Here is a 115,343-nt window from a genome sequence, read left to right on the forward strand (position 1 = left end):
ACGCGGTCCGTACGCGACCGGCTGGGCGAGGTGTGGCGGCGGCTGGCCGAGGCCGGGCCGGAAGGAGCCGAGTACGCGCAGTTGCGCCGGGGCGAGCCCGCCGGCTACGACGACATCCGCCGCCTGCTCACCGCGCAGGGCGGCAAGCCCCTGACACCGCCCGGACCTGCCCATGCCTGAGCCACCCGGGCCTCAGCCGCCCGCACAGGACCCGTCCGCACCGCAGCCGCCCGCACCGCAGCCGCCCGCATCGGACCCGCGCACACCCCGCCCGCACGCACCTCAGCCGCCGATGCCTGGCGAGCCGTCGGCGGTTCTGGCCGAGTTCCTGGTCACCGAGCGGGCCACCGTCCTGCAGATCGTCCGGGGCGATCTTGACCAGCCGGCCGTCGAGACGATTCCCCTGGGCCGGGAGGAACTGCGGCGGCTGGTGCGCGACACCCTCGCCGTGGCCGGGCCCACCTCCCGCTTCCGCGCCCGCGACCCCAGCGCGTGGACCGAGCCGCTGAGCATGCTGATCGAGCCGGTGACCCGCCACAGCGCGCCCGGCGACGTGGTGTGGCTGGTCCCGCACGACGTGCTGCACCACGTTCCCATGCACGCCCTCGATACCGGCGCCGGGCCGCTGATCGGCCGCAACCCGGTGTGCTACTCCCCCAGCGCGTCGGTCATGCGCTACTGCCGGACCAAGTCCCGTCCCGGGCGGCGGCAGGTCCTGGTCTACGCCGACTCCCGCCCGGAGGCGCCGCTGGTCCACGCGCACGGCCAGGTCAGCGAGCTGACCCGCCTGTACGCCGGGCGCGTGACGGCCCGCGGCCAGGCCGCCGCGACCATCGGCGCGCTCACCGGCGACCTGCGCGAACACCCCGGCGGCGTCGGCGTACTGCACCTGGCCTGCCACGGCTACTTCACCGGCGACGACCCGCTGCGCTCCGGCCTGCTCCTGGCGCCCGGCCCCGACGACGACGGCCTGCTGACCGTCGAACGCATCATGGGCATGCGCCTGCCCACCGAGTTGATCACGCTGAGCGCCTGCGAGAGCGGGATCAGCGAACGGCACGCGGGCGACGAGCTGATCGGGCTGACCCGCGCGTTGATCTACGCGGGCGCGGCCAGCGTCGTGGTCAGCCTGTGGGCCGTCGACGACCTGTCCACGAGCATGTTCATGGGCTACTTCTACGGCGCGCTGGCCGGCGGCGCCCCGCGGGCCCAGGCGCTGCGTACCGCCCAGCTCCTGCTGCGCGGCACCACCCGGGGGGACGTCGTGGAACACTGCCGCCGCTCCCTGGCCGCGACCGGCGAGGACCCGTCCGGCCAGCGGCGGGCACTCCTGCGCGGCCTGGCCGACGCCCACTTCGCGGCCGGCGACTTCGCCGCTGCCCTGGCCGGTTACCGGGAGCTGGCCGGCGACGGCGTCCCGCCCGGCCCACGGCTGCTCACGGCGACGGCCCGCGCGCGGGCGGCACTGCGTCATGCCACTCCCGCGCCGCCCGACTACGACGTCCCCGCCTTCGGCCATCCCTACTACTGGGCCCCCTTCGTCCTCGTCGGAGACTGGAGATGACGATCCAGCCGGGCAGCACCCTGCTGTCGCACGCCACCGGTTCCTTCCTCACCACGCCCGCCAGCGCCGCGCCGGACCAGGTCGCCGGCCGGCTCGACCGGCACCGGTTCGTCGTGGTCCTCGCCACCGATCGGGACGGCGATCTGGGCGGCGATCCGGGCGGCCCGGACGGTGAGTTCGTGGTGGCGTGCCTGACGGCCGAGGCCGTGGCCGCCGCCGCGGCGGGCGGTGACGGGCCGGTCACCCTCGCCGAGGTGCCCGCGCCGCCGTGCGTCGTGGCCGCCGGACGGACGACCTTCGCCGAGTTCTGCGACGGCCTGCCGGTCACGCTGCTCGACCTGGGCACCGAGACCGTCGTCCTCCTTGACGACCGGCGGCGGATCGGGGGCGTACTGCCGGTGGAGGCCGTCCAGCGGTATCTGGGGTCGGGGGCGCACGTGCCGGAGCCGAGCGAGATGGGGCCGCACGGCTCGTCCGACGATCATGTCGTCCACGGCCTTCCCGGGCTGCCCCTGGCCCGGGTGATCTGCCGGGAGCCCGGCTGCGGGCTGATCAACTCCCTGCCGTACTTCGACCCCGACCAGCCGCCGTACTGCCGCAACCCCGCCGGCCGCCACCTGCTCCGGACGGAGGCGTGAGGCGTGTTCGACGAGGTCATGAAGCTGGCCGACCGGCGGTTCCTGGTCAACGCGTTCCTGCCGTGCGCGGCCTTCATCCTGGCGCTGACCGGGCTCGTCGCGCTGCGCGCGCTGCCGTACTCGGTGGCGCTGTGGCAGCGGGTCACCGCGGCCGGTCTCACCGCCGCCGTGCTGGTCGCGGCGCTGGTTGTCGCCTTCTTCGCGGCCGCGTTCGTCAGCGCGCAGACCGGCGCGATCATCCGCTGGTACGAGGGCGGCTGGAGCGGCCCGGCCGGCCGCCTGGCCAGGGCCGCGGGACGCCGCTGCCACCTGCGGCGGCTGGCCCGGCTCGACCCCGGCGACCCCGCCGACTACGACCGGATCTACCACGACTACCCGCTGCCTAGCCGTCCGCAGGAGGTGCAGGCGACCCGGCTCGGCAACATCCTGCGCAACGCCGAGAGCTACCCGGCCGACCGGTACGGGATGGAGACCGCCGTCATCTGGCCCCGGCTGCATCCCCTGCTGCCGGAGCCCGTGTCGGCCGCGCTCGCCGCCGCCAAGGCCGACATGGAGTTCTTGCTGGTCGTCTCCGCGCTGGCGGCGACGTTCTGCTGCGCGGCCACCGGCGTCCTCGCCGCGACCGGAACGCCGGTGGCGGCCACGCTGTCATGCCTGTGGCTCTCCGGCGGGCTCGCCCACGCCTCCTACCGGGGAGCGCTCGGTGCGGCCCGCCGGTACGGCGGCCACCTGAAGGTCGCCGTCGACCTCCACCACCTGACGCTGCTGCGGCATCTGGACTTTCCGGACGAGGAACTGCGGGACGCCCGCCGCCAGCGGGACGCGTACACCTCGCTGGCGCTGTGGTGGTACCGCAACGTCCCACCGGCCCTGCAGGCCCGCCCTGACGCCGACGCCACCGGCGGCACCTCCGGGACCGGTGCGGACCTGGCCGGGGACGACGGTCCGGGCGCCGCGCCGGCTGGGCCGAGGCAAGTCCGGGGACGGTGGTGGCCGCCGGCGCCGTCGTTGCCCACGATCGCCGCCATGGGGGCGCTGGCGGTCTCGGTGGTGATCTTGCTGTTCAGCCCCTGACGTCCCCCCTCGGACACGAGGAGGAGAGGAACCCGATGAGGTCCACCTCCCGATGGCTCGCTCCGGTCGCCGCCGGAGCGCTGTCCGTCACCGCCGCCGCGGGCGGCGTCGCACTGGCGCTGCGCGGCGCCGTCCCACTGGCCGTGATCACCGGCCTGTCCGCCCTTCTCACCGGGGTGACGGCGGGTGCGCTGATCCGGGCGCGGCGGCGGGGCGGCCCGTACGTCCCCCTGACCACCGTCGCCGACCGGCTGTCCCTCCTGTCCGGCGTCGAACCCCTCACCCGGCTGGCCACCCCGCCCCTGCCGGTACGGCTCCGGCCCCAGCGACGCGACGGCCATTCCCTCGGCGAAGATCTGGACGGCGGTGCGGCGCGCGACCTCGCCGACCTCGCCGACATCTTCGCGGAGTCGGCCCCTGGTCCCCTGGTCGTCCTCGGGCCGCCCGGGTCGGGCAAGACGTTCGCCGCGGCCCGCCTGTGCGGGCAACTGGCAGCGGCCCGCGCGCCGGGCGACCCCGTACCGGTCGTGGTCGAAGCCGGTTCCTGGGATCCCGCCGCGCACACCCTGCCCGACTGGATCGCCCTCCAGCTCGCCACCCGGTTCGAAGGCTTCGCCGACGGCGGCGCCACCAGCCCGCTCCAAACCGCCCGCTCCCTGGTGGCCGCCGGGTTGGTCCTGCCGATCCTGGACGGCTTCGCGGCCGTCCCGCCCGATCTCGGCGCGCTGGCCGCCGCCCTGCCGGACGGGACCCGCCTGGTCCTCACCTGCATGACCCCGCCCCCCGTGCCGGACGACACGACCTCCCCGGCCCGGCCCGGCGACGCGACCTTTTTGTACCTTCAGCCGCTCGCTCTCGACGAGGTCGTCGACCACCTGAGGACGACGGCGGGCAACGCCAACTCCCAGCGCCGCTGGCGGCCTGTCTTCGATCGCATGACCGCCGTCCCCAGCGGCCCGCTGCTCACCGCGCTGCGCAGCCCCTTCACCCTGACCCTCGCGCGGACCCGCTACAACCCTCCCCCGGGCACCCCGCACGACGCCGCTCTCCCCCACCCCGAGGAACTGCTCGACGCCCGGCGTTTCCCGGACCGCGCCGCCGTCGAGAGCCATCTGCTGGAGGCGTTCGTACCGGCCGCCTACCGGTCGGCGGGCGAGTCGGACGAGAAGCGGATCGCGCGGGCCAACCGGGCGCTCGTCGCCCTGGCCCGCGACCTGGACGGGCGGGGCAGCCTCGACCTGGCCTGGTGGGAGCTGTGGCGGGCGGTCGGCAACCCGCGCCGGTACGACCGGTGGTTCGTCGGCGTCGTGACCGCGCTGGCCGTCCTGCCGTTCGAGCCGCCGGGAACGGCGCTGCTCGTGGGCGCCCTCGCGTACGTCAGCTTCGCCCTGTCCTCGCGCGTCGTGCCGGACACGCTGCTCGGCGGGCGGCCCAGGCGGCTCGCGCTGCGTCCGCCCGACAAAGCGTCCTTTCTCCGCAACGTGTGGCTGGCGGTGTCCAGCGGCGTGCTGATCGGCGTGGGCGTGACCGTCTTCGAGGGGTGGAGGGCGGGGCTGGTCGCCGCCGCGGCCATGGGGTTCGCGAACTGGTGGGTGGGGCCGTTGCGCGCCGTCCTCGGCTTCGACGATGCCGCCGACCTGCGTGCGATGAGCCCGCGCCGGGCCGCGGCCCAGGACCGGTGGCTCACGTTGGCGCAGGCGTTCGAGGCCACCGTCACCGGGACGCTGGTCGGCTACGCGATGCGGGTGGTGCCCGGCAACGGGATTCCGCTCGGCATCTGCATCGGGGCCGTGGCGCTGCTGCGGGGGGCGTGGGGGCGGTTCGTGCTGGCCCGGCTGTGGTGGCGGGCGCACCACGCGACGCCGCTGCGCATGCTGGCCTTCCTGGACCGTGCCGAGCGCCACCAGGTGCTGGTCCGGTCCGGCGCCGTCTACCGGTTCCGGCACGCCGCGATCCAGCACCACCTGTCGGGAGTCGTCCCCGCGCGGATCGCCGCACCGGAGACGCCCGCAACGGAACGGGCGGCGCAGGCCGCCGTACCCGAAGAGACGACCACACGCCCGGGAGAGCCGGGAGCCGGACGGACCGCGCCTCCCGGAGAGGCGGCAGCCGAACCGGTCGCGCCTCCCGGAGAGGCCGGGGCGGGGCGGCGGAACGTGCGGCCTTTGGGGGAGTTGCGGGGTGCGGTCACCAAGCTGGCGGTCACGTCCGACGGCCGCTTCCTGGTGACCGCCGGGCACGGCCCCGCCGCCCTGGTCTGGGACCTGGACGACCTGAACGCCCCCGCCGTCGTCGCCGTGACCCACGCCCGCTGGGACGCCGGCCTCCCGCGCCTGCGCTCCTTCGCGATCCAGGCGGCCGGCGACCTGCTGGCCACCGGCGGCTTCGACGGCACGATCGGCCTGTTCGGCTTCGGCACGCCCGCCGAGCCCCGCCCGATCGCCGCTCTGCGCGCACACCGCCAGGACGTCGCCGGGCTCGACTTCCACCCTCGCCTCCCACTGCTGGCCGCGGCGGGCGGCGACCACTGCGTCACGCTGTGGGACGTCGCCGATCCCGCCGCCGCCCGCCTGGTCACGACGCTGCGCTCGCACAACCGTCCGGTCCGCGGCGTACGCTTCAGTCCGGACGGATCACTGTTGCTGACCGCCGGCCGCGACGGCGTCGTGCACCTGTGGGACCTGCGCGACCCGGACGCCCCCCGGCTCCGCCACCGCCTTCCCGGCGGGGTGGGCTGGATCTTCGTGACCGCGTTCGACCCCGGCGGGCACCGGCTGGCGATCGCCGGCCGTTGGGCCCGCCTCACCCTGTGGGACCTGCCGGACGACGGACCCCCCGTGCAGCGGGCCCGCGTCCCGCGCTACGGCTACACGGCGGACTTCGACGCCGCCGGCGGCCTGCTGGCGGCCGGTCACCGCAAGGGCGTGGGCCTGTGGCGCCCGCCCGGCTCTCCTGAACCGACCCGCCCTCCGGAGCTGGTCGCTCATCTCCCCGGGACCTTCGCGGTGACCGCCGTCGCCTTCCATCCGGTACGGCGGGCCGTCATCGGCGGCGGGCTCCGCGGTTCGCTCGCGCTCTGGACCCTGGATCACGTCACCGCCGACATCCCCCAAGGGAGCACGACATGATCATCGAATTCCTCCACGACCTGGGGACGCGGAACGGCCGCACCAGCATCACCCTGTTCGACCGGTCGGGACAGACCCTGGTGGTGGGCGCGTCCAAGGCGCTGACCAGGTGGGCCGTCGCCGGGGACGGGCCGCCGTCGCCACGCGGCCACGCCCGGCCCGGCCGTGGCCCCCGTTCGGTCACGACCGCCGGGTTTCACCCGCTGTCCCCGATGCTGGTCACCAATGGCGGGCGGGTCAGCGTCGCCTCGTTCTGGTCGCTGGAGGACCGCTGGGGGCTCGCGCCCGTCTACGTGCACCCGTGGAGCGACAAGCGGGCGGCGATGGCCGCCGGTCAGGCGGGCGCGGCGTTCGGCCTGGCGTTCCGGCCGGGCACGACGACTCTGGCGACCGGTCACGCCGGGGGTGCCGTGCGGCTGTGGGACGTCCGGGAGCCCGCGCGGCCGTACGGGCTGGGCAACCTGCGGGTCAGAGTCGCGTACGTGGACGCGCTGGCGTTCTCGCCCGACGGGGCCACACTCGCCGTCGCCGACCATGCCGGGAACGTGGACCTGTGGGACTTCACGGCCGGGGCCGCGCCCGCGCCCGTCACGACCCTGACCTGGGGACGCGCCTCCTACCTGATCTTCAGCCCCGACGGCGGGACGCTGGCCGCGAACACGCCCTTCGCCGTCGCCCTGTGGGACACCGCCGACCTCTCGCCCCGTCCCGCCGCGACGCTGGCCCGCGAGCCGGTGGTGCCCACGGGCCTGGCCAGGGCCGTCGCCTTCCATCCCCGGCTGCCGGTCCTCGCCTGCGGGGACCAGCAGGGGGCGATCTCGCTGTGGGAGGTGTCGGAGGTACGGCGTCCGCGCCTGGTCTCGGTCACGCCCGCCCACCACCGGCCGATCACCACCCTGAGCTTCCACCCCGCTGGAAACCTGCTGGCCGTCGGGGCCCGCGACGGCATGACCGCCCTATGGACGTTCGCGGAGTCATAGGACGGAAGCCGCACCAGGCCGGGCGCTTGTGATCAGGCCGGGCCTGGCCGGGCTCGTGCCGGGCGGTTGCGGTAGGCGCGCTTGCGGCCTGCCGCACCCAGGTGGTGGTTCGCGGGCCGCGGCCCTGACGGACGCCGGGGATCACACTGCGTGTCGGCGAGGTACGAATCTGCAACCCTCAGGGGCATATCACGGAACCGCTGGTGAAGCTGTCATGTCTACGTACCCGTGGTTCCGGTCGTGAACGTCGCCCCGTCAGTGCCCTGCCGTTCATCCCCCTAGGGAGCGTCCTGTGAGCTTTCGTTCAGCTCGGCGAAGCCGGGTCCTGCGCGCGCTGATCGCCGCCGCGGTCGCCGCCGTCAGCGTGATCGCCCTCAGTGCGGCCGCTCCGGCCGCGCGTCCGGCCTACGCGGCCGCGCTCGTGCAGTGTCAGGGGACCGAGACCGTCACGTACAACCCGGGGGTCGTCCTGACGCCGCGGAACGTCACGCTCACGGTGCGGGGCCGGTTCAGTTCCTGCCTGGACAGTACGGGCCAGGTGGCGAGCGGGGCCTACGACGAGGTGTTCACCATCTTCGTCGGCTGCAACGACCTCCTTGACCCGTTCCAGGGCGAGCGGATCATCAAGTGGAACACCGGCGACAGCAGCGTTATCGACGGCAGCGGGAGCAGCACCGCCGTGGGCGGTCAGGTGGTCACCACGTTCACCGGCCCGATCGTCGGAGGCCGTTTCCAGGGCCGCCACGCGGTGGAGACCATCACGCTCGTCCAGACCGAACTGCTGCAGTGCCTGACCACCGGGCTCACCAGGGCGACCGGCCTGACGACCCTCACCATCGTCTGACCCCGCGACGGCCACGACCCTGGCGCCGGCGGCCAGGCGCGGCGGCCGCGGAGCCGCGCGGGCGGGGTGGCCGGTTCGCCGGGCCCGAGTTCGCCCGGCCGGTGGGTCAACGCCTGGGCCAGGGCGTTGACCCACCGGCCTTCGGGGCGCTACCCGCCCCGGCCTTGCCGGGAGCTCATCGCACCACGTGGACGCGCAGGGCCGAACCGGCCTTGAGGACGGCGGGACGGGCAAGGATCACGGTCAGGCGCGTCCCTTCGGCGGAGGCGGTGGCGGTGGCGGTCACGGGTCTGCCGTCGAGGTATGCCTTGACGTGCTTGGGGGTCCCGGCCGCCGCCAGCTCCAGGTCGACCGTCCGCACCGTCGCGGTGCCGTACTTCAGGGTGAGGACGTCGTTCTGGGTGAGACCGGCCCGCTTCTGGGCGAACGTGCCCCAGGCGGCGCCGGTGCTGAAGAAGGAGCGGTGGTCCTCCGGCTTCCAGGTCGGGGCGAAGGTCACCTTCTGGGCGGGCCCGTCGAAGGCGAAACCCTGCATCGCCGTCAGCAACGACCAGGACGACAGAGTCCTTCCGTACCATTTGCCACACTCGTCGTCACCGAACGGGCTGCCGGTACCGTCGCCTGTCGAGCACGAGTCCGCGCTGATGTGCTCGGTCCTGGCGCGGCCGTCGTAGCGGTCGGAGACCGCCTTGACCACGCGCAGGCCCTCATCGAGCAGGCCACGCTGGAGCATCAGCGCCGCCGCCGAATACTCGAATCCGGACATGACCTCGTCGAAGTAGAGCGGGCTGTTACCCGGTTTGGGGTTCTTCGGCCAGGTCATCATCTGCAAGCCGGCGTCGGTCTCCTCCACGTACTGCCGGAACTGGTGGCTGACGTCGTAACCGAGGAAGTGCTCCTTGAAATTGTGGCGGAACAGGTTCTTGGCGGCCGTGGTGATGTCGGCCGACGGGTAGATGTCGCCGAGGCCGAGCTGGGTTGACCACCACTGGCCGAGCAGCATGTCGATCTCGACGCCGTCGCCGTAGGAGTGTCCCTGGGGCGAGTAGACCTCGTGGAAGTACTCGCCGTTGAAGAACCGCCGGCTCTGCTTCGTCCGGCCGGAGGCGTAGATCGTGTCATAACCTGCCTTGGCCGTACGGTCGCCGGCGAGTTCGGCCATCTTGGCAGAGGCGTTGACGGCGGCCAGGTAGAGCGAGCCGAGCCAGGACCCGTCGCCGGTCTCGCCGCCGTCGAGCGTGGTGTTGTGGATGCCGGTCAGCACGCCGTCCCGGTCGGGGTCGGCCTGGGCGACCACGTACTCCATCGCCGACTTGATCTTCGGCCAGTTGGCCGTCAGCCAGGCCCGGTCCGTGGTCTGATAGGTCCGGTACGCCGAGAGGATGACGCCGGTCTGCCCGTCGAGGGTGAAGCCGGCGTCGCTGTCGAACCGCATCGGGATCTTGCCTGCGGAGTCCATGTTGTCCAGCCACTGCTGGGTCCAGCGCTGCCCGACCTCGGGCCACAGCCAGGCCTGGCTCTGGGCGTAGTGGAAGACGTGGGTGGGCATGCCTGGACAGCAGCCCCAGCCCTCGCGGGCGCCGAAGAAGCCGTTCTTGGCCCACCACACGGTCGGGGTGTGCAGCAGCGCGGTGGCCGAGGTGACCCGGTCGAGCAGGTACTGGGGCAGGTTCGAGTCGTAGACGGTGTCGTGGTAGAGCCTCGTCCGGCCGATCAACCGGCCGAGGTTGTCCTCGACGTAACCGGCGACGGCGTCGGCGCCGGTCCACCAGTTCTCGTACTGCCGGCCCGGGCCGCCGTTGAAGTTCTGGGCGCCGGGGAAGTGCCAGCTCAGCACGACGGGGATGGTCTTGGACGCACCGGGCTCGACCGTCACCGTGGCCGCCAGTGCGCCGTCCACGGTGGTGTTCGCCGCCGGGCTGCCGGCGTCGGCGGGGCCGGCGAGCGCGCCGTCGTCGGCGAGGTCGCCGTGCAGGGCGTCGAGCGTGGTCCAGGCGGCGGTGCCGGTGACGCCGCCGGCCAGCGCGGCGAGGTTCATGCCGCCCGCGCCCTGCTTGCCGGTCATGCGTAGATTCTTGCCGTCGAACACGGTGCGGTTGTCCCCGTAGCCCGCCACGACTCGGTTGCCGGCGCCGCCGATCGTGTCGTAGCCGTTGAAACCGACCGCGTTCTGCTGCGCGGCCAGCACCGACACCTCGGCGGGCCGCCGGCCCGGGTTCTTGACGGTGATGTTGTAGATCGCGGTGGGGATGGCCGAGTCCTTGACGTCGCCCGGGATCATCGGGTTGAGGACCTCGGTGGAGACCTCGACCGGCAGCGACTCGTCCTTGTACTGATAGTTCAGGATCGGGTACTCACCCTGCTGGGTGAGCGACTTCATCGGCTCGAACGCGCCCACCCCGGTCGTCTGCAGCGCCCGCACCACCGGCCGTCCGCCCGCGGCCTTGGCGCGCACCGCGAAGAAGCTGTTGGGCAGCTTGCCCTTCCGGTAGGTGTCGGCCTCCAGGTGCCAGCCGCCGCGGCCGAGGTTGTTGAAGATCCACCAGGTTGGTCTGGCGCCTGTGCCGTCGTGCACGATGCCTGCCGAGCCGAGCGGGCCCACCGGGAATCGGGTGTCGGTGAGGTTCTGTCCCGCGTAGGTGACCGTGTCCCCGCGTGCCCGCAGGTCGGCGTACGGCCGGGCGTAGGCGTACACCTTGCCGGACTCGGCGCCCGACGAGAGCGCGGACACCGCGTAGAAGTAGGCCGTGTCCGGGCCGGTCGCCCGGTCGGTGAAGCTCGTCCCGGAGACCTCGCCGAGTTTGGTGAAGCCGGAGTCGCGCTCGGTGGAGCGGTAGACCGCGTAGACCTGTCCGCCGATGGCGGGGTCCCACGTCAACGTCGTCCGGCTCGCCGTGCGGGCCACCCGGACCTCGCCGGGTGTGGCGGGCAGGTCGTTGCGGATGTCGTCGACCGTGATGTGGCCCCAGCCGCTGGTGGAGTCGTCCACCACCTTGACAATCGCGCGTTCGCCGATGTGCGCGGACACGTCGAGCAGGCGCCGGGCCATGACTTCGGCGCTGTCCCCCCGGGCGACGGCGAGCTCCTGCCCGCAGCCGTCGGGCCTGGTCTCGTCGTAGGCGCAGACCGCGACGTAGGTGTTCGCGCCGCTGCCGCCGCCGACCAGCATGGAGACGACCGGCTGGGCGATGGTGAACGTCCCGGAGACGACCACGCCGCGGTAGCCGTCGTCCGGCGTCTGGGTGGGGCTCTCCAGGGTGGACAGGTGGTAGGCGCCCTGCCTGTTGTACGGCCTGCTGTCGTTGTGGTTGACGGCCCGGTCAGTGATGAGCTGGCCGAAGGAGCCCGAGACGATCCGCCAGCCTGCGGGCAGCGTGCCGCTCTCGAAGTTCTCGGTGAAGGCGTCGGCGGCCTGGGCGGGGAGATCGACGACGACGGCGGGCAGGACCAGCAGGCCGCCAACGGCCAACGTGATGAGTCGTCCGGATGGTGTGCGCATGGGTGTTCTCCTGAAGGGGGTCGCCCGTCGATCAGTCGCAGGTCGTCTTGTAGATGAACTTTGCGACGTCGGGCTGGGTCATGTTGTCCTTGGTCAGCACGACGAACGGCGTGGAGATCTTGGGAGTGGTCGCCTCGCCCTTCAGCGCGGCGACGGCCTGGGTGACGGCGTCCACGCCCATCTGCAGCGGCTGCTGGACGATCAGCGACTCGACGACGCCGTTCCTGACGTCGTCGAGGATCGGGTCGGAGGTGTCGAAGCCGACGATGTGCACCTGCCCCGCCTTCGACGCGTTCTGCACGCCGGTGGCGACCCCTTCGACCTCCTGCGTGCTGACCGCGAGCACTCCGGCCAGGTCGGAGTTGGCGGCGAACACGGCGGCGAACTTGGACGTGGCCGTCGCCGGCTGACTCTCGCTGTACTGCGGCCCCAGGTAGGTGATCCCCGAGTGCTTGCCGATCTCGTCCTCGAAGCCCTTCTGCCGGGCGTCGGTCGTGGAGATGCCGGGCTTGGCGCCCATCACCATGACCTTGCCCTTCTCCCCGATCTGCTTGGCGAGGGTCTGCGCGGCCAGCACGCCTCCCGCGTAGTTGTCGGAGGCGATCTGCGAGACCGCGAGGGTCGCGTCGTCGGCGACCGAGTCGGCGAAGACCAGCTTGATGCCCGCCGCCTTGGCCTTGCTCAGGGCCGGGACCATGGCCTCCCCCGCCATCGGTGAGATGACGATCGCGTCGGGCTTCTGCGCGATGACGCCGTTGAGGATCGGGGTCTGACTCTGCGGGCTGTAGTCCTTGCCGCCCTGCGCGTCGAACTGCACGCCGAGCTCCTTGGCGCGCTCCTGCGCGCCGCAGGTCAGCGAGGTGAAGAACGGGTTTCCCGCCATCCCCTGGACATAGGTGATCTTGTACGGCTCGCTGCCGCCGGCCGCCGGTCCGCCGGTTCCCGAGCAGCCGGCGACCAGGGCGAGGACCGCGACCGACAGTGACAGGACGCTTGTGCGCATGCTGACATGACCTCTTCTCGAAACGGGGGGTGTCTCTCGTCTGGGACGAGGGGGCTACGACTTCTCGCGCGACTTGCGCTTGAGCTGGTCTATGTAGACGGCGAGGACGAGGACCACGCCGATCGCGACCTCCTGCCAGAAGGTCTGCACCTTGAGGATGACGAAACCGTTCTGCAGCACCGCGGGGATGAAGACGCCGATCACGGTGCCGGGGATGGTGGCCACACCGCCGAACAGGCTGGTCCCCCCGAGCACCACGGCGGCCACGGCCTGGAGGTTGTCGGTGGAGTGACCGGCGATGTTGGCGCTGGCGAACAAGGCGAGGTCGAGGAAGCCGGCCACCCCGGCGAGCAGCCCTGCCAGGCCGTACACCTTGATCAGGTGCAGGTCGACGTTGATGCCCGACCGGCGCGCCGCCTCGGCGCCCGAGCCGACGAACAGCGTGTACCGGCCGAACCTGGTCTGGTTCAGCACCACCGCTCCAGCGACGGTCACCACGAGCGCGATCACGACCAGCCAGGGCACGACGCCGAAGAGCTTGCCGAGGCCGACCGTCTCGTACAGTGCCTTGGGCACGCCGGACAGGTCGTTGCCGCCGGTGACGAGCTGCGCGATGCCCAGGGCCGCGCCCATCGTGCCGAGCGTGGAGATCAGCGCGGGGACCTTCGCCTTGGCCACGAGCAGGCCGTTCACCGTGCCCCAGACCACGCCGGACACCACGGCGACGGCGAATCCGGCCAGCACGACGCCGAATCCGGAGCCGCCCAGCGCGGTCATCGTCCGCAGGGACATCACCGCCGAGAAGACCAGCACCGAGCCGACCGACAGGTCGATGCCCGCGGTCGCGATCACGAACGTCATGCCGACGGACAACACCAGCAACACGGAGGTGACCGTCAGCATCGTCTGGATGTTGTAGGCCGACAGGAACGCCTCGGGCGCCGCGACCGAGAAGACCGCGATCATCGCCGCCAGCGAGGCGGACAGGTAGGTGAGCGGGGACGCGGTGAGCCTGCGGCGCAGCCCCGCCGACGGCCTGGCGGCCTCCTCGATCGATACCGACGTCATGCCGTCTCCTCCAGAGTCACGCCGTGAGTGAGCAGGCCGGTCATGGCGGCGACGAGGTCCTCGGCCTTGGCCTCGCCCGTGGTGAACCGGGCGACCCGGGCGCCGAGCCTGAGCACCTCGATCCGGTCGGACACCTCGAGCACCTGCGGCATGCTGTGACTGATCAGAACCACCGCGATCCCGCGGTCGCGTACCTGGCGGATCAGGTCGAGCACGCGTCTGGTCTGGACGACGCCGAGCGCGGCCGTGGGCTCGTCCATGAAGATCACTCGTTTGGCCCAGGTGACCGCCCGGACGATCGCCACACTCTGCCGCTGCCCTCCGGACAGGGTCGAGATCGGGCCGTCCACGTCGGCCAGGCGCACGCCGAGGGAGGCCAGCTCCTTGATCGTGCTGTCCCGCATACTCGCTTTGTCGAGGAAGCCGAGCCTGCCCAGCGGGCCACGGCGGGTCACCTCGCGGCCCATGAAGAGGTTGGCCGCCGGGCCGAGCGCGGGCGCCAGGGCGAGATCCTGGTAGACGGTCTCGATCCCGGCCGCCTGGGCGTCGGTCGGCGAGGAGAAGGCGACGGGCTCTCCGTCCAGGAGGATCCGGCCGCTGTCCGGCCGTACCGCGCCTGACAGCACTTTCACCAGCGTGCTCTTGCCCGCGCCGTTGTCGCCGATGAGCGAGACGATCTCGCCCGCGTAGGCGGTGAAGTCGGCTCCTCTCAGCGCGTCGACGTGGTCGAACCGCTTGCGGATGCCGCGGGCCTCCAGCAGCGGCTCAGCCATCACGGCCTCCGAGGGACAGGGCAGGCATGGCGCATCGTCCTTTCGACGGGGGGTGTTTTGGGGCAGGCTTCCGCCACGTCGTGGCGGGGGGAGGACAGGACGGTCAGTGAGCGGTGAGGATGGCGTCCTCGATGCCGGCGATGTGCGCGGCCGCCCTGATGCGGGCACGGTAGCTGTCACCGGCGGTCAGGGCCTCGTAGATCGCCTGATGTTCGGTGAGGGTCAGGTGCAGGTCGGACTCGCCGGTCATCCCGCACCAGGCGTGGGGCCGGAGCGTCTTGCCCGACATGGTCTCGACGATGGTGGCCAGGACGGGGTTGCCCGACGCACGGGCGATGACTCCGTGGAAGGACTCGCCGTTCTTGCGCAGTCGCGCGCGGTCGGCCGGCTGGGCGGCGACGAGTTCGGTGGCCTCGGCCTGGAGCGCGGCCAGCTCGCCGAGCGCGTCCCTGTCGATGTGCAGCGCCGCCATGGCGGTCACCTCCGGCTCCAGCAGCCGGCGCACCTCCAGGAAGTGCCGGATCGTACTGTCCTGGTGCAGGTCGACGACCATGCTCATGGTGCCGAGCAGCAGCTCAGGGTCCAGACTTGTCACGTACGTGCCGTCGCCGCGCCGGGTGTGCAGCACACGCATCATGGTGAGTGCGCGAACCGCCTCCCGCAGCGAGTTCCTCGACAGGCCGAGCCGGGCGGCCAGCTCCTTCTCAGCCGGTAGACGGTCACCAGGCTGAAGCTCGCCGGTGATGATCATCTGACGGATTCTGTCCACGGCATTGTCCGTGAGCGTCACTGGGCTCCCTTCTTGCGCGCCTCCCATCTTGACGGATCGCCTGCGCCGTCGCCGCGAGTGATCGTCGAGTTGTTACCTACGTCGCGAGAACTTCGTCAAATCGACCCGATGTTTGCGGGTAGCAGCACCGTATGCTCGGCGACAAGATGGTGTCAATAAGCCCATGTTTAACGTATTCGCAACAGACCCCGCCTGATCTGGCGGGGCTTTCGTGCCTATTTATTGCGATTCTCTGCTGCGGGCGGAGCCCAAACATCGGGTTAATCCCAGCCTGGAAGCAGGTTCACCCCTCCGGTCGGACGGTCGCACCGGGAGCCTGCCCGTCCGTGGACGGCCGGGCCGTGCGGTGGGCGGGGCGGCGGACGCGGAGCCTGGCGAGGGCGATGAGCAGCATCGCGACCGAGCACCAGGCGGCCCAGTCGCCCAGGCCGGCGTAGACGGTCGAGGCGCCCTGCTCCGGCAGCGTCGCGAACACCGTGGTGACGCCGGGCTTGCCGCTGCGGCCTTCGGCCAGCACCCGTCCCCGGGTGTCGCTCACCGTGAGAAGGCCCTGGCGGGCCGCGCGCGCCACCGACAACCCGCTCTCCACCCCGCGGACCAGCGCCATGCGGCTGTGCAGCCAGGCGTCGTCGTCGAAGTCCCAGGCGGGGGCGAGCAGCGTCGTCGCGCCGGCCTGGCGGTACTGCCGCACCAGCCAGGGGAAGTCGAGGTCCTTGCAGACGATCAGGCCCGTCGTGGTCCGGCCGAGCAGGGTCAGCGTGCTTCCGGGCGTGAACTCCGGCTCCAGCCCGGGGATCATGTGGTGCTTGTCGTAGCGGGCCCCGGACGGGTAGGCCAGCGCGCTGTTGGTCCACGTCGCGCCGGCGCCGAGCGCGACGCCGGCGACGACCGCCGCTCCCGGCCCGGCCAGCGGCAGGCGGGCGGTGGCCGTCTCGAACGTCTTCTCCGGCAGCAGCACGATCTCGGCACCGCGGGCGGCGGCCGCGTCGACGGCCCGGCGGTAGCGCCGGAGCAGGTCGCGCCCCTGCGGGGAGTCCAGGTCCACGGTGTCGCGCGGGTTGTCGGTGGAGATCAGCGCGACCTCGCGGCGCTGCCCGCCGTCCTGCCCGCCGTCCTGGCCGCCGTCGGCGCCGAGCCGGGCGAAGCCGTACGCCAGGGCCGGCGCCACCAACGCGCCCGCGGTCACCGCGACGGAGAGCCGGCGGGTCGCGCCCGGCGCGAGCAGCGCGGCCAGCGCGGCGGGCACGAGCAGCAGCAGGAAGGTGATCCCCCAGACGCCGGCGACGGAGGCGGTCTGCAGGACGGGCAGCACGTCGGCCTGCGTATAGGCCAGGCTCCACCAGGCGCCGTGCGGCCCGGCCACCGCCATCAGGTACTCGACGCCGACCCACGACGCCGGTACGGCGAGCACGGCCGACAGCGGCCGCCGCCTGGCCAGCAGCGCACGGTGCAGCAGCACGCCGAGGCCGTACAGCAGAGCCGGTCCGGCGAGCAGGCCGGCCGCCACGGGGACGGGCGTCTCCAGCGTCCCGGTGAAGTACGGCCACCACTGCAGCTGCCCGCCCAGCCAGGCGAGGGCGCCCGCGGCGAAGGCCCAGCCTCCCCCCACCCGGGGAGCGGCGAGCAGCACGGGCAAGGGGGCGAGCCAGGTCAGCCAGGCCACGGGGTGCGGGCCGGTGCCGAAGTGCAGCAGGACAGCCGAGGCGAGGGCCGCGGCGAGCGCGATCGGGACACGTTTCATGACGACGATGCTGCTGGCGGCCACCCTGGTGGCGCGTCAGTCGTGAGTGTGATCTCCGATGTCACTCTCACCGGCGACCACGAGGCCGCATTCGTAGGCGAACACCGCCGCCTGCACCCGGTCCCGCAGGTCCAGCTTGGTCAGGACGCGGCTGACGTGCGTCTTGACCGTGTGCTCGGTGACCACGAGCGCGGCGGCGATCTCGGCGTTGGACAGTCCGCGGGCGACCAGCCGGAGCGTTTCGCGCTCCCGCTCGGTGAGCGCCGCCAGCCGTCCCGCCAGCCGCGGCATCGGGCCGTGGGCCGGCCGTCTGACCAGGCTCTCCAGCAGCCTGCGGGTGGCGGCGGGCGCCAGCAACGCCTCACCGGCGGCCACGGTGCGCACCGCGTGCGCCAGCTCGTCGCGGCGGATGTCCTTGAGCAGGAAGCCGCTGGCGCCCGCGCGGACGGCGTCGTAGACGTACTCGTCCAGGTCGAACATGGTCAGGACGAGCACCTTGGCGGCGGTGGTCGCGCAGATCTCCCTGGTGGCCTCGATGCCGTTCCTGCCCGGCATCCGCACGTCCATCAGGACCACGTCCGGACGCAGCCGCCCGGCCAGCGCGATCGCCTCGTCGCCGTCCGCCGCCTCGCCGACCACCAGCATGTCCGGCTGGGCGCCGAGGATCAGGCCGAACCCGGCGCGGAAGAGATCCTGGTCGTCGGCGATGAGCACGCGCAGCATGCGCGCTATTCAAGCGGAAAGGCGGCTCTGACGAGGAATCCGCCGTCCTGTCCCGGTCCCGCGGTGAGCGTGCCGCCGTACGCGGTCGCGCGTTCGCGCATGCCGATCAGGCCGTAGCCGCCGCCGTCGGGACGTGACCCGCCGCCGTCGTCGGCGATCTCGACGAGCAGTTCGCGCGCGGTCCAGCGCAGGTGCAGCCGCACGTCGCGCACCCCGGCGTGTTTGCGCACGTTGGTGAGGGCTTCCTGGACGATCCGGTAGACGGCGGCTTCCAGGCTGCCCGATGTCCGCCGCCGCTCGCCCTCCACGGTGATGGCCACGTCCAGGCCGCTGCGTGCGGCCAGTGAGGCGAGTCCGTCCAGGCTCGGCTGGGCGGGCCCGAGGCCCTCCCCCGCCGGAACGGCGGACGCGCGCAGCGCGGTGAGCAGGCCGCGCAGCTCGGTGAGCGCTCCCCTGCCGGTGTCGGCGATCGCGTCGAAGACCGCCTCGGCCCTGGGCGCGTCGCTCCGTACGACCACGGGCCCCGCCTCGGCCTGGACGACCATCAGCCCGACGGCGTGCGTGATGATGTCGTGCATGTCACGCGCGATCCGCGCCCGTTCCTCCGCCGCCGCGGCGATGTGCTCCTGTTCCCGGCGGCGGGCCCGTTCGGCCAGTTCCGCGGTGCGCGACCGGCTCGCGCGGGCGCTGGTGCCGAGCGCGTAGGCGGCCACGAAGGCGGTGCCCATCAGGCGGAAGATCTCGCTGTCCTCCCCGGGCAGCGCCAGGGAGACGCCGACGATGACGGCGACCGCCGGGATCGCGGCCAGGCGCTTCCATCTGGGGCTGACGTCGGCGATGGTGTAGACGGCGACCAGGGGGCCGAACGGCAGGAACGGCTTCTCCCAGAAGACCATGACGGTCATCGCCGCGCCGACCAACAGCGCCACGGCCATGGGCGCGCGCCTGCGCCAGTAGACGGGCGCGGAGGCGAGCGCGCCCAGCCCGACGATCCACCACGCCTTCGGATCGGGCACCAGCAGCGGGCCGAGGGTGGCCGCGGTGGTGAGCGCCGCGATCGCGGCGTCGCCCCTCGGACCGGAGAACCCGGCGGTACGAAGCGTCCGGGCCCCGCGGGCGCGCCCCTCGGAAGGTGTTGCTGCTGACATGCGGAGACTCCTTGAGAGACGCGATCAGCACCGTGCTCGCCCGGCCGGCGGTCCGTTTCTCGGGGGCGGGCGGGTCAGCCGCGTCTGGTGCGCCAGCGGGAGGTGCGGAAGCCGTCGGAGCGCTCCAGGAGGTAGGTCAGCCTGGCGGCCGTCTGGCGTACGCCGTCGTCGTGGCGGTGTCGTTTGTCGGGGGCGAGGCGGGAGCGCAGGTCGAGGATGTGGGCCAGTTCGCCGGCGACCTCGGACACCAGCCGGTAGCGGATGCCGAAGGAGTGCAGGTCGCCGTGCACGTCGTCGACCAGGTCCTCGTCCACGTGCCGCTGCAGCGGTTTGAGCTTGGTGAGCAGTCGGGCGTCCATGCCGGCCACGGGCGCCCTGCGGCGGGCGTCGTCGGCCGGCACCGCCACCAGGGCGCGGATCCGTACGAATGCCAGCGCCCGCTCGGCGTCAGAGGTGGAGGGGTGTTCGGCGAGGTCCAGCAGGCGCCGCAGGGTCTCCTGCGTTTTGTCGTCGAACATGAGGACAAGTCTATGCACTCCGGCTCAGGAGCTCTGCTCTGTCCGGACGGCCCGGCGGAGGCCGTCGGCGATGGATCCGCGGTCCCGCCGGCCGGGCCGAGGCGGTCAGCCTGCGCGCCAGGCCGGCGGCGCCGGCGTTCGCCTTGAACCGGGGCGACGTGTTACTTCAGCACGTCCGCGGCGACAGGCGACTGGTTGCCCTGCGCGTCGACCGCGACGACCTCCGCGCGGTACCGCGCGCCGTCGCGCTGGACCGGGACCGGGATGTCCATGGAGGCGGCGGCGGGCACCACGTCGAAGCGGTTGGCGACCTTGGTGTTGAGCACCTCGGCCCCGTTGTCGGCGCGGGTGACGCGCACCTTGTAGTGGTACACCAGCTCGTCGTCCGCGGCCTGTTCAATGCGCAGCGCGAGCCGGCCGTCCTTGCCGGCCTGGGCCGTCAGCGGGTGCGGCGACGTCCAGGACGGGGCCGTGCGGTTGCGGTTGGCGTCGGTGTAGGTGAAGTTCTGCACGACCTGGGCGTCGTCGCCGGCCGTCCTGATCTCCCAGGACCTGCCGGCCAGCGTGCCGTCGCTCTGGAACGGGGGCTTCCAGTTCGCCGACCACTTGCCGCCGGTGTAGATGTCGTGGAGGTCGGCGTTGAGGTTGACGCGGTTGACGACGGTGCGGCCCCGGTAGACCTCGACGGCCAGCCCCTGGGCGGTGGGGGTCTCGAAGCGATTGGCCAGCTGCCCTTCGGCGTCGAGCATCTGGTATCCGTGGTCGATCTCGATGTAGGACGAGCTGCCGTCGTTGACCGCGGTGAAGTTCTTCTGGTGGATCGAGCGCGGGTCGTTCACGTTCAGATGCGAATGGCCCGAGAAGTAGACGGCGCGCGGGAACTTCGACAGATCCTCGGTGAGGCGCGGGTTGCTGGTCTGCTGGCCGTCCATCACGGTTCCCGGCGCCGGCCGGTGCCCCTGGACGATGATCGGCAGGTCGCGGTAGGCGGGGTCCGCGGAGATCTGCCCGAGTTGTTCACGCAGCCAGGTGGCCTGGGCCGCGGAGTAGTTCTCGGTGTTGACCGTGATCACCGGGACGCCCTTGACGTCCGTGCGGTAGTAGCCGCCGCCGGCGTCGGGGAACCACTCCTTGGGGTAGCCCGCACGGAGCTCGGCCAGGGTCGCGTCGTGGTTTCCGTACGACATGAACACCTGGGTGGCGTTCATGCCCTTGCGCGCGAGGTTCTCCTTGAAGATGCGGGCGGTCAACTGGTGGTCCTTGCCGCGCCCGTCCCAGTTGTCGTTGATCATGTCGCCGTTGGAGAGGATGGCGTCCGGGGTGCCCGTGACCGCCGCGATGGTGTCGAAGTAGGACGACCAGCGGTCGCGGTCGGCCTCGTAGCTCCCGATGTGCACGTCCGAGACGATCATCATGCGGGCGATCGGCTGCTCTCCCTGGCGAATGAGGTACCCCTCGGACTTGACGGCGCCGGCCTGGTTGCCCTTGAAGGCGCGGGCCGTCAGGTTCGTGTCCTCGGTGATGCGGATGGGCTTGCCGGCGAAGGTCGGGCTGCTCTTCGTGGGAATGCTGCCGTCGGTGGTGTAGCGGATCGTCTCGCCCTGCCCGGCCCGCAGCTCGACGGACACCGCCTGCTCGAAACGACCGCCCTCGACGCTGAACGCCGGGGCCTGCGGCGTCCCGCCCGGGACGGCCGACGCGCTCTGTGCCAGCGGGAAGAGCCCCAGACCGATGCCGACCGAGACTGCTGCGAGGTGGCGCCAGGCAGCCGGTTCCCGGCGGACGGTGAAGTCGGCATGTCGCATGTGGTGCTCCCCGATCTTGTCGCGGCGCGCTCGGCGCCGGGACACGTGCTTCAAAAGTGAACGACTAGAACCTGGAGCACCAAGGTGTACGGAAACGGCGACCTGCATGAAGTCCGCACGACCTGCAAGGTAAGAAGTGAGCATCCCGCCCGCCGAGGACTCCGTCCGCGCACTCCCCGCGCCGGGCGACGCGGTCGAGGCGTCCCGCACGTCCTTCCTGGTCGGGAGCGGTTCCCGTGCGGTAACTCGGTGCCTTTCAAGTGCCGTCTTCCGCGGCCTCCGCACGGTGACGCACGATGCCCTGGTCACCGAAGACGGATCAAGCCAGAAGGAGTGCCGTCGATGACCACGTCATTCGCCGAGATCGAGAGCGAGTTCAACGCCTACGTCGGTGCCATCCGGTACGCCACCATGGTCACCGTCGACGCCAAGAACCGTCCCCGCACCCGCATCCTCATCCCCGTCTGGGAGACCGTGGACGGGCGGCCGCGCGGGTGGCTGGCCACCTACCGGACGCCGGTCAAGGCGGCCCACCTCGCGGGCAATCCGCACACCTCCTTCTCCTACTGGAAGCCCGGCAACAGCTCGGTCGCCATCGAGGCCACCGCTGCCTGGGTCGACGACCTGGCGACCAAGCGCCGGGTCTGGGACCTCTACCGGGCGACCAGCCCGCGCGGGGCCGGTTACGACCTCGGGGCCTTCTGGCGGTCGCCCGACGACCCCGCGCTGCACGTCCTGCGCCTCGAACCCTGGCGCGTCCAGGTGATCCGCGGCACCGATCTCCGCAGCCGCATCTGGACGCCTCCGGAATGACGCAGCCGCGGGCGGGGCGTCCGGCACGGTCAGCCGTCACGACGGATGGGCGAACCGGGCGACGGGCCTCAGCGCGGGTCCGCGGCGTGGGCGAAGGCCGCGGACCGGTCCCGGAGCAGGGCGGCGAGCTCGGGAGAGTCGACCACCTCGAAGGGCCATCGCACCCAGAGCAGGCCGCCGGCGAGCGCCTCGAGGCGGACGTCGGCGATGCGCCAGTGTGTCGCCGCCCGGCCGGTGGCGGTGGTCGTCGGGGCGAAGTCCGTGGCGAAGCCGCCCATGTACGCCTGCACCTGCTCGATCGGCGCGTGGATGAGGATCGTCGCCGTGTGCCGGCGGGGCGGGGCGCCGAGCCGGCTGGTGACGAACGCGACCGGGTCGCCCCCCGGGACCTCCTCCGGCTCGAAGCGCACGCCCGTCGCCGACGCCGCCGTGATCCGGTCGACGCGCAGCACCCGCCAGCCGCGGTCGAGGTCGCGGCAGACGAGGAACCACCGGGTCTGCCGGGGCACCAGGGCGGCGGGCTCGACGTGGCACGGGGACTCCCGTCCTGAGCCTGCGCCCTCGGTGCTCATCACGCGCAGCCGGACCCGCTCGGCGTCCCGGCAGGCCAGCGCCAGGACCGCCAGCACGCCGGCGTTCAGCGGCGCCGGGTAGGCGCCGGCCACGGCGTTCGGCGTGCCGCCGAAGGCGACCGAGGAGCGCAGCGCCCGCACCCGCCGGCGCACCGCAGGGGGCATCACCTGCTCCATCTTGGCCAGGGCGGTGAGCGCGACCTCGCCGCCGCCGGCGGCGCCGCTGGCGGCCGACGAGGCCAGGGCGGCGGCCACGGCGAGCGCCTCGTCCGGGCTGAACACCAGCGGCGGCAGGTCGCTGCCCGTGGACAGCCGGTAGCCGCCGTCGGGGCCGCGGCGCGCCTCGACGTGGTAGCCGAGGCGGCGCAGCCGCTCGACGTCCCGCCGGAGGGTGCGGCCGTCGACGCCGAGGCGGTCGGCGAGCTCGCCGCCGCTCCAGGACCGGCGGGCCTGCAGCAGCTCCAGCAGGCGCAGCGCCCGCCCGGTCGTGGTCTGGTCCGGCATACTCCCCGAGCCTAGTAGAAGTGGACAGAAAATGACCTAAAAGCTCCCTAGGTTGGAGTTCGGGCCGGACGGACCGGCACCGCATTTCCCTGAGGTGAGTCACCTTGAGCATCCTTGTCACCGGCGCGACCGGCGCCGTCGGCCGTCATCTCGTCACGACCCTGCTCGCCCGCGGCGCCGCCGTGCGCGCGCTGACCCGCAAGCCCGACGACGCGGGCCTGCCGGCCGGGGTCGAGGTGGTGGCCGGCGACCTGGCCGACGCCACCACGCTCGGGCCGGAGGTGTTCGCCGGCGTCGATCGTGCCTTCGTCTTCCCCGCCGAGGGCGTCGAGGCGTTCGTCGCCGCGGCCACCGCCCGCGGCGTCCACCGGTTCACCGTGTTGTCCTCCCTCGCCGCGGCGAAGGAGTTCCCGCGCGACCACGGGTCGGCCAGCCAGCGCCACCACACGGCGGTCGAGTCCGCCGTGACCTCACGTGCCGGCGCCTGGACGATCCTGCGTCCCGGCACCTTCGCCGGCAACCTGCTCTCCTGGGCCTGGCAGATCCGCTCCGGCGCACCGATCCGGGCGCCCTACCTCGCCTCGGCGCAGGCCCCGATCCACGAGTACGACATCGCCGAGGCCGCCGCCGAGACCCTGCTCTCCGACGATCACCTGGAGACGGCGATCCCGCTCACCGGCCCGCAGGCCCTGACCCGCGCCGAGCAGGTGGCGATCATCGGCGAGACCCTGGGCGTGGAGATCCCGCTGGTGGAGATCACACCGGCGGAGTTCCGTGCCGAGACCGGGCGGTTCATCCCCGAGCCCGTGATGAAGATGCTGCTCGACTACTGGCACGACACCCTGACCGTCCCCGACGTCCCGCGTCCGGTCACCGCGGTGACCGGACGGCCGGGCCGCACGCTCGCGGAGTGGGTCGCCGACCACCGCGCGGACTTCACGGCCGGCTGACCCTCACGCCGGCGGTGCGGGATCGTCGAAGATCATGGTGTGGCCGAGCGGCCAGCCGGGGTCGCCGGTGCGGGCGAAGCGCACCCAGGCGGCGTGCATCGCGTCGGCCAGCGCCTGCGGCGCGCCCGGTCCCGCCGTGCGCTCGACGCCTGGCGCGTCCAGCACGTCGAAGACGAAGGGCAGGTCGAGGTTGTGCACCGCGCCCACGCGTCCGCCGCCGGCCGGGCTCTCGACCGGCGACTCCCACCGGAACTCGTAGCCGTAGGCGGGCCTGGCCTCGCGGATCCAGCGTGTCTCGCGGGTGAACAGGTGCCGGGTGACGGCCCGGCCGACCCGTTCGGCCGGGGTGAGCCCGGGTTCGTCCACCTGGACGCCGAGGTGGTCGAGCGCCGCCCGCGCGGCGGCCTCGTCGAGCCCGGCGGCCATGCCCCGGACGAACACGTCGGCCTCCTGGGACGTGCAGCCGACCAGCAGCGGAAGGTCCCCGCCCGCGCCCGCGCGCAGGGCGTCCAGCGGGACGGCCGGGATCAGGTCGCCGTCCACGACCGGCTTGACCGGCACCGAGTCGTTCAGCCCGCCGGAGCCGCCGGTCAGCGGCGGCGGTTGTGCGGCGACGAGCGCCTCGGGGGGCAGCGCGGCGAAGGACGCCCTGGTCGGGGCGATCCCGAGGCGGGCGGCGAGCGCCCTGGCGTGGTCGCGGGCCTCCTGCTCGGCGGCGACCAGGGTGGCCGAGCCGCTCATCACGATCGCGCGCCGGAACAGCCCTTCGGCGCGGGGCATGGTGAGCAGGGTCGCGACGGCCGCGGCGCCCGCCGACTGCCCGGCGATGGTCACGTTGCCGGGGTCGCCGCCGAAGGCCGCGATGTTGTCGCGCACCCACTCCAGCGCGGCCAGCCAGTCGAGCACGCCCCGGTTGAGCGGGGCGTCGTCCAGGGCGAGGAAGCCCTCGAAGCCGAGCCGGTAGTTGACGGCCACGCACACCACGCCGTCGCGGGCGAAGCGGTGGCCCTGGTGCCAGGCCGCCCCGTTGCCGCCGATGGAGAACGCGCCGCCGTGGATCCAGACCAGGACGGGCAGCCCCGGCTCGCCGGTCCCGGGGGTGCGCACGTCGAGGTTGAGGCAGTCCTCGCCGGTCCGGAAGACGTCGGGCGCGTACAGGCCGATGTCCGCGCCGGCCGCCTGCGGGGCGGCGGCGCCGCGCGTGACGGCGGGCCGCACGCCGTCCCACGGCGGCGGCGGGACTGGCGCGCCGAAGCGGTGCTCGCCGAAGGGCGGGGCGGCGTACGGCACGCCGAGGAAGGCGCGCCCGCCCTCCTCGGCCCTGCCCTCGACCAGCCCGGACGTAGTACGGACGATCATGCGCGACGCCATCCGGCCGTCCCTTCGACGATTCTGACGGCCGCCCGGGTGAGCGGTTCCAGGCCGTCCTCGTAGACCTTGTCGAGGGTGTCGGCCGAGTCGAACAGGTACATGGGGGCCGACAGGAAGTGCACCAGCGGCACCCCCTCAGGGTGGAAGAAGGCCCCGTCGGTGGGCGGCATCGGGGAGAAGGCGTCCGGCGGCAGCACGAACGAGCGCCTGAGGTCCTCCGCGACGAGGGCCGCCGCCACCAGGCTCTCCAGCTCCGGCTTCCGGGTGGTGAACCACCAGCCGGGTTCGGGGTCGCCGGTGGGGACCAGCTCGCCGTCCACGGCCACGCACCGCCGGGCGGCGTGCTCCAGGTGGAGCTGGAGCACGACGTCGCCGAGCAGGGCGCGGTGCTCCTCGATGAAGGCCCGGGTGCCGGCGGCGTGCGCCATGTGCCCGGCGGTCAGCAGGAAGAGCAGGTTGTGCGGCCGGTCCCGCTCGGGCACGCCCGCCCAGTACCGGGCGGCGGCCAGCACCAGCGCGATCCCCGAGGCGTCCTCGACGGCCGAGGCCCAGGGCGCGTCGTGGTGCGAGCCGATGATCACCCACTGGCCGGAGCGGCCGGGGAGCGTGCCGATCACGTTGTGCGAGACGGCGGGGCCGGTCTCCGACTCGACGGTGAGCGTGCCCGTGCAGGGGCCCGCGTCGACCAGGTCGAGCACCCGCCGCGAGTCGCCGCCCGACAACCAGACGGCCGGCAGGTCACGGTGCACGGCGTCGTAGGGCACGTAGTAGTCGCGGGTCTCCCACGGCACCCCGGTCAGCGCGCCGGCGAACGCGGCGGCGCCGCCGTCGACCACGCCCTGGAGCACGTCGAGGTGGTCGAGCTGGAACGGCAGCGTCTGGACCAGGTCGTCGAAGACGCCCTCGGGGTCGTGCACGGCCGTCGCCAGGTCCCTGACGTAGGACTGCGGCAGCTCGGTGAAGGCGTACTCGGGCACGACGATCGCGCCCGGCACGACCTCGCGGCTGACCGGCGCGGTCACGGTCGCCTTCGGCGTGGTGTACGGCAACGCGGACGCCGCCACCCGGACGACCCGCGACGGGTCGGCGTCCAGGCGCACCACCAGGGACGCCGTCACCGGCCGCCAGACGGGCAGCTCGACCGGCGCGAGCCGGACGTCGCGCAGCCCGAACTCGGCGAAGCGCTCGGCGGCCCACGCGGCGGTCCAGTCGTCGGCCGGGTAGCCGGGACGCCGGATGCCGCGCGCGGTGACCGTCTCGATCCACTCCATCATCCGGGCGGCGCCGGGGATCAGGTCCGGGATCATCGTTTCAGCCCTCCGAAGGTGAGCCCCGCCACGTAGTAGCGCTGCAGCGCGACCATCAGGACGAACGGCGGCACGGCGGTGACCAGCGCCGCGGTGGTGGTCAGGTGGTAGGTGACGCCGACCTCGCTCTGGAAGTTGGCCAGCCCCACGGGCAGCGGCCACAGCTCCTGCTCGTTGGCCACGATCAGCGGCCACAGCAGGTTGTCCCACTGCGCCAGGAAGTGCACGAGGAACAGGGTGATGAGCGCGGGCCGCAGCAGCGGCACGGCGATCCGCGCGAAGATGCGGAACTCCCCCGCGCCGTCGACCCGCGCGGCCAGCAGCAGCTCCTTCGGGATGCCGAGGGCGAACTGGCGCACCAGGAAGACGCCGAACGCGCTGATCATGCCCGGCACCATCATGCCCTGGAACGTGTTGACCCAGCCGAGCTCCTTCACGATGAGGAAGACCGGGATGACCATGACCATCGGGGTGAGCGCGAGCGTGCCCACCACCAGCGCGAACAGGACGCGGCGGCCGGGGAAGGACAGGTGGGCCATCGCGTGCCCGGCGGCGGCCGAGAAGAGCATGTCCAGGACGCCGGTGCCGACGCACAGGATCAGGCTGTTGCGCAGGTACGTGGGCAGGTTGCCGGCGCCGAACAGCACCCCGATGTTCTCGGGCAGGTGGAAGCCGTTGAAGACCAGCCCGCGCAGGTCGGTGTCGTCCGGCGCCGAGGCGACGACGACCATGGCGTAGACCGGCAGCAGCATGAACCCGACCGCGACGATCAGCCAGACGGCGCGCAGCACCCTCATTCGTCGCCGCCCTTCAGGAACGCGAACTGCACCGCCGAGACGATCACCATGGCGACCAGCAGCACCATGCCCATGGCGGCGGCGTAGCCCATGTGCTCGTAGGGGAAGGCGTTGGCCCAGATGTAGTACGGCAGCACCTGCGTGGCGTCGGCGGGCCCGCCCCCGGTGAGCAGGAAGGCGGGCACGAACGCCTGCATCGAGCCGGCGACCGAGATGACCAGGACGAACAGCAACGTCCTGCGCAGCAGCGGGAGCGTGATGCGGGTGAACGTGGTGACCGGTCCCGAGCCGTCGATGGCGGCGGCCTCGTACACCTCGCCGGGCAGTGCCTGCAGGCCGGCGGTCAGGATGATCACGAACAGCCCCATGCTCTTCCAGACGACCATCACGACCAGGGCCCAGATGGCCAGGCCGGAGCTGGTCAGCCAGGACTGCGGGGGGATCCCGGCCAGGCCGAGGAGGGTGTTGGCCAGGCCGCGGTCGGAGTAGATGATCACCCAGACCATGGACGTGGCGGCCAGCGGCATCACGGCCGGGATCATGACGAGCGCCCTGAGCCAGCGGTTGAGCCGTCCCGGCCTGCTCAGCGGCACGGCCACCAGCAGGGCCAGCAGGATCGTCGGGACGACCGTGCAGACCGTGTAGACGACGGTGATCCACGCCGAGTTGAGGAAGCCGGGGTCGGCGAACATGCGCTCGTAGTTGGCCAGGCCGATCCAGTTGGGCGTGCCGGCCATCTCGTAGTCGGTGAAGCTGAGATAGATCGCCGACAGGAACGGGACCAGCCAGAACACCACGAAGAAGACGGCCACCGGAAGGGTCAGCGCCACGCCCGCCGCGGCCTGCGGCCGGACCCTGACCCCGCCGAGCAGCCCGCCGGGCCGGGCGCCGAGCACGCTCACAGGATCGGTCGCACGGTGGCGTCGAAGGTCGCCGCGGCCTGGGCCGGGGTCGCCTTGCCGTGGGCGACGGAGTCCACGGCGCCGGACGCGGCCTTGGCCAGTTCGAGCGCGCCGGGGATGATCGGGCCGAAGTCGACGTGCGGCAGGCTGGCGGCGACGATCTCCATGATCTCGGACTTGCCGCGCGGCCCGGCCTCGCGCCAGCCCTTGGTCGGGATGATGATGCCGTTGTCGAGGTTGGCGGCCACCGACGGGGCGCCCTGGAGGTAGTTGACCAGGTGCCAGGCGGTGAACTGGTTGGGCGAGTCCTTGGCCACGCCCCAGCCCCACGTGTAGGCGGGGACGACGGACGGCCCGCCGTCCCAGGTGGGCATGGGGGCGACGCCGTACTGCTTGCCGAAGGTGAGCTTGTCCTTGCCCAGCTTCTCCAGCGCGGGGCCGAGGAAGGCGCCGCTGACGACCATGGCCGCCTGGCCGGAGTAGAACAGGCCGAGCGCGCCCAGCGGGTTGGAGAGCTTGGGGTTGCCGATGCGCGACATGTACGTCAGGGCGGCGATGCCCTGCTCGGTGGCCAGCGACGCCTTGCCGCCGCCCGCCGCGACCAGCTCGCCGCCCTTGCCGCGGACGAGGGCGGTCAGCGTCATGAGGGCCCACTGCGGATCGCCGTAGAGCCACTGCAGGCCGACCCGCGCCCGGTCGGGCGAGGTCAGCCTGGCGCTGTACTCGGCGACCTCCTCCCAGGTCGCCGGGGGCTTGTCGGGGTCGAGCCCGGCCTGCTCGAACCGGTCCTTGCGGTAGTAGAGCAGGCAGGGGTTGAAGTCGATGGGCACGCCGTAGGGCACGTCCTGGTAGGTGAGCGGGGCGGTCGTGCCCGGCTCGTAGTTCGCCAGGGGCAGGGCCTTGGTGTCGACGGGGGCGAGCCGCTGCTTCTTGGCGTGGGCGGGGAAGCTCCAGTGGCCGATCTTGAAGACGTCGGGCGGGGCGCCGCCGCTGAAGGCGGTCAGCAGCTTGGCGTCGAGCTGGCCCACGGGCAGGTAGAGCAGCTTGACGTCGACCTTGAACTCGGCGATGTAGCGGTGCACGAGCTCCTGGAACTGCTGGCCGGTGTCCTGCGAGCCGTGCAGCCAGACGGTGACCTCGCCGTGCGGCCCGGCGGCCGCGGCCTGCTGCCGGGGCTGGTCCTTGCCGCATCCGGCGAGCAGGGTGAGCGCGCCGGCGGCGAGGAGCCCACGCCGCGTCAGATCCGCCATGGTGGTTCTCCTAGGTGAGGTTCTTGAGCGCCTGGTTCTGCCAGGCGGTGTTGGTGGGGAGCTCGGGGGCGCCGCCGGCGAACGCCCCGCGGGCCTGGGCGTCGGCCTGGAGCCGGTACCTCAGCCAGGCGGTCACGTAGCCGAGGAAGGCCCCGCCGGTGTTCTGGATGTCGTTGTGTCCGGCGCCCTTGAGCAGCGCCCGGCCCGCTCCGGCGGTGGCCTGGTCGTAGTAGCCCTGCACGGTCGCGGCCGAGGAGATCAGCCAGTCGTCCGCGCCGCTGAGGAAGAGCACCGGGCAGGTCAGGGCGGCGACGGAGAACTCGTCCCCGGGGCTGGCCATCCACTGCGCGGGCACGGCGATCGGCACGACGGTCTTGATCAGCCCGGCGGAGTGGTTGGCCGCGTTGACGACCCCGCCCGCGCCCTGGGAGTGGCCGACGGCGCCGACCTGGGCGGTGTCCAGCTTGCCGTGGAAGACGCTGGCGGGGTCGGCGTTCAGGCCCACGAGGTGCTGGGCGGCGGCGAGGATCTCGGCGCCGGTGCCCGTGGTGGTGTCGGTGGAGGCGACCACCGCGAAGCCCCAGGAGGCCAGGTGGTTGAGCAGCCCCGGATAGTTGTCGGGGGTGGCCCACGAGCCGTTGCCCCACGTGACGATCGGGTGGGTGACGCCGCCCGCGCCGAGGTTCGAGGGGTAGTAGAGCCGGTGGCCGCCCGAGGTGCCGGTGGCGACCGGCCACGGCCCCGTCGCCTTGTAGGCGGTCTCGATGGTGGCGGCGGCCTCGGCCGCGGTGGTCCACGACAGGAATCCGGCCGACGCGAGGCCGAGCGCCCCTGCCCGCAGCGCCTGCCGACGAGTGAAGTTCTCCATGGTCACTCCGTGGGATATTTGGAGACGTGAACGTCTCCTAAGAGAGGGAAGTACGATCGGTGAGCGATGTCAAGAGATGAACAGAAGGAAGTTCCGGCGGTCCGGCCGCTTCCGCGAGGGCGGCACGGGCTCTCCCCCGACACGGTGCGCGAGTCGCAGCGCGACCGCCTCGTGGAGGCCATGCTGCGGCTGGTGGCCAGGCGCGGCTACGCCGCCACGACCGTGCCCGACGTGATCGCCGCCGCGCGGGTCTCGCGCAACGCCTTCTACGCCCAGTTCGCCGACAAGGAGGCGTGCTTCCTCGCCGGATGCGAGCGCGACCTGCCCGAGATGATCGACTCGATCCGCGCGGCCGCGTCGGGGGCGGGCGACCGCTGGCGCACGGCGCTGCGGCTGGGCCTGGCCGCCTACCTGCGGTGGTGGCAGGAACGCCCGGAGTACGCGCAGGCGTACTTCGTGGAGTTGCCGAGGGCGGGCGAGCGGGCCGTCGAGCAGCGCGACACCGCCTACCGGCCCTTCCTGGACATGCTGGCGGCACTGGCCGCGCGGGCCAGGCTGGAGGACCCCTCGCTGCCGCCGCTGCGCGCCGCGATCCCCCGGCTGATCGTCTACGGCACCACCGAGTTCATCGCCTCGGAGGTGCGCGCGGGCCGCGCCGCCACGCTGACGTCGTCGGCGGGCGACCTGTACCACTACGCGGTCGCCCTGCTGGCCGGCCCCGATCACGGCATCGGGACCACCCCCTCCGCCTGAACCCGCCAGCCCTCGGGGAAGCAGCCCGACGCCGCCATGTGGGCGACGGCGGCCAGCAGGCCGCCGTTGCCCGGCAGGTAGAGGGGCAGCAGGCCGGGCCACTGGTGGTTGTGGCCGCTGGGCAGGTAGGTGTTCTTCGGGGCGTCCATCAGCAGGGCGTCCACGGCGGCGCCGGGCTCGCCGAGCCGGGCCGCGCACATGGCGAGCATCGGGAAGTCCCAGCCCCACGCGCTGTCCCAGTCCCAGTCGGCGAGCACGTCGTGCAGGGTGGCCCGCATGACCTCGGGGTCGATCAGCGGGGTGGGCGGCACGAACCCGAGCGCGCCGGTCATCGAGGGATGGTCGGTCCTGACCGTGTACGGCTCCACGCCGATGGCCGCGTACACGCCGTCGCGCACCAGCGGCCGGGCCAGGCCGTCCAGCACCCGCGCCCACTCCGGGTCGGGATCGAGGCCGAGCAGGCCCCGCCACCGCTGGGCCGTCGCCAGCCCCCACCACCAGTAGGCCAGCTCGAACGCGGGATCCCGCACCGACCTCCTGGACTCGTGGTAGGACTCCTGCGCCGGCACCAGCGGCGGCCCCAGGTGCCCGCCGGCCGCGAAGGAGGCCATGAACTCGGCCGTCTCGAACACCAGGTCCCGGTACTCCTCCAGCGCCCCCGGGCGGATCCGGCGGAGCAGCTCGGCGAAGTAGATCAGGTGCGGCTGCTGCCAGACGATGAAGGCGCCGATCTCGCTCGGGCTCTCCCTGCCCTCCGGCCCCACCTGCTTGGGCCAGCGGGCGCCGCGGAACCCCTGCCGCGCCGCCGTGGCCCTGGCCCGCGGCAGGATCGAGCGGTACCACGGCAGGCTCCGCTCCAGCAGCTCCGGCCGGTTCCACAGGGCGAAGTGGGCGGCGTGCCACCAGTGCATCTCCAGGTGGAACTTGCCGCTCCAGGAGTTGACGGCCAGCCCGGTCTCCTGCGGCGGGGTGGTGCCCGCGCAGTTGACCGCGGTGAGGTACTGCGAGAGCACGACCCGGCGTTCGAGCTCGGGCGCCCGGGGGTCGGCGCTGCCCTCGAAGCTGACCGCGCCGCCGCGCGTCCAGAACCGCTCCCAGTGGGCGGCGGCGGCCGCGCGGACCTGGGAGAAGGACGGCAGGCCGGCGCCGACGGGGTGCCGGGCGAACTCGACGACGAGCTCCAGCTCCTCGCCCTGGATCAGGTACACGTGGGGGGCGGGCGAGGTGAACCGGGCCGCCCCCGTCCACTCGGCGGCCACGTGGTAGCCGTCCTGGTCCAGGACGCGGGTGAAGTCGCAGCGCGAGCCGCGCCGCGTGCACGTGGTGGTGTGCCGGTCGGGGCTGTCCCAGTCGGCGGTGGTGTGCCAGCCGTCGCTGGCGTAGGGGAAGGCGATCCTGACGCCCGTGCCGCCGGTGACGCGTACGGCCAGCAGGTCGCGCTCGGGATGGCAGACCGTCTCCACCTCGTGCGGCCGGCCGCCCAGCTCGAAGGAGCTGGACAGCGTGCCGGTCCACAGGTCGAGCGTCTGCGCCGACCGGCCCAGCGGGACGTCCTCGCCCACGTCGAGGCCGATCCGGCCGAGATGCAGGCGGTGCGGGTTGACGTGCAGCCAGCCGCCCGCCTCGGTGGCCGGGTACAGGTCGGGATAGCTGACGCCGTCGTAGTCGGTGAGCGCGTCCTCCAGCACGTGGCCCTTGGGGTTGGGCATCGTGTGCCAGCCCCACTGCGCCTGCGTGCCGAGCGGCGCGAACGTCTGGAGCCCGGTGGCGTCGGCGGTGAAGGCGAACTCGCCGTTGCCGACGGTGAGCGGGCACCCGGCGCCGGCGATGTTGTGCCGGCGCACGAGCGCCCTTCGGTCTATGCTCACGCACACCCCGGCGTGCCGGCGGCGCGCTGCTGGCGCATGGTCGTCACGTCGCCCGCGACGGCCGACTGGGCCATCGGGCCGAGGTCGAGCACGACGTCGGTGAAGGCGAGCGACGCCTTGCGCATCACCGGCAGGTCGATCGCCTCGGCGCCGAACTGCGGCGAGAACAGCGTCTTGGGCGCGGCGATGGGCGCGATGACGGGCAGCAGGTGCTGGTTGTACGGCGTGCCCTCGCCGCCGAAGCTGCAGTGGTGCGGCACGGTGGCGAGGTCGGCGGCCGACAGGCCCTTGAGGATCGCGGTGCGCCGCACGTCCCAGTACTCGATGTGGCCCTTGACCAGCTCGCGCAGCGGCGTGCTCTCGCTGACGGGGACCCACAGCAGCTCGGTGAGGTTGGGGCTGGCGACGAGCTGCTTGCCCGGCAGGCCGTTCGGCCTGGCGACCGCGTCGTAGCGCTTGGCGCCGAGGTGTTCGAGCACGACGACGGAGGAGACCTTGCCCTGGTCGTACTCGGCGTCGAGCTGGGCGGCGAGCTGACCGGCGCCGCCCTCGCGGACGTCGGGGCCGGTCAGGTGCTGGTAGAGGTGGCCGGTCACGAACGCGAACTGCACGGTCCGCGGACGGCACTCCACCGGCAGCGACGACAGGTAACGGGCCATCTCGATCATGGTGAGCGGGCCGTTGTCCCACACCGGGCTCATGCCGTCGGTGTGGCTCTCCACGACGATCTTCTGGGCGCTCCCGCCGGGCAGCGTGGCGAGCAGGGTGCGGGTCGTCGTCGGCGTCCAGGCGGCGTTCACCGTCAGCGACGCCTGGACCGGCTGCCCGGCGGCCAGCGCGTCCTTGATCTGCTTGCCCTGGTCGGCGCCGACGTACGCGCCGGGCACGCCGTACGGCAGGCCCTCGTAGGGCGCGTACATGTCCTTGATCTGGGCGTGCGGGAGCTGGCTGACCTCGATCACGCCCAGCGCGCCCGCGGCGGCGGCCGCCTTGAGGTCGGCGTCGGCCGCGGCCGGGGCCTCCATCGACTCCGAGCCGAGCAGGTTGATCGTCATGCCCGGGTCGTACATGGAGTAGCCGAGGGTGGGCGGATAGAACAGCAGGTTGGGCACGCTGGTCCAGGGCAGGTCCCGGACGACGATCTTCCCGGCGGCGTTGGCGGCGGTGATGTTCGTCCCCGCGGCCAGGTGCACGAGCGGCGCCGAGACGCCGCCCGCGCCGGTGGAGGAGGAGAACGGCACGGGCGCCGCGACCTGCACGGACGTGCCGCCGACGGTCAGCCCGGTGCCCAGGTTGTCCCAGCGGTCGATGGCGTAGGGCAGGGAGGAGAGCTGGAGGCCGGGGATGGCCGCCATCTCCTCCTCCAGCCAGTCGACGTAGCCGGCGTGCGCGGCCGAGCCGGTCGGCCTGGGTCCGAACGTTCCCTGCCGGGTGGCCAGGGCGCTCAGGCGGGCCTCGGAGGCGAACGCGGCCGGGTCCACCCTGACCGGGCAGACCGTGGCGGACGCCTGGGCCAGGGCCGGTTGCGCGGGCGCGACCAGCGGGAGGAGAAGGGCGAGGAGAGCGAGTCGTCTCACGTGGGGGGTCCTTCCATCGAATCGTTTTAATGCACAGCCCGCGACCGTCCCCCGAGGCGCGGCCGAGTTCTCAGCGGCGGGGCGGTCCGGTGGTTCCGCGGACGATCAGCGTGGGCGACACCGACGAGGCCACCGAGCGCGTGCGTCCTTCGATGCGCTCGACGAGCAGGCGCGCGGCGGTCGCCCCGATCACCCGTCCGTCCTGGTCGACGCTGGTGAGCGAGATGCGCTTGAGCGAGGCGATGCCGATGTTGTCGTAACCGGCGACGGACAGGTCCTCCGGCACCGACAGGCCGGCCTCGTCGGCGGCGCGCAGGACGCCGAGCGCCGCGATGTCGGCCCCGGCGAAGATCGCGGTGGGCCGGTCGGCGCGGGCGAGCAGTTCCCGCGCACCCTCGTAGCCGCCCTCCTCGGTGAAGGAGGTGGCCAGCACGTCGTCGGCCAGCCCGTGGGCGCGCATCGCCTGGCGGTAGCCTTCGGCGCGCACCATGTGCGGCAGTCCCTGGGCGCGGGCCCGCTCCAGGTGGGTGATGTGCGCGATGCGGGTGTGCCCGAGCCCGACCAGGTGGTCGACCACGAGCCGGGCCCCCATCACGTCGTCGTCGACGACCGCGTCGTGGTCCGCCGCGCCGCCGTGCCTGCCCACCACGACGACCGGGACGGCCGCCGCGATGGCGGCGAGTTCGGCGTCCGTCATGACCGGCGAGATCAGGATGAGCCCGTCCATGCTCCGGTCGATCATGGCGTCGGTCATCCTGGCCTGCGTCTTGGGCTCGATGCCGCCGGGCCCGAGCAGCACCTGGTACTCGGTGTCGCCGAGCCGGCCGGTGATGCCCTCGATGATGTCGGGGAAGAACGGGTTGCGGGTGTCGGAGAGCATCACGCCGAGGGTGTAGGTGCGTCCGCGCAGGGCGCGGGCCGCGGCGTGCGGGCGGTAGCCCAGCTCGTCGATGGCCTGCCGCACCTTGGCCTGCATCTCCGCGCTCACGCCGTACGCGCCGCGCACCACCTTCGACACGGCGGCCGTGGAGACCCCGGCCCGCCTGGCCACATCGGCGATCGTCACCCGTCCGCTCGTCACACGCCATCCTTTTGGGTTCTCGTAGAACGAACTACATACTTTGCTGACAGCAGAGGCTAGCCCGCTGCCGCTCCTCAGGTCCACCCCTTGACGGAGGTTTCGATCTTGCCGTAGAACGTTCTACACATTCTCCCCCACATGAACAGGAGCACGAGCGTGAGAGCACCAACTCGTCCGCTCGGCGCGGCGATAGGCGCCGTCCTCGCCCTGTCCCTCGCCGGCTGCGGATCCTCCGCCCCGGAGGGGACCGGTCAGGTGAAGCTGACCCTCTGGCACAACAGCGCGGATCCGGCGCCGCTGCTGGAGATGTACAAGAAGTTCGAGAAGCAGTCCGGCCACAAGATCGAGCTCGTGTCCATCCCGTCCGACGGTTTCGAGGACACCACCCAGACCAAGTGGGCCACCGGCGAGCGCCCGGACATCCTGGAGTACCACGCGACGGTGAGCGGCCTGCTGGCCCTCAACCCCGCCCAGAACCTGCGCGACCTGACCGGCGAGGCGTACATCGCCAGGTCCGGCGACCTCTACCAGGCCGCCGGGGCCGTGGGCGGCAAGGTCTACGCCGCCATCACCGGCTTCCCCCAGGTCTTCGGCCTCTACTACAACAAGAAGGTCTTCACCAAGGCCGGGCTGACCCCGCCGGCGAACTTCGCCGAGCTGGCCGCCTCCTGCCCCAAGCTCAAGGCCGCCGGCGTCACGCCGGTCTTCGAGTCGGGCGGCTCGATCTGGCCCGTGCAGATCCTGCCCATCCTCTACCTGGCCGGCGCCAACCAGGCCAACGCCTACGGCAAGGCCATCGCCGGCCACAGCAGCACGCTGGCCGACCCCGGCTCGCCCTTCGTCGCCGGCCTGACCGCCTACGCCAAGCTGAAGGCCGACGGCTGCTTCAACAAGGACATCGTCACCGCCAAGTTCGAGGACTCGATGAAGGCCCTGGTGACCGGCGAGGCCGCCATGGTCGCCCAGCACTCCGACATGCTCCCGGCCCTGCTCGCGGCCGCCGGCGGCGACCAGAAGACCGTGGACGAGTCCGTCGGCTTCGTCGGCCTGTCCAGCGACAAGCCGCTGGTGACCTACGCGCCCGGCCCGATCGGCACGTTCTACCTGCCGAAGACCGGCGACTCGGCGCGCGAGAAGGCCGCGCTCGACTTCGTGCGCTTCATGACCGGCCCGGCCTACGCCGAGTACATCGCCGCGTCCAAGACCTTCCCGGTGCTCAAGGACGTGCCCGGCCCGCAGGGCGTCTCGTCCGTGCTGCAGGACGTCAAGAAGGCCTACGACACCGGCGCCGTCATCGCCTTCAACTCCGACATCCCCGGCATGGGCGGCCTGGCCCAGCTCATGTCCGAGCTGATCGCCGGGCAGAAGGACCCGCAGAAGGCGGCGACCCAGCTCCAGGGCCAGGTCGAGCAGGCGGCCAAGGCGGCAGGGCTGCCCGGATGGTGATGCGGAACAGGGCGGCCTGGCTGCCGTGGGCGCTGCCCGCGATCGTGCTGGTCACGGTCTTCTTCGTCGCCCCGTTCCTGCTCAACGTGCGGTTCGCGTTCTCCTCCTGGACGAGCTTCCGGGCCGAGATCACCTGGAACGGGCTGGAGAACGTCCGCACGCTGATCGACCAGGACCTGCTGGCCAACGCGGTCACCGTGACCGTGCTGTACGCGATCCTGTGCATGGCGATCCAGAACACGGTCAGCCTCTCGCTGGCCCTGGCCCTCCAGCGGACCAGCCGGATCAACACCGTCTTCCGCTCGGCGTTCTTCCTGCCGACGCTCATCTCGCCGCTGGCCGCCGGGTACATCTGGCGCGGGCTGCTGGCCCCCGACGGGGCGATCAACTCCTTCCTCGGCATCGAGTGGGCCTGGCTGGGCGAACCGTCCACCGCGCTGGTGGTGGTGGCGTTCATCGACGCGTGGAAGTGGAGCGGGCTGATCACCCTCGTCTACATCGCGGGCCTCAACTCCATCCCGAAGTCGCTGCTGGAGTCGGCGACCGTGGACGGCGCCGGCCCGTGGACCCGGCTGCGGCGGGTGGTGTTCCCGATGCTCGCCCCCGCGCTGACCTTCAACGTGGCGGTCACGCTGGTGGGCGCGCTCAGCGCGTACGACGTGATCGCCGCCACCACCGGCGGCGGCCCCGGCGACCACACGCGGGCCCTGAACGTGGTGATGCGCCAGCAATGGGGACAGGGCTTCTTCGGCTCGGCCAGCGCGCTGGGGTTCACCGTGACGCTGCTGGTGATCGCGACCGCCGTGCCCCTGGTGTGGTGGCTGCGGCGCAGGGAGGTGACGGGATGAGAGCGGCGCTCAAGTACGCGGCGCTGACGGTCTTCGCGGTCCCGTGGGTGCTCGTGCCCGTCTGGCTCGTGGTCGTCAACTCCTTCAAGCCCGCGGGCGAGGCCGCCGAGCTGGGCCTCGGCCTGCCCAGGACGTGGGCGATCGCCGAGAACTACGGCATCGTGCTCGACCGGGGCGGCTACCTGACCGGGCTGCTCAACAGCCTCAAGGTCACCGTGCCGATCGTCATCGCGGTGGTGCTGCTCGGCGCGGCGGCGGCGTGGGCGTTCGGGCGCAGCCGGTCGCGGTGGCTGCAGGCGGCCTACTTCGTGATGGGGCTGTCGATCCTGCTGCCGCCGTCCATCATCCCGACCGTCTACCTGCTGCGCGCCCTGTCGCTGGACGGCGGCTCGCTCGGCTACGTGCTGACGATGACCGGCTGCCGCCTGGGCGTTGTGATCTTCCTGGCCACCGGGTTCGTCCGGGCGTTCCCGCCGGACCTGGAGCAGGCCGCCGCCATCGACGGCGCCTCCCGTCCGCAGGTGTTCGTGCGCATCCTGCTGCCGCTGCTGCGGCCGGTGCTGTTCGTCGGCGGCGTGATCCTGATCATCAACGTCTGGAACGACTTCTTCTTCGCCCTCTTCCTGCTCCAGGGCAGCGCGAACGCCACGCTGCCGCTGAGCCTGTTCCAGTTCGCCTCCGGCACCCTGCAGAGCCTGAACTGGAACCTCGTCTTCGCCCACGTCCTGCTCACCACGCTGCCCCTGGTGGCGGTGTACGCCGTCGCGCAGAAGCGCGTCCTGGCCGGCCTCACGGAAGGTGCACTGAAGGGATGACCACGCACGACATCGCGCTCGACTGGGTCAGGCGCGAGATCAAGGAGGGGCGGCTGCCGTGCGCGGTGTTCGGCGCCGCGACCTCCGACGGGATCCAGGTGCTGGAGGCGTTCGGCGCCCACGACGGCCGCGGGACCAGGACCGACGACCACTTCGCGCTGTTCTCGGTGACCAAGCCGCTGATGGGCCTGCTGGCCCTGCGGCAGGTCGAGCGCGGGCTGCTGTCGCTGCGCCGCCCGCTGCGGGACGTGCTGCCGGCCTTCGCCCGGCCCGACGTCACGCTCTGGCACCTGCTGACCCACACCAGCGGCATCGCCGAGCAGACGCTGACCCCCGACGACCTGGTGGAGCACCTGCTCACCGCGCCGTCGCTGTTCGAGGCGGGCACCCTCAGCCACTACTCCAACCTGGCCTTCGCCGGGATCGCGGAGATGGTCCGCGACGTCACCGGCCGCGACGTGGCCGAGCTGGTCGACTCCGACCTGAACACGCTGGTGCCGGGCGGCGGGCGGATCACCTTCGACCCGGCGTGCGAGGCGGCCGAGGTGCACGGCCTCGAACTGCTCGGGCCCGGCTTCGACTTCGACGCGTTCGTCCGGCTCCGTCACCCGGCGGGCGCGCTGTTCTCCCGCGCCGAGGACCTGCTGGCGCTGGGCGGGGCGCTGCTGCGCGGCGACCGCGCGCTCATCCACCCGACCACCCTGGCCGCCATGACGACCCCGCAGACGACGGGCCTGGTCAAGCTGCAGCCCGACCCGGTCAACGCCGGGCAGGACTGGGGGCTCACCTGGAACCTGCGCCACTCGGCCCCCGGGCTGCTGGACCGGCGGCTGTACGGGCACGGCGGCGCCTCGGGCTGCCAGTGGTGGATGTACCCGGAGCAGGACGCGTGCTTCGTGCTGCTGATCAACGTGATGGCGCCGAGCCTGTCCGGCGTCGACGTCGACGGCCTGCACAACGCCTTCACCACCGGGCTCGATGCGTGAACCGGGACTCGGGGGTGCTCGACGTGCAGGTCTCGGGCGCGCAGACGCCCTACATCCGGCCGGCCCCGCCCGGTGCGCGGGCGGGCCTGACGTGCGGCCTGGCGGATCCGGTGGGCGTGGACGAGCCGTCGCCCCGCCTGTCGTGGGACGCCCGGACGACCGCGGCGGCCACCGTGGCGCTGTCCGCGGACGGGCGCGAGGTGTGGCGGTCCGCCGTGCCCGCCGGCTCGCACGGCGTGGACGTGCCGGACGAGCTGCTGACGCCGCTGACGCCGTACACGTGGGAGGTCGAGGGGCTGGCGGCGGGCGCGTTCACCACGGGCCTGCGGGCGCGCGGCGCATGGGAGGCGCCCTGGCTGCCGGGCGATCCCGAGGCGGCGGTGAGCCTGCGCGGGACGTTCACCTGGCGTCCCGCACCGGGACGCGCCTGGCTGGCCGCCACCGCGCTCGGCGTCTACCGGGCGCTGCTCAACGGCGCGCGGCTGGGCGAGGAGGAGCTGGCCCCCGGCTGGACCGACTACGGCCACCGCACCCGCTACCGGCTGCTGGAGCTCACCGACCTGCTGGCGCCCGGCGAGAACGAGCTGGAGCTGTGGCTGGCTCCCGGCTGGTACGCCGGCCACGTCGCCGGCGGCGGCCCGCGCCGCTACGGTGACCGGCCCGCCGTCAGCGCCCAGGTGCTCGTGCGGGACGACGACGGCCCGCGCCGCGTGTTCGCCACGGACGCCGCCTGGACCCGGCGGGACCTCGGCCGCCCGCGCGCCGACCTGGTGATGGGCGAGACCGTCCGGGCGCCCGCCGAGGGCACCGGGCCGGCCGGGACGACCGCCGCGCCGGAGATCCTGGTGGAGGCCGACCCCGCTCCCCCGGTCCGGGTGATCGGCACGGTGCCCGCCGTGTCGGTGACCGAGCCCGCGCCGGGCGTGCAGGTGGCCGACTTCGGGCGGAACGTCGTCGGGCGCGTCCGGCTGCGCGTGGACGCGCCGGGGCCCGTGCGGATCGTCGTCCGGCACGGGGAGGAGCTGACCGCGACCGGGCGGCTCTACACCGACAACCTGCGCACCGCGGACCAGCGTGACGAGTTCGTCCTCGACGCCGGATCACACGTCGTCGAGCCCGCCTTCACCCTGCACGGGTTCCGCTACGCGGAGGTCACCGGCTGGCCGGGCGCGCTGACGCCGGACGACCTGGAGGCGGTGCTGCTGTCGTCCGCGCTCGCCGTCACCGGCTCGCTGACCGTGAGCGATCCCGCCGTACGGCAGCTCGTCGCCAACATCGGCGCGTCGGCGGACGGCAACCTGGTGAGCGTGCCGACCGACTGCCCCCAGCGCGACGAGCGGACCGGCTGGACGGCCGACATCTCGGTGTTCGGCTCGACGCTCAGCTTCCTGCGGCACACGCAGGCGTTCCTGTCCGGCTGGGTGACGACGCTGATCGACGGGCAGCGGGCCGACGGCGCCGTCCCGCACGTCGCGCCGGTGCTGCCCGAGTACGGCTACGACTCCCCCGTCTGGTCCGACGCGCTGGTCGAGGTGCCGTGGCTGCTGTGGCGGCGCTACGGCGACGACCGCACGTTGCGCCGCGCGTACGACCCGATGCGGCGGTGGGCCGCCTACTGCCTGGCGCAGTCCGACGACGGCCTCCGGCCGGGCCGGGCGCTGGGCGACTGGCTGGCCCCCGGCACGGTGGAGACGCCCAGGAGCCTCATCGCCACCGCCGCGCTGGCCCGCAGCCTCCGTCTGATCGCGCACGCGGCCACCGTGCTCGGCGAGCCGCACGCCCCCGAGTACGACGAGGCCGCCGCCCGCGTGTCGGACGCCTTCCGGCGGGCCTTCCTCGACGGCCCGCGGCTGCGCACCGAGACGCAGACCGGCTACGCCGTCGCCCTGGCGTGGGATCTCGTCCGGCCGCAGGACCGCGCCGCGGCGGCGCGGGCGCTGGCCGACCTGGTCCGCGCCGACGGGCACCGGCTCATGACCGGCTTCGTCGGCACCCCCCTGCTGCTGCCCGTGTTGTCGGAGACCGGCCACCACGACCTGGCGTGCCGGATCTTCAACCAGGAGGGCTACCCGTCGTGGCGCTACCAGCTCCGCGCCGGGGCGACGACCATGTGGGAACGCTGGGACGCCTGGCACCACCGGTACGGCCTGCAGACGCCGGCCATGAACTCCTTCAACCACTACGCCTACGGCTGCGTGGGCGACTGGTTGTTCCGGCACGTGGCCGGCCTGGGCGACGACCCGCGCGGGACGGGCGGCGGGTTCGGCGAGCTGCTGCTGCGTCCGGGGCCCGTGCCGCTGCTGCGGCAGGCGCACGCCCGCTACGCGAGCGCGTCGGGGGCCGTCGAGTCGGGCTGGCGGGCCGGGCCCGACGGGGTGCAGTTCACCTTCGCCGTCCCGCAGGGCGTGAGCGCCCGCGCGGTGCTGCCCGTACGCGGCGCCTGGGACGGGATGACCGTCAACGGCACCTTCCTCATGGGCCTCGGCGAGCAGCTGCCGACCACCAGGCTGGCCGACGGCGGCTGCGCCCTCGACCTGCCGCCGGGCCGCTGGTCGTTCACGGCTCCCGCCGCCGCCACGTCCCACCTGCTCCAGGAGTGGGACGACCTGGGCCGGTGAGCCGCGCCCGCCCGGCGCTCAGTCGGGGACGCGGCCGGGGACGCGCCCGGCGCGGCGGGACGTCAGGCGGTCGGGGGCCGGCCAGCGCACGGCGTGGGCCCAGCCCGCCCGCTCGAACCAGCGGATCAGCCGCGCGCTGGGGTCGAGCTGGCCCTTGAGCACGCCGTGCCGGGCGCAGGTGGGGTCGACGTGGTGCCAGTTGTGCCAGCCTTCGCCGAGCGTCAGCATCGCCACCCACCACACGTTGGACGACCGGTCCCTGGTGCGGAACGGGCGGTCGCCGAAGGTGTGCGCGATCGAGTTCACCGACCAGGTGACGTGGTGCACGACGGCGTAGCGGACCAGGCCGCCCCACAGCAGCCCGCTCCACGCGCCCGCCCACGACATCGACCAGAGCCCGCCGGCGGCGGCCGGAAGCGCGAACGACAGCAGCACGACCGCCGGGTAGGCGGCGTCGAAACGGCGGACGTCCGCATCGGCCAGCAGGTCGGGCACCCAGTGCCGGCGGCTGGAGCGCTGACGGGCCGTGTAGAACCAGCCGATGTGGGCGTGCAGCATGCCGCGCAGCAGGGCCGGGCCGCTGTCGCCGTAGCGCCACGGCGAGTGCGGGTCGCCCTCGCGGTCGGCGTACTTGTGGTGGCGGCGGTGCTCGGCGGCCCACAGGGTGAGGGGGCCCTCGACGGCCATGCCGCCGGCCAGCATGAGCGCGATCCGCAGCGCCCGATTGGCCCTGAAGGCGCGGTGGGTGAACAGGCGGTGGTAGCCGATGGCGATGCCGAAGATGCTCACCAGGTACATCACGACCGCGATGGCCAGGTCGCGCGGGCCGATGCCCCAGCCCCAGGCCGCCGGCACCGCCAGGGCCAGCAGCAGCACGGGCAGGACGACCAGGACGACCAGATAGGCGGTGCGGCGGCCGGTGGTGACCGTCACCGTCTCCGCCGTGCCCGGCTGCGGCAGGGGTGACGTCACGTTACCTCCCATGAGCGGTACGGGGTCGATCAGGCTCCTTATTCAATGACCAGGCTCATGGACTGCGGCAATGCCCTGACAGTGACGGAGTAATTACCGTGAGGCACCAAAACAATGCACTCGGTTGTCATGAAGAAAGGGTGTGAAGCCTCCCTAGATTGTGATTGCGCAACGTGATCATCCCAGTGCGCTCCGATATCAGGCGGAAGGTCCACGAATGGGTGCTGTCGATCAGGCGACCACGGGCGGCTATCTGGACAGGTACGACCAGGCGCTGGCCAAAGACCCGATATCGGCGTTCGGCCTGGTCCGGGAGTGGATGCGGACCGACTGGCGGAGCCTGTTCGCCGAGCTGCGCGAGCGACGTCCGGTCTTCGTCACCCCCGCCTTCACGGTGGTGACCCGCTTCGCCGACGTGACCGAGGTGCTCGCCCACGAGCAGGTCTTCTCCGTACGCGCCTTCGCTCCCCGCCTCGACGCCGCGCTGGGCGCCCCGTTCATGCTGGGCCGGGACGCCACGCCGATGAACTGGCGGGAGAAGGGCCTGATGCAGCTCATGCTCGCCCCGGAGGACGCGGCCGGCGTGCGCGAGCTGACCGGCCGCCTGGCCGACGAGCTGCTCGACGCCGCCGGGCCGGGCGGGCGGCTGGAGGCGGTCGAGGGGCTGTTCCGCCCGGTCGCCCTCGGCGTGTGCGCGCGGTATCTCGGCGTCCCCGGCCCCGACCCGCGGACCCTGGGCCGCTGGACGCGGGCCGTCGTCGCCGACGGCTTCGCCAACTTCCTGGGCGACCCGCAGCTCCGGGCGGCGTCCGTCAAGGCGGGCGCCGAGCTGGTCGGGTACCTGCGCGACCTGCTCGCCGAGCACCGGGCCACGCTGCGGGCCGGCCGGGAGCTGCCCGACGACGTCTTCGCCCGGCTGGTCCGCACGTCCCCGCCCGGCGTCCCCGACGACCGCATCGTGATCAACATGGCCGGGCTGCCGCTGGGCTTCGTGGAGAGCGCGCCGGGGGCCATGGCCGAGGCGGTCGAGCAGCTCCTGCTGCGCCCGCGGGTGCTGGCCGAGGCGACGGCCGTCGCCGGCGATCCCGAGCGGTTCGACCCGTACGTCTGGGAGGCGCTGCGGTTCAGCCCGTTCTTCAAGCTGCTTCCCCGGCTGTGCGAGCGCGACCACGTGCTGGCGGCCGGCACGCCGCGCAGCACGGTGATCCCGGCGGGCACGTTCGTGCTCGCGGCGCCGGCCTCGGCCATGTTCGACGCGGACGTGGTGCCGGAGCCCGAGGAGTTCCGCCTCGACCGTCCCCCGCACCATCGGCTGTTCTTCGGCTCGGGCCATCACGCCTGCCTCGGCGTGCACGTGGCCGCGGTGGTGATCGCCGAGACCGTGCGCCGGCTGCTGCTGCGTCCGGGCGTACGGATGCTGCCGCCGCCGGAGGGACGGGTGGAGCGGTCACTCGGCATCTTTCCCGACGCCTTCGCGCTCGGGCTCGGCGCCGACGTGCGGGAAGGCTGACGATGGCGGCGAGCCGAGCACGCAGCATCGCCACGGACGGCCTGTCCAACCGGCTCAGGTTCCTGGCCCTGACCCACGGCCGGCCCCTCTGGGACCTGCTGCAGAGCAGCCGCCCGGTGCGGCGCCGGATCAACGCCTCGCTGATCGACCACGCCATCCGCGAGATGCCGCCGCGCCCCGAGCCGCTGAGCACCATGGCCGGCTACACCTCGTGGGCCTCGCTGACCGACCGCACCTACAGCGGCAGGCACCTGCCTCCGGTCGCCGTCCCCGAGGGGCGGCTGCCCACGCCCGAGAGAGCCGCCGACCTGTTCGCCCGCGGCGAGTCCATGATCCCGTGCCCGCGCTCCACGGTGCTCTTCGCGTACTTCGCCCAGTGGTTCACCGACGGCTTCCTGCGCGGCGACGTCAACGTCCCGCGCGACCCGCGCAAGAACAGCTCCAACCACCACATCGACCTCAACCAGGTGTACGGCCTCGACGAGGCGGCCACGGCCGCGCTGCGCGCCTTCGACGGCGGGCTGCTCAAGAGCCAGTCGGTCGGCGGCGGCGAGTTCCCGCCCTACCTGTGCGAGAACGGCAAGATCAAGCCGGAGTTCGCCCCGCTGCGCGTCATCCGCTTCGACCAGCTCTCCGACGCACAGCGCGACACGCTGTTCGCCACCGGCAGCGACCGGGGCAACGGCCAGATCGGCTTCACCATGCTCACGGTGCTGTTCCTGCGCGAGCACAACAGGGTGGCACGGCTGCTGGCCAGGGAGAATCCCCGCTGGGACGACGAACGGCTGTTCCAGACCGCCCGCAACATCCTCATCGTGCTGCTGATCAAGCTGGTCGTCGAGGAGTACATCAACCACATCACCCCCTACCACTTCCGGTTCGCCCTCGACCCGTGGCTGTCCGAGCGACTCGACCGCGCGGCCTGGCACCGGCAGAACTGGGCCTCCGTCGAGTTCAACCTCGTCTACCGCTGGCACAGCCTGGTCCCGTCCCGGCTGTCGGTGGCCGGGCGGGAGCTGCCGATGGCCGAGACCTTCTTCGCCGGCTCGCTGATCCCCGGCCCCGGCCTCGGGCGGCTGTTCGAGGACGCCTCCCGCCAGCGCGCCGGCCGCATCGGCCTGTTCAACACCGACCCGGTGCTGCGCGAGATCGACGTGGCCAGCCTCGCCGACTCCCGGGTGCTGGGCCTGGCCCCGTACAACCGCTACCGCGAGCACTGCCGTTTCCCCCGGGTGCGCGCCTTCGAGCAGATCACCGGCGACCGGCGGGTCAGCGGCGCGCTGCGCGACCTCTACCGCGACGTCGACGACGTCGACCTGTACGTCGGGCTGTTCGCCGAGGAGCCCGGCTCCCCCGACGCGATCCTGCCGCCGCTGCTCACCAAGATCATCGCCATCGACGCCTTCTCCCAGGCGCTCACCAACCCGCTGCTGGCGCCGCGGATCTTCAACGCCGCCACGTTCTCCCCCCAGGGCCTGCGGATCATCGCGGCCACGCGCACGCTGTCGGACGTGCTGCGCCGCAACACGCCCGAGGACCCGGCCCCCCGCTTCGTCAGCATGTCCCGGCGGGCCCGCCCATGACCGGCGACGACGATCCGGCCGCCGGGCACCTGCGCGCCCTGGCCCGGGAACTGGTGGACGTCGCGGTCACGATCCACGCCGCGGCGTCGCACGCCACGGCCGCGCTGACCGACGAGGCGCTGCTGCGGGCCGTGCCGCGCACCCCCTCGGCGGCCGCACCCGCCTACCGCGCGCTGCTGCGGGCCACGACGAACGGCCGCGGCCTCGGCTGGTCCTTCGCCGGGGGCCGGCCGGCCACCGCGGCCGCCAAGGCCGGCGCCATGCTGGGGGCCGAGAGCCTGGCCGTGCGGGTGCTGGCCACGTCGTTGCGGCTGCGGGTGGCGGCGGTGGCGCTCGCCCATCCCGAGCTGACCGGGGATCCCTTGCTCGCCCGGCTCATCGAGGCGGCCGCCGCCGACCGCGACGTGGAGGCCGTGCGGGCATTGCGCGCCCTGCTCAAGGACCGGGGCGCGGTGCGCGCGCTCAGCCAGCTCGCGCCGGTCTTCGGCGAGGTCCTGGCGCTGCGCGCGCTGCTGGACGAGAACCCGCTCAACGACGCCGCCGCCTGGCTCATCGCCACGGGGACGGGCTTCGCCACCGCCGATCCGCTCCTCGGCCTGAGCAACAGGGCGATCGCCGTCCTCGACGTCGGGGAGGGCGCCGCGCGCCGGGTCGAGCTGAGCGCGGCCGAGTCGGCCCGGCTGTGCGCGCGCGGGTCGCTGCTCGGCTTCCTGTCCAACATCTGCACGATCGGCACCACCGGGCGGGCCCTCCTCCAGAGCGTCGAGGGGCCGGACGGCGTGATCCGCCACGTCCTGCACGCGCCCGGCATGCGCCTCGGGCGTCCCGACGGCGAGTCGCCCCAGGACCTGCTCGGCGCGTTCAGCAGCGCCGTCCTGGCCGCCAGCCCCTACAGCCGCGCCCTGGCACGGGCCGTCGCCGACTACGGGTTGCCGCGGGGCGCCGAACTGGCGCTCGTCGGGCACAGCGCGGGCGGAGCGGCGATCATGAACCTGGCCCAGGACCCCGCCTTCTGCGCCCGGCACACGGTCACGCACGCCGTCGCCGTCGGCTCGCCCGTCGACTTCAAACGCCCCGCCGACCCGCGCACCTGGGTCGCCAGCGTCACCAACCAGCACGACATCATCCCCACCCTCGACGGGCAGGGCGCCGGCACCTGCTTCGACCTGCACCCCGACTGGTACGTGGTGGACTACAGCGATTCCACCCACATGTTCCCGCAGTGCCACAGCATCGAGCGCTACCTCGCCAACCTCACCGACGACCTGCCCGAGGCCCGCGACGTCATCGAGCAGCGGCTCGCCCCGTACCGGGGGCGGGTCGTGCGCTCCCAGGCGTACCTGCTGTTCGACCGTCCGCCCGGTCCGGAGCCGTCGCCCTTGCGGGCCGTGCCGGTCCACGGGTCCGAGGGGGGCGTCGAGCTGCCGATCAGGTGCCGCGACGGCGAGGCGCTCACGGCCTGCTTCGCCGTCAGCCCGGCGGCGGTGGCCGGGCTGCTGGAGGGCACGGGGCTCGGTCCCGTCGTACGGGTGGCGGGGCGGGCGCTGGTCGTCGTGCACGCCGCCCGGAACCGGCGCACCGGCGTGGGCGACTACGCGGAGTTGCAGGTCGGCGTCGTGGTGCCGGGGCCGTTCCGGTCGCCATGGTGGGGGTCCCGTCTTCGCGACCTGCTGCGGGGCGCGGACGTGCGCCGCTGCGGCGCCTTCCTCGTCGGCTCGGCGGCCGACAGCGCGATCGTCCAGGCCCTGGGCGCGCGGCTGTGGGGCGGCGAGACGTACCTGACGGCTGTGGAGCTGCGGCTCGGCCCGCGGTCCGCGCACCTCGCCGCCGACGGGGTCCTGATCCTGCGCGGCCGGCTCGGTCCCGGCCTGCCGCTGAACGATCCCGGCCTGGTCGGCTACGCCCGCGAGGCCGGCGCGGTGCTGCGGTCCTGCGTCCGCGCCCGCGGGCGGGCCCGGTTGCACGCGGCGCCGTCACTGCGGCTGGCCGTCGAGCCGGGGTCGGCCCACCCGCTGGCCGGCCGGCTGCGCGAGCTGGGCCTCGACGGCGCCCGCCCGCTGCTGTGCCTGTCGGCCACCACCCGCCGGACGCTCCGGGACGCCGCCGTCCCGGTGCCGACGGCCTGACGGAGGAGCCATGCCCGCCCGGATCGCCGCGATCGTCGCGCACGCCGAAGTCCTGCGCGCCGACGCCCGCGCCCTGGCCGCCTGCGCCGAGCGGCTGCGTGCCGTCGAGGCAGGTCTGAAGGCGGGCGACGGGACGCCTGCCTGGTTGCGCGCGGCGGTGACCGCCCATCTGGCGGCGTGCGTGACCGCCGCCGCCGACCTGGAGGCGTCCGCCCGCCACCTGCTCCGCTACGCGGACAAGGCGGGCGCCGAGCAGACCGGGCGCCTGCGGCCCGGTCGCGACGAGCCCGGCCGGTAGCGGCGCGGGGTCAGCCGTCGGCCCGCGGCTCCGGCTGCTGGTCCGGGCCGGGCCGGGCCGCCGGCTCCCGCGCGGCCCGGCCTTCGGCGGCCTTGGCCCGCGCCTCGGCGCGCACCAGGTGGACGACGCCGACGATGAAGGCTCCGCCGACCACGACGGGGGGCGCGAGAGCGGCCACGATCTCGTACACAGAGACACCTCTTTCCGGGCTGCCCGCCCAGGATATGCAGGACGGCCGCCGAGCAGGCCGCCGCCGACACCGAACGCGGCCGCCCGGCGTCACCGGCAGCAGCGCCACTCCGGCGGCGACGAACCAGGCGATCACTGCGCCGGTCCGTCCTGCTCCTCCAGCGCCTCGCGCAGCGCCGCGGCCACCTCGGGCGTCACCGTGCCGACGAACCGCTGCACGGCCGCCACCACGTCGCCCGCCTCCGCCAGGGCCGCGCGCATGGCTTCGGCGACGAAGGCGTCCTTGCCCGCGGTGGCCTTGTAGAGGTGGGCCCGGCCGACGCGCTCGCGGACGACCATGCCCTTGTTCGCCAGGCGCATCAGCACGGTCAGCACCGTCGTGACGGCGGGCCGGGAGGGCAGGCCGGCCGCGAGGTCGTGGGCGAACATGCCCTGAGGATGCCGCCACAGGGCTTCCATGATCGACCGTTCGAGATTGCCGAGCTGCATCCGCGCCCCCTCCCGGGTTCTGCCCGAAGGAGAAGGCTGTCGCCAGGACGTGCTCGGGAGTCCGTACGGGCGGGCCCGCCGATGAGTTTCGCGGGCGCGGCCGGTCTGTCCCTGTGCCTCGAGAAACCGCGACCGATCAGTGAGGGACCATGAGCGCCAACGCACTACCGCCCGTCGTCGACGCCGAGACCTGGCGGCTCCGGCTCGACGAGCTGCGGGCCAGGGAGAAGGCCGCCACCCGTGAGCTCGACGCCATCGCCGCCCAGCGCCGTCGCCTGCCGATGGTGCGGATGCCCGACTACGTCCTGGAGGGCGAGGACGGGCCGGTCCGGCTGGCGGACGTCTTCGCGGGCAGGCGGCAGCTGATCGTCTACAACCACATGTGGTTCCCGGGCAAGGAGTGGCAGTGCCCGGGATGCACCGGGTTCACCGCGCAGTTCACCCGCCTGGAGTTCCTGGACGACTACGACGCCCGCTTCGTCGTCGTCACCCAGGGCCCGATCGACGAGGCCCTGGCCTACCGGCGGCGGGTCGGCAACCGGATGCCCTGGTACTCGACGGCCGGCAGCCCGTTCGGGGCCGACGTCGGCGCGCCGCCCGGCGCGGGCTTCGCCGTGAACGTGTTCCTGCGCGACGGCGAGGCCGTGTACCGCACGTGGCACACCGACGGCCGGGGCACCGAGCAGCTCACGCACACCTTCGCGCTGATCGACCTGCTGCCGTACGGGCGGCAGGAGGAGTGGCAGGACTCCCCCGACGGCTGGCCGCGCTCGCCGGCCTACAGCCGCTGGCCCTCCTCCCAGGAGATCGCCCGCCGTTACGGGCCGGACGATCAGGTTTAGCGATCTTCCGTCATGTCAGGGGGAATGACATGACGGACGACTTACAGCCCATGCCCGATGACTGGACGAGAGCACTGGCCGTCGTGGCCCACCCTGACGACATGGAGTTCGGCAGCGCCGGCGCCGTGGCCGCCTGGACCGGCGCCGGCAAGCAGGTCGGCTACCTCCTGCTCACCCGCGGCGAGGCGGGCATCGACTCGATGCCGCCGGACCAGGCGCGCAAGGTGCGGGAGGAGGAGCAGCGGGCGAGCGCCGCCATCGTCGGCGTCTCGTCGGTGGAGTTCCTCGACCATCCCGACGGCGGGATCGAGCACTCCCCCCGGCTCCGGCACGACCTGGTGGCGGCGCTGCGCCGGCACCGGCCCGAGCTGGTGATCACCTTCAACCACCACGACTTCACCTTCACCGGCAAGTGGAACAGCCCCGACCACCGCGTCACCGGCCGGGCCGTGCTGGACGCGGTCCTCGACGCGGGCAACCGCTGGATCCTGCCCGACGCCGGGGCCGAGCCGTGGGGCGGCGTCAAGTACGTGGCGATCGCCGGTTCCGTCCGGCCGACGCACGCGGTGGACGTGACCGGGTACCTGGACGCGGCGCTGGCCTCGGTCGAGGCGCACGCGGCGTACCTGTCGGCGCTGGGGGTGCCGCCGGGCGGGGCCCGGGTGCCGCTGGAGGGGTTCGTGAACGCCGCGGGTCAGCGGTTCGGCGGCCGTCCCGCGGTGCCGTTCGAGCTGATCTCCTGCTGAACGCGGCCCGGCCCGGCCCGCCGCGCGCGGACCGGGCCGGGGGCGGCTCCGTCAGTTGACCTCGTCGACGTACTCGGCCAGGCGTTCCTCGTCCACGACCAGGAACGGGTCGGAGGTGGGCAGGACCAGGCCGGCGTCCTTGAATCGTTTGAGGAAGAATCCGACACGCGACCGGGTGGTGCCGACCATGCCGGAGAGTTCTTCCTGGGTGATGCGCTCCTCGATGGCCCGCACATTCGGGGCACGGCGCTTACCGATCTTTCTGGATAAGCGCAGGAGAACGGAGGCCAGGCGCTGCTCGCTGTCCATCGTGACCATTGTCGCGATCACTTCCTGCTGTTCCCGCAGGCGTAGTGCGAGATAGTCGATGAACCCGTCCATGAGTTCGTTCTCGGCCATGGCGGCGCGGAAGCGGGCGGCCGGGATACGACGCACCCAGGTGGTCCGCATGGCGGTGGCCGTCTCGCTGCGCTCGGCCCCGAGCAGGGAGGATTCGCCGAAGATGTCGCCGGCGGTGAAGATCGAGAGCAGGCATTCCTTGCCGCAGCGCGCGTACATCTGGGTCTTTACCTGGCCGCTTTCGATCACGTAGATGTTGCTGTCGCGCTGGCCGCAGTTGTAGATGTTGGCGCGTCTCGGCACCCGGATCGAGCAGGCGCCCGATGTTTCCTGGGAGATGAAGGAGCGGAGCCCGGCTCTCAGTCGCGCAGCGTCGGATGGCTTCATTTACCCCGCCCCTCGCAATTCATTTCATGGCGTCGTTGCCCCTACCCATCAATCGACTGATTAACAAGCTGCCCCATAATTCTCTGATATGTCCGGAGAATTGCCTGGAAGCGGATTTCGGCTGTTATCGGACCGCGGCGGCGTCAATAAAGTCCCGGGCCATATCCAGCAACTCCGGGTCACCTTTGAACAGCGATATGTGGTCGCCGTGCGCCCGCAGATGCAGGACGGCGTCCGGCAGCGCCGCCGCCACCGCCTTCGACCCCGCCGGGTGGGCGGTCTCGTCGTCGTGACTGGAGACCACCAGGACGGGCCGGTCGATCCCGGCCAGCCACGGGCTCACGTCCGTCGTCATGATCTCGCCGTTCAGTCGGCAGTAGCGGTGCAGCAGCTCGGGCGTCGCGTACGGGTACACCACCAGGTGCGCCAGGTCGGGCGGCACCGAGGAGAGCATCGTCTGGCAGAGCACGGGATGGATGGCGGCGGCCCGGTCGGGGCCGGCCGCGGCCATCTCCATGAGCGCCACCAGGTTCTGCTGGTGGTGGGTCCGGTCGGCGCCCTTCACGGCGGCGAAGTCGCCGTGCCACAGGCTGAGCGAGCCGACGCGGGCGGGATCGAGGTGCGCGGCGGCCAGGCCGATGACGGCTCCGCCGCACAGGCACATCAGATGCGCGCGCCGGACGCCGAAATGATCCATGACCGCGAAAAGGTCGCCGGCCTGCGCCGTCACCCCCACGTCCGGCGGCTCCGCCGCGGAAACCGGCCCGAACAACTCGCGGGTCTCCCAGGTGAGGACGTGATGGGTGCGGGACAGGAACCGCATCCACTGCTCGCACAGCCGGGCCGGCATGCCGCAGGCGGCCACGATCACGACGGCCGGGGCCTGCGGGTCGCCGGCCGCGTAGGCGGGCAGCGGCGGGCCCCCGTCCGCCCGCGCGACCTCCTCGCGCGTGCACAACCCCTCGAAGCCGTCCCGCGCCGCGCCGTCCACGACCTCGTCGACGGTGGCCGGCGGCAGGTCCTCGCCCATGCCGTCGCGCAGCGCGAGATGGTCGCTGACCAGGCGTTCGAAGGTGTCGAGCGAGTCCTGGTCGGCCAGGGCGAAGTCCGGTGCGCCCAGCCGTCGGGTCACACGGCCCAGGAGGGAGGCGAGGCCGGGCGGGCCGGCCAGGCGCACCGGATGCCGCAGGACGTCCACCAGCGGCCGCGCGTCCTGCACGGCCCGGGTCAGACGTCTCAGTTCGGCGGCCACGAGATGATCACCGCATTCCGTGGGTTGTCAGAAGGCGCGCGGGTCGCCGCGTGCCGTGGGCGGGCAGAGGTCGGGTGGCCGGAGGGCGCGCGGGTCGCCGTGCGCTGTGGGCTTCGGGAGGTCACGGCGGGCCTCATCGGGTGGTGAAGGGGTGGCCGGTGGTGGTGGCCGTGGCGATCCGGTTGTTCGGGTTGGTGTTCTGCCCGGCGACCAGGACGGCGCCGTACCGGTCCAGGCTGACCCGGCCGCCGTACTCCTCGATCTCGTCGGTGTCCGGGTAGACGTCCACCTTGGTGGGGACGTACCGGGCGGCGAACCCCAGGCGCATCTCGTCGGTCAGGCCCTTGTGCGGCAGCGAGGCGTGCATGAGCGTCGACCAGAACAGGATGGCCTCTCCCGGCCTCATCACCATGGAGACGGCCTGCGACTCGTCGGGCTTCCAGTCGGGGTCGATCTGCAGGTCGCGGTAGTCGTAGCCGAAGAAGCCGCGCCGGACGCCGTCCTTGTCCTCCTTGTTGATCTTGTTGGGGTCGTAGTGCATGCGCTTGGTCTCGTCGTAGAACATCGTCTCGTGGGTGCCGGGGATGAACTGCAGGCACCCGGTGTCCTCGTTCGCCTCGGTGAAGGCGGTCCAGACGGTGATGGTGCCGCCGAACTCCTCCGCCTGCGGCCAGACGATCTGCGGCTTGCCGGAGGCGTTGGCGAAGGTGTCGGCCTGGTGCCAGTCGGTGCCCTCGTCCCCGGGGTACTTGGGGAAGAACTCGGTGCGCCAGCAGAGCACGTCCGGGCCGAGCACGCTGACCACGCGGTCCACGATCTGCGGCCGGCTGATGTGGTCGGCCAGGAAGGGCGAGTCCAGGTGCCGGTCGTAGTTGGAGATGTTGGTGTTGCCCGAGGCGGCGTCGTCGCGGTAGACGGCGTTACTGCGGTCCATGAGACGCATGCGCTCGCGCCGCCAGTTCTGGCGCATCTCGTCGATCTCGTAGACCTTGAACGGGCCGAAGTAGCCCTGGGTGTGGAAGCTCTTCAGCTCCTCCGGGGTCATCGAGTACTCGCCCCGGACGGTGGTCTCGTGCATGGGTCTATCCCCTCACGGTCAGTCGTTCCTCGACGCAGGAGGCCAGGGCGGCGACCGACGCCTCCTCCTCCAGTTCGCGTCCCGTCAGCTCCAGCCCGAAGCGCTCGTTCACCTGGGCGATGATGCGGGTCATCGCCAGCGAGGTCGCGCCCAGGTCGAACAGGTCCACCCGAGGTGGCACCTCGTCGCGTTCGAGCACGTCCTCGGCGATGCGCTGCACGACCTTGGCGGCCGACGATGCCTGCGCGGACCTGGCCAGAGCGGCGCGGTCCGCCTTTCCCTGCGGCGTCATGGGGATCTCCGACACGATGTGGTAGGTGGACGGGCGGGCGTGCGCCGGCAGCCGGCTCGCGGCCCGCTCGGTGAGCTGGTCGATCAGGTCCGGCCCCGGATCGCCGTCCGGCACGACGAAGGCCAGCAGCCGGACGTCGCCCTCGCCGTAGTCGCGGTGGGCCACCACCGCGTGGGCGACCCCCGGATGGCCGAGCAGGCACAGCTCGATCTCCCTGGGCTCCAGGCGGAACCCGCGGACCTTGATCTGGTCGTCGGACCGCCCGAGGTAGGCGTACTCGCCGCCGGGCAGGCGGGTGACGACGTCGCCTGAGTCGTAGCGGCGCCCGCCGTCCGGCGTGACCCTGAACCGCTCGGCGGTCAGCTCGGGCCGGTCCAGGTAGCCGCGGGCGAGCCCGGGGCCGGAGACGTGCAGGTTCCCCGTGGTCGCCGGGCGGCCGTGCTCGTCGAGCACGTCGAGGCGCAGGTCCGGGATGGGCACGCCGATCGGGCTCAGCTCCGGGTGGTCGAGGTCGGCCGCGCGGACGCGGCGGTAGGTCACGTGGACGGTGGTCTCGGTGATGCCGTACATGTTGACGAGCTGCGGGTGCTCGTCGCCGTAGCGCTCGATCCACGGGGCCAGCAGCTCGACGTCCAGCCGCTCGCCGCCGAAGACGATCCGGCGCAGCCGGTACGGCGACGGCTCCTCCTGCCGGGCGTCGGCCGCCACCAGGTGCCGGAACGCGGAGGGCGTCTGGTTCAGCACGGTGACGCCCTCGGCCACCAGCAGCCGGCGCAGCGACTCGGGCGACCTGGCCACCTCGGCCGGGACGATCACCAGCCGGCCGCCGTACAGCAGCGCGCCCCAGAGCTCCCACACCGAGAAGTCGAAGCTGACGGAGTGGAAGAGCGTCCAGACGTCGTCGTCGCCGAAGCCGAACCACTGCTCGGTCCGCTCCAGCAGGCGCACGACGTTGCGGTGCTCGACCAGCACCCCCTTGGGCGCGCCGGTCGAGCCCGAGGTGTAGATGACGTAGGCCAGGTCCTCGTCGCGGGCCGTGGCCGCGGGGCGTCCATCGGGCGGCTCGGCGTCGGCGAGCACGACCTCGCCGGGCAGGACGCCGCCGAGCCGGCCGGCCACCCCGGACGTCGTGACGACCGTGCGGACCCCGCTGTCCTCCAGCAGGTACGCGATCCGCCCCGCCGGGTAGCCGGGGTCGATCGGCACGTACGCGCCGCCCGCCTTGAGTATCGCGAGCAGCCCGGCCACCAGGTCGATGCCACGGTCCGCGCACAGCCCCACCAGCACGCCGGGGCCGGTCCCCGCGGCCTGCAGCAGGCAGGCCAGCCGGTCGGCCCGGGCGTCCAGGTCTCCGTAGGTGATCTCCTCGGCGCCGCAGGTGACGGCGATCCGGTCGGGGGCCTTCGCGGCGCGCTCGGCGAAGATCTCGTGCAGGCAGCGGCCGATCATGTCGCGTACATCCCCCAGTGGTGCGGGGTGAGGCCGGTGTCGTGCATGCTGCCGGGCACGAACATCCTGGCCCAGGTGCCGCCGCCGCGCTCGGGCGCGATGCGCTGCTGGAAGTACAGGTCCCGCACCTTCTCGTCCTTCACGTGCAGCGCCAGGACCTTGTAGTAGGTGCTCAGCGACTTCATGTGGATCAGCCAGTGGATGCGGTCGGCCGCGCCGAAGGCCTCCTCGTAGACGAAGACGGTGGCCTCGCCGGGCAGGTTCTCGTTGATGGACTCGGCGGCCTCGCGGGCGAACGTGCGGCCCTCGGACCGGAAGTCGTAGTCGAGCTGGGCGGTCCGGTGCAGCAGCAGGCCGCAGTTGCCCGAGTGGACGAGCTGCTCGTAGGGCTGCGGCACCTGCTCGCGGGCGCCGGGCAGCCCGGTGATCTCGCCCTGCTGCAGGTAGACCGTGGACTGCTTCTCGCGCTCGCCGTCGACCGCGGTCCCGTACATGCCCCAGAACTGCGGCAGCAGCACGGTCTCGGTCATGCTGCCGTCGACGAAGATCTCGTCCCAGCCGCTCTCGGCGGTGTTGTCGCGGTACTCGTCGTCGGAGGTGCCCATGTGCACCATCTGCTCGTAGGCGTGCAGCGAGCTGAGGTGGATCAGCCAGTGCAGGCGGTCCTTGGTCCCGAACGTCTCCTCGTACAGGAAGACGCTGGCGACTCCCACCTGCTTGGCGGTCACCATCTCGGCCATCATGCGGGCGAACTTGCGCCCCTTGGCGTGGGAGCCGTTCCTGACCTGGGCGGTCCGCTCGACGATCACGCCGGCCGTGGCCGAGTTGATCAGATCCGCCGCGGGCACCGAGGTCTGCTGCTCGGCCGGCGGGATGACGGGATTCGGGTTGGTCATCGTTCCACTCCGTCTGTCGGCTTGTTCGTCACGCTAATGAGGGCCCGCCGTGCTGCCTGCTCAATAGTGAGCAGGGGCTTCACAGCGGGATGTTGGTGTGGTCGCCGCGCAGCGGCACGGCCTTGAGCAGGGCCTCGGCGAGCCGCCGCCGGGTGCCGGCGGGCTCGATCACCTCGTCCACGACGCCGATCTCCACGGCCTTGCCGACGCCGCCGGCCTCGCGTTCGTGCTCGGCGACGAGCCGGCGGCGCAGCTCCTCGCGCCCGTCCCGCGGGCCGTCGCGCAGCTTCCTGCGGTGCAGGATGTCCACGGCCGCCTCGGCGCCCATGACGGCCACCTCGGCGGTGGGCCAGGCGTAGACCGCGGAGGCGCCCAGGGCGCGGGAGTTCATGGCGACGTACGCGCCGCCGTAGGACTTGCGCAGCACGAGCGTCACCCGGGGCACGACGGCCTCGGCGAAGGCGTGCAGCAGCTTGGCGCCGCGCCGGACCACGCCGTCCCACTCCTGCCGGACGCCGGGCAGGTAGCCGGGCACGTCCACGAGCACGACGAGCGGCACGCCGAGCGAGTCGCACATGCGGACGAACCGCGCGGCCTTCTCGGCCGCCGCCGCGTCGAGGCAGCCCCCCTTGCGCAGCGGGTTGTTGGCGATGACGCCGACGGTCCTGCCGGTCAGCCGGCCGAGCGCGGTGACGAGGTTGGGCGCCCACTTAGGGTGCAGCTCCTCGCCGGGGCCGTCGAGCAGCCGGGCGACGATCGGGTGCACGTCGTAGGCGCGCCTGGCGCGTTCGGGCAGCAGGCCGCCGAGCTCGGGGTCGTCGCGGGCCTCCCAGGGGCGCAGCTCGCCCTGGCCGCCGAGCAGGGTGGTGATCCGGCGGGCGGCGGCGACGGCGCCCTCGTCGTCCGGGGCGGTGAGGTGGGCCAGGCCGCTGCGCCTGCTGTGCGGGTCGGGGCCGCCGAGCCGTTCCATGTCGACGTCCTCGCCGGTGACCTTGCGGACGACGTCCGGGCCGGTGACGAAGACGCGCCCGCTCTCGCTCATGATCACCACGTCGGTGAGCGCCGGGCCGTAGGCCGCGCCGCCGGCGGCCGGGCCGAGCACGACGGAGATCTGCGGGACGGCGCCGGAGGCCCGGACCATCGCGGCGAACACCTGGCCGACGCCGTCGAGCGCGGTGACGCCCTCGCCCAGCCGGGCGCCGCCGGAGTGCCAGAGGCCGACGACGGGCGCTCGCTCCCGGACGCCGAGGTCGATGGCCCGCACGATGCGGGCGCAGCCCTCGGCGCCCATCGCGCCGCCCATCCGGCCGGGGTCGGTGGCGTAGGCGACGGCCGGCACGCCGCCGATGCCGCCGCGGGCGGCGAGCACGCCGCAGCCGTCGTCGCCGTCATCGTCGCCGGGCAGCGGCCGGAGGGTCCCGGGGTCGAAGAGCGCGCGGACCCGGTCCCGCGGGTCGCGGTTCATCCCCAGGTCACCGGGAGGGCGTGCACGCCGTACACGAACATGTCGGAGCGGAAGGGCACCTCCTCCAGCGGCACCGCGAGGCGCAGCCCCGGGAGCCGGGCGAACAGCGTGGACCAGGCGATCTCCAGTTGCGCGCGGGCCAGCAGCTGGCCCATGCACTGGTGGATGCCGAAGCCGAAGGACAGGTGCTCCTGCCGGTCGGCGAGGTCGCCGAAGCGGCCGAAGTCCAGCCGGTCCGGGTCGGCCCACACCTCCTCGTCGCGGTTGGCCGCGGCCAGCACGACGACCACGCCCTCGCCCTTCCTGATCAGCCTGCCGCCGACCTCGACGTCGGCGGTGGCCGCGCGGCGGGCGCCGTAGTCGATGACGGTCTGGTGGCGGATGATCTCCTCGATGGCGGCGGGCAGCGCCTCGGGGCGTTCGCGCAGCTCCGCCAGGCGATCGGGGTTCTCCAGCAGCGCCACGGTGCCCACGCCGATCTGGTTGGCGATGGTCTCGTAGCCGGCCACCATCAGCAGCGTGGCGATGCCGACGACCTCCTCCCGGCTGACCTTGGCCGCCTCGCGGTGGGCGCCGAGCCGGCTGAGCAGGTCGTCGGCGGGCCGCTGCTCGCGCTCGGCGACCAGCCGCTCCAGGTAGTGGCGCAGGTCCTCGCGGACCTTCATGCGCTGCTCGGGCTCCACGTTGCGGTCGCCGATGACCTTGGTGGTCTCGTGGAAGTAGTCGCGGTCCTCGTACGGCACGCCGAGCAGCTCGGTGATGACCTGGGAGGGCAGCGGCAGGGCCAGCGTCTGGACCAGGTCGGCCGGCGGGCCCTGGGCGGCCATCTCGCCGACGAGCGCCTCGGTGATGCGCCGGATGGCCGGGCGCAGCGCCTCCACCCGCCTGCGGTTGAACTCCGGCAGCAGCAGGCGGCGCAGCCGCGAGTGGTCGGGCGGGTCCATCCTGATGAAGGTGCCCGGCCCCGGGGGCTGCGAGGTGAGCCGGGCCGGGAAGCCGGGGGTGGCGAAGTCGGAGCTGAACCGGGCGTCGCCGAGCACGGCGCGGGCGTCCTCGTACCGCGTCACCAGCCAGACCTCGCTCCCGTCGAAGTCCAGCCGGACGCGCGTGATGGGCCGCCCCGCCTGCAGGTCCCGGTATTCGGACGGCGGATCCAGCGGGCACGTCCTGGGGATGGGGTAGGAGTCCATGGCAGCAGCCTCGCCTCGGTGGCCGCGTACGTCTGCTCAACTGTGAGCAGGCCCGTGCGGACATGGCGATGGCGGGGCCGCGCACGGCCCCGCCACCCGGTGCGCCGGGGTCACGCCCTGGCGGCGCGTCCCTGGTTGGGCGCGGTCTTCTGGTCCGCCTTGCCCGCCTTCGACCGGCCCATGGACATGTCGCGCAGCGGGACCTCCTTCAGGAAGAGGCTGGCCACCAGGCCGATGCCGACCGCGATCGCGCAGGCGAGGAACAGGTCGCCCAGCGCGTCGGCGAGCACCGCCGGCGCGACGCCCTCGCCGCCCTGGCCGGCGACGCCGAGCCGGGACGACATGATCGAGCCGAGGATCGCCAGCGAGACCGGCCCGGCGATCATCCGCCAGAACTGGATCTGGCTGGTGCCGACGCCCACCTGCTCCATCGGGATCGCGCTCTGCGTGACGGCCGTGGCCATGGGGAACGCGATGCCGATGCCGACGCCGATGAGCACCATGGCGACGATCGGCAGGCCCTGGCCGCTGTCCGGCCCGACGGCCGACAGGATCAGCAGCCCGGCGACGATGGCGGCCATGGCGAAGACGCCGAGCAGCCGGTAGCGCGGCATGGCCGTCATCGCCTTGCCGGCGATCGGGGCCATGAGCATCAGGCCGAGCATCATCGGGATCAGCAGCGTGCCGGAGTGGGTCGCGCTCACGCCGAGCACGCCCTGGTAGAGCAGCGGCACGTAGAAGGCCGTGCCCATCATGGCGAACGCGGAGAAGAAGGCCACCACGGCCATGACCGACACCTGGTTGCTGCGGAACAGCGCGAACGGCACCAGCGGGTTCTTGGCCACCCGCGTCTCGACGAAGTAGAACGCCACCAGCAGCACGGCGCCGCCGATCAGCAGCGCCAGCACCTCGGGCGAGGTCCAGGCGTGCCGGTCGCCGGTGAGCGTGAGCCCGATCAGGATCGGGACGAGCCCGGCCACCAGCGTGACGACGCCGGCGAAGTCGATGTCGCGCCAGCTCGCGCCGGTGCGCACGAACGGGACGCCGATGAGCACGGCGGCGATCGCGAGCAGCCCGATGGGCACGTTGACGTAGAAGACCCAGCGCCAGCTCCAGTTGTCGGTGATGAACCCGCCGAGCGGCGGCCCGATCACCATGCTGAGGCCGGAGAAGCCGAAGAAGACGCCCTGCATCTGGGTGCGGCGCTCGGGCGTGTAGACGTCGGCGAGCAGCGTGAAGACGTTGGCCATCAGCACGCCGCCGAACAGCCCCGCCAGCCCTCGCGCGCCGACGAGCTGGGGCATCGTCTGGGCCGCGCCGCACAGCCACGACGCCACCAGGAAGCCCGCCAGGCCGACGAGCAGCACCGGTTTGCGGCCGAACATGTCGCCGAGCTTCCCGGCGATCGGCACGACGACGGCGGCCGCGACGGCGTAGGAGACCCCCACCCACGCGTACAGCGACAGGCCGTGCAGGTCGGCGGCGATCCGGGGCATCGCCGCCCCCACCACCGAGACGTCGATCGACGCCAGCGCCAGGGCCAGGAGTGCGCCGATGGTGGCGAACAGCTGGCCGCGCGTACTCGAACCGGTTTGGTTCATGTCATCGCCTCCCTTGTTCTTGGCAGCCGTCCCACTTCTTCGCGGACCCATGCCGACTCCAGCCCACACGAAAGCGCCTCCCGGGTCTGCTCAACACTGAGCATCCGGGGAGCGCCCGGCTTCCTACCATCGGCCGCATGACGACGAACCCGGCAGAACTGGTCAGCGCCCGTCCGGGCGATCATGTGGCACTCGTCGTGGACGGCGAGCGCGAGCTGCGGGTGGCCGACTGGACCGCCCGGTCGGAGGAGCTGGCCGCCCGGCTGGCCCCCGTCAGGACGGCGCTGCGGCACGACGACTGGATCGGGCACGCCGTCGCCGCCGTCGCCGTGCACCTGGCCGGCGGCACCGTGCTCGGGCTGCCGCCCGCGCTGCCGGAGGACGAGGCCCGCGCCCGCCTGGCCGAGTGCGGGGTGGGCCAGGTGCTGCCCGGCCCCCTCGGTGACGCGGCGGGCACGCGGGACGACGACGTCGCCGAGATCCTCTACACCTCGGGCACGACCGGCCGCCCCAAGGCCGTGGCCGTCCCCGTCGCGAACCTCACCTACGGCCACGAGGGCCGCGGGAAGCTGTTCACCGGCGTGGACGGGGTGCTGGCCGCCGTCCCGCTGGGCACGAACGCCGGGCACAGCGCGCTGATGACGGCGATGACCGCCCCGGCGACCACGCACGTGCTGACCGACCTCGGGCCGGAGAACGTGGCCCGCATGCTGGAGAAGCTGCGGGTGCCGATGGCGATCGTCCCGCCGTCCACCGCGACCCGGATGGTGGCGCACGGCTGGCACGAGCGGTACGACCTGTCCGGCCTGCGGGCGCTCATGCTGGGCTCGGCGCCGGTGCCGATGGCCACGGTGGCCCGGCTCATGGAGGCCCTGCCGGGCGTGCGGATCGTCATCGGCTACGGCTCGACGGAGTCGGCTCCCGCCTTCGTGCACCGCCCGGTGGAGACGCCGCCCACGGAGGCCGACGAGGGCCTGCTGGGCCTGCCGAGCGCGGGCACCGAGGTGAAGGTCACCGACGCGGGCGAGATCTGCCTGCGCTCGGCCGCCCCCCGCCGCCGCTACCTGACCGACGCCGCCGCCGACGAGCGCACCTTCCGCGACGGCTGGACCCACATGGGCGACCTGGGCGAACTGGACGGGGAGGGCCGGCTGCGCTTCTTCGACCGGGCCGCCGACGTCATCACCGCCGGCGGGCGCCGGATCTCCTCGCTGCGGGTCGAGCACGCCCTGCACTGGCATCCCGAGGTGGTCGAGGCGGCCGCGGTCCAGGGGCCGCAGGGCGTCACGGCGGCCGTCGTGCTGCGCTCGCCCGTGCCCGAGGACGAGCTGCGCGCCTTCGCCGCCGACCGGCTGGACCCGGCCGAGCGGCCGGCGCGGTACGTGGTCGTGAAGTCGCTGCCGCGCGGGCCGATCGGCAAGACGCTCAAGCGCGAGCTGGCGGGCTAACCCGCGGTGGCCAGCTCGTGCAGCTTGGAGACGGTCTTCCAGTTGCGGGCGGTGGCGGTGACGCCGAGCTTCTTCTCCCAGAAGGAGTAGGACAGCTTGGTGTTGCGCACCCCGTCGGGGCACCAGACGTAGATCTCCTTGCCGACGTGCCGGAACACGTCGGGCTTGAAGGCCTCGGGGTCGAGCGCCTTGATCGGCCCGGCGTCGGGCTGGTCCGACAGGAACGTGACGAGGTGCAGGGCGTCGTCGTCGGCGACGTCCCCGAGCGGGTTGGCCTTGAGGATCTCGCCCAGCTCGGTGCCCGTCCTGGCCAGGACGGGCACCGAGACGCCCAGGTCGCGGGCGAGCGCGGCCTGGATCTCGGCCGCCGCCTTGTCGGGGCTCTTCCCGCTGGTGTAGACGACGTTGCCGCTCTGCAGGTGCGTCTTGACGTCCTCGAAGCCGAGGCCCTCCAGCAGCTTGCGGAGCTCGGCCATGCTCACCATGTTCCGGCCGCCGACGTTCACCCCGCGCAGCAGCGCCACCTGCCTGGACATGTCGCTCAACCCCTTCTGCCCGCCACCGCCTGGGGACGGAACTGCCTGATGCGCTCGACCAGATAAGCCGCGTCGTCCTTTACCCACCAGATGAGCGCCGAACCGTAGGAGTGCTGGCACTGCATGCCGAGGACGTAGAGGCCGGGGGCCGCGGTCACGCCGCGGTCCTGCGTGATGCCGCCGCCGTCGTCATGGATGGGCGCGTGCACCCAGGAGTAGTCGTAGCGGAAGCCGGTCGCCCAGACGACGGCGTCGACGTCGGCCGAGCGGCCGTCCTCGAAGCGCATCGTGCGGCCCTCGGCGTCGACCGTACGGCCCACGAGCTCGAAGCGGTGCCGCTTGGCCAGCTTCTTCAGGCTCGGCCCGACCAGGATCGTCTTCTTGTGCAGCCGGTCGCGCTCGCCCATCAGCGGCTTGGCGATCAGCCCGAACTTGTCGCCCCACCAGTGCAGGCCCTTGCCCAGGAACCGGCGGCCGAAGTGCGGCAGCGGCGAGCCCTGCGACAGCAGCACGCGGCGGCCGGCGGCCAGCTCGGGCGCGATCTGGGCGCCGGAGTTCGCCGCGCCGACCACGACGACGGTCCCGCCCGGCACCTGGGACGGGTTGCGGTAACGGCCGGTGTGCACCTGGTAGACCTCGGGGTCCAGCCTGCCCGCGAGCTCCGGCACCTTCGGCACCCGGTAGGCGCCGGTCGCGATGATCACCTGCGGCGCCTCGTACGTGCCCTTCGTGGTCTCCAGCCGGTAGCCGCCCTCGATCGGCTCCAGGGAGGTGACGCGGGTGCCGAGCCTGACCGGCAGGTCGAACTCCTCGCCGTACGCCTCGACGTAGTCGGCCATCTCCTCCTTGGTGGGGAAGCGGTTCTTCCGGCCGGGGAAGCGCAGGCCGGGCAGGGCACAGTACTCGGCGATCGTGAACAGCTCCAGGGAGTCCCAGCGCTGCCGCCACGCCTCGCCGAGCCGGGGTTCCTCGTCGAGGATGACGAAGGGGATGCCGGCCTGTTTCAGGTAGTAGCCCGCGACGAGCCCGCTCTGGCCGCCACCGACGACGATCACTTCAGTGTCCATGCGGCCATCGTCGCGCGCGGGCGCGAGGCGGTCTGCTCAACACTGAGCAGTTCCTGACATGCGAGTACGCGGGGCCGACGGCCCCGCGTACTCGACTGCGTGCAGCGCCTACTTGAGGTTGAAGTTGAGGGTGACCTCCGCCGAGCCGTCGGTCTTGGAGACGTACCCTCCCTTGCCGCTCAGCCCCTTCAGCTCCTCCGTGCCGGAGTTCGGCACGACGGACCAGTCGGCCTTGGCCACGCCGCCGTCGAAGGTGCCGGTCGCCTGCAGCACGAAGGAGCCCTTCTTGCCGCGGACGCTCCCGACGACCTTCTGCAGGCCGACGAAGCTGGCCTCGGTGTCGCTGGCGTAGGCCATCAGGTACTCGGCCTGCCCCTCGCCTTCGATGTCGCCGGTCCAGGCGTTGGTGACGTGGGCCTGAGTGAGCTTGGGCTGGCCCTTCTTCTCCTCGTAGGGCTTCTCGTCCCAACCGGTGATCTGGTACGAGCCCTTACCTTGGGTAGTCATGTCAGCTCCCTTTTTTGCTCTCTTTTTCGCTACCCCTGACCCTGGGCGCTATGCGTCGGCCTTCGGTCAACGCTCGCGTCCGAGGACGATGCAGGTGTTGAAGCCGCCGAACCCGAAGCTGTTGGACAGCGCGTAACGGATGTCGGCGGCCCGCAGCCTGCCGGGTACGAGCCGGCAGTCGCGGTTGATCGGATGGCGCAGGTTCAGGTTCGGATGGACGAAGCCGCGGCGCATCTGCACCACGGTCGCGATCGCCTCCACCACGCCGGCCGCGCACATGCAGTGGCCGATCAGCCCCTTGGTGGAGTTGATCCACGGCCGGCCGAAGCTGTCGCCCAGCGCCCTGCGCAGCGCGGCCAGCTCGGCCACGTCGCCGCTGGGCGTCGCCGTGGCGTGGGCGTTGACGTAGTCGATGTCGCGCGGCCCGACGCCCGCGTTGGCCATGGCGTTGATCATCACCTTGGCCTCGCCCTCCTCACGCGGGTCGGGCAGGCTGTTGGCGTCCAGCTTCAGGTCGTAGCCGCACAGCTCGGCCAGCGCCGTCGCGCCGCGGGCGGCGGCCGAGCGGGCGCTCTCCAGCACGACGCAGCCGGCGCCCTGGCCGGGCACGAACCCCTCGTGCTCCTCGTCGAACGGCCGGCACCTGGCCTCCTGCGGCTCCTCCACGCCGGCGACCGCGCCGAGCGTGGCCAGGCCGCGCTTCTCCATCGGCGACAGGTCGGTCATGGCGCCCACCACCAGGCAGACGTCCACCGCCCCCGACTCCACCAGCCGGCTGGCGTTGATGATGCCGACGTTGCCGCTGGCCGAGGCGCCGCCCACGGTGTAGCCCTCGCCCCTGATGCCGAACACCTGGCTGAGCGTGCCCACCCGGTCGGTGTCCATGAAGTGCAGCGCGAACCTGGCCGGCAGGTGGGCGGGGTTGTCCTCGTACTTGGGGTGCAGGTCGTGGGCGTAGCCGGAGCTGAGGTTGTGCCCGGCCACGACCAGGCCCATCCGCTCGGGGTCGGCCCGCGCCTCGTGCAGCCCCGCCTGCTCGTACGCCTGCATGGCGGCGACCAGGTCCATCTGCAGCGGCTGCGGCGAGCGGTTGGCCGCCCGCAGCGCGCTGCGCACGATCTCCTCGGGCAGACGGCGGCGGGCCGCCACCGCCTCCCGGAAGCGGAAGCCCTTGACCAGGGCGGCCAGGCGCGGCCCGCCGTCGCCGGGGTCGGGCACCGGCCCGATCCCGCACCGTCCGGCCCGCAGCGCCCTGGTGAACGACGGGACGGTGGAGGCGATCGAGCAGACGATGCCCATGCCGGTGACGACGACCTTCATGAATGCCTCGCCAGCAGGTCCACCAGGGACCGGATGTCGTGCACCTCCTGGAACTCCGACACCGGCACGGTCAGCCCGAGGTCCTCCATGCTCATGGTGACCACGTCGGCCCGGTCGACGCTGTTCGCGCCCAGGTCGGTCAGGGTGCCCTCGGTCGTCACGTCGCCGGGCCGCAGGTCCGGCAGCACCTTCAGGACGTTCTGCTTGACGGTCTCGAATATCTCCGCGTTGGTCATGGTGCCAGCCATTCGTAGGTTCGGTGGTAGTCCTTCGTCCCGGTGTTCACCAGGAGGTCACGGTCGAAGCGGGCACGGCTGAGCAGGTGCTCGTACGCGCCCACGTCGACCTGCCTGTCCCGCTCCGGCACGAGGCAGGTCAGGGTCTCGGGCAGCAGCGCCGCGTACTCCTCGAAGCCGAGTTCGCAGCGGCCGTCCAGGTGCTCGCCGATCCGCATCGCGGCCAGCGTGCTCGCCGACTCCTCGTCGACCAGGCCGCTGAAGAACTCCGAGGAGCAGCCCGAGCCGTAGGAGTAGAGGCCGACCCGGGCCGGGCCGGCCAGGGCGGCGTGGTCGATCAGGCTGGCCAGGGCCAGGTAGACCGAGCCGGAGCAGAGGTTGCCCACCCGTCTGGGGTAGCCGAGCGAGGGCAGCACCCGCCGCTCGAAGTCCTCCTCGACCGACGCCGTGCCGCCGCCCGACTCGCGCATCAGCTTGCGGTGCGCGGCCTTGACCATCCCGGCGAACGGGGTGTGCATGGCCAGATAGTCGAAGGTGGTGGCGAAGTCGGCGTCCTCGACCCTGGACCGGTAGCCGGCCAGGCAGCTGGTCAGGCAGTCGAGGTAGGCGAACAGCGAGCGGTCGGAGTCGGCGATGTCGAACGTCGGCCCCGGCCGCGCCGAGTCCATCGTCTCGTAGCTGTGGTTGCCGAACGCCCCCAGATCCAGGTCCAGGATCTTCGGCCGGTCGCTGATCAGCACGGCCGCCGCCCCGGCGCCCATGGCGGGCTCGGCGTAGGCGGCGCGCTCGTCCACCAGGGACACGTCCGTCGCGATCACCAGCGCCTTCGCGCCGGGCGACACGCCCGAGGCGACGTACGCGGCGGCGAGCTGGACGGCCGCCGTGGCCGCGTAGCAGGCCTGCTTGACCTCCACGACCCGGCAGCTCCTGGGCAGCCCCAGGTATTCGTGCACGTAGGAGGCCACCGACTTGCTGTAGTCGAGGCCGGACTCGGTGGAGGTGATCAGGATCTCGATCCGGTCGTCGCCGGCGATCGGCCGGGCCGCGTTGACGGCGTTGGTCACCGGGTCCTCGAAGGGCAGGCCGACCGAGCGGTTGCGCATCATCAGGTTGCCCAGGCGCTCGGCGTCGAGCCCGCGCCCCTCGAACAGCTCCGGCACCGGGATCTGGGCCAGGCCGCAGTAGACGTTGAGTGCCTCGATTCCGACGTTCACCTCACACGCTCCCACAGGAAGTCGACCAGGGCGTCGATGCTGGGCACGCCGCCGAAGGAGGACAGCGGCTCGCGCACGCCGAGCCGGTCGAGCACGGCCAGGATGATCTCGACCCGGTCCACGGAGTCCGCGCCCAGGTCCTTCAGGTGCGCCCGGCCGTCGATCTCGACGCCGGGCAGGATCTCGTCGATCGTCTTGTGCACGACGCCCTCGACGTGTTCACGCGTCGTCATCGGTGTCTCCCCTCCTGAGAACGCGCAGGGTGCTGACCGCGATCGTGCGGCCCCGGTCCTCCATGACGAGGTTGACGATCTCCTCGTTCTCGTCCTCCGGCGCCGGCCAGCACTCCAGGCTCACCCGCAGCACCGAGTCGGCGTTCGCGTTGCCCAGGTAGCACAGCCGCTGGTCGAGCACGACCCGCCGGAGGAAGTCGGCGACGCCGATCCCCCGGCTGCGCCAGAAGCGCAGCAGCACCCAGTCGACGATCGCGAAGTAGGAGGCGAAGTAGAGCAGGCCCACGCCGTTCAGGTCCCTGGACGGCTCCACCGGGTAGTCGGCGGTGAACGTGACCGGGTCGTCCGGTTTGCGGGCCAGGAACGTGCCGGTGCTCCTCGCGTGGCCGTAGACCTTCCGCGGCGAGTACGCGCCGGGCAGCCTCGGCAGGTGCTCGTGCCTGAAGTCCACCGGCGACGACTTGACCAGCCCCTCGTTGCTGCCGGGCGCGCTGCGCGAGATCCAGCGGTTGAAGGTCTCGACGTAGATGCAGCCGGGATCGTCGAAGGCGTAGAAGCGGTCGGGGTCGAGCTCGCCCGTCCGGCCGCCGCCGCGGCCGATCCGGTGCAGGGCCAGCACCGACTCGCTGCCGAAGCCGAACAGCCGGGAGGTGACCTCCAGCTCGTCGCCGAACGTCAGGGCGTTGACGTGCAGGTCGCGGCTGCCCCTGACGTGGAAGTAGTAGAAGGACAGGTACGTCGGGTCGCCGGCGGCGTTGCGCGCGTCGAAGGCGTTCGTGCCGCACAGCGCGCTGACCGTGTCCCAGGTCCAGTCGCCGACCTCGCCCATGAACAGCGAGCTGGGCCCGCACATCCCTGGCTTGACCAGCTCGGTCCTGGTCACGGTGCTGTCGTCAATTCTGTTCATCATGGAACTCGCAGATCAGCCGGTTGACGTGGTCGGGGCTGGTGAGCTGCGGGAAGTGACCCGCGTCGGGGATCTCCTCGTACCGGGAGTCGGGGATCAGCGCGTGCAGCAGGTGCGCGGTCTTGGCCGGGATGACGGTGTCGTACCGGCCCTGGACGATCAGCGTGCGCGCCCGGACCTCCGGCAGCCGGTCGCCCAGGTCCGGGCGTTCGGCGAACACGTCCAGGTAGCGCAGGCCGACCTGCGGGGCCATGCTCTCGGCGCGCAGCAGCAGCCGCATCAGGGCCTCCCGCCGCTTGCGCAGCCGCTTGGACCCGCTGCCCTCGATGACCCGGTCGAAGTCCTGGGTGGCCACCACCTCCAGCTTGTCGATGTCGCCGACCCGGTTGCCGATGCGGCAGGAGCTGCCGATCAGGATCAGCGACTCGGTGTCGCCGGGGTGGTCGAGCGCGTACGCCAGGGCGACCAGCCCGCCGAACGACGCCCCGGCCACGTGCGCCGGGCCGCCCGCCACGTCGTGGCAGAGCCGGGCCAGGCCGCTGAGCGACAGGTCGGCGGCGGCCGTGGTCGCGCCGACGCCCGGATGGTGCACGCTCGTCACCCGGTAGCGGTGGGCCAGCCCCTCGAACTGGCGGGCGTAGACGCCGGCGCCGATGTTGAACGGGTGCATGAGCAGCAGGGACGGCCCGGAGCCGGCGCTGAACAGCTCGACGTCGCCGTCCGGGGTGGTGACGATCTCGTGCTCGACGTCGGGCTGGTGTTCGCGCAGGATCGCCAGGTTGGGGTTGTCGGGGTTCCTCCGGGTCGTGTTCTTCCTGCGGTCGGGGCGGGCGGCTTGCGGGGCGTCGGCGCCGAGGAGGGCGCCCAGGCGGGCGGCGGCGTCCTTGGCCTCCTCGACGCTCAGGCCGACCGGCACCGCCAGGCGCACCACGCCCTCGCGGCCGAAGTGCGGAGCGCCCCTGATGCCCGTCTCGCGGAAGATGCGCACGTGGTCGGCGTCCTTCAGCAGCACGCAGTGACCGCCGGGCGGGCCCTCCAGCGCGACGCCCGCCTCCGACAGGCCCTGCCGGAGCGCCGCCACCGCCTCCGTCCGGGCGCGCACCTGCTCGACCACCGTCTCGCGGTCCTCCAGGGCGGCCGCGATGATGCGGCGGTTGGCCAGGCCGACGTCCCTGCCCCAGGTCTCCAGCCGCTCGGCGACCCGCTCGCGCAGGGCGTCGTCGCGGGTGGCGAGCAGGCCGCCGAACGGCACCCCGAAGTCCTTGGACAGGCTGATCGTGGCGCTGTCGGCCAGGTCGAACAGCTCGCCGACGACCTCCCACACGTCCCGGCCGTCCGCGACCGCCACCGCGTTGTCCACCACGCGGGCGCCGTCGATCACCAGCGGGACGCCGTGCCGGGCCGCGGCCTGCTTGACCGCGCGCAGGCTCGCCAGTGAGGTCGGCACGCCGCCGGCCGCGTTGTTGGCCACCTCCACGCAGACGAACGACACCGGCTCGTCCCCGGCCAGCTCCGCCTCCAGCGCCTCGACGTCGATCTCCGGGCCGCCGGGCAGCTCGACCGGCTTGAAGCCGTTGTCGGCCAGGCTCAGGAACCAGGTCGGGAACAGCCCGTTGTGCAGCACCCGCCCGCGCCGGCCCGGCCACGACCGGCACAGCAGCGCCTCGGCCGCCCGGCCGGAGCCCGTCGGGACGACGAACGGGAACGGCAGGCCCTCGATCTCCGTGTCCGGGCGGGCGGCCGACCGTTCCGTCAGCCGTCGCAGCCGCTCGGCGATCCAGGGGGCGTCCAGCTCGGCCCAGGAGTCGGTGATCAGGTCGGTGGTGACGTGGTGGGCGGGGACCCGGGCCGGCTCGCCGCCGTACCGGTTCAGCAGCTCCTCCGCGCCCGGCCTGTCCTCGGCCGGTTCATCGGTCGTGGGCTCCTCGGTGGTGGCGGGGCGCAGGTCCGGGTCGGCGATCATGAGGATGATCTCCGAGACCGGCGTGCGGTCCTCCCCCTCCGGCTGGCACAGGTAGATGGGCACGTTCACCGGCCGGAACTTGTTCTTGAACTGGAAGTTCCCCTCGCCGAAGATGCCCGCCGAACGCAGCTCGTCCAGCGCCTGGCGCACGTCCGGGGCGGCGTTGGCCGACTCCTCCGTCTCCACGCCGAAGCTGGCGCCGAAGCTGAACATCGTGCAGCCCTCGGCCACGAGCTGCTCGATGATCTGCACGATCGCGAACTCCAGCCCGCCGAGCGGCATGCCCTTCGGGTAGAACTCCACGTCCAGCAGGTAGCCGTTCTCCGACGGGATCTTCGTGATGACGACGGCGTTGGCCACCTCGTCGTCCAGGTAGGTGACGAAGACGCGGTGCCTGCCGTCCAGGCGGCCCTCCTCGATCTCCCGCCGGACGACCGACACGTACGGGTTGACCATCTGCTTGCGGCCGGCCCACTCGTCCACCAGCCCGGCCAGCCTGCGGTCCATCTCGGGGTCCTCGCCCGAGCGGTACTCGACCGTCCGGCACTCGCCCGCCTTGCAGAAACGCCGCACCATGTAGCGCAGACGTTCCATCCGGCCGCCCTTCAGCGTGAAGGAGCCCAGGTCGTCGAGCCGCTGCACGGCCCCGAACGGCGTCGCGCTGTACGGCTCCCCGGCCACCTCGCGCACCGGCAGGAGGGACAGGAAGTTGGGCCGCAGACCGCGCGCCCTCGCATAGGCGGTGTACTCCTCGACCAGCTCCTGGAAGTACTCCTCGGACCCGGCGTAGCTCCAGGCCAGCAGGTTGCCACCGTTCTCGGAGACGTGCAGGTAGCCCTCGCGCGCCGAGCCGATGAAGGCCAGCGGCGCGATGTCGCGTCCGGCCAGGCCGCCCTCCTTGGCGTGGCGGCGGTCGATGTCGGCGACCAGGTCCCGCAGCTCCGGGTGCCGGTGCAGGTCCCGCTTCAGCAGCACGGCCGGCTCGCCGTCGTGGGTCCTCGTCTCGAACGGGGCCGGTCCGTCCGGCTGCTCCGGGGGCCGTACGGACTCCGCGCCGCGCTCGTCGCGCAGGTGCGCGGCCAGGTCGGCGAGCGTGGGGTGGTCGAACAGGAGGGTCTTGCGCAGCGCGCCGACCTGCTTCTCCAGGACGCTCACCACGCGCAGCATCTCGAAGGAGGTCAGGCCGTTGTCGGCGAAGCTGCGGGCGGGGTCGAGCGGGCGCTCGATGATCGCGCCGACCAGGTCCGCGAGCTGGTCCTCCAGGGCGCCGGCCTTTCCTTGCGCCGGCTTGGGGGCCTTGGCTCGCGCGGGGCTGGGCGCTTGGGCCCGCTCGGGTGTGCGGGTGCGCTTGGGGGGCGGTTCAGCGGCCTTCGGTTTCGGGGCTGGTTCGGGGGTCTTCTGTGCGGGCTTGGGGGCCGGTTCTGGGGTTTGCTGCTGGGTGGGCTTTTTCGGTTTTGGGGTGGGGGCGGAGTCGGTGATGGCTGATTCGACGGCGCGGGCGAGCCGGTCCACCGTGTCGTACTCGTACAGCTCGGCTGCCTGGAGGTCGAGGGAGAAGGCGGTGTTGATCGCCTTGACCAGTTCCATCCGGAAGATGGAGTCGAGGCCCAGCTCCTCGAAGGGGGTGTCCACGTCCACGCCGGCGGGGTCGGCGTCCAGGATCGTGGAGAGCCGTTCGCGCAGCATCTCCTCCACCCCGGCGGGCCCGCCGGCGCTTCCGGCGGGTGCGACCGGCGTCTCGTCCAGCCGTGCGGCCTCCGCCCGCTCGGCGGGGGCGGGAGCGGAGGCGGGCGCGTCCGGCGTCCGGCCGCCCTTGGCGGCGCGCAGGCGCACCTTCCCGTCGCTGGTCCGCCGCACGACCCCGCCGTCCGACGGCACGCCGGACGACACGCCGGACGGGGCGCCGGACGGGGTGGCGGCGCGGGACGGCTCGGGCGCGGTGAACCAGTGCTCGACGCGGGCGAAGGGCGGGCCGGGCAGCGAGACCCGCACCGGGTGCGGCCCCTCCCACAACCCCTGCCAGTCCACCTCGCTGCCGGACACCCACGCCTCGGCGAGGTCCTCCGGCCCGGTGCCCCACGGCGCCGGGGCGTCCCTGCGGGCGGTGCCCCTGTGCACGCCCGCCGGATCGCCGCTCAGCGCCCGTACCGCCTGGTCGCGATCGCTGACCACCACGGCGAGCCGTTCGGACAGGTGACGGCGTCCGTTCTGGAGGGTCCAGGCGATGCGGTCGAGGCCGATCTCCGGATGTTCCCGGATGTACCGGGCGACGTTCTGCGCGTACTCCTCCAGCGCTTCCCGGCGGGCCGCCGAGAGCACCAGCACCCGCGGTTCGCCCGCCTTCTCCGGCGGGACCTGCTGCCGGTACGCCTCCAGCACCACGTGCGCGTTCGTGCCGCCGAAGCCGAACGAGCTGACCCCGGCGACCCGGTCCGGCCCGTCCCACGGCGTGAGCCGCGTGTTGATGGTGAACGGGCTGCCCTCCAGCCGCACGTACGGGTTGGGGCGCTCGTAGTGGATCGTCGGCGGCAGGGCCCCGTGGCGCATGCAGAGCAGCACCTTGAGCAGCCCGGCGATGCCGGCCGCCGCCTCCAGATGGCCGATGTTGGTCTTCACGGTGGCCAGCGCGACGTGCGGGACGTCCGGCGCGGGCCGCCCACGGTCGGCGTACAGCCGGGCGAACGCCTTCTTCATGCCCTCGATCTCGATCGGGTCGCCGAGTCTGGTGCCGGTGCCGTGCGCCTCGATGTAGGTGACGCGGGCGGGGTCGACGTCCGCCTTGCGGTAGGCGTCGACCAGCACGCGCGCCTGCGCCTCGGGGTTGGGCGCGGTGAGCGAACTGGCCCGGCCGCCGTGGTTGACCGCGCTGCCCCTGATCACGGCGAGGATCTGGTCGCCGTCCGCCAGCGCCGTCCGCAGCGGCTTGAGCAGGACGGCTCCGCAGCCCTCGCCCCGGCCGTAGCCGTCGGCGCGCTCGTCGAACGTCTTGCAGACGCCGTCCTCGCTGATCATGCCGGACTTGGCGAAGGCGATGTAGAGCCCAGGGCTGAGCGTCAGGTTGACGCCGCCGGCGATGGCCGCGTCGCACTCGCCGTCCTCGATGGCGCGTACCGCGTGGTGCAGGGCGACGAGGGAGCTGGAGCAGGCGGTGTCGACCGCCTCGCTGGGGCCGCGCAGGTCCAGCAGGTGGGAGACGCGGTTGGCCAGGATGCAGTCGGCCACGCCGCTGGCCGTGTGGGCCTCGACCGGCACGCCGTGCTCGCGCAGCAGGTCGTCGTAGTCGCACGCGGACACGCCCGCGAACAGGCCCGTCCTGGTGCCGGCCAGGTCGGCGGGGCGGTAACCGGCGTCCTCGACGGCCCTCCAGACGGTCTGCAGGAACAGCCGCTGCTGCGGGTCCATCATCGCCGCCTCCTTGGGCGAGATGCCGAACAGCGCGGCGTCGAAGGAGCGCACGTCGTCGAGGAAGCCGGCGCGGACGTTCGCCGTCTCGGGGTTCTCGCGCAGCTCGCGCCGGTCCTCGGGGACCGGGCGGGTCAGGTCGTGGCCTTCGGCCAGGTGACGCCAGAAGTCGTCCAGGTCGGCGGAGCCGGGCAGCATGCCGGCCATGCCGACGATCGCGATGCCATCTGTTGCGGGGGTGCCCGTCGCGGGAGTGCCCGTCACGGGACTGCCCGTTGCGGGCGCGGCCGTCGCGTCGGTCGCCGGGGTGTCCGGTGGAGCCGGGGAGGTCCCGGCGCCGGGCCGTGGGGGCGAGGTCACGGTCTCCGGCGCCGGGCCTGGCTCGGCGGCGTCCTCCTGCCGCCCGGCGGGGGCGGCGAGAGGTTCTGCGGCGGGGGTGGGTGGGGTGTGGGCGGCGGCGATCTCGGCCGGGTGCTGGGCGAGCAGGTGGTCGCAGAAGGTGCTCAGGTCGGTGGCCTCGAAGAGCACGGTCGGCAGCAGGTCCAGGTTGTACCGCTCGTTGACCTGGTCCACCAGCTCGGCCATGGAGATCGAGTCGAACCCCATGTCCATCAGCTCGGCGTCGAGGTCCACGTGCTCCTCGCCCACCAGCAGGAATCCGGCCGCCGCGCGACGCAGCTCGGCCCGCACCGCCTCGATCAGATGGTCGTCGGACCCGGTCGTCTCCGTCGCGGACATGGGCTCACTCATCTCCATAACCTCGAATTCGGGGTTCGCGGGCGGCTGGGACCGTTCGGGGGCGCGCTGGGCGGGGCCTTCGACCACGGCGAAGCTCGTCTCGGCTCCGGCCAGCCCTCGGGCGAAGGCGGCGAGCCCGGCGGCGGTGCTCATCGGGACGCTGCCCCAGCGGCGTTCGAACAGCCGGCGGGTGGCGTCGTCCACCTTCATGCCGCCCTCCTCCCACAGCGGCCAGCCGACGGCGAGCGTCCTGCCGTGCCCGAGCCGCTGGCGCCGCTCGGCGAAGTGGTTGAGGAAGGCGTTGGCGTAGGCGTAGTCGATCTGCCCGATGTTGCCGGTCTCGGCCGCCACCGACGAGAACAGCGCCAGGAAGTCCAGCGGCTGCCCGCGCAGGGCCTCGTCCAGCAGGACGGTGCCCAGAACCTTGGGCTCCAGCACGGCCCGCGTGTCCTCGGGACGTTTGCGCACGGCCCGCGCGTCCCGGTGGATCCCGGCGGCGTGGATGACGCCGTGGAAGGGGCCGTACCGGTCGCGCAGGTCACGCAGGTCGGCGGCCGAGCACACGTCGGCGCGCACGTAGACGGCGGGCAGCCCGGCGATCCGGCGCTCGATGTCGTCGCCGGGCTCGGAGCGTCCGGTCAGGACCAGCTTCGCCGCTCCGCGCCCGGCTAGGAAGCGGGCGAACGCCAGCCCGATGGCCCCGGCGCCGCCGGTGATCAGGTACGTGCCGTCCTGCCGGACGTCCAGCCGGGGTGGCGGCGGCTCGTACGGCTCCATGCCCTTCAGCAGGCGGGCCCCGTCGCGGTAGGCGACCTCGGAGACCCGCTGCTCGGGAGCGGTTCCGGCGGCGGGCGCCCGCAGCTCGGCCGCGACCTGCGCCGGGGTGGCGCCGGTGACGCACACGCCGCTGAACGCCGTGTGCTCCAGGGCCAGCGTCCGCAGGGCGGCGGCCAGGGCGGTGTGGTGCGGCTCGCCGCTCGCGGCGGACACCACGACCCTGAGCGGGCCCCCGTCGCGCAGGACGGCGGTGGCCGTGCGCAGCAGGGCGTCGAAGGCGGCGGTCCCGGGGAACGGGTCCGAGGGGGCGATCACGATGGCGTCCGGGGTCCGACCCAGGCCGCCGAACTGCCGGTCGGCCTGGTCGGGGGTCTCGTCTGGCGGGAGGGCGTCACTGGGGCGGAGTTGGGCGCCGCCGAGCGCTCCGGCCAGCCGGTCGTCGTCGGTGATCACCAGGAGGGCTTCCGGTTCCCGGGGACCTTCGGGGAGTGCGGCGGGCGTCCAGCGGGGCCGCAGGTAGGTGCAACGCCCGTCGGCGGCCTCCCCGGCTCCCTGGTCGGCGGCCGGCCCGGCGTCGAGCTCGGAGCCCGCCTGAGGAGCGGCCGCGTCGGCGGGCTCGCCGGCGGAGTCGCCGCTGGTCTGGGCGGTGGGATGGGGGACGGTCTGGGCGGTGGAGTGTGTGGGGAGCCAGTAGGGGCGGCGGTCGAAGGGGTAGGGCGGGAGGGTCACGCGGCGCGGGTGGGGGGTGGGCCAGTTGGCGGCCCAGTCCACCCGGGCGCCCGCGACCCATCCGGCCCCGAGCCCCTCCGCCCCGTCCTCCGGCGGAGCCTGGCCGGCGCCGGGCTCCGCCGTCCCCACGAGGACGCCCTCGGCCTCGCCGTCGCCCGCGAACGTACGCAGCCGGGCGGCCAGCTCGTCCAGGGAGGCCGCCCGGACGGCGAGCCGGTCGGGCAGCTCGGCGCGGCCCACCTGGGTGGTGTAGGCGAGCTCCGTCAACCCCGCGCGCCCGCTCGCCGCGACGTCGGCGACCTGGCCCGCCATGGCGCGCAGCTGGTCGCGGGTACGCGCCGAGAGCAGGATCACCTGCTCCCCCGCGTCGGCGGGCTCCGGCGGCGCACCGGCGGTGGGCACGTACTCCTCCAGGACGACGTGCACGTTGGCCCCGCCGGCGCCGAACGAGCTGACCCCGGCCCGGCGCGGGAACGTCTCGCCGTCCAGGAAGGGCCGTTGCCAGTCGGTCAGCCGGTCCGGCGGCCGGAAGGGGGACGCGGTGAAGTCGATCTTCGAGTTGGGCGTCTCCAGGTTCGCGCAGGGAGCCACCTGGCCGTGCTGGAACTGCAGCAGCACCTTGGTCAGCCCGGCGATGCCCGCCGCCCCTTCCAGGTGCCCGATGTTGGCCTTGACGGAGCCGACCATCCGGTCCACGCGGTCGGCGTCCGCGACGCCCTGGGAGGTGAAGGCCCGGGTCAGGCTGGCGATCTCGATGGGGTCGCCGAGTGCGGTGCCGGTGCCGTGGGCCTCGACGTACGAGATGGTCCGCGGGTCCAGCCCGGCCCGCCGGACCGCCTCGGCGACCAGGTCGGCCTGGGCGCTCGGATTGGGCACGGTGTACCCCGCCGTCTTCCCCCCGGCGTTGGCGAAGGCGCCCTTGATGACGCCGTAGATGCGGTCGCCGTCCCGCTCGGCGTCGGCCAGGGGCTTGAGCAGCACCGCCCCGACGCCCTCCCCCGGCACGAACCCGTCCGCCGCCTCGTCGAACACCTTGCAGGCGCCGTCGGCGGCGAGCATGTTCAGCGAGCAGAGCGCCACGAAGTGGGCGGGGTGCAGGATCAGGTTCACGCCGCCCGCGATGGCCTGCGCGCACTCGCCGCGCCGCAGGCTCTCGCAGGCGAGCTGCACCGCGGTCAGCGACGACGAGCAGGCCGAGTCGACGGCGAGGCTCGGCCCGCGCAGGTCGAAGAAGTACGACACCCGGTTGGCGATCGACCAGTACGCCGAGTGCGCCCCCGCGAACCTGCCCTCCGGCCAGCCCTCGGCCGCCGCCATGCGCCCGTAGGAGCCGTACATGGTGCCGACGAAGACGCCGGTGCTCGGCTGCCTGGTGTGCTCGCTCAGGTAGCCGGCGTCTTCGAGCAGGGTCCAGGCGGTCTCCAGGAACAGGCGTTCCTGCGGGTCGGTGATCTCGGCGTCACGCGGCAGGATGCCGAAGAACGGCGCGTCGAACTGCTCCACGCCCTCGATGAAGCCGCCCCACTTGCTGTAGGTGCGCTGCTTGCGTCCGCGTTTGGGGTCGTACAGGGCGTCCAGGTCGAAGCGGTTCACCTCGGTGATGCAGTTCGCGCCCTTCGCCAGGTTGCTCCAGAAGGCGTCCAGGTCGGGGGAGGCCGGGTAGCGGCCGGTCACCGCGACCACGGCGATGTCGAGGGCCTGCGCGGCGGGCTCGCGGCGCGGCGCGGGCCGCGCCGGCTGCTCCGGCGCGGGTTCCTGGCCGGCCGGCCGCAGGGCCGCACGCAGGCGCTCGCCGTGCTCGTCCTCCAGGTACGCGGCCAGCTCCTCGATCGTCAGGTTCTCGAACAGCAGGGTGGACGGCAGCGGCCCCAGGTCCTGCTCGAACCGGTGGATGACGTTCTGGCTCACCAGCGAGTCGATGCCGAACGTCTCGAACGTGGCGCGCTCGTCCAGGTCGGTCGTCCCGTACTTGAGCACCTCGGCGAACACCCGCTTGACGTAGCCGCGGGCGGCGGCGCCGGTGGCTGTGCCGTCAGCTGTGGCGGGCGCCGTCTCGCCCACCAGGACGCACTGGTCGAGCTCCGCGACGGGCGTGCCGGGGATGCCCAGGGTGCGGGCGGGGGTGAGACCGGCGTCCCGGAACGCCCGCTGCCATTGCGGCGCGCCGAGCAGCGGGCTGTGCGGCAGGCGCAGCTCCTCGTCGGTGAAGCGCCACCAGCCCGGGGTCAGCCCGAACGTGAGGGTCAGGAAGTCGGCCGCCCTGGTCACCTCGTTGACCAGCAGCCGGCCGCCGGGACGCAACAGCGCGGCGGCGTTGCGCAGCGTCCGGCCGACGTCGGCGGTGGCGTGCAGGACGTTCGTGGCCAGCACGACGTCGTAGGTCCCAGGTTCGAAGCCCTGCTCGGCCGGGTCACGTTCCACGTCGAAGAGGGCGAGGACGAGGTCCGGGCGGCGGGCGCCGAACTCCTGCTCGCCGTGGCGCAGGAACCCGGGCGAGACGTCGGTGTAGGTGTACTCGACGTCCTGGCCTTCGAGGGCGTCCAGCACGAAGCCGGTGCTCGCGCCCGTACCGGCGCCGATCTCCAGGACGCGGCGGGGGCCGCCGCGGGCGACCTCCCCGGCCAGCAGCCGGTTGAAGTGGTCCGAGACCGCCTGCCCCTTGTAGACCTGCTCGACCAGGCTCATCGAGCCGCCGGGGAACAGCACCTCCATGGGATCGCACTCGCCCGCCAGCACGCCGGGCAGCGCCTCGACGCACGCGGTCAGCAGCTTGACATGCGGCTCCAGGTCGGGGAAGCGGGCCAGCACGTCCGCCGGCGACGTCTCCGGCGCGGGCCCGTCCAGCAGGTCGAGCACGGCGGCGCGCAGCCGTCCGCGGTCCGGGCGCACGTTCCCGACGGCCCGCACCCGGTCGGCCGACCGGTGCAGCAGCGCGCGGGCCAGGTCGTCCAGCGCGCCGAACGCCGTCCGTGCCCGTTCCAGCTCGCCGAGCTCGCCGTCCCGGCCGGGCTCGGTGGCGGCGTCCGGGGTGCGGACGCCGATGTGGGCCAGGCCCTTCGGCTCCGCCTTGACGACGAGCGCCTGCCGCGCGCCCGACCCCAGGACGGACGCCAGCGCCGCCATGCCCTCCTCGGGCTCGATCGAGCCGATGCCCAGCTCGGCGAACCGGCTGTCGTAGCCGCCGCCGGAGACCGCGCCGACGCTGCCCCAGTAGCCCCAGTTGATCACGCTGACCGGCCGGTCGGGCAGGCTCAGCGCGTAGGCGTCCTCGAACGTGCTGGCGGCCGCGTAGTTCGCCTGGCCGCCCACCTCGACGAACGAGGCCGCCGAGGAGAAGTAGGCCAGGAAGTCGAGCGGCAGGCCCGCCAGCGCCTCGGCGAAGACGGCGGCACCGGTGACCTTGGGCGCGAGCACCTGGGCGAACGCGTCGTCGTCCATGTTGGCGAGCGTCATGTCGCGCAGCACCAGAGCGGCGTGGAAGGCGCCGTGGAGCTCGCCGAACCGCTGCCGGGCCGCCTCGACGGCCCTGCCGAACGCGGCCCGGTCGGCCACGTCGGCCCGCAGGTAAACGGCCTGGCCGCCGAGCGACTCGATCTCGGCGAGCTGCTCGCGGATCTCGGGGCCGATCTCCCGCCGCCCGACCAGGGCCAGCCGCGCTCCTGCGGTGGCGGCCAGATGCCTGCTCAGGGTGCGTCCGAGGCCGCCGGTCCCGCCCACGATCAGGTAGGCCCCGCCGTCCCGGTACGGGCTGCGGCCGGCGGTCAGGGGCAGGGGTTCCAGGGTGCGGAGGTGGCGGTGGCCGTCGCGGAGGGCGACCAGCTCGTCGGCGCAGGTCTCGGCGCGTACCAGGCGGGCGAGGTCGGCGGGCGGCTGCGGCGCGGCGCCGACGTCGATGACGGCGACGGTCCAGTGCGGGTGCTCGGCGGCCACCGCCCTGGTCAGGCCGATCACGCCGGCCGCGTGCGGGACGATCTCCTCGTCCCCGACCCGCACGGCTCCGGCGACGACCACCTTCACCGTGAGCCGCCGGCCGCGGCCCTGCTCGGAGAGCCGCTTGACCAGGCGAAACACGTCGCGGGTGGTGGGATCGCCGGCCGGCGGGCCGGTCCGGTCGGGCAGGGCGAGGACGTACACGGTGTCGTACCGTTCCTCCGGGACCGGCGAGGCCAGCGGCGCCGGGCGGCCGTCCTCGTGGGTGTCCAGGAGGGCGCGGGCCAGCGGCTCGGCGGCCGGGGTGTGCAGCACGAGCGCCCGCCCACCGCCCGCACCGGACCCGACGGCGGGCTCGACGGCGGCCCCAGTGCCGGCCCCAGTGCCGGGCTCGGTGGCCGACCCGGTGGCCGACCCGGTGGCGGGCTCGGCGCGACGCCAGACGGGGGCGAAGATCATGCCGTCCGCCGGGCGGGCCGGCCGGGCCCGCAGGACGACCCCCCGGAACTCCGCCCTGACCCGCCCTGCGGCGTCGGCGAGGCGGATCGTGTACCCGTCCCGGCCCTCGTCGGTCACGTGGGCGTGGGCGGGGCCGGTGATCGGGCCGTCCAGCTCGGCCGACTCCACGCTGAACGGCATCGCCGGCTCACCGCCCTCGGGACGCAGCGCCGCGACGGTCTGGAGCGCACCGTCCAGCAGCGCCTCCCAGCGCGCGCCCTCGCGCAGGACGCCCAGCGCCTCGCCGTCGCCGACGCGGACCTCGCGCAGCACCCGGAACCCGGGCCCGTAGTGCAGCCCGGCGCGGTCGAAGGCGCGGTAGAGGTCGTCGCCCGGACGGCTGTCCGCGCAACGGGCCGCGACCTGGGCGACGTCCAGCCGCCGCAGTGCGCCGTCGCCGGTCCGCAGGGTGCCGCGGGCGTGCCCGTCCAGCTCGAAGCCGCCGTCGTCGCGCACGACCACGTCCAGGGCGCGGGCCTCGCGCACCTCGTACGGGCGCAGCCACCGTACCCGCTCGAAGCGCACCGGACCGGACAGCCCGCCGCGCTCGGCGGCGATCGTCAGGAGGGCCACGCCGGGCAGCACGGGGGTGCCGCCGATCCGGTGGTCGGCGACCAGCCGGTCGTCGGGGCGGATCCACGTGCCGGGGGCGGGCCCGGCGAGGTGAGCGGCGCCGCCGATCCAGTGGCGCCGGTCGTCCGCGAACGGGTATCCCGGCAGCGGCACCCGCCGCCCGCCCGCCGTCAGGTCGTCCCAGGGGAGGTCGTCCCCGCTGGTGTACCGCTCGGCCAGGCGTCCCGCCTCGCCGCGGGCCGGACGGACGCCGTCGCGCAGCTGGCCGCGCAGGTCGGCGAGGTCCCCGGCCACGTACGCGCACCGGGCCCCGGCCAAGTGCGGCCTGCCGACGGCGAGCGTGCGGGCGACGTCGCGCACGTCCAGCTCCGGGTGAGCGTCGAGGTGACCGGCCAGGGCGGTGCGCAGCCGGGCCAGGGCCTGCTCGTCCGAGGCCGACAAGGGCACGACGACGTCCTCGCGCCCGCCGGGCCGCGGCTCGCGGGAGGGCGGCTCGGCGACCACGACGTGGCAGTTCGTGCCGCTGAAGCCGAAGCTGCTCACCGCCGCGACCCGCTCGCCAGAGGGGCCGGGCGTCCAGGGCGACAGCTCCGTGACCACTTCGAGCGCGCCGTCCGCGAAGTCGATCTTCGGGTTGGCCCGGACGAACCCCGGCGACGGCGGCAACTGCCGATGCCGCAACGCCAGCAGCGTCTTGAGCAGCCCGCCGATCCCGGCCGCCATGGTGGTGTGGCCGACGTTCGCCTTGAGCGAGCCGATGCGGCACGGGCGCTCACGGTCCGCGCCGAACACCTTCGCCAGCGCCTTGACCTCGATCGGGTCGCCCAGCTCGGTCCCGGTGCCGTGCGTCTCGACGTAGTCCACCGCGCCGGGACGGATCCCGGCCCGCCGGTGCACCTCGGTCAGCAGTTCCGCCTGGGAGGAGGCGCTGGGCGCGGTGATGCCGTTGCTCGCGCCGTCGCCGTTGACGCCGCTGGCCCGGATGACGCCGTGGACGTGGTCGCCGTCCGCGAGGGCGCGGTCCAGCCGCTTCAGCACGACCACGCCGACGCCCTCGCCCAGCACGATGCCGTCGGCCGACTCGTCGAAGGGCGCGCAGGTGCCGGTGGGCGAGAGCATCCCGGCCTTGCTGCACCAGATGTGCATCCTCGGGGTGTTCATCACCGCCACCCCACCCGCGACCGCCGCCTCGCACTCGCCCCGCCGGATGCTCTCGCAGGCCAGGTGCACGGCCACCAGCGAGGACGAGCACGCGGTGTCCACGGCCATGGTCGGCCCGCCGAAGTCCAGCAGGTACGCGATCCGCGCGGGCAGCACCGAGGAGGCGTTGCCGAGGAAGGCGTGCCCGGTGTCGTCGCGTCCGGCCGCCGCGAGCAGGCCGGCGTAGTCGCCCGCGCCGCAGCCGACGAAGCACCCCCACGGCCTGCGGCCGGACCTGGCGGCGTAGCCGGCGTCCTCCAGGGCGTGCCACGCCTCCTGGAGGAACAGCCGCTGCTGCGGGTCCATCGTCTCGGCCTCCAGGGGCGAGATGTTGAAGAAGGCCGCGTCGAAGGCGTCGACGTCGGTGAGCATCGCGGCCCACTTGCTGTACGTCCGGCCCGGCGCCATGCGGTCGGCGTCGTACACCCGGGACACGTCGAACCGCTCGGGCGGCACCTCGCGGATGCTGCACCGGCCGCCGGCCAGGTTCCGCCAGAACGTCTCGAGGTCGGGCGCGTCCGGGAACCGCCCGGCCATGCCGATGACGGCGATGTCCCCCTCCCGCGCAGGCGTCTCCTCTCGCGCGGGCGGCTCCGCACGGGCGGGCTCCGCACGGGCGGGCTCCGCACGGGCGGAGGGCTCTTCGGTGGGCCTTACCGGCTCCAGGGTGACCGTGCCGGGGTTCGTGGGGGGCTCGGCGGTCGTGGTGTCCGGCTCGGCGCGGTCGCCGTCGAGCGAGGGCAGCCGGATCCGGCCCGCCCGCTCCTCCGGATCGCCCGGTTCGGGCGTCTCGTCCCGCTCGGCGGGGGTGGGTTGTCTCGGTACGGAAGGTCGCTCCTCCCGGACCGGCTGCTCGGGGGCGGGACGCGGCGCCGGCACGCTCAGCCCGTCGGCCGCCACGGCCTCCCGTACGGCCTCCACCAGCGCCGGGACGGTCGGATGGTCATAGACGGCGACGGAGTCCAGGTCGAGCCCGAAGCTCCGGTTCAGGTCCCGGACGATCTCCACGGCCCCGATCGAGTCCAGGCCCATCTCGCTGAAGCTCAGCGAGTCGTCCACCTCGTGGGCCTGCAGGTAGAGGTGGCTCATGAGCGTGCCCTCGATGACCCGCCGCACCTCCCCCGGCTCGGGCCCGGCCGCCGCGGCGGGCTCCTCCGCACGCCCCCGGGGACGACCGCCCTCGGGCCGCGCCCCGCTGCCCTCACCGCCGGAGACCCCGCCCCCGGCGGTCCCCGGCTCGGCGATCTCCGGCTCGGCGGCCTTCCCCTCGGAGCCCCCTCCTTCGGAGCCCCCTACTTCGGAGGCCCCGGCCTTCGGGGAGCCGCCTCTGCCGGTGTCCACCTTCGGGGAGCCGCCTCTGAAGGCGTCCGCCTTCGGGGAGTCGCCTCTGAAGGTGTCCACCTTGGCGAAGTAGTCGTCGACGCGGGCCAGCGACTCCTCCCCCAGCACGCGCTCGTGCATCCCCGACTCGCCCGCGATGACGCCGGTCAGCCGGTCGAGCACCCGTCCGGCCAGCTCGGACTTGAGCGCCCGCAGGGCGGGCAGCGGCAGCGCGGCGATCGAGCGGGCGTGCCTGAGCGCCGCCTTCAGCACGGCGTCCTGCGGCAGGACGGTCACCCCGGCCCCCCGCCTGGCCAGCTCCTCACCCGTGACGGACCGGCCGGTGTAGAGCATCTCGTGCGCCGCCGACCGGCCGAGCCGCTCTTCCAGGATGTAGGTCGCGCCCATCCCGGGCGTGAAGCCGAACTTCATGAAGTTGGCGCTGTAGACCCCTTCGGCCGCCATGATGACGAGGTCGGCGAACAGCCCGAAGGCCAGCCCGCCGCCCGACGCGTGCCCCTGGACGGCGGCGATGACCGGCCGGTCGCACCGCAGCAGCCCCTCGTACAGGAAGGGCACGTCCGTGAAGCGTCCCTGGCCGCCCGCGAGCGTGCGCAGGGCCTCCGGGGTGGCGCCCATGCTGAAGACGTTGCCGCTGCCGGTGAGCACGACCGCCTTGACGTCCTCGCGCCCGGCGATCTCGGCGAACGCGGCCTGGAGGTCGTCGATCAGCTCCCTGGTGAACATGGACGCCCCGGACCCCATCACCACCAGCGCCACCCCTTCGGGCAGCACCTCGAACCGCAGCCCTTCCCCGTCCGGCACGAGCTCCACGTCCTGCTCCGCCGGCCTCTCCACGGCGAGCGGCTCGACGGGCGGCTCGGCGGGGGGCTGGGCGGCCGTGGTGACGCGCTGCCACCGGCCCAGCCAGCAGCTCTCCTCCTGGAACGGGTAGACCGGCAGCGACACCAGCCGTCCGCCGTCGTGGCACTCGCGCCACGGCACCTCGGCTCCTGCGGCCCAGGCGGCCGCCACCTCTTCCAGCCGTCCAGCCCGGAACAGCCGGACGCAGTCCGCCGCCGACGGCGTGCCGTCCTCGCCGCCGGAGCCGGTGAAGACGCCGGGGCCGGGGTTCGCGCCCGCCGCGTACGCCTCCAGCCCGTCCCGGAGCTCGGCCACGTCGTTCACGACGAGCGCCAGCCGCTCCGCCATGCCGGTCCGTCCGACCTGCGAGGTGTAGGCGAGGTCGGCCAGAGCCGTGCCGGGGCCGGCCAGGTCGGCGACGGTGTCGTCCAGCGACAGGCCCTGTCCGAGCTGCATCAGCGCGGCCGGGTCGAGGCCGAGGTCGCCCAGCGAGTCGGCCGGGTCGAGCTGGTCGGCGGGGATGCCGAGCAGCGCGGCCACCCGTTCGACGCCGTCCCGGGAGCTCGGGCGGGAGCCGTCCGCCGTGGCGGTCTCGGCCAGGAAGCGGATCCAGGCGCGGGCGTAGTCGCGCAGCGCCTTGGGCGTACGGGCGGAGAGCACGACCAGGCAGGGCCCGTCCGCGCCCGGCCGGGGAGCGGGCTCCGGGGCCTCCTCGACCAGGACGTGCGCGTTCGTCCCGCCCGCGCCGAACGCGCTGACCCCGGCCCGCCGGGGTGTGCCGTCCGCGCGGGTCCAGGGTTCGAGCACGCGCTGCACGTGGAAGGGCGTGGCGGCGAAGTCGATCTTCGGGTTGAGCTCGTCGGCGTGCAGGGACGGCACCAGCTGCCCGTGCTGGAGCTGGAGCAGCACCTTGGTCAGCCCGGCGATACCGGCCGCGCCCTCCAGGTGCCCGATGTTGGACTTGACCGAGCCGATCGCGCAGTCCGCGCCCTCCGGCAGTGCCTGGCGCATGCCCTCGACCTCGATCGGGTCGCCGAGCGAGGTGCCGGTGCCGTGCGCCTCGATGTAGCCGATGCTCGCCGGGTCCCAGCCGGACCTGCGGATCGCCGTGCCGATGAGCTGGGCCTGCGAACGCGGGCTCGGGACGGTGGCGCCGCTGGTCCGGCCGGTGTGGTTGACGGCGGTGGCGGCGATGACGCCGTAGATGTGGTCGCCGTCCGCCCTGGCCCGCGAGAGCGGCCTGAGCAGCACGGCGCCGACGCCCTCGCCGGGCACGTACCCGCTGCCGCCGGCGCCGAAGGCGCGGCACCGGCCGTCCTCCGACAGCCAGTGTCCCTGGGCGAGTTGCAGGTACTTCTGCGGGTGGACGGTCGCGTTCACGCCGCCGGCCAGGGCGAGGTCGCACTCGCCGCGCCGCAGGCTCTCGACGGCCAGGTGCACGGCGGTCAGCGAGGAGGAGCAGGCGGTGTCCAGCGCGATGCTCGGGCCGTGCAGGTCGAGGGTGTAGGAGACGCGGTTGGCGATGGAGGCGTGCATGGCCGTGGGGGCGACGCCGCCCTCCCCGCCCTCGACGAGCTGGTAGTGGTTCCACATGACGCCCGCGAACACGCCGACGTTCTGCGCCGACAACGACTCCGGCGGGTGGCCGGCGTCCTCCAGCGCGTGCCAGCAGGTCTGGAGGAACAGCCGTTCCTGCGGGTCCATGCGTTCGGCGTCGCGGCGGGAGATGCCGAAGAAGGCGGGGTCGAAGCGGTCGACGCCGTGGAGGAAGCCGCCCCACTTGCCGTACGTCCTGCCCGGGGCGCCCTTCTCGGGGTCGTAGATCTCGTCGTGGTTCCAGCGGCCGTCCGGGATCTCCTCGATGCAGTCGCGTCCCTCCGTCAGGTTGCGCCAGAAGGCGCGCAGGTCGGGGGCCTGCGGGTATCGCCCGGCCAGCCCGACGACCGCGATGGGCTCGTCGACCTGCACCCCGCCGGGCTCACCGCCACCCGCCGCCCGCACCTCCGTCCGCGCCTCCGTCCGCGCCTCCGTCCGCGCCTCCGTCCGCGCCTCCGCGCGCGGCATGGCCGCCGCGGGCCGGGCGGCCGGGCTCGGCGTGGCGGCCGCGGGCGGGGCGACCGGGCGGGGCGCAGGGTCCGGTGGGGCGGGCGGCAGCAGCGCGGGGATGCGGTCCGCGTCGCCGTGCAACACCGTCAGGACGTCCTCGGTCCCGCTCAGGGCTCGGTCGAAGACGTCGAGGGCGGCCTCGGTGGGCAGCGGGACCATCCCGGTGGCCGTGCGGGCGCGCTCGACCGTCTCCGGCCCGACCCGCATCCCGCCCTCGGCCCAGTACGGCCACGCGACCGCCAGGGTCCGGCCCGGCCGGTCCCGCCGCGCCGCCCGCCGCCGGGCGAACTCCTCCAGGTACGCGTTCGCGAAGGCGTAGTCGGCCTGCCCCGGGTTGGCCAGCGACGCCGACACCGACGAGAACACCACGAAACAGTCCAGGTCGTCGTCCCTGGTCGCGGCGTCCAGGTGGCGCACGCTCAGGGCCTTGGCCGCCACCACGGCCTCGATGTCGGCGGCCCGTTTGCCCGGGTAGAGCCCGTCGCGGTTGACGCCCGCGCAGTGGACGACGCCGTCGATGCGGCCGTGGCGCTGCCGGACCGTGGCGAGGGCGCGCTCGACCTGGTCCGGGTCGGTCAGGTCGGCGGAGATCTCGGCGTTCCTGCTGACCGGCACGGCCGTGGCCTGGTGGCGGCGTTCCAGGTGCTCGGCGAGGAGGCGGCCGATGCCGCCCGTCCCCCCGGCGATCACGTACACGCCGCCCTTCCTGATCGGGACGGGCCCGCCGCGCTCACCGGGCTCGGGCTGCTCGGGCTGCTCGGGCTGCTCGGCCGGCTCCACCGGGAGCCAGCGGCGCACCAGGCGTTCGCCGCGCTCGTAGCGGATCTCGGGCTCGTCGGAGGCGTCCCGCAGCGGGTCGGCAGAGGCGTCGGCGGAGGAGGTGGGGGCGGAGGAGGAGGCGGGGGCGGAGGAGGCGGGGGCCAGGCGGATGCTGCGGCAGCGGATCAGCGGGGTCTCGGCGGTGATCGTCCTGGCCAGCGCGCCGACGGCCTCGTGGGCGGGGTCGTCGCCGGTGTGGGCGTAGGTGAGGGTGACCGGCCGCTCCGGCTTCGCGGCGAGGACGGCCTTCGCGGTCTCCCAGACGGCCAGGCACGGGTCGGCGGGCTCACCCGGCGTGGCCCGGATCACCAGGTGCCGGGAGCCGTCGTACCGGGCGCCGGGGGTGATCTCGCGGTACTCGCCGGGGTCGTCGCCGTCCTGGGGGTGCGGCACCCACACGTCGCGGAAGCAGCGCGTCTCGCCCGGCTCGGGCTCCGGCTGTCCCGGGGTGAGGTCGTAGGCGGAGGAGAGGTGGGCGGCGAGGCTGTCGATGTCGCCGTACTCGAACAGCAGGGTCGGGTAGAGCCGCCGCCCGACGATCTTCTCCAGCCGCTCGCTGATGTCCACGAGCGTGACCGAGTCCAGGCCGAGGTCGTAGAAGCCGGTCCCGGTGGGCACCTCGCCGGGCGGGCGGCCGAGCGGCCCGGCGACGAGCTCGCGCAGCCGGCCGACCAGGTCGCCGGAGCCGTTGTGGCCGGTGGCGGACGGCTGCTCCGGACGTGCCGGGTCGTCGAGCAGCCGCTCGATCAGTCGCGGCGACCTGATGCGCTTGCACGACAGCCCGCCGAACCCGGCGACGAAGCGCCCCCGCTCGTCGTAGAGGCCGAAGTCGTTGGTGATCACGTCGCCGGACGGCGCGATGCTCTCCGGGCGCGGCGCGTACACGTGGAAGGCCGCGCCGAGCCGCCGGGGCGCGCGGAACTCGGCGATGTAGACCGGGATGAACGGCTCCCGCCCGGACGCCTGGGTCTGGCCCAGCCCGGCCAGGGTGGCCGCGTCCAGCCGGGCGGGGTGCAGGTGGAAGCCCTCGTGGCCGGGGGCGGGCGAGTCCTGACGCAGCTCGGCGAGCAGGTAGCCGTCGCCGTGGTGCAGCCGTCCGGCGCATTTCATCGGGGCGCCGTGGCTGATGTCCTCGGCCCTGGCGCGGGCGTACAGGTCCTCCATGTCGCCGTGCCGCCGGGCGCCCCGGCGCAGGGCGTCCAGGTCGATCGGGCCGGGCTCGGGGCCGCTCGGCGCGCCCACCTTACCGGTGAAGTTCCGCCGCCAGCCGGACAGCGGCGTCCCGTCCCTGCTCCAGCGGCTCTCCGCCCGCACGTCGGCGCCGTCTACGGTGACGCGGATCTCCCGGTCGGCCTCCGGCTTGGTGACGATCGCCTCGGTGAACAGCACCTCGCGCAGGACGATCTCCCCGGGGTCGCGTCCGGTCGCCATCAGCGTGCGGAACACCAGATCGAGGAACGTCACCCCGGGCATGACGGACACGTCGTGCACCCGGTGGTTCCGCATGATGAAGTCGTTGTGCTTCAGCGTGGTGTGACACTCGATCGCGGGCATGGAGTCAGCGCCTCCCCGTGGTGATGTTCAGGTCGAGCAGCGAGCTGGCGTCGTCCGGCGGGCCGGGATCGGGACCGTGGCCGGGACCGGCGGCGCCGGCCGGAACCGGGTCGCGGGCCGGGTCACGGGCCGGCTCGTGGGCCGGGGCCGGGTCGCGGTCCAGCCACAGGCGCCTGCGCCGGAAGACCGGCGCGGGGGCGGGCTCGCGTTCGGGCCGCGCGCCCGACCGCGGGGGCGGCTCGCTCAGCACGAGGTGCGCGTTGGTGCCGCCGAGCCCGAACGAGCTCACGCCCGCGACCCTGGGCGAGGGCCAGTCCCGCGGCTCGGTGACGGGCTCGAAGGGCGAGGCGGCGAAGTCGAAGCGCGGGTTGGGCCGCTCGCAGGACAACGTCGGCGGGATCAGTCCGTGCTCGACGGCCAGCGCCGCCTTGATCAGCCCGGCGATCCCGGCCGCGCTGAGCGTGTGGCCGATGTTGCTCTTCACGCTGCCGATCGCGCACGTTCCCGGGTCCCCGCCGCCCTCGGCGAACACCCGCGTCAGGGCGCGCAGCTCGATGGGGTCGCCGATGAGCGTGCCGGTGCCGTGCGCCTCGATCAGGCCGATCTCGCGCGGCGTGCGGCCGGCCGCCGCCAGGGCCCGGCGGACCACGTCGGCCTGGGCCTCGGGGTTGGGCGTGGTGACGCCCATCGTGCGGCCGTCGTTGTTCACCGCGACCGCCTCGATGACCGCGTGCACCCGGTCGCCGTCGGCCAGCGCCGCGCGCAGCGGCTTGAGCAGGACGACCCCGCACCCCTCCCCCGGCACGAACCCGTCGGCGCGCTCGTCGAAGGTGTGACACCGGCCGGTGGGCGACAGCGCCTTGGCCGCGCTGAGCTGGAGGTAGTCGTTCTCGTCCAGGAGCACCTCCACCCCGCCCGCCAGGGCCACCTCGGCCTCCCCGGCGAGCAGGCTCTGCGCGGCGAGCTGCACGCCGACCAGCGAGGAGGAGCAGGCGCTGTCCACGACGAGGTTGGGGCCGCGCAGGTCGAAGTGGTGGGCGACCCTGGCCGCGATGAAGTTCTGGTCCGAGGCCAGCCCGCCCGGCCGGACGCCGACCCGGCGCCCGTAGTCGGACATGCGGGCTCCGGCGAACACGCCGGCCCGGCGTCCGCGCAGCTCGGCGGGGTCGTAACCGGCGTCGGCCAGGCAGGCCGCGCAGCACTCCAGGAACATGCGGATGGCCGGGTCGAGGGCGCGGGCCTCGTCCTCGCCGAGGTCGAAGTAGTCGTTGTCGAAGTCCTCGATGCCGTCGACGAAGCCGCCCCACTTGCTGATGCTGCGGCCGAGGGCGGGTTCGGGCGAGTACAGCTCGCGGTGGTCCCAGCGGGAGAGGGGCACCTCGCGCACGTCGCACCGGCCCTCGGTGAGGTTCCGCCAGAACGCGGCCACGTCCGGCGCGCCGGGGAACCGGCAGGCCATGCCGATGATCGCGATCCTGCGATCCTCGGCGACACCGGGAAGGGCAGAGGCAGGGGCGGCCGGACGGTCGGCGGTCGGTTCGGGGACGTCCGGACGGTCGGCGGCCGGCTCGGGGACGTGCGCGCGGTCGGCGGCCGGCTCCGGGACGCCCAGGCGGTCGCGGAGTTGCTCCAGCGTCGGGTAGTCGAGCAGCAGCGACGGTTCCAGGCTCTCTCCGAGCCGTTCCTCGATGCGCTGCACCAGCTCGGCCAGCATCACCGACTCGACGCCGAGGTCCCCGAACTCCGCCGTCGGGTCCAGCGCGTCCACGGGGATGCCGATCGTCTCGGAGAACAGCACGGCCAGCCAGTCGGGCCCCTCAGCGGCCCGCGCCGGCTCGGGAGCCGGGTGGGCGGGAGCCGGGTGGGCGGGGGCCGGGCGGCGGTCCGCCCGCTGGGGCAGCCGGATCAGCGCCGGGACGTCCACGGACGCGCCGGACGGCGGGCACGGCAGCACGGTCGCGCCGCGCGGCAGCCCGATCACCCGGTCCAGCACCCGCAGCCCGTCCCGGTCGGTGAGGGACGCGAGCCCGACGGCCTCGCCGACGTTCGGCTTCCCGCGCGCCCCGCCGGACTCCCGCCACTGCGGCCAGTCGACCGACCGGAACTCGGTCCGCCCGGACCGCCGCCTGACCCCGGTGCAGTAGTCGAGGAAGGCGTTGGCGGCGGCGTAGTCGGCCACCCCGGCGGCCAGCGCGGGCACGGCGGCGCACACGGAGGAGAAGGTGACGAAGAAGGCCGGACGGTCCCCGGCGCACGCCTCGTCCAGCGCCTCCAGGAGGTCGGCCTTGGGGACGAGCACGGCCCGCAGGTCGTCCTGCGACTTGTGGGCCAGCGACGGACGTCCCTGGCTGGAGCGTCCCGCGCAGTGGACGACGCCGCCGATCGGGCCCAGCTCGCGCCGCACGCCGTCCAGGAAGGCGGGCACCCCGGACGGCGGCCCGGTGTGGACGACCACCCGGGCGCCCGCGCGTTCCAGGTCGAGGACGGTGGCGACGGCCTCCTCGCCGGAGCCGTCCCACTGGTCGCGCGGCGGCAGCGGACGCACGCCGAGCAGGGCGAGCCGGCGCGCGCCGCGCTCGGCCAGGTGGCGGGCCACCAGCGCGCCCAGCCCCCTGGTGCCGCCGCTCACGACATAGACGGCCGCGGGATCGAGCTGCGGCTCGGCGTACGGCGCGGACAACTCCCGCAGATCAGGACGGAACCGCTCGCCATCGCGGTAACACACCTCCCCGTACGGCTCGGCGGCCGCCCATTCGGCGCGGATCTGCGCGGCCGTGGGCCGGTCGCTGTCCAGCACCGTGGCCGTGACCGCCGGGTACTCGGCGGCGAGCATGCGCACGAACCCCGCCATCCGCGCCCCCGCCAGGCTCGGCGACGGGCCGCCGAGGTCCAGCAGGCCGCTGGTGACGTGCAGGATCCTGAGCGGGCGGCGCCGGGCGAGGGCGTCCCGCAGGACGGCGAGCCGGTCCAGCTCGCCCTCCGGGTCGGCCTCGCCCAGGTCGCGCAGGTCGATCCAGCCGGTGAACTCCTCCGGGACGGGGTCTCCCGGGCCCACCGGCACGACGTGGTCGCCGAGCGAGCGCGCCAGTTCCTCAGAGGCGTCGCCGAACAGGCACACCACGGTCCCGTCGCCGAGCGTCCCGGGGTCGTGGGCGGGCTGCCCGGCCGGCGCCCAGGTGCGTTCGAACAGCGGTATCTCGGCAGCGGCCGGTTCCCGGCCCCCGAAGGCTTCCCGGCCGGCGGCGGCCGGTTCCGGGTCGCCGGCCGCGAGTTCCGGGTCGCCGGAGGCGGGTTCGAAGGGCCAGCAGCGCATCCGGTCGAACGGGTACGACGGCAGCCCCACCAGCCGCGCCCCCGGCGGCGGCGTCCAGTCCACGTGGCCGCCGTCCACCCAGTGCCGTCCCAGCTCCAGCAGGTCGCCGGGACGTCCGGACAGCTGGTCGCCGGACCACCCGGACGGCGGGACGCCGGGGCGTGTCCGGCCGCGCAGCACGTCGGCGGGCTCCGACCGGGCGAACCGCTCCAGCCGTTCGCACAGCTCCGCCACGTCCGAGACGACCAGGGCGAGCCGTTCGCGCAGCGGTTCCCGTCCGATGCGGAGGGTGTGGGCGACGTCGGCGAGGCTCTCGGGCGTCGCGCGCAGGTGACCGGCCAGCCGGCCCGCCATGGCCCGCAGCCGCCGCTCGTCGTGCGCCGACAGCACGATCAGCTGCGGCCCGGCGTCGGACGCGCCGGTCGCGGCGGGCATGCCGGTCGCGGCGGGCGCGGTGGCCGCGGCGGGCGCGGTGGGCGGGGCCTCCTCGATCACCGCGTGCGCGATCGTCCCACCGGCGCCGAACGAGCTGAGGCCCGCCCGCCGGGGCGCGCCGCCGGGCCCCTCGGGCCAGTCGGCCGCCTCCCGCTGCACGCGGAAGGGGATCTCGTCCCAGGTGATGTCCGGGTTGAGCTCGTCGGCGTGCAGGGAGGGCACGAGCCGCCGGTGCCGGAGCTGGAGCACGATCTTGGTGAGCCCGGCGATGCCGGCGCCCGACTCGACGTGCCCGAGGTTGGACTTGACCGAGCCGATCGGGATGCTGCCCGGCGCGGCCCCCGTCTGCCCGAACACCCGCATGAGGGCGTTGATCTCGATGGGGTCGCCGAGCGCGGTGCCCGCGCCGTGGCATTCCAGGTAGCCGATGCCGGCGGGGTCCACGCCCGCGTCGGCGAGCGCGCGGGCGACGAGCTCGCCCTCCTCGACGGGGCTCGGCACCACCCAGCCGTTCGTCCGGCCCGAGTGCACGACGGCGGTGCCCCTGATCACCGCGTGGATGCGGTCGCCGTCCGCCTTGGCCCTGGACAGCGGCTTGAGCAGGACGACCCCGGCGCCCTCGGCGGGCACGAAGCCGTCGCCGCCGGCCCCGAAGCTGTGGCAGCGCCGGTCGCCGGCGGTGAGCCGCATGCGGGCGTGCTGGACGAACTTGTTCGGGTGCAGGTTGAGGTTGACGCCGCCGGCGATCGCCAGCTCGCACTCCCCCTGGCGCAGCGACCGGACCGCGAGGTGCAGCGCGGCCAGCGACGACGAGCACATCGTGTCGACCGACATGCTGGGCCCCTTGAGGTCCAGGTGGTAGGAGACGCGGTTGGCCACGCCGCCGAGCGTCGCGCCGGTGTCCTGCGGCGTGCCGCGCAGGCTCTGCTCGACGCCGAAGAAGGGGTACTCGTTGTACATCACGCCCGCGTAGACGGCGACGTTCGAACCGTGCCGGTCGCGCAGGCGGGTGCGCGGGTAGCCCGCGTCCTCCAGGGCCTCCCAGGTGACCTCCAGGAAGACGCGCTCCTGCGGGTCCATGAGGGCGGCGTCGCGCGGGGTGATGCCGAACAGCAGCGGGTCGAAGTCGGTGACGCCGTCGAGGAAGCCGCCCCACATGAGGTCCACGGGCCAGCCGTCGCGGGTCCTGTCGGCGGGGACGCGGGAGAGCGAGTGCCGCCCGGCGGCCAGGTTCTCCCAGAACGTGCCCAGGTCGGGGGCGTCGGGGTAGCGCCCGGCGATCCCGATGACGGCGATCGCGCCGTCGTCGGCGGCGTCGGCGTTCCCGACGACGTCGATCGCGCCGTCGTCGGCGGGATAGGCGCTCCCGGCGGAGCGCGGTCCGGTCCGGTCCGGCCGGTCCGCGGGGGGCGGGGCGGAGGTTCTGGCGGACAGCGCGGCGGCGACCCCGGCCAGGTCCTTGTGCTCGAAGAAGAGCGTGCGCGACCGCTCGCCGAGGTCCCGCTCCAGCCGCGCGTTGAGCTCGACGATCTGGGACGACGTCAGCCCGTACTGCTCCAGCGGCACCCGCGTCCCCAGCCGGTCCGCGTCGATGCCCGAGACCTCGGCGTAGACGCCCTTGAGGTAGTCCTCCATGTCGCCGGCGGCGGCCTCCGCCACGACCGGCTCCGCCCGTTCGATCCAGTACGGCTCGGCCTCGAACGGGTAGGAGGGCAGCGCGACCCGTCCGGGCGGCTCCGGCCAGAACCGGGCCCAGTCGACGTCCTGACCGGCCACCCAGGCGGCCGCTGCCTCGGCTTCCGCGCCGGTCGGACGCCCGCCGGCCCGTCCGGTGAGCACGGACGGGTGCGTCCTGCCCGCCGCGAACGCCTCCAGCCCCTCCCGCAGCCCGGCCGCGTCGCGGCAGACGACGGCGAGCCGGTGCGCGAGGGCGGCGCGCCCGGTCTGGGTGGTGTAGGCGATCCGGCGCACGTCCCGCTCCCCGGCCCCGGCCAGGCGGCGCGCGGCGGTCACCAGCCGCTCCTCGGTCGCGGCGGACACCAGGACGGCGTGCTCCTGCCCGTCCTCGGCCGCGCTGTCCGGGGTCTCCTCGGGAAGGGGCGCGCGGACGACGGCGTGGGCGTGCGTGCCGGTCGCCCCGAAGGCGTTGATCAGCGCCCGCCGCTCGCCGGTCCACGGCCGCGGCTGCTCCGGCACGGTGACCGCGTCGGTGGGCGGCTCGGCGAGCAGCGTGGGCGCCAGGCGTCCGTGCCGCAGCTGCAGCAGCACCTTGGCGAGCTGGGAGGCGCCGGACGCGGCTTCGAGATGGCCGATGTTCGGCTTGAGCGTGCCCGCCGCGACGGGCTCGGACCGCTCGCCGAAGACCTCGGCCAGCGCCTCGGCCTCGGCCGCGTCGGCCAGCGCCGCGCCGGCCGCCGCGCACTCGACGTAGGAGACGTCGCCGGGCCCGGCACCGGCCCGCTCCAGGGCGCGGCGCATGGACGCCGCCATGGCGTCGGCGCTCGGCGCGGTGAACCGCCCGGTACGCCCGGTGTGCGCGACCCAGGTGGCCTCGACCACGCCGTGGACGGCGTCCCCCGCCCGGACGGCGTCCGCGACGGGCCGCAGCAGGAAGGAGCCGACGCCCTCGCCGACCGTCCAGCCGGGCCGGTCGGGGTCGAAGGCGGCGGCGCCGGCCTCCTCGGCCAGCAGGCCGAGCCCGGCCAGCAGCCCGGCGTGGTAGGGGTCGGCGAGCAGGTTGACGCCCGCGACCACGGCCGCGTCGCAGTCGCCCGTACGGATGGCCTGGGCGGCCAGGTGCAGGGCGGTCAGCGTGGACGAGCACGACGTGTCCACGGCGATGCTCGGCCCGGTGAAGCCGAAGAAGTACGAGACGCGGTTGACCATGTCGGACGCGGTCGCCGAGACCACGGCCGGGCCGCCCGCGCGCCAGGCGGCGGCCCCGGCGTGCTGGTAGTCGTGCCACATCGAGCCGACGAAGACGCCCACCCTGGGGGCGGTCGCGTGCAGCGAGTCGGGGGTGTGACCGGCGTGCTCCAGGCACTCCCACACGCTGTGCAGCAGCAGCCGCAGCTGCGGGTCGAGCGTCGCGGCCTCCTTCGGCGAGACGTGGAAGAGCAGGCTGTCGAAGCGGTCGATGTGCTCCAGGTAGCCGCCGGGACGCTCGCCCCTGGGGCTCGGGCCCAGGCTGCGGGCGCCGGTGCTGAGGTTGCGCCAGAAGCCGTCCAGGTCGTCGGCGCCGGGGTAGCGGCCGGCCATGCCGATCACGGCGAGCCCGGCCGGCCGTTCCTCGGGCGCCGGCTCGGCGCGGAGGGCGGGCTGGGCGCGGAGGGCCGGTTCCGTCTGCGGGGTGGAGAGCACAGGAGTCGCGAACACGGGGACGGCGTCGCCGGTCGCGTACTCGGCGGGGCCGCCCAGGAACGCCTGGAGGAAGCGGTGGCCGTCGTCCAGGTCGAACTGGTCGCGCACCTGGTCGAAGGCGACCTCGCCGATGGGACAGAGCCCGATGCCGCAGGCCGCCTGGCCGGTCATCAGGAGCTGGCCCAGGTAGCCCGCCTCCAGGGTCAGGTAGCGCAGGCTCTGCTCGCCGTACAGGGGCTCGATGCCCTTGGTCTGGCCGATGAGGTAGAGGCTGAAGGCGGCGCGGTCGTACAGGTCGCGGTTGTAGACGAAGTGGGCCGTACGGTCGAGCTCGGGGCGGCCGTTCACGAGGTGGAGGGCGTGCTCGACCGGGTTGTAGTAGTAGATCCCCTCGGCGACGCCGCTGATCGCGCCCTTGGTGACGTGCAGGTACGCCTGCACGGCGTAGGTGTCCCCGGCCGACGGGTACAGGTGGCGCGCGCGGTCGCCGAGCCGCCGTTCGCGCAGCAGCCCGAGCAGCCGGCACAACGACCGGTACGGCAGTGGGCCGGGCGCGAAGTCGCGCACGCTGGCCCGCCAGGCGAAGTGCTCCTCGGGCACGTCCAGGCGGTCGAGGCGGATGAGGCTGGCGTCCGGCTCCAGCGGGCGCAGGTTCCACTGGCCCGCCTTGAACGCCTCCCGGTCCTCGGGCGAGAAGAAGTCGACCTCCCCCGGCCCGTCCGCCTCGACACCGGCCTCGACGGGATGTTCGGCGGGCGTCTCGACGGGCTGTTCCGCAGCGGGCTTCGCAGTGGAGGGCTTCTCCGCGGCGGGCTTCTTCGGCGCGGGCGTGTCGGCGGGGGCGCCGACGACGGCGGCGATGCCGGTGACGGTCGGGTTCTCCAGCAGCAGCGCCACCGGCACCCGCCTGCCGTACCGCTTCCGCAGCGCCTTGGAGACCTGGACCATGGTGAAGGAGGTGACGCCCTGGTCCCACAGGTCCTGGCCGGGATCGACCTCCTCGACCCCGATCAGCTCGGCGAACAGCTCGGCGATCTCCGTCACCGCCCGCCCCGCCACCTCGGGCTCCGGCTCCGGCTCGGGTTCCGGCTCGGGTTCCGGCTCGGGGGCGCGGTCGGTGAGCGGCCACGGGAGCGCGTCCCGGTCCAGCTTGCCGTTGGCGGTGGCCGGGAACGTGCTGACGAACGCCACGTGGTTGGGCACCATGTACGCCGGCAGCGTCCCGGCCGCGTGCGCCCGCAGCTCCCCGACGTCCGGCTCCGCGCCCTCGGCCATCACGTACGCGACCAGCTTCCGCTCCCCCGACCGGTCGTCGCGGGCCAGGACGACGACGTCCCGCACGCCCGGATGTTGCCGCAGCCGGTGCTCGATCTCGCCCAGCTCGACCCGGAACCCGCGGATCTTCACCTGGTTGTCGGCCCGCCCGAGGAACGTGATGTTCCCGTCGGGCAGCAGCGCGGCCCGGTCGCCGGTCAGGTACATACGCCCGCCCGCGAACGGGTCCGGCACGAACCGCTCGGCGGTCAGCTCGGGCTGGTTGCGGTAGCCGAGGCTCAGGCACCTGCCGCCGATGAACAGGTCGCCCTCCACGCCTTCGGGGCAGGGCCGCCGGTCCTCGTCGAGGATGTAGTAGAGGGCGTCGTCGATCGGCCGCCCGTACGGGATGCTCCGCCACGACGGGTCGACCTCGCCCACCTCGAACCAGTTCGACCAGACGGTGGCCTCGGTGGCGCCGCCCAGGCTGACCACCCGCGCCCGCGGGAAGGTCGCGCGCACGGCGTCCGGCAGCGGCAGCGGCGTGTAGTCGCCGCTGAGGAAGACCAGCCGCAGGTCGCCGGTGCCCTCCTCGCCCTGCCGCTCGGCCAGCAGCGGGGCGAGCTGGTTGAGCGTGGTGGGCGCGGAGTTCCAGAACGTGATCGGCTCGTCGATGAGCACGTCCAGCAGCAGTTCGGGGTCGCGCTGCTGGCCCTCGTCGGCGATGTAGAGCGAGGCGCCCCGGCCGAGCAGGCCGAAGATGTCGAACACCGACAGGTCGAAGCCGAGCGAGGTGACGCAGAGGCCGACGTCGGAGGCGTCGAAGTCGAAGGTGCGGTAGCACCAGTCGAGCAGGTTGAGCAGCGGCCGGTGGCTGACCTCGACGCCCTTGGGCTTGCCGGTGCTGCCCGAGGTGAAGATCACGTACGCGAGGTCGTCCACGGTGCCGGCGAGGGGCGGGTCGCCGCGGTCGTCGCCGCCGGCGTCCAGCTCGACGGCGCGCACGCCCTCGGGCACGGCCCAGCCGGGCGTCTGCGCGCAGGTGAGCACGATCCCAGCGGCGGCGTCGTCCAGCATGACGGCGGCCCGCTCGTCGGGCAGGGACGGCTCCACCGGCAGGTAGGCGCCGCCCGCCTTGTGTATCCCGAGGACGGCGGCCACCATGTCGGGCCCGCGGCACAGGCGCACGGCGACCACCGTCCCCGGCCCCACGTCCAGCTCCTTCAGCCGCCAGGCGACGGCGTTGGCGCGCCGGTTCAGCTCCCCGTACGTCATGGTGCCGCCGGCGTGCCGCAGCGCGACCGCGTCGGGACGGGCGGCGGCCTGCCGCTCGAACAGCCGGTGCGCGGGGCGCAGCCGGTCCTCGAAGGCCGCGAACAGCTCGGCGAGGTCGGGGAACTCCGGCTCCAGGGCGTCCCAGTGGTAGTGCAGCCGGTCGCCCTCCCTGATGACGATGCAGTCGAGCGCGACGTCCGGGGTGTAGGTCATCCAGGGCCCGGCCTCGACGCCGTCCGGCAGGGGATGGTCGGTCAGGTCGAGGGTGCTGGTGTAGACGACGGGGAAGGCGTAGGCGCGGCGGCGGCGCTCCTTCATGACGTGGCCGCGCAGCGTGGCCAGGCCGGTCAGGGCGCCGTTCGCGGCGTCGGCGGCGATCCGGTCCGGGTAGGACTCCGCGTCGGTGACCCAGCTCAGGGCGGTGTGCTCGCCGGGACGTCGCGGCTCGGACTCGGCGGTCCAGCGCACCACGGACACGCTGAACGGATCGGCGAAGCGGGCGCGCAGCGCGCCCGCCAGGGCGGCGAAGACGGTCTCGTCGGACACCGCGGCGACGCTGCCGCTCAGCCGGACGCGGCGCGCGGGCGTGGTGGCCACCTCGGGCCCCGGCGGCAGGTCGCGGAACCGCTCGGCCCAGTAGCCCCCTTCGTGCGGGCGTTCCAGGGTGCCCGGCGCCTCGGCGGGCGGCCGGGGCTCGGCGGACGGGTCGGCGTACAGCCTGAACAGCTCGCGCAGCACGATGTGGATGCTCCGGCCGTCCAGGACGGCGAGGTCGACGGCCGCGTGCACCGTCTCGCCGCTGACCCGCAGCTCCCAGTGCGGCCAGCGGCCCAGCGGGAACGCCCGCCCGGCCATCTCCGCGGCCGTCTCCCCCGCCGTCTCTCCCGTGTCGGCGCCGGGGATGTCGGGGATGCTCCAGTTCTCCGGCGCGTGCGGCCTGACCCGCAGCGTCCCGTCGTGGGTGACCTCGGAGCGCAGCGCGTCGTGCGCGGCCACCAGGCGCAGCCAGGCCCGTTCGAGCCGGTCCCGGTCCAGGTCGCGGACGTGGAAGCTGTGGTGGACCTGGCAGCCGTCGTAGGGGTGGGAGCCGCCCGCGCGGGCCACGTAGTACGCCTTCTGCAGCTCGTTGAGCGGCCGGATCTCCTCCTCGCCGGTGTCGGCGGCCAGGGCGCGCAGCGCGTTGGTGAAGCGGGCGAACAGGGTCTCCGGCTCGCCGGGCGCGAAGCACCCGGGCACCAGGTCCCAGCGCACCCGCAGCTCGCCGTCGTGCTCCCACATCTGGTGGTCGAGGGCGACGCCGGAGGTCTGGCTCAGCGCGTACGTCACCGGCGGCACGGCCTCGTCGGGCCGGGCGTCCAGCAGGCTGGTGAAGACGACGGGCAGCGCCGTGCGCTCGCGCAGCTCCCGCATGACGGTCACGCCGGGGACGCCCGCGTGGCCGAGGTCGCGCCACAGCCGCCGGTGCACCTCCTGGACCGCCTCGGGGAGCGGCTCGCCGAGCGTGCTCTCGGCGGCGAACACGGCGGTGCCGGTGAACGGCCCGACCACCTCGTCCACCTCGCGCGGCAGCCAGGCCCGGCCGGTCGTGGTCACGGCCAGGGAGCAGTCCTCCCCCCTGCCGACCGTCTCGGCGAACAGGGTCAGCACCAGGGCGGTCGGCGAGACGTCCAGCTCGGCGGCCCTGGCGCGCAGGGCGCCCCACTGGGCGGCGGTCAGCGAGCCGGTCAGCGCGGAGCGCGGCGACCCGTCCGGCACGCCGGCGGCGGGGCCGGGCGGCAGGTCGGCCAGGCGTTCCCGCCAGTAGTCCAGGTCCTCCTGGTGGCGGGGGCCGCGCCGCTGGGCGTCCAGCGCCAGCAGGCAGTCGCGGACGGACAGGCCGCTCTCCTCCAGCGTGTGACCGGGGTCGCGGTAGCAGCGCCACCAGTCGCGCAGCAGCACGTCGAGCCCGCGGCCGTCGGTCACGCTCGCGTCGATGCCGAAGTGCACGGTCCCGGGCGTGGTGACCTCGACGGCGAACGGCGGCCAGACGCCGGGCTCGTACCGCCGGTGCGCGAGGCGTTCGCGGGCGCCGGGCTGGTCCACCGGCAGGTCCCAGGAGGGGGCCCGGTCCAGGATCCGCTGGGTGCCGTCCTCGCCCAGTTGCAGGCGCAGGGCGTCGTGGTGGTCGACGACGCGTTGCCAGGCCGCGCGCAGGCGGTCGGGGTCCACGCCGGGCACCTCGAACTCGCGGTAGACCTGGCAGCCGACCGGGTCGGGGGTGGCGTCCTCGTCCGCGCCCATGACGTACGCCTGCTGCAGGGGCGTCAGGGGGAACGGCTCGTGCCGGTCGCCGGGGGCCGGGCTGATCTCGGCCACGGTCACGGGGGCGTCGTGCTCGGCCGTCCCGGCCAGCTCGGCGATCCGCGCGGCCAGCTCGGCCGGCGTCGCGCAGCCGCCCAGCCGCTCGACGGGGAAGTCCAGCGAGAACTCCCGCTGGATCTCGAACCACACCCGTACCGCGGAGATCGAGTCGAGTCCGCTGTCCTTGAGTGATGCGTCGGGGGTCAGCTCCGCGCCGCCGGGCAGCACCTCGGCCAGCAGGCGGATGACCGTCTCCGTCACGCGCTCGTCGTGCTTCATGGGCCTCCTCCCTCACTGCGACGCTAGTGAGGACGGCGCGCGCTGCCTGCTCAAGACTGAGCAGGCGGCGCAAGGCGATCGGCCGTAGGTTTCTGACCATGCCTGGTTCCTGGATAGCGGGCGGCGGGCCCCGAGCCGACGCCCGCATCAGACTGTTCTGCTTCGCGCACGCGGGAGGCGGGTCGACGCTGTTCCGCAAATGGGACGACCATCTGTCGCCGGACGTCGACGTCTGCCCGGTGGTGCTGCCGGGGCGCGAGTCACGCCTGCGCGAGCGGCCCTACAACCGCATGGAGCAGCTCGCGGGGCCGCTGTGGGAGGCCATCGAGCCGTACACCGACCGGCCGTTCGCGCTGTTCGGGCACAGCATGGGGGCCGTGGTGGCCTGGGAGACGGCCCGCCGTTTCCCGCCCGCGGTGCTGTTCGTGTCCGGACGCCGCGCGCCGCAGCTGCCGACCCGCCGGCGCCGCTTCAGCGACCTGTCGGAGGAGGAGATGCTGAGCGAGATGGGCAAGCTGAACGGCACGCCGTCGGAGGTGATGGACCAGCGCAGCCTGCTGGAGGTGTTCCTGCCGGGCCTGCGCGCCGACTTCGAGCTGAACGAGTCGTACACGCCGCTGCCCGGCCCGCGTCCGGACTGCCCGATCTCGGCGCTGACCGGCGACGCCGACCCGGAGGTCGACCCGGACGAGATCAGCGCCTGGGCCGAGGCCACCAGCGGCGGTTTCACGTTGCGCGTGTTCGGCGGCGACCACTTCTACCTCAAGGGCCCGCGGCCCGAGGTGCTGACGGCGGTCCAGGAGGACCTGAACCGCCATCTGCTCAACGTCTGACCGTCCCCAGCTTCTAACCGTCCTTGGACAGGTCGCGCAGCCGGGCTTCGAGCAGCCCGGCGGCGGCCTCCATCAGCCGGTCGGCGATGACGTCCACGTGCCTGGCCCGCCAGTCGGCCAGCTCCGTGCCGGCCACCCACCGGTTGAACGCGCCCATCGCCGGCCCGCAGTGGACCTGGTAGTCCACCTGCCGCCCGGCCTCGCCGCGCAGCGCCAGCCTGATCGTGTGCACGAAGTACCAGCGGAAGACGAGCGCCATCCGGTGCTTGGGGTCGCGCTCGGCGCGGGCCAGCTCGGCCGGCCGGCGCGCGGCCAGGAACGCGCGGGTCTCCTCCCACACCTCCTCGAAGGAGCGGCGGAAGAACTTGTCCTGGATCGTCCGCCTGGTCCGCTCGTCGATCTCCTCCAGCGAGCCGTACTGGCGGTAGAGCTGGTAGAGCTTGTTGGCGCGGGCCGGGAACAGCGTGCCCTTCCTGGCGACCTGCACCTGCGCGCCCATCTCGAACATGTCGCCGGCCGGGGCGTAGGCGGTGTCCTGCACGTCGAGCCCGGCCAGCAGGTCCTTGACGGCGTCGGACGTCCCGGCCTGCGGGGTGCACTGGTTGACGCTGCCGGTGACGATGAAGTCGGCGCCGAGCACGAACGCCGCGGCGGCCGCCTCCGGTGCGCCGATCCCGCCGGACGCCCCGACCCTGATGCGCCGGGCGTAGCCGTGGGCGGCCATCTCCTCGTCGCGCAGCCGCAGGATCGCCGGCATCAGCGCGTACGGCGAGCGCCCGTCGGTGTGCCCGGCCGAGTCGGCCTCGACGCAGACGTCCCCGCTGACCGGCAGTTCGGCGGCGACCTCCGCCTCGGCCGCGCTCAGCGCCCCCTCCCGGACGAGCCGGTCCAGGACGGCCTGCGGGGCGGGCCGCATGAACGCGGCGGCGACCTCGGGCCTGGAGACCTTGGCCACCACGTGCCGGACGGCGACCGGCCGCCCGGCCGGGTCGCGGTGCGCGCCGCTGTAGCGGTAGCGCACGAGGGGCGCGGTGACGTGCGGGTAGGCGGCGGCCTCGACGTACCGCACGTCGCGGCGGAGCAGCAGGTCCACCGTCTCGCGCTCCAGGCCGTCCTCGTCGAAGCCGTGGAGCAGGTTGACGCCGTAGGGGCCGTCCGGGCCGAGGGCGGACTGGACGGTGTCGAGCGCGTCGGAGATCTGGTCCAGGGTGAGGCCGCCCGCGCCGAGGAAGCCCATCAGCCCGGCCCGGCCCATCCTGATCACGAGCTCGGCCGAGGCGATGCCCTTGAACATCGACCCGGCCAGGTAGGCGTGGCGGACGCGGTAGTCGGCGCGGAACTCGGCCGAACCGAGCGCGATCCCCGGCTCCGGGGCGGCGGGCGTCGCGACGCGCTCCCGGACGGCGGGCGCCTCGACCGGCTCCCGGGCAGGGGGCTTCTCGACCGGCTCCTGCTCGGCAGAGGGCTCGGGCGGGTGGCGGCGGGTGACCGTCCACAGTTTGGTGAGCACGTCGCCGGGGCCGATCTCCACCTGCTCGGACACGCCCTGGTCCATCAGGTAGCGCAGGCCGTCCACCCACCGCACCGGGCTGCAGATCTGGCGGCGCAGCAGCTCGGCCGCCTCGCCGGCCCGGTACGGGCGTCCGGTCACGTTGGCGATGACGGGCACCCGCGGCTCCTCGATGCGGACGCCGTCCAGCGCCTCGGCGAAGGCGTCGGCGGCCGGTTCCATGTAGCGCGAGTGCGAGGGCACGCTCACGCTCAGCGGCACCCACTTGCCGGGGCCGCCGCGGCTGAGCGCGTCCAGTTCGTCCTTGGGCCCGGCCAGGACGACCTGTTCCGGCGAGTTGTAGTTGGCGATGTCGACGCCGGTGCCCGCCACCAGCTCCTCCAGCCGTTCGCGGTCGGCGCCGAGCACCGCCGCCATGGCGCCGCCGCCCGCCGCGGACATCAGCTCGCCGCGCCGCTTGACCAGGCCGAGCGCGGTCTCGAAGTCGAAGCAGCCGGCCGCGAACAGCGCCGCGTACTCGCCCAGGCTGTGCCCGGCCAGGTAGTCGGGCCGGCCGCCCTCCTCCTGCCGGGCGAGGAAACTCAGCGCGTTGACCGTGAACAGGGCGGGCTGCACGTAGCGGGTCTCCCGCAGCCGTTTGGGGTCGTCGCACAGCTCGGCGACGGAGTAGCCGAGGATCTCGTCGGCGCGGGCGCACAGGTCGGGGTACCGCTCCAGGACGCCCGCGCCCATGCCCTTGCGCTGCGACCCCTGCCCGGGGAAAACCCACACGACGGACATCAGGCGCGTTCCTCTCTAGCGTTCCCAGGGGCTCTAGCGTTCCCAGGGGAATCTCTTCTCGGTCGCGTAGTCGACGAGCCTGCGGCGCACCTCGGGGCTGGACATGAGCCGGCCGAACTCCTTGACCGCCACCTGCTCGGTCTCCTCCGACAGGATCCACAGCTCGCGGAAGTAGCGCTTCATGTCCGTGACGATCGACCGGTCCAGCTTGGTCAGCCGGTAGGCCAGCCGCCGCACGAGCGCCTCCGGGTCGTCCGACACCTCGTCCACCAGGTGGAAGGCGGCGGCCTCGGCGGCGCTCACCGGCTGGGTGCTCAGCGTCATCGCGTACGCCTTCTGAAAGCCCGTGCGCCGGATCAGGAACGGCAGCACGCAGCACGGCAGCAGCCCCCACAGCGCCTCGGGGAGGCTGAAGGTGCTGCGCTCGCTGGCGAAGACGAAGTCGCTGGCCGCGGCCAGGCCGACGCCGCCGCCGGCCACCCGGCCGTCCACCCGGGCCACCACCGTCACGGGCGTCTCGGTGAAGCGGCGCAGCAGGCCGTAGAACGCCCGGCCGCCGTCGGCGACGTCGCTGCCGGCCGCCTCCTCCAGGTCCATGCCGGTGCAGAAGACGCCGTCACCGCCCTCCAGCAGCAGGATGCGGCAGCCGGGCGCGCGCTCGGCCTCGTCCAGGGCGGCGCCCAGCTCGTCGATGGCGCGGTCGTCGATCGTGCGGCTGCGCAGCCGGTGCCGCAGGGTCGCCGAGGTCAGCTCCATCTGTACTCCCGGTGGAAGTCCGCGATGCGGTCCAGCACCAGCAGGCCGCGACCGCCGAAGGCGTCCTCGTACAGGTCGGCGTACGGTTTGGGATCGAGCACCGCGTCCCGCACCCCGAAGGCGCGGTCGGCGCTCAGCTCGGTCAGCGCGTCCAGCTCCTCGACGCCGATCTCGCGCCGCTCGTCCAGCGCCCGGCCGATGCCGCTACGCCCCTGGGCCGGGATCACGCCGCTGTAGAACTCCGACGCGCAACCCGACCCGTACGAGAACAGCCCCACGCGCCTGGGCGCGTCGAACGCGCCGTGGTCGATGAGCGAGCACAGCGCCAGGTAGAGCGCGGCCGAGTAGGTGTTGCCCACCCGCACGCCGTAGGCCAGGGACGGCGCGACCCGGGCCGTGAAGTCGGCCTCGATCTCCCGCGGCCCCATGCCCTTGAGCTTGCGCAGCAACATCCGGTGCGCGCCCTTCACCATCCCGGCGAACGGCGTGTGCAGCGCCAGGTAGGCGAAGGTGTCCACGATGTCGGCCCCGGCCACCCGCCGCCCGTAGGCCGCGAAGCACTCCTCGGCGCAGCGCATGTACGCCAGCAGCGACAGGTCGGGGTCGACCGCGTCGGTGTCGTGGCGCGGCCGGGCCGTGTCCATCACCTCGAAGGTGTGGTAGCCGCTGGCGCCGGGGTCGAGCCGCAGCACCCGGGCGTCCTCGCCGACCAGCATCGCCACCGCGCCGGCGCCCTCGGAGGGCTCCCAGTAGGTGGACTTGGCGGTGCCGCTGGCCGCGTCCGTGGCGATGGCCAGCGCCTTGACGCCGGGGATCGGGCTGGCGCCGACGACGGCGGCGGCGCACTGCAGCGCGGCGGTCCCGCCGTAGCAGGCGTGTTTGACCTCGAACGAGCGGCACGCCGGGTTCAGCCCGAGGTGGTGGTGGATGTAGGTGCTGATCGGCTTGCCGAAGTCGAGCCCCGACTCGGTGCCCACGACCAGCAGCTCGATCCGGTCCTTCTCCTCCTGGGTGAGCGCGTCCAGCAGCGGCTTGGCGGCGTTGACCGCGTTGGTGACCGGGTCCTCGCAGGGCAGGTTGACCGAGCGCTGCTCCATCATCAGGTTGCCGAAGCGGTTCACGTCCAGGCCGCGCGCGTCGAACAGCGCGCGGACGTCCGTGTACGCCCTGCCGACGTACGCGTTGATCGCCTCGATCCCGAGAGCCATGGCCTAGGGCACCATCAGGACGTCGTGGATGCTGGTCGGCACGAACAGCCGGTCCCACTGCCCGCCGCCGTGCCGTTCCGGGACCCGTTCCACGTCGTAGACCTCCTTGCGCATGCCCTCGCCGCGGTCCACCTCCTGCACGGCCTGGTAGTCGTCCAGCTCGCGCAGGTGGATGAGGGCGTGCAGGCGGTCCTGCCGGCCCCACGTCTGCTCGTAGATGAAGGCGGTGGCGCGGCCTTCGAGGTTGGCGTTGAGGTAGCGGGACCAGTCGTAGAGGAACTGCCGTCCCTCCTCGCGCAGCTCGTAGCGGGCGTCGGCGGTGCGCAGCACGATCGCCCCGGCGGTCGCCGAGTTCAGCTGCTGCTGCTGCGTGGTCTGGTACGTCGCGGGCGGCACGAACGTGCCGGGCACGTCGTGCACGTCGTCGGTGAACCCGTGCTGCGGGCACATGACGGTCTCCTGGAGACTGCCGTGGACGAACATCTTCTCCCAGTTGCCGCCGCCCTTCTTGGGCAGCCGGTCCTTGAGCGAGATCTGCTGGAACGCCTCGTCGTGGTCCACCATCTCGATGAGCTTGCTGTACTTCTCGGGGGACTTCATGTGCACGAACCAGTGCAGCCGCTCGCGTACGCCGAAGACCTCCTCGTAGCAGAAGGTCGTGGCGACGCCGGCCTGGGCGCGGTTCATGTAGTCGAGCAGGTCCACGCTGAAGTCGCGGCCCTCGCGGGCCATGCCGTACTCCAGCATCCCCACACGGTGGATGATCAGGCCCGCGTTGCCCGAGTGCAGCAACTGGTCGGGGGGCAGGGTGGTCTGATACTGCGCCGGCTTCGTCATGCCCCGAATGTCGCCCACGGGCGCGGGAAGCTCCGCTCAATATTGAGCAGGCCCCCGGTGTCCGTCGCGGGCGGGCTCAATATTGAGCAGCAGGACGGCGGCCCGATCGGCCTAGCCTCTCCTGTGCCTGACATGCCTCTGGGAGCCCACGAACTGCTGGTCTTCATGCTGCAGCTGGGCCTGCTCCTCGGTCTCGCCGTCCTGCTGGGCCGGCTGGCCGTGCGCCTGCGCATGCCCGCCATCGTCGGCGAGCTGACCGTGGGCGTGCTGCTCGGCCCGTCGCTGCTGAACCACCTCGCGTCCGCCCTGAAGTTCAGCCAGCTCCACCTGCTGGACGCGGTGGGCCAGGTCGGCGTCCTGCTGCTGGTCGCCATCACCGGCGTGCAGCTCGACTTCGGAATGGTCCGCCGGCGCGGCGCGACGGCGGTCAAGGTGAGCGTCTCCGGTCTGGTCGTGCCGCTGGGGCTCGGCGTGGCCGCCGGGTTCCTGCTGCCCGCCTCGCTGCTCGTCGAGGGCACCAGCGTGACCGTCTTCGCGCTGTTCCTGGGCGTGGCGACGTGCGTCAGCGCCATCCCGGTGATCGCCAAGACGCTGACGGACATGAAGCTGCTGCACCGCGACGTCGGCCAGCTCTGCCTGACCGCGGGGATGGTGGACGACGCGTTCGGCTGGTTCATGCTCTCGGTCGTCTCGGCCATGGCGACCACCGGCGTGCGCACCGGGCAGATCGTGTTGTCGCTGGTCTACCTGGCCGCGCTGGTGCCGTTCGCGCTGTGGGTGGGCCGGCCGCTGGTCCGCTGGACGATGCGGGCGGCCACCCGGTCGGACGAGCCGGGCCCGGCCGTGGCCGCCGCCGTGGTGCTGGTGCTGCTGGCCGCCGCCGGCACGCACGCGCTCGGCCTGGAGGCCATCCTGGGCGCGTTCGTCTGCGGCGCGCTCATCGGGCGGTCCGGCCACGCCGACGCCGCGTGGCTGGCCCCGCTGCGCACGATCGTCCTCAGCGTGCTCGCTCCGCTGTTCTTCGCGACGGCCGGCCTGCGCATGGACCTCACGCTGCTGGCCAGGCCGGACGTGCTGGCGGCGGCCGGGGTCGTGCTGGGGGTGGCGATCGTCGGCAAGTTCCTGGGCGCGTACCTGGGGGCGCTGCTGAGCCGGTTGAGCGCCTGGGAGGCGTTCGCGCTGGGGGCCGGCATGAACGCGCGCGGCGTCATCGAGGTGATCGTGGCGATGGTCGGCCTGCGCATCGGCATCATCGACACGGCGATGTACACGATCGTGATCGTCGTGGCGATCGTCACCTCGCTCATGGCGCCGCCGATCCTGCGCGTCGCGATGAGACGCGTCGAGCTGACCGCCGAGGAACGCCTGCGCCGGGCCGAGCACGAGCAGCTGGTCGAGCCGGGCCGGCGCGGCTGACCCCTATCGGGGGACGACGATGGCCGTGGCCAGCAGCCCGGGGGCGGCCGTCCAGCGGCCCGCGAACTCCGCCAGGGGCGCGTCCGGCGGCAGCAGCCTGGCGCGGAAGCGGCCGTCGAGGGAGAAGGCGAGGGAGCCGTCGTGGAAGCCCAGCCACTCGCCGGTCAGCGGGAACCACGCCTTGTAGACCGACTCCTTGGCGCTGAACAGCAGCCGGTCCCAGCAGGTGCCGGGGCGCAGGTCGCGCAGCTGGCGGACCATCGCGGCCTCCTCCGGCCGGGCGACCATGCGGAAGACGCCTTCGGGGAGCGGTTCGTGGGGTTCGGCGTCGATGCCGATGCTGCGCACGTCGCCGGCGTCGGCCACGGCCGCGGCGCGGAACCCGGCGCAGTGCGTCATGCTGCCCACCGCGCCCGCCGGCCAGCGCGGCGCGCCGCGCCGGCCGGGGACGATGGGCGCGGGCGGGATGCCGAGGGCCGCCAGCGCCTCGCGGGCGCAGTGGCGGACGGTGGCGAACTCGCGCCGGCGTTTGGCGACCGCCTTCCTGACGGCGTGCCGCTCCTCGGGGAAGAGCCGCACGCCGGGCGGGTCGCCGTAGGCGGTGGAGACGGCGACGTTGTCCGGGACGATCGTCTCGATCATCGAGGGTCCCTCCTCCTGGGCCGGCGGGTGCCCCTCCGTCTACCCACAGGCCGCCGTCGTCACCGCTCCGCGGCGAGCGGTTCGAGGACGAGGACGGGGATCCGGCGCTCGGTCCTGGCCTGGTAGTCGGCGTAGTCGGGGTAGGCCGCCACCGCCCGGCGCCACCAGACGTCCTTCTCCTCCCCCGACACCTCGCGCGCCCGGTAGACGCCGGTCGCGGTGCCGTCCTGGAGCTCGACGACGGGCTCGGCGAGCACACTGGCGTACCACTGGGGGTTGACCGGCGCGCCGCCCAGGGACGCGACGGCCGCGTAGCGTCCCTCGTGCTCGACCCGCATGACCGGCGTCCTGCGCAGTCTGCCGGTCTTCGCGCCCCGGTAGGTCATCAGCACGACGGGTCGGTCCTTGATCGTGACGCCGTCGGTCGTGCCGGTGTGCATGATCTGCTCGACGTGCTCGCGGACCCAGTCCGACGCGCTGGGCTCGTACTCGCCGGTCGGCCCCTGCCCGGCCCGCCGCGCCGCCTCCGCCGGGGCGTGCCGCCGGCCGGGGCGCTTGTCCACGTTGTCGGTGAGGGTGTTGATCAGGGCGGGCAGCCCGGCCACCGTCTCGGCCGGCAGGCCGGCCACGGTCTCCTCGGCCAGGTCGCACCAGAGCCGCTTCACCTGCTCGGCCAGCGCGCGGCCGCTGTCGGTGAGCTCGACCACGCTGGCCCGTTTGTCGGACGGCGCCGGCGTGCGGCGGATGTGGCCGGACGCCTCCAGCTTGCGGCTCATGAGCGTCACGCTGGGCGGCTCGCACCCGAGTGCCTCGCTGAGCTGCGCCTGGATCCTCGGCCCGGTGCGCGCGAGTTCGAGCAGCAGCGCCTCTTGCCCGGGATGCAGGCCCAGCGGGGCCAGGAGGGCGGCGGCCCTGGCGCGGTGGCGCAGGCTCAGCAGGCGGATCGCCTGGTTGACGGCGTCGGCTTGCGCGAAGTCCATGATCGCTCCTTGACGGAAATTAGTTATCTGCATAATAGTTATCCGCGTAACCAAATCCTACACGGCCGGGGCTCGGTCCGCACGAGCCCGGATCGTCCTGACGCGGCGCACGCACGCCGGCGTCCACGGCGGCCGAGAACGGAAGAACTCATGACGAGCATCGGCGCCGCCACCAGGCGGGCCACCCCACGAACCATCCCGTCCTGGCTGATCCTGGCGCTGGCCTGCGCCGGCCAGTTCATGGTCATCCTGGACGCCTCCATCGTGAACGTCGCCCTCCCCGCGATCCGCGCGGAGCTCGGCTTCACCCCCACCGGGCTCTCCTGGGTGGTGAACGGCTACCTGCTCGCCTTCGCCGGCTTCATGCTGCTGGGCGGCCGGGCCGCCGACCTGTTCGGTCCGCGCCGGACGCTGGTCGCCGGGCTGCTGCTGTTCTCCGCCGCCAGTCTGGCCGCCGGCCTGGCCACCGCGGCGGAGGTCCTGGTCGCGGCGCGCGTGGCACAGGGCGCCGGAGCCGCCCTGATGGCCCCCGCCACGCTGGCCGTGATCAACACGTCCTTCACCGAGCCCGGCCCGCGTGCCAGGGCGTTCGGCGCCTGGTCGGCCGCGGGCGGCGTCGGCGGGATGATCGGCGCGGTGGCCGGCGGCGCCATCACCACCGGCCTGTCGTGGCGCTGGGTCTTCCTGATCAACGTGCCGGTCGGCGCGCTGCTGATCGCCGTGGCCCTCGCGGCCCTGGTCACCGTGCGCGGCGCGCGGCGCGAGCCGCTCGACCTGGCCGGCGCGGTCACCGGCACCGCCGGCCTGGCGGCGCTGGTCTACGGGGTCATGCAGAGCGCCGACCACGCCTGGTCGTCCGGACGGGTGCTCGTGCCCGTGCTCGCCGGCCTGCTGCTGCTCGCCGTCTTCGTCGTGGTCGAGGCGCGCTTCGCCGGGCGGCCCATGCTGCCCCTGCGGCTGCTCCGGATCCGGGGGGTGGCCGTCGGGAACGGCATGCTGCTGCTGTTCGGCGGGATCACCATCGCGATGTGGTACTTCACGTCGTTGTTCCTGCAGAACGTCCTGGGCTTCAGCGCGCTGTCGGCGGGGCTCGGGCAGACGCCGGCGGCGGTGACGTTCATGCTGGTCGCCCGGGGAACCGCGGCCCTGCTGCCGCGGGCCGGGGCGCGTGCGCTGGCGCTCGGCGGGGGCGCGCTCTTCGTGGCCGGGTTCGGCTGGCTGTCCCTGGCGCAGGCCGGCAGCGGCTATCTCGCCGGCGTCCTCGGGCCCACGCTGCTCGTCGCGGCCGGCATCGGGCTCACCTTCCCCACCCTGATGGCCGCGGCGACCGCCGAGGCGCCCGAAGGCGCGGCGGGCGTCGTCGGGGGCCTGGCCAACACCACCAGCCAGGTGGGCTCGTCGATCGGCCTGGCGGTGCTCGCGACGGCCGCCGGCGCCGCCGGTTCCCCCGAAGCCCTCGCCGACGGCTACGGCCTGGTCTTCCTCATCGCGGCCGGGCTCGGCCTGGCCCTCGCGGCGGGCGGCTTCCTGCTGCCGCGCCGCGCCTGACCCAACCCCCTTCCAGCAAGGAGTCCTTCATGTCCATCGCCTTCGAACCGATCGCCGTGGGCGGTACGAAACTGGCCAACCGGGTCGTCATGGCCCCGATGACCCGCAGCCGTGCCCGCGGCGGGCTGGTGACGAGCCTGACGGCGCAGTACTACGCCCAGCGCGCCTCCGCCGGGCTGATCGTCACGGAGGGCGTCCAGCCGTCGGTGATCGGCCAGGGCTACCCCTTCACGCCCGGCCTGCACAGCGCCGCGCAGGTCGCCGCCTGGCGCGAGGTCACCGGCGCGGTGCACGCCGCGGGCGGGAAGATCTTCGCCCAGCTCCTGCACACCGGCCGGATCGGCCATCCGGTGCTGCTGCCCGAGGGGGCGGTCCCGGTCGCGCCGTCGCCGGTGGCCGCGCGCGGGCAGCTGTTCACCCCCGACGGCGTCAAGGAGTTCGTCACCCCGCGCGAGCTGACGGAGCCCGAGATCGAGCGGACCGTCGCCGACTTCGCGAACGCCGCCCGCAACGCCGTCGAGGCCGGTTTCGACGGCGTGGAGCTGCACGGCGCCAACGGCTACCTGATCCACCAGTTCCTCGCCCCCGGCAGCAACCGGCGCACCGACGGCTGGGGCGGCTCGGCGGCCGGGCACGCCCGGTTCGCCGTGGCGGTCGTCTCCGCCGTGGCCGGCGCGATCGGCGGCGACCGCACCGCGTTGCGGATCTCCCCCGGGAGGCCGGACAACGACATGCACGAGCCCGACCCGCGGCCGGTCTACGAGGAGCTGCTGGGCCGGACGTCCGGGCTGGGGCTGGCGTACCTGCACATCATGGAGGCCGCCGACCGGGAGCTGACGCACGCCCTGCGGCGGCTCTTCCCCGGCCCGCTCGTCCTGAACCCGCACACCGGCGACCGCCCGACCGGCCCGGAGGACCTCGCGCTGATCGAGGACGGCACCGCGGACCTGATCGCCTTCGGCCGGCTCTTCCTCGCCAACCCTGATCTGCCCCGACGGCTGGCGACCGGCGCGCCGCTCAACACCCCGGACCCGGCCACCTTCTACGGCGGCGACGCCGCGGGCTACACCGACTACCCGGCCCTGCCCGCCTGACCGGCCGGTCGCGGGCGCGGCCCCGATCAGGCGACCACCTTTTCGATCTTCAAGGATGCGGCCGGCCGGAATTTCGGCCGGCCGATAAAGCGGCCTCCTGGCGGAGCAGCCCGTCGGAGGCGCTGTCAAGGAAGGCCCGCGCCCCTCACCTCGGCGGCGATTGGCCGGGACCCGCGCGAACAGGACGCCACCAGCCCCGATGCGCGCCTCCACCCGCCGGAGTCACCGAAACGTGATCGGCGCTCTTTTCCCCTGCATTCTTCGTCCCGTGCGCGATTCATTGGAGAACAATTCCCCGGCGAATTCAGTGCGGGCGGATCGCCGGAAATTCGCCGCCGTCCGCCCGCTATTCGAAGAGATCGGGAAAAGCGCATTGTCTGATTGATCGCGTCCCGGAATTCAGCGAACGGAGCCGCGGAATCCTCATGGAACGATCCATATGCGAGAGGCCGCCGGAGATGCCAGCATCGTCGGATGACGCGAGAGGTGGAATCCATGAGCGAGCCCGCGATCCGTCCCAACGAGACGACGGTTCCGGTGCTGCCCTGCCCTTCCCCCGAGCAGACCCTGGAGTTCTTCGAGGCGCTCGGGTTCACCGTCACCCACCGGCAGACCCGGCCCTACGTCTATCTGGCGATGCGCTGGAGCGGATTCGAGCTGCATTTCGGCCCCGCGCCGAAGGACTTCGACCCCGCCCGGGAGGCGACCGGGGCGTGCCTGGTCCTGGTCGACGCCGTGGCGCCGTACCACGCCGCGCTCGTCGCGGCCATGCGCCGGGCCTACGGCAAGGTGCTGAGCTCGGGCCTGCCGCGGATCACCCGCTACCGGCCCGGCGCGTCCAGGTTCACGCTGATGGACCCGTCCGGGAACTCGATCATGTTCATCCAGCGGGACGAGCCGGCCGAGCTGGAGTACGGCGGCTCCAAGAAGCTGACGGGCCTGGCCAAGGCGCTGGACAACGCCCGGATCCTGCGCGAGTTCAAGAACGACGACCTGCAGGCCTACCGGGCGCTCAAGTCGGCCGTGCGCAGGCACGGCCCGCAGGCTCCGGCCGCCGAGCGGGCCATCGCCCTGTGCCACCTCGCCGATCTCGCCACGGCGCTCGGCGAGCCCGCCGAGCCGTGGCTGGCCGGCCTGCGCGGCACCGAGCTCACCGCCGAGGACAGGCGGCGCGTCGAGTCCGAGCTCGGCCACCTCCCTGACCTGCGCGAATGGCTCGGCCCGAGCTGACGGCGGGCGGGCCTGCGGCGAACGGCCCGGGCCGCGGCGGGCGTCAGGAGGTGGGGGTGTTGTGCATGATCTTGACCATCCGCACCTTGCCGTTGGGCTCCGGGGTGATGCTGTCCACCGTGCGCGCGGTCACCTCGAAGTCCGTGGCGACGGCGGCCACGGCGTCGCGGACCCGCCCGGCCAGGTCGGCGGGGGCCGACGGCGAGGGCACCAGCAGGATCTCCACCGCGCCCGGCCGGTACTGGAGCACCTGCACGCCGCGCACCCCCGCCGTCGGCATCACGGCCGGGTTGGTGAGGAAGTTGGCGTGCACCGTGCGCCCGTCGGCGGCCACGACGCGGTCCTCGGTCCGTCCCTGGATCCGGCGGATGATCGGGGTGTGGAAGGCGCGGCACGGGCAGTCGTCCGGCTCGATGAGCACGCGGTCGCCGAGCCGGTAGCGGATCAGCGGCATCGCCTCGGCGTGCAGCCGGGTCACCAGCACCTCGCCCTCGCCGTCGGCCGGCGACACGCTGCCGTCGTCGTGCAGCACCTCCACCACCACGTCGGCCGAGCGCAGGTGCATCGCGCCCTCGGGGCAGGTGCGGCCGATCGTGTACGCCTCCACCGAGGCGTACACCTCGTGGCCGCGCGCCCCGAAGTAGCTCAGCACGTGCTCGCGGGCCTCGGGGGTGAGCGTCTCGCCGGCGAAGATGACGGTGTGCACGCCACGGTAGGCGATCTTCCTGCGGCGCAGCTCGTCCACGAGGGTGACGATGCAGCCGGGGAAGCCCCACAGGAACGTCGGCCGGCCGCGCAGGAACGCCTCGACCTGCTCGTCCAGGCTCCGGCTGGTGTTGACGTGGACCGTACGGGCCAGGCCGAGCCGCTGCAGCCGGTGCGGCCGGAACCCGCCCACCCGGAAGTAGCCGATCCGGTCCCAGGGACGCAGGCCCGAGGCCAGCAGGTCCTGGAGGTAGGTGGCGCGCAGGTAGCCGAGGTCGCCC

Annotated in this window: 75 protein-coding genes (2 of these 75 running past the window's edge); 27 read left to right on the forward strand and 48 right to left on the reverse strand. The window is 73.4% G+C overall.

Going from position 1 to position 115,343, the window contains the following annotated elements; all coding sequences use genetic code 11:
* From ACFYYW_RS12850 to ACFYYW_RS12880, 7 genes are all read left to right on the forward strand, one after another.
* Positions 1-180: the 3' end of a hypothetical protein gene (locus tag ACFYYW_RS12850; protein ID WP_387647932.1), read on the forward strand. It extends 1,893 nt beyond the left edge of the window; only the last 180 of its 2,073 coding nucleotides appear in the window; the start codon falls outside the window, past its left edge; the stop codon is at positions 178-180.
* Between the two features lie 112 nt (positions 181-292).
* Positions 293-1,564, forward strand: a complete 1,272-nt coding sequence (locus tag ACFYYW_RS12855; protein WP_387647935.1) for a CHAT domain-containing protein — start codon at positions 293-295, stop codon at positions 1,562-1,564.
* A complete protein-coding gene (locus ACFYYW_RS12860; RefSeq protein ID WP_387647937.1) occupies positions 1,561-2,202 on the forward strand; it encodes a hypothetical protein in 642 nt (213 codons plus the stop codon). Before ACFYYW_RS12855 ends, ACFYYW_RS12860 begins: the two co-directional genes overlap by 4 nt.
* Positions 2,203-2,205: 3 nt before the next feature.
* On the forward strand, positions 2,206-3,276 hold the full coding sequence (locus ACFYYW_RS12865) for a hypothetical protein (protein WP_387647940.1): 1,071 nt from the start codon (positions 2,206-2,208) through the stop codon (positions 3,274-3,276).
* Between the two features lie 35 nt (positions 3,277-3,311).
* Positions 3,312-6,404, forward strand: a complete 3,093-nt coding sequence (locus ACFYYW_RS12870) for a hypothetical protein (protein ID WP_387647943.1) — start codon at positions 3,312-3,314, stop codon at positions 6,402-6,404.
* A complete protein-coding gene (locus ACFYYW_RS12875; protein ID WP_387647946.1) occupies positions 6,401-7,384 on the forward strand; it encodes a WD40 repeat domain-containing protein in 984 nt (327 codons plus the stop codon). Before ACFYYW_RS12870 ends, ACFYYW_RS12875 begins: the two co-directional genes overlap by 4 nt.
* A 292-nt stretch (positions 7,385-7,676) precedes the next feature.
* Complete coding sequence (locus ACFYYW_RS12880; RefSeq protein ID WP_352327077.1) at positions 7,677-8,228, forward strand: hypothetical protein; 552 nt, start codon at positions 7,677-7,679, stop codon at positions 8,226-8,228.
* 175 nt (positions 8,229-8,403) lie between these two features.
* Here ACFYYW_RS12880 and ACFYYW_RS12885 read toward each other — a convergent pair whose 3' ends face one another.
* The 10 genes from ACFYYW_RS12885 to ACFYYW_RS12930 all read right to left on the reverse strand — a co-directional run bounded on the left by ACFYYW_RS12885 (position 8,404) and on the right by ACFYYW_RS12930 (position 21,296).
* The gene (locus ACFYYW_RS12885; RefSeq protein WP_387647949.1) at positions 8,404-11,727 is read right to left on the reverse strand and encodes a GH116 family glycosyl hydrolase; all 3,324 of its coding nucleotides are present in this window, start codon (positions 11,725-11,727) and stop codon (positions 8,404-8,406) included.
* Positions 11,728-11,758: 31 nt separating this feature from the next.
* Positions 11,759-12,730, reverse strand: a complete 972-nt coding sequence (locus ACFYYW_RS12890) for an ABC transporter substrate-binding protein (protein ID WP_387647952.1) — start codon at positions 12,728-12,730, stop codon at positions 11,759-11,761.
* Between the two features lie 54 nt (positions 12,731-12,784).
* On the reverse strand, positions 12,785-13,798 hold the full coding sequence (locus tag ACFYYW_RS12895; RefSeq protein ID WP_387647955.1) for an ABC transporter permease: 1,014 nt from the start codon (positions 13,796-13,798) through the stop codon (positions 12,785-12,787).
* Positions 13,795-14,571 carry an ATP-binding cassette domain-containing protein gene (locus ACFYYW_RS12900; RefSeq protein WP_125647845.1) on the reverse strand — a complete coding sequence of 259 codons (777 nt, stop codon included), beginning with the start codon at positions 14,569-14,571 and terminating at the stop codon, positions 13,795-13,797. The genes ACFYYW_RS12895 and ACFYYW_RS12900 overlap by 4 nt, the downstream gene beginning before the upstream one ends.
* Before the next feature lie 103 nt (positions 14,572-14,674).
* Positions 14,675-15,340, reverse strand: coding sequence for an FCD domain-containing protein (locus ACFYYW_RS12905; RefSeq protein WP_352326492.1), 666 nt, complete (start codon positions 15,338-15,340; stop codon positions 14,675-14,677).
* A 304-nt stretch (positions 15,341-15,644) separates the two neighbouring features.
* Positions 15,645-17,102 (reverse strand): hypothetical protein, encoded by a 1,458-nt coding sequence (locus ACFYYW_RS12910; RefSeq protein WP_387647959.1) that lies wholly within the window; start codon positions 17,100-17,102, stop codon positions 15,645-15,647.
* A 36-nt stretch (positions 17,103-17,138) separates the two neighbouring features.
* A complete protein-coding gene (locus ACFYYW_RS12915; RefSeq protein WP_387647962.1) occupies positions 17,139-17,825 on the reverse strand; it encodes a response regulator in 687 nt (228 codons plus the stop codon).
* A 5-nt stretch (positions 17,826-17,830) separates the two neighbouring features.
* Positions 17,831-18,973 carry a sensor histidine kinase gene (locus ACFYYW_RS12920; RefSeq protein WP_387647965.1) on the reverse strand — a complete coding sequence of 381 codons (1,143 nt, stop codon included), beginning with the start codon at positions 18,971-18,973 and terminating at the stop codon, positions 17,831-17,833.
* A 74-nt stretch (positions 18,974-19,047) separates the two neighbouring features.
* Positions 19,048-19,491, reverse strand: coding sequence for a hypothetical protein (locus ACFYYW_RS12925; RefSeq protein WP_352326488.1), 444 nt, complete (start codon positions 19,489-19,491; stop codon positions 19,048-19,050).
* A gap of 161 nt (positions 19,492-19,652) precedes the next feature.
* Complete coding sequence (locus tag ACFYYW_RS12930; protein ID WP_387647969.1) at positions 19,653-21,296, reverse strand: chitobiase/beta-hexosaminidase C-terminal domain-containing protein; 1,644 nt, start codon at positions 21,294-21,296, stop codon at positions 19,653-19,655.
* Between the two features lie 342 nt (positions 21,297-21,638).
* Between ACFYYW_RS12930 and ACFYYW_RS12935 the strand changes: the two genes are divergently transcribed.
* Positions 21,639-22,109 carry a pyridoxamine 5'-phosphate oxidase family protein gene (locus ACFYYW_RS12935; RefSeq protein ID WP_387647972.1) on the forward strand — a complete coding sequence of 157 codons (471 nt, stop codon included), beginning with the start codon at positions 21,639-21,641 and terminating at the stop codon, positions 22,107-22,109.
* 68 nt (positions 22,110-22,177) lie between these two features.
* Here ACFYYW_RS12935 and ACFYYW_RS12940 read toward each other — a convergent pair whose 3' ends face one another.
* The gene (locus ACFYYW_RS12940; protein WP_387647975.1) at positions 22,178-23,185 is read right to left on the reverse strand and encodes a helix-turn-helix transcriptional regulator; all 1,008 of its coding nucleotides are present in this window, start codon (positions 23,183-23,185) and stop codon (positions 22,178-22,180) included.
* A 104-nt stretch (positions 23,186-23,289) separates the two neighbouring features.
* On the opposite strand from ACFYYW_RS12940, the gene ACFYYW_RS12945 reads away from it, so the two are divergent.
* Entirely contained in the window at positions 23,290-24,135 is an 846-nt protein-coding gene (locus ACFYYW_RS12945) for an SDR family oxidoreductase (protein WP_387647978.1), read from the forward strand.
* A gap of 3 nt (positions 24,136-24,138) precedes the next feature.
* Here ACFYYW_RS12945 and ACFYYW_RS12950 read toward each other — a convergent pair whose 3' ends face one another.
* Genes ACFYYW_RS12950 through ACFYYW_RS12975 form a run of 6 tightly spaced genes read right to left on the reverse strand, consistent with a single transcriptional unit; the run spans position 24,139 to position 30,630 of the window.
* On the reverse strand, positions 24,139-25,506 hold the full coding sequence (locus ACFYYW_RS12950) for a carboxylesterase/lipase family protein (protein WP_387647981.1): 1,368 nt from the start codon (positions 25,504-25,506) through the stop codon (positions 24,139-24,141).
* Complete coding sequence (locus ACFYYW_RS12955) at positions 25,491-26,813, reverse strand: M28 family metallopeptidase (RefSeq protein ID WP_387647984.1); 1,323 nt, start codon at positions 26,811-26,813, stop codon at positions 25,491-25,493. The genes ACFYYW_RS12950 and ACFYYW_RS12955 overlap by 16 nt, the downstream gene beginning before the upstream one ends.
* A complete protein-coding gene (locus ACFYYW_RS12960) occupies positions 26,810-27,610 on the reverse strand; it encodes a carbohydrate ABC transporter permease (protein ID WP_387647987.1) in 801 nt (266 codons plus the stop codon). The genes ACFYYW_RS12955 and ACFYYW_RS12960 overlap by 4 nt, the downstream gene beginning before the upstream one ends.
* A complete protein-coding gene (locus ACFYYW_RS12965; RefSeq protein ID WP_387647990.1) occupies positions 27,607-28,506 on the reverse strand; it encodes a carbohydrate ABC transporter permease in 900 nt (299 codons plus the stop codon). The genes ACFYYW_RS12960 and ACFYYW_RS12965 overlap by 4 nt, the downstream gene beginning before the upstream one ends.
* A gap of 2 nt (positions 28,507-28,508) precedes the next feature.
* Positions 28,509-29,762, reverse strand: coding sequence for an ABC transporter substrate-binding protein (locus ACFYYW_RS12970; protein ID WP_387647993.1), 1,254 nt, complete (start codon positions 29,760-29,762; stop codon positions 28,509-28,511).
* Between the two features lie 10 nt (positions 29,763-29,772).
* Positions 29,773-30,630 carry an alpha/beta hydrolase gene (locus ACFYYW_RS12975; protein WP_364412023.1) on the reverse strand — a complete coding sequence of 286 codons (858 nt, stop codon included), beginning with the start codon at positions 30,628-30,630 and terminating at the stop codon, positions 29,773-29,775.
* Positions 30,631-30,696: 66 nt separating this feature from the next.
* On the opposite strand from ACFYYW_RS12975, the gene ACFYYW_RS12980 reads away from it, so the two are divergent.
* Complete coding sequence (locus ACFYYW_RS12980) at positions 30,697-31,383, forward strand: TetR/AcrR family transcriptional regulator (RefSeq protein ID WP_387647996.1); 687 nt, start codon at positions 30,697-30,699, stop codon at positions 31,381-31,383.
* Here the strand turns inward: ACFYYW_RS12980 and ACFYYW_RS12985 are convergent.
* The 3 genes from ACFYYW_RS12985 to ACFYYW_RS12995 all read right to left on the reverse strand — a co-directional run bounded on the left by ACFYYW_RS12985 (position 31,353) and on the right by ACFYYW_RS12995 (position 35,909).
* Positions 31,353-33,251 (reverse strand): hypothetical protein, encoded by a 1,899-nt coding sequence (locus tag ACFYYW_RS12985; protein ID WP_387647999.1) that lies wholly within the window; start codon positions 33,249-33,251, stop codon positions 31,353-31,355. The two genes, ACFYYW_RS12980 and ACFYYW_RS12985, sit on opposite strands and share 31 nt — an antisense overlap.
* Positions 33,248-34,828 (reverse strand): hypothetical protein, encoded by a 1,581-nt coding sequence (locus tag ACFYYW_RS12990; RefSeq protein ID WP_387648002.1) that lies wholly within the window; start codon positions 34,826-34,828, stop codon positions 33,248-33,250. The genes ACFYYW_RS12985 and ACFYYW_RS12990 overlap by 4 nt, the downstream gene beginning before the upstream one ends.
* Positions 34,829-34,898: 70 nt before the next feature.
* Positions 34,899-35,909 carry a LacI family DNA-binding transcriptional regulator gene (locus ACFYYW_RS12995; protein WP_352326873.1) on the reverse strand — a complete coding sequence of 337 codons (1,011 nt, stop codon included), beginning with the start codon at positions 35,907-35,909 and terminating at the stop codon, positions 34,899-34,901.
* Positions 35,910-36,065: 156 nt separating this feature from the next.
* Here ACFYYW_RS12995 and ACFYYW_RS13000 point away from each other — a divergent pair, with 156 nt between their 5' ends.
* Genes ACFYYW_RS13000 through ACFYYW_RS13020 form a run of 5 tightly spaced genes read left to right on the forward strand, consistent with a single transcriptional unit; the run spans position 36,066 to position 42,622 of the window.
* Positions 36,066-37,355, forward strand: coding sequence for an ABC transporter substrate-binding protein (locus ACFYYW_RS13000; protein WP_352326872.1), 1,290 nt, complete (start codon positions 36,066-36,068; stop codon positions 37,353-37,355).
* Complete coding sequence (locus ACFYYW_RS13005) at positions 37,349-38,203, forward strand: sugar ABC transporter permease (protein ID WP_364390819.1); 855 nt, start codon at positions 37,349-37,351, stop codon at positions 38,201-38,203. Before ACFYYW_RS13000 ends, ACFYYW_RS13005 begins: the two co-directional genes overlap by 7 nt.
* Positions 38,200-39,018, forward strand: a complete 819-nt coding sequence (locus ACFYYW_RS13010) for a carbohydrate ABC transporter permease (RefSeq protein WP_364412031.1) — start codon at positions 38,200-38,202, stop codon at positions 39,016-39,018. Before ACFYYW_RS13005 ends, ACFYYW_RS13010 begins: the two co-directional genes overlap by 4 nt.
* A complete protein-coding gene (locus tag ACFYYW_RS13015) occupies positions 39,015-40,004 on the forward strand; it encodes a serine hydrolase domain-containing protein (protein WP_387648007.1) in 990 nt (329 codons plus the stop codon). Before ACFYYW_RS13010 ends, ACFYYW_RS13015 begins: the two co-directional genes overlap by 4 nt.
* Complete coding sequence (locus ACFYYW_RS13020; protein WP_387648010.1) at positions 40,001-42,622, forward strand: family 78 glycoside hydrolase catalytic domain; 2,622 nt, start codon at positions 40,001-40,003, stop codon at positions 42,620-42,622. The genes ACFYYW_RS13015 and ACFYYW_RS13020 overlap by 4 nt, the downstream gene beginning before the upstream one ends.
* An 18-nt stretch (positions 42,623-42,640) precedes the next feature.
* Here ACFYYW_RS13020 and ACFYYW_RS13025 read toward each other — a convergent pair whose 3' ends face one another.
* Positions 42,641-43,594, reverse strand: a complete 954-nt coding sequence (locus ACFYYW_RS13025) for an acyl-CoA desaturase (protein WP_352327689.1) — start codon at positions 43,592-43,594, stop codon at positions 42,641-42,643.
* 217 nt (positions 43,595-43,811) lie between these two features.
* Between ACFYYW_RS13025 and ACFYYW_RS13030 the strand changes: the two genes are divergently transcribed.
* From ACFYYW_RS13030 to ACFYYW_RS13045, 4 genes are read left to right on the forward strand one after another with little or no spacing between them, the layout of a single operon-like run.
* Positions 43,812-45,104: a cytochrome P450 gene (locus tag ACFYYW_RS13030; RefSeq protein WP_387648013.1), complete on the forward strand. Its 1,293-nt coding sequence runs from the start codon at positions 43,812-43,814 to the stop codon at positions 45,102-45,104.
* Positions 45,105-45,106: 2 nt separating this feature from the next.
* Positions 45,107-46,687 carry a peroxidase family protein gene (locus tag ACFYYW_RS13035; RefSeq protein WP_387648016.1) on the forward strand — a complete coding sequence of 527 codons (1,581 nt, stop codon included), beginning with the start codon at positions 45,107-45,109 and terminating at the stop codon, positions 46,685-46,687.
* On the forward strand, positions 46,684-48,813 hold the full coding sequence (locus ACFYYW_RS13040; protein WP_387648019.1) for a hypothetical protein: 2,130 nt from the start codon (positions 46,684-46,686) through the stop codon (positions 48,811-48,813). The genes ACFYYW_RS13035 and ACFYYW_RS13040 overlap by 4 nt, the downstream gene beginning before the upstream one ends.
* Before the next feature lie 10 nt (positions 48,814-48,823).
* Complete coding sequence (locus ACFYYW_RS13045) at positions 48,824-49,111, forward strand: hypothetical protein (RefSeq protein ID WP_387648022.1); 288 nt, start codon at positions 48,824-48,826, stop codon at positions 49,109-49,111.
* Between the two features lie 10 nt (positions 49,112-49,121).
* On the opposite strand, the gene ACFYYW_RS13050 is transcribed toward ACFYYW_RS13045, so the two are convergent.
* Both ACFYYW_RS13050 and ACFYYW_RS13055 read right to left on the reverse strand, forming a co-directional pair.
* A complete protein-coding gene (locus tag ACFYYW_RS13050; RefSeq protein WP_387648025.1) occupies positions 49,122-49,301 on the reverse strand; it encodes a hypothetical protein in 180 nt (59 codons plus the stop codon).
* Between the two features lie 131 nt (positions 49,302-49,432).
* Positions 49,433-49,789: a BlaI/MecI/CopY family transcriptional regulator gene (locus tag ACFYYW_RS13055; RefSeq protein ID WP_387648028.1), complete on the reverse strand. Its 357-nt coding sequence runs from the start codon at positions 49,787-49,789 to the stop codon at positions 49,433-49,435.
* A gap of 149 nt (positions 49,790-49,938) precedes the next feature.
* Between ACFYYW_RS13055 and ACFYYW_RS13060 the strand changes: the two genes are divergently transcribed.
* On the forward strand, positions 49,939-50,631 hold the full coding sequence (locus ACFYYW_RS13060) for a DUF899 domain-containing protein (RefSeq protein WP_387648031.1): 693 nt from the start codon (positions 49,939-49,941) through the stop codon (positions 50,629-50,631).
* Positions 50,632-50,660: 29 nt separating this feature from the next.
* Positions 50,661-51,377, forward strand: a complete 717-nt coding sequence (locus tag ACFYYW_RS13065) for a PIG-L deacetylase family protein (protein WP_364390835.1) — start codon at positions 50,661-50,663, stop codon at positions 51,375-51,377.
* A 51-nt stretch (positions 51,378-51,428) separates the two neighbouring features.
* Here the strand turns inward: ACFYYW_RS13065 and ACFYYW_RS13070 are convergent, their stop codons facing one another.
* From ACFYYW_RS13070 to ACFYYW_RS13105, 8 genes are all read right to left on the reverse strand, one after another.
* Complete coding sequence (locus tag ACFYYW_RS13070) at positions 51,429-52,103, reverse strand: Crp/Fnr family transcriptional regulator (protein WP_387648035.1); 675 nt, start codon at positions 52,101-52,103, stop codon at positions 51,429-51,431.
* Positions 52,104-52,227: 124 nt separating this feature from the next.
* Positions 52,228-53,355, reverse strand: coding sequence for an alpha/beta fold hydrolase (locus tag ACFYYW_RS13075; protein ID WP_387648038.1), 1,128 nt, complete (start codon positions 53,353-53,355; stop codon positions 52,228-52,230).
* Positions 53,356-53,488: 133 nt separating this feature from the next.
* Positions 53,489-54,433 carry a chlorinating enzyme gene (locus tag ACFYYW_RS13080; protein ID WP_387648041.1) on the reverse strand — a complete coding sequence of 315 codons (945 nt, stop codon included), beginning with the start codon at positions 54,431-54,433 and terminating at the stop codon, positions 53,489-53,491.
* Between the two features lie 4 nt (positions 54,434-54,437).
* A complete protein-coding gene (locus ACFYYW_RS13085; protein WP_387648044.1) occupies positions 54,438-56,174 on the reverse strand; it encodes an amino acid adenylation domain-containing protein in 1,737 nt (578 codons plus the stop codon).
* Complete coding sequence (locus ACFYYW_RS13090; RefSeq protein ID WP_352327020.1) at positions 56,171-57,070, reverse strand: DUF6039 family protein; 900 nt, start codon at positions 57,068-57,070, stop codon at positions 56,171-56,173. The genes ACFYYW_RS13085 and ACFYYW_RS13090 overlap by 4 nt, the downstream gene beginning before the upstream one ends.
* Positions 57,071-57,149: 79 nt before the next feature.
* Positions 57,150-58,535 carry an acyl-CoA carboxylase subunit beta gene (locus ACFYYW_RS13095; protein ID WP_387648049.1) on the reverse strand — a complete coding sequence of 462 codons (1,386 nt, stop codon included), beginning with the start codon at positions 58,533-58,535 and terminating at the stop codon, positions 57,150-57,152.
* Positions 58,532-59,725, reverse strand: coding sequence for a cytochrome P450 (locus tag ACFYYW_RS13100; RefSeq protein ID WP_352327022.1), 1,194 nt, complete (start codon positions 59,723-59,725; stop codon positions 58,532-58,534). Before ACFYYW_RS13100 ends, ACFYYW_RS13095 begins: the two co-directional genes overlap by 4 nt.
* Before the next feature lie 110 nt (positions 59,726-59,835).
* A complete protein-coding gene (locus tag ACFYYW_RS13105; protein ID WP_352327023.1) occupies positions 59,836-61,326 on the reverse strand; it encodes an MFS transporter in 1,491 nt (496 codons plus the stop codon).
* Between the two features lie 137 nt (positions 61,327-61,463).
* Here ACFYYW_RS13105 and ACFYYW_RS13110 point away from each other — a divergent pair, with 137 nt between their 5' ends.
* Positions 61,464-62,774 carry a class I adenylate-forming enzyme family protein gene (locus ACFYYW_RS13110; RefSeq protein ID WP_387648052.1) on the forward strand — a complete coding sequence of 437 codons (1,311 nt, stop codon included), beginning with the start codon at positions 61,464-61,466 and terminating at the stop codon, positions 62,772-62,774.
* On the opposite strand, the gene ACFYYW_RS13115 is transcribed toward ACFYYW_RS13110, so the two are convergent.
* The 10 genes from ACFYYW_RS13115 to ACFYYW_RS13160 all read right to left on the reverse strand — a co-directional run bounded on the left by ACFYYW_RS13115 (position 62,771) and on the right by ACFYYW_RS13160 (position 101,523).
* Positions 62,771-63,310, reverse strand: a complete 540-nt coding sequence (locus tag ACFYYW_RS13115) for a DUF1697 domain-containing protein (protein ID WP_387648055.1) — start codon at positions 63,308-63,310, stop codon at positions 62,771-62,773. The genes ACFYYW_RS13110 and ACFYYW_RS13115 overlap by 4 nt on opposite strands.
* Positions 63,311-63,315: 5 nt before the next feature.
* Positions 63,316-64,377: an NAD(P)/FAD-dependent oxidoreductase gene (locus ACFYYW_RS13120; protein WP_364412064.1), complete on the reverse strand. Its 1,062-nt coding sequence runs from the start codon at positions 64,375-64,377 to the stop codon at positions 63,316-63,318.
* Between the two features lie 108 nt (positions 64,378-64,485).
* Positions 64,486-64,884 (reverse strand): DUF3224 domain-containing protein, encoded by a 399-nt coding sequence (locus ACFYYW_RS13125; protein WP_352327373.1) that lies wholly within the window; start codon positions 64,882-64,884, stop codon positions 64,486-64,488.
* Positions 64,885-64,950: 66 nt separating this feature from the next.
* Entirely contained in the window at positions 64,951-66,204 is a 1,254-nt protein-coding gene (locus ACFYYW_RS13130) for a beta-ketoacyl synthase N-terminal-like domain-containing protein (protein ID WP_387648059.1), read from the reverse strand.
* Positions 66,201-66,440 carry a phosphopantetheine-binding protein gene (locus ACFYYW_RS13135; protein ID WP_352364810.1) on the reverse strand — a complete coding sequence of 80 codons (240 nt, stop codon included), beginning with the start codon at positions 66,438-66,440 and terminating at the stop codon, positions 66,201-66,203. The genes ACFYYW_RS13130 and ACFYYW_RS13135 overlap by 4 nt, the downstream gene beginning before the upstream one ends.
* A complete protein-coding gene (locus ACFYYW_RS13140) occupies positions 66,437-67,654 on the reverse strand; it encodes a hydroxymethylglutaryl-CoA synthase family protein (RefSeq protein WP_387648063.1) in 1,218 nt (405 codons plus the stop codon). The genes ACFYYW_RS13135 and ACFYYW_RS13140 overlap by 4 nt, the downstream gene beginning before the upstream one ends.
* A complete protein-coding gene (locus ACFYYW_RS13145; protein ID WP_352327369.1) occupies positions 67,651-67,887 on the reverse strand; it encodes a phosphopantetheine-binding protein in 237 nt (78 codons plus the stop codon). The genes ACFYYW_RS13140 and ACFYYW_RS13145 overlap by 4 nt, the downstream gene beginning before the upstream one ends.
* A complete protein-coding gene (locus ACFYYW_RS13150) occupies positions 67,874-68,797 on the reverse strand; it encodes an LnmK family bifunctional acyltransferase/decarboxylase (protein WP_352327368.1) in 924 nt (307 codons plus the stop codon). The genes ACFYYW_RS13145 and ACFYYW_RS13150 overlap by 14 nt, the downstream gene beginning before the upstream one ends.
* Entirely contained in the window at positions 68,781-89,267 is a 20,487-nt protein-coding gene (locus ACFYYW_RS13155; protein WP_387648068.1) for an SDR family NAD(P)-dependent oxidoreductase, read from the reverse strand. Before ACFYYW_RS13155 ends, ACFYYW_RS13150 begins: the two co-directional genes overlap by 17 nt.
* Positions 89,268-89,271: 4 nt before the next feature.
* Entirely contained in the window at positions 89,272-101,523 is a 12,252-nt protein-coding gene (locus tag ACFYYW_RS13160; RefSeq protein ID WP_387648071.1) for an amino acid adenylation domain-containing protein, read from the reverse strand.
* A 98-nt stretch (positions 101,524-101,621) separates the two neighbouring features.
* Between ACFYYW_RS13160 and ACFYYW_RS13165 the strand changes: the two genes are divergently transcribed.
* Positions 101,622-102,356, forward strand: coding sequence for an alpha/beta fold hydrolase (locus ACFYYW_RS13165; protein WP_352327752.1), 735 nt, complete (start codon positions 101,622-101,624; stop codon positions 102,354-102,356).
* Between the two features lie 13 nt (positions 102,357-102,369).
* On the opposite strand, the gene fabD is transcribed toward ACFYYW_RS13165, so the two are convergent.
* The 4 genes from fabD to ACFYYW_RS13185 are packed head-to-tail and all read right to left on the reverse strand — an operon-like array spanning position 102,370 to position 107,447.
* A complete protein-coding gene (gene fabD, locus ACFYYW_RS13170; protein WP_387648075.1) occupies positions 102,370-104,646 on the reverse strand; it encodes an ACP S-malonyltransferase in 2,277 nt (758 codons plus the stop codon).
* Positions 104,647-104,679: 33 nt separating this feature from the next.
* The gene (locus tag ACFYYW_RS13175; protein WP_364390854.1) at positions 104,680-105,402 is read right to left on the reverse strand and encodes an enoyl-CoA hydratase-related protein; all 723 of its coding nucleotides are present in this window, start codon (positions 105,400-105,402) and stop codon (positions 104,680-104,682) included.
* Positions 105,393-106,610, reverse strand: a complete 1,218-nt coding sequence (locus ACFYYW_RS13180) for a hydroxymethylglutaryl-CoA synthase (RefSeq protein WP_364412077.1) — start codon at positions 106,608-106,610, stop codon at positions 105,393-105,395. The genes ACFYYW_RS13175 and ACFYYW_RS13180 overlap by 10 nt, the downstream gene beginning before the upstream one ends.
* A gap of 3 nt (positions 106,611-106,613) precedes the next feature.
* Entirely contained in the window at positions 106,614-107,447 is an 834-nt protein-coding gene (locus ACFYYW_RS13185) for a DUF6039 family protein (protein ID WP_352323689.1), read from the reverse strand.
* 132 nt (positions 107,448-107,579) lie between these two features.
* Here ACFYYW_RS13185 and ACFYYW_RS13190 point away from each other — a divergent pair, with 132 nt between their 5' ends.
* Entirely contained in the window at positions 107,580-108,863 is a 1,284-nt protein-coding gene (locus tag ACFYYW_RS13190) for a cation:proton antiporter (protein WP_387648080.1), read from the forward strand.
* 3 nt (positions 108,864-108,866) lie between these two features.
* Here ACFYYW_RS13190 and ACFYYW_RS13195 read toward each other — a convergent pair whose 3' ends face one another.
* Both ACFYYW_RS13195 and ACFYYW_RS13200 read right to left on the reverse strand, forming a co-directional pair.
* On the reverse strand, positions 108,867-109,505 hold the full coding sequence (locus tag ACFYYW_RS13195; protein ID WP_387648083.1) for a 4'-phosphopantetheinyl transferase: 639 nt from the start codon (positions 109,503-109,505) through the stop codon (positions 108,867-108,869).
* Between the two features lie 59 nt (positions 109,506-109,564).
* Positions 109,565-110,485, reverse strand: coding sequence for a nitroreductase/quinone reductase family protein (locus ACFYYW_RS13200; RefSeq protein ID WP_387648086.1), 921 nt, complete (start codon positions 110,483-110,485; stop codon positions 109,565-109,567).
* A gap of 150 nt (positions 110,486-110,635) precedes the next feature.
* Between ACFYYW_RS13200 and ACFYYW_RS13205 the strand changes: the two genes are divergently transcribed.
* The 3 genes from ACFYYW_RS13205 to ACFYYW_RS13215 all read left to right on the forward strand — a co-directional run bounded on the left by ACFYYW_RS13205 (position 110,636) and on the right by ACFYYW_RS13215 (position 114,357).
* Positions 110,636-112,033, forward strand: a complete 1,398-nt coding sequence (locus ACFYYW_RS13205) for an MFS transporter (protein WP_387648089.1) — start codon at positions 110,636-110,638, stop codon at positions 112,031-112,033.
* A 29-nt stretch (positions 112,034-112,062) separates the two neighbouring features.
* Complete coding sequence (locus tag ACFYYW_RS13210; protein ID WP_387648092.1) at positions 112,063-113,127, forward strand: alkene reductase; 1,065 nt, start codon at positions 112,063-112,065, stop codon at positions 113,125-113,127.
* Between the two features lie 495 nt (positions 113,128-113,622).
* The gene (locus ACFYYW_RS13215; protein WP_387648095.1) at positions 113,623-114,357 is read left to right on the forward strand and encodes a glyoxalase; all 735 of its coding nucleotides are present in this window, start codon (positions 113,623-113,625) and stop codon (positions 114,355-114,357) included.
* Positions 114,358-114,400: 43 nt separating this feature from the next.
* Here the strand turns inward: ACFYYW_RS13215 and ACFYYW_RS13220 are convergent, their stop codons facing one another.
* A protein-coding gene (locus ACFYYW_RS13220) for a phenylacetate--CoA ligase family protein (RefSeq protein WP_387648098.1) crosses the window boundary here: on the reverse strand, positions 114,401-115,343 show its 3' portion. 356 nt of this gene lie beyond the right edge of the window; the window shows 943 of its 1,299 coding nt (coding positions 357-1,299); its start codon lies beyond the right edge, outside the window — the gene reads right to left on this strand; the stop codon is at positions 114,401-114,403.

It is taken from the genome of Nonomuraea sp. NPDC001831 (assembly GCF_042892035.1).
Classification (GTDB): Bacteria; Actinomycetota; Actinomycetes; order Streptosporangiales; family Streptosporangiaceae; genus Nonomuraea.

Bases quoted from the DNA above. Each gene is read 5' to 3' on its own strand.
- ACFYYW_RS12855 (WP_387647935.1), top strand. From the start codon at position 293: ATGCCTGGCGAGCCGTCGGCGGTTCTGGCCGAGTTCCTGGTCACCGAG.
- ACFYYW_RS12860 (WP_387647937.1), top strand. From the start codon at position 1,561: ATGACGATCCAGCCGGGCAGCACCCTGCTGTCGCACGCCACCGGTTCC.
- ACFYYW_RS12870 (WP_387647943.1), top strand. From the start codon at position 3,312: ATGAGGTCCACCTCCCGATGGCTCGCTCCGGTCGCCGCCGGAGCGCTG.
- ACFYYW_RS12875 (WP_387647946.1), top strand. From the start codon at position 6,401: ATGATCATCGAATTCCTCCACGACCTGGGGACGCGGAACGGCCGCACC.
- ACFYYW_RS12885 (WP_387647949.1), bottom strand. From the start codon at position 11,727: ATGCGCACACCATCCGGACGACTCATCACGTTGGCCGTTGGCGGCCTG.
- ACFYYW_RS12890 (WP_387647952.1), bottom strand. From the start codon at position 12,730: ATGCGCACAAGCGTCCTGTCACTGTCGGTCGCGGTCCTCGCCCTGGTC.
- ACFYYW_RS12895 (WP_387647955.1), bottom strand. From the start codon at position 13,798: ATGACGTCGGTATCGATCGAGGAGGCCGCCAGGCCGTCGGCGGGGCTG.
- ACFYYW_RS12900 (WP_125647845.1), bottom strand. From the start codon at position 14,571: ATGGCTGAGCCGCTGCTGGAGGCCCGCGGCATCCGCAAGCGGTTCGAC.
- ACFYYW_RS12910 (WP_387647959.1), bottom strand. From the start codon at position 17,102: ATGAAACGTGTCCCGATCGCGCTCGCCGCGGCCCTCGCCTCGGCTGTC.
- ACFYYW_RS12915 (WP_387647962.1), bottom strand. From the start codon at position 17,825: ATGCTGCGCGTGCTCATCGCCGACGACCAGGATCTCTTCCGCGCCGGG.
- ACFYYW_RS12920 (WP_387647965.1), bottom strand. From the start codon at position 18,973: ATGTCAGCAGCAACACCTTCCGAGGGGCGCGCCCGCGGGGCCCGGACG.
- ACFYYW_RS12925 (WP_352326488.1), bottom strand. From the start codon at position 19,491: ATGTTCGACGACAAAACGCAGGAGACCCTGCGGCGCCTGCTGGACCTC.
- ACFYYW_RS12930 (WP_387647969.1), bottom strand. From the start codon at position 21,296: ATGCGACATGCCGACTTCACCGTCCGCCGGGAACCGGCTGCCTGGCGC.
- ACFYYW_RS12935 (WP_387647972.1), top strand. From the start codon at position 21,639: ATGACCACGTCATTCGCCGAGATCGAGAGCGAGTTCAACGCCTACGTC.
- ACFYYW_RS12940 (WP_387647975.1), bottom strand. From the start codon at position 23,185: ATGCCGGACCAGACCACGACCGGGCGGGCGCTGCGCCTGCTGGAGCTG.
- ACFYYW_RS12950 (WP_387647981.1), bottom strand. From the start codon at position 25,506: ATGGCGTCGCGCATGATCGTCCGTACTACGTCCGGGCTGGTCGAGGGC.
- ACFYYW_RS12955 (WP_387647984.1), bottom strand. From the start codon at position 26,813: ATGATCCCGGACCTGATCCCCGGCGCCGCCCGGATGATGGAGTGGATC.
- ACFYYW_RS12960 (WP_387647987.1), bottom strand. From the start codon at position 27,610: ATGAGGGTGCTGCGCGCCGTCTGGCTGATCGTCGCGGTCGGGTTCATG.
- ACFYYW_RS12970 (WP_387647993.1), bottom strand. From the start codon at position 29,762: ATGGCGGATCTGACGCGGCGTGGGCTCCTCGCCGCCGGCGCGCTCACC.
- ACFYYW_RS12975 (WP_364412023.1), bottom strand. From the start codon at position 30,630: ATGGAGAACTTCACTCGTCGGCAGGCGCTGCGGGCAGGGGCGCTCGGC.
- ACFYYW_RS12980 (WP_387647996.1), top strand. From the start codon at position 30,697: ATGTCAAGAGATGAACAGAAGGAAGTTCCGGCGGTCCGGCCGCTTCCG.
- ACFYYW_RS13005 (WP_364390819.1), top strand. From the start codon at position 37,349: ATGGTGATGCGGAACAGGGCGGCCTGGCTGCCGTGGGCGCTGCCCGCG.
- ACFYYW_RS13010 (WP_364412031.1), top strand. From the start codon at position 38,200: ATGAGAGCGGCGCTCAAGTACGCGGCGCTGACGGTCTTCGCGGTCCCG.
- ACFYYW_RS13015 (WP_387648007.1), top strand. From the start codon at position 39,015: ATGACCACGCACGACATCGCGCTCGACTGGGTCAGGCGCGAGATCAAG.
- ACFYYW_RS13030 (WP_387648013.1), top strand. From the start codon at position 43,812: ATGGGTGCTGTCGATCAGGCGACCACGGGCGGCTATCTGGACAGGTAC.
- ACFYYW_RS13035 (WP_387648016.1), top strand. From the start codon at position 45,107: ATGGCGGCGAGCCGAGCACGCAGCATCGCCACGGACGGCCTGTCCAAC.
- ACFYYW_RS13040 (WP_387648019.1), top strand. From the start codon at position 46,684: ATGACCGGCGACGACGATCCGGCCGCCGGGCACCTGCGCGCCCTGGCC.
- ACFYYW_RS13045 (WP_387648022.1), top strand. From the start codon at position 48,824: ATGCCCGCCCGGATCGCCGCGATCGTCGCGCACGCCGAAGTCCTGCGC.
- ACFYYW_RS13055 (WP_387648028.1), bottom strand. From the start codon at position 49,789: ATGCAGCTCGGCAATCTCGAACGGTCGATCATGGAAGCCCTGTGGCGG.
- ACFYYW_RS13060 (WP_387648031.1), top strand. From the start codon at position 49,939: ATGAGCGCCAACGCACTACCGCCCGTCGTCGACGCCGAGACCTGGCGG.
- ACFYYW_RS13065 (WP_364390835.1), top strand. From the start codon at position 50,661: ATGACGGACGACTTACAGCCCATGCCCGATGACTGGACGAGAGCACTG.
- ACFYYW_RS13070 (WP_387648035.1), bottom strand. From the start codon at position 52,103: ATGAAGCCATCCGACGCTGCGCGACTGAGAGCCGGGCTCCGCTCCTTC.
- ACFYYW_RS13080 (WP_387648041.1), bottom strand. From the start codon at position 54,433: ATGCACGAGACCACCGTCCGGGGCGAGTACTCGATGACCCCGGAGGAG.
- ACFYYW_RS13085 (WP_387648044.1), bottom strand. From the start codon at position 56,174: ATGATCGGCCGCTGCCTGCACGAGATCTTCGCCGAGCGCGCCGCGAAG.
- ACFYYW_RS13090 (WP_352327020.1), bottom strand. From the start codon at position 57,070: ATGACCAACCCGAATCCCGTCATCCCGCCGGCCGAGCAGCAGACCTCG.
- ACFYYW_RS13095 (WP_387648049.1), bottom strand. From the start codon at position 58,535: ATGAACCGCGACCCGCGGGACCGGGTCCGCGCGCTCTTCGACCCCGGG.
- ACFYYW_RS13100 (WP_352327022.1), bottom strand. From the start codon at position 59,725: ATGGACTCCTACCCCATCCCCAGGACGTGCCCGCTGGATCCGCCGTCC.
- ACFYYW_RS13105 (WP_352327023.1), bottom strand. From the start codon at position 61,326: ATGAACCAAACCGGTTCGAGTACGCGCGGCCAGCTGTTCGCCACCATC.
- ACFYYW_RS13110 (WP_387648052.1), top strand. From the start codon at position 61,464: ATGACGACGAACCCGGCAGAACTGGTCAGCGCCCGTCCGGGCGATCAT.
- ACFYYW_RS13115 (WP_387648055.1), bottom strand. From the start codon at position 63,310: ATGTCCAGGCAGGTGGCGCTGCTGCGCGGGGTGAACGTCGGCGGCCGG.
- ACFYYW_RS13120 (WP_364412064.1), bottom strand. From the start codon at position 64,377: ATGGACACTGAAGTGATCGTCGTCGGTGGCGGCCAGAGCGGGCTCGTC.
- ACFYYW_RS13125 (WP_352327373.1), bottom strand. From the start codon at position 64,884: ATGACTACCCAAGGTAAGGGCTCGTACCAGATCACCGGTTGGGACGAG.
- ACFYYW_RS13130 (WP_387648059.1), bottom strand. From the start codon at position 66,204: ATGAAGGTCGTCGTCACCGGCATGGGCATCGTCTGCTCGATCGCCTCC.
- ACFYYW_RS13135 (WP_352364810.1), bottom strand. From the start codon at position 66,440: ATGACCAACGCGGAGATATTCGAGACCGTCAAGCAGAACGTCCTGAAG.
- ACFYYW_RS13145 (WP_352327369.1), bottom strand. From the start codon at position 67,887: ATGACGACGCGTGAACACGTCGAGGGCGTCGTGCACAAGACGATCGAC.
- ACFYYW_RS13150 (WP_352327368.1), bottom strand. From the start codon at position 68,797: ATGATGAACAGAATTGACGACAGCACCGTGACCAGGACCGAGCTGGTC.
- ACFYYW_RS13155 (WP_387648068.1), bottom strand. From the start codon at position 89,267: ATGCCCGCGATCGAGTGTCACACCACGCTGAAGCACAACGACTTCATC.
- ACFYYW_RS13160 (WP_387648071.1), bottom strand. From the start codon at position 101,523: ATGAAGCACGACGAGCGCGTGACGGAGACGGTCATCCGCCTGCTGGCC.
- ACFYYW_RS13165 (WP_352327752.1), top strand. From the start codon at position 101,622: ATGCCTGGTTCCTGGATAGCGGGCGGCGGGCCCCGAGCCGACGCCCGC.
- fabD (WP_387648075.1), bottom strand. From the start codon at position 104,646: ATGTCCGTCGTGTGGGTTTTCCCCGGGCAGGGGTCGCAGCGCAAGGGC.
- ACFYYW_RS13175 (WP_364390854.1), bottom strand. From the start codon at position 105,402: ATGGAGCTGACCTCGGCGACCCTGCGGCACCGGCTGCGCAGCCGCACG.
- ACFYYW_RS13180 (WP_364412077.1), bottom strand. From the start codon at position 106,610: ATGGCTCTCGGGATCGAGGCGATCAACGCGTACGTCGGCAGGGCGTAC.
- ACFYYW_RS13185 (WP_352323689.1), bottom strand. From the start codon at position 107,447: ATGACGAAGCCGGCGCAGTATCAGACCACCCTGCCCCCCGACCAGTTG.
- ACFYYW_RS13190 (WP_387648080.1), top strand. From the start codon at position 107,580: ATGCCTCTGGGAGCCCACGAACTGCTGGTCTTCATGCTGCAGCTGGGC.
- ACFYYW_RS13195 (WP_387648083.1), bottom strand. From the start codon at position 109,505: ATGATCGAGACGATCGTCCCGGACAACGTCGCCGTCTCCACCGCCTAC.
- ACFYYW_RS13200 (WP_387648086.1), bottom strand. From the start codon at position 110,485: ATGGACTTCGCGCAAGCCGACGCCGTCAACCAGGCGATCCGCCTGCTG.
- ACFYYW_RS13205 (WP_387648089.1), top strand. From the start codon at position 110,636: ATGACGAGCATCGGCGCCGCCACCAGGCGGGCCACCCCACGAACCATC.
- ACFYYW_RS13210 (WP_387648092.1), top strand. From the start codon at position 112,063: ATGTCCATCGCCTTCGAACCGATCGCCGTGGGCGGTACGAAACTGGCC.
- ACFYYW_RS13215 (WP_387648095.1), top strand. From the start codon at position 113,623: ATGAGCGAGCCCGCGATCCGTCCCAACGAGACGACGGTTCCGGTGCTG.